The 115,343-nt window shown below is 59.4% G+C and carries 92 protein-coding genes, 4 tRNA genes and 2 pseudogenes (2 of these 98 cut by a window edge); 42 read left to right on the plus strand and 56 right to left on the minus strand.

All coding sequences use genetic code 11. The features are described 5' to 3' along the window. The 7 genes from clpP to FZE95_RS01395 form a co-directional block, all read right to left on the minus strand. Positions 1–514, minus strand: partial view of an ATP-dependent Clp endopeptidase proteolytic subunit ClpP gene (gene clpP, locus FZE95_RS01365; protein WP_150299014.1) — the 5' portion only. 128 nt of this gene lie to the left of the window's left edge; the window shows 514 of its 642 coding nt (coding positions 1–514); the start codon lies at positions 512–514; the stop codon falls past the left edge of the window. 89 nt (positions 515–603) lie between these two features. Next, positions 604–1,944 (minus strand): trigger factor, encoded by a 1,341-nt coding sequence (tig, locus tag FZE95_RS01370; RefSeq protein WP_150299015.1) that lies wholly within the window; start codon positions 1,942–1,944, stop codon positions 604–606. A 108-nt stretch (positions 1,945–2,052) separates the two neighbouring features. Then, entirely contained in the window at positions 2,053–4,851 is a 2,799-nt protein-coding gene (locus FZE95_RS01375) for a putative bifunctional diguanylate cyclase/phosphodiesterase (RefSeq protein ID WP_150299016.1), read from the minus strand. 3 nt (positions 4,852–4,854) lie between these two features. Beyond that, on the minus strand, positions 4,855–5,331 hold the full coding sequence (locus FZE95_RS01380; RefSeq protein ID WP_223824923.1) for a prepilin-type N-terminal cleavage/methylation domain-containing protein: 477 nt from the start codon (positions 5,329–5,331) through the stop codon (positions 4,855–4,857). A gap of 218 nt (positions 5,332–5,549) precedes the next feature. Further along, a tRNA-Leu gene (locus FZE95_RS01385) sits at positions 5,550–5,634 on the minus strand. Positions 5,635–5,687: 53 nt separating this feature from the next. After that, a tRNA-His gene (locus tag FZE95_RS01390) sits at positions 5,688–5,763 on the minus strand. A gap of 54 nt (positions 5,764–5,817) precedes the next feature. Next, positions 5,818–5,894 (minus strand) — tRNA-Arg (locus FZE95_RS01395). Positions 5,895–6,169: 275 nt separating this feature from the next. On the opposite strand from FZE95_RS01395, the gene folD reads away from it, so the two are divergent. Further along, positions 6,170–7,024 carry a bifunctional methylenetetrahydrofolate dehydrogenase/methenyltetrahydrofolate cyclohydrolase FolD gene (gene folD / locus FZE95_RS01400; protein WP_150299018.1) on the plus strand — a complete coding sequence of 285 codons (855 nt, stop codon included), beginning with the start codon at positions 6,170–6,172 and terminating at the stop codon, positions 7,022–7,024. A 149-nt stretch (positions 7,025–7,173) separates the two neighbouring features. Here the strand turns inward: folD and prpF are convergent, their stop codons facing one another. The 5 genes from prpF to FZE95_RS01425 form a co-directional block, all read right to left on the minus strand. Continuing rightward, positions 7,174–8,352: a 2-methylaconitate cis-trans isomerase PrpF gene (prpF, locus tag FZE95_RS01405; RefSeq protein ID WP_150299019.1), complete on the minus strand. Its 1,179-nt coding sequence runs from the start codon at positions 8,350–8,352 to the stop codon at positions 7,174–7,176. A gap of 88 nt (positions 8,353–8,440) precedes the next feature. Further along, positions 8,441–11,053 (minus strand): Fe/S-dependent 2-methylisocitrate dehydratase AcnD, encoded by a 2,613-nt coding sequence (acnD, locus tag FZE95_RS01410; RefSeq protein WP_150299020.1) that lies wholly within the window; start codon positions 11,051–11,053, stop codon positions 8,441–8,443. After that, positions 11,054–12,217 carry a bifunctional 2-methylcitrate synthase/citrate synthase gene (prpC, locus tag FZE95_RS01415; protein ID WP_150299021.1) on the minus strand — a complete coding sequence of 388 codons (1,164 nt, stop codon included), beginning with the start codon at positions 12,215–12,217 and terminating at the stop codon, positions 11,054–11,056. Positions 12,218–12,298: 81 nt separating this feature from the next. After that, positions 12,299–13,183, minus strand: a complete 885-nt coding sequence (gene prpB, locus FZE95_RS01420; RefSeq protein ID WP_150299022.1) for a methylisocitrate lyase — start codon at positions 13,181–13,183, stop codon at positions 12,299–12,301. After that, positions 13,176–13,859 carry a GntR family transcriptional regulator gene (locus FZE95_RS01425; RefSeq protein WP_150299338.1) on the minus strand — a complete coding sequence of 228 codons (684 nt, stop codon included), beginning with the start codon at positions 13,857–13,859 and terminating at the stop codon, positions 13,176–13,178. Before FZE95_RS01425 ends, prpB begins: the two co-directional genes overlap by 8 nt. 268 nt (positions 13,860–14,127) lie before the next feature. On the opposite strand from FZE95_RS01425, the gene FZE95_RS01430 reads away from it, so the two are divergent. Genes FZE95_RS01430 through pabB form a run of 3 tightly spaced genes read left to right on the plus strand, consistent with a single transcriptional unit; the run spans position 14,128 to position 18,029 of the window. After that, positions 14,128–15,657 carry an inactive transglutaminase family protein gene (locus FZE95_RS01430; RefSeq protein ID WP_150299023.1) on the plus strand — a complete coding sequence of 510 codons (1,530 nt, stop codon included), beginning with the start codon at positions 14,128–14,130 and terminating at the stop codon, positions 15,655–15,657. Positions 15,658–15,667: 10 nt separating this feature from the next. Beyond that, positions 15,668–16,684 carry an alpha-L-glutamate ligase-like protein gene (locus FZE95_RS01435; protein WP_150299024.1) on the plus strand — a complete coding sequence of 339 codons (1,017 nt, stop codon included), beginning with the start codon at positions 15,668–15,670 and terminating at the stop codon, positions 16,682–16,684. 13 nt (positions 16,685–16,697) lie between these two features. After that, complete coding sequence (gene pabB, locus FZE95_RS01440) at positions 16,698–18,029, plus strand: aminodeoxychorismate synthase component I (protein WP_190324453.1); 1,332 nt, start codon at positions 16,698–16,700, stop codon at positions 18,027–18,029. 206 nt (positions 18,030–18,235) lie between these two features. Here pabB and thrH read toward each other — a convergent pair whose 3' ends face one another. Next, positions 18,236–18,853, minus strand: coding sequence for a bifunctional phosphoserine phosphatase/homoserine phosphotransferase ThrH (gene thrH, locus FZE95_RS01445; RefSeq protein ID WP_150299026.1), 618 nt, complete (start codon positions 18,851–18,853; stop codon positions 18,236–18,238). Positions 18,854–19,060: 207 nt separating this feature from the next. Here thrH and FZE95_RS01450 point away from each other — a divergent pair, with 207 nt between their 5' ends. Then, the gene (locus FZE95_RS01450) at positions 19,061–19,792 is read left to right on the plus strand and encodes a phosphoadenylyl-sulfate reductase (protein WP_150299027.1); all 732 of its coding nucleotides are present in this window, start codon (positions 19,061–19,063) and stop codon (positions 19,790–19,792) included. 360 nt (positions 19,793–20,152) lie between these two features. Here the strand turns inward: FZE95_RS01450 and cysB are convergent, their stop codons facing one another. The 3 genes from cysB to FZE95_RS01465 all read right to left on the minus strand — a co-directional run bounded on the left by cysB (position 20,153) and on the right by FZE95_RS01465 (position 23,137). Further along, complete coding sequence (gene cysB, locus FZE95_RS01455) at positions 20,153–21,127, minus strand: HTH-type transcriptional regulator CysB (RefSeq protein WP_150299028.1); 975 nt, start codon at positions 21,125–21,127, stop codon at positions 20,153–20,155. A gap of 135 nt (positions 21,128–21,262) precedes the next feature. Continuing rightward, on the minus strand, positions 21,263–22,168 hold the full coding sequence (locus FZE95_RS01460) for a 5'-nucleotidase (protein ID WP_150299029.1): 906 nt from the start codon (positions 22,166–22,168) through the stop codon (positions 21,263–21,265). Positions 22,169–22,186: 18 nt separating this feature from the next. Beyond that, positions 22,187–23,137: a putative 2-dehydropantoate 2-reductase gene (locus FZE95_RS01465; RefSeq protein ID WP_150299030.1), complete on the minus strand. Its 951-nt coding sequence runs from the start codon at positions 23,135–23,137 to the stop codon at positions 22,187–22,189. A 264-nt stretch (positions 23,138–23,401) separates the two neighbouring features. On the opposite strand from FZE95_RS01465, the gene FZE95_RS01470 reads away from it, so the two are divergent. After that, positions 23,402–24,478 (plus strand): 3-deoxy-7-phosphoheptulonate synthase, encoded by a 1,077-nt coding sequence (locus FZE95_RS01470; RefSeq protein ID WP_150299031.1) that lies wholly within the window; start codon positions 23,402–23,404, stop codon positions 24,476–24,478. 91 nt (positions 24,479–24,569) lie between these two features. On the opposite strand, the gene FZE95_RS01475 is transcribed toward FZE95_RS01470, so the two are convergent. Both FZE95_RS01475 and FZE95_RS01480 read right to left on the minus strand, forming a co-directional pair. Then, on the minus strand, positions 24,570–24,854 hold the full coding sequence (locus FZE95_RS01475; protein ID WP_150299032.1) for a GNAT family N-acetyltransferase: 285 nt from the start codon (positions 24,852–24,854) through the stop codon (positions 24,570–24,572). A 143-nt stretch (positions 24,855–24,997) separates the two neighbouring features. After that, positions 24,998–26,383 carry a GntP family permease gene (locus FZE95_RS01480; protein WP_150299033.1) on the minus strand — a complete coding sequence of 462 codons (1,386 nt, stop codon included), beginning with the start codon at positions 26,381–26,383 and terminating at the stop codon, positions 24,998–25,000. 448 nt (positions 26,384–26,831) lie between these two features. On the opposite strand from FZE95_RS01480, the gene FZE95_RS01485 reads away from it, so the two are divergent. Then, positions 26,832–27,092: an Lpp/OprI family alanine-zipper lipoprotein gene (locus FZE95_RS01485; RefSeq protein ID WP_150299034.1), complete on the plus strand. Its 261-nt coding sequence runs from the start codon at positions 26,832–26,834 to the stop codon at positions 27,090–27,092. Between the two features lie 54 nt (positions 27,093–27,146). Here FZE95_RS01485 and FZE95_RS01490 read toward each other — a convergent pair whose 3' ends face one another. The 3 genes from FZE95_RS01490 to FZE95_RS01500 all read right to left on the minus strand — a co-directional run bounded on the left by FZE95_RS01490 (position 27,147) and on the right by FZE95_RS01500 (position 29,230). Then, complete coding sequence (locus FZE95_RS01490; protein WP_150299035.1) at positions 27,147–28,073, minus strand: L,D-transpeptidase family protein; 927 nt, start codon at positions 28,071–28,073, stop codon at positions 27,147–27,149. Between the two features lie 4 nt (positions 28,074–28,077). Then, positions 28,078–28,512, minus strand: coding sequence for a hypothetical protein (locus tag FZE95_RS01495; protein WP_150299036.1), 435 nt, complete (start codon positions 28,510–28,512; stop codon positions 28,078–28,080). A 97-nt stretch (positions 28,513–28,609) separates the two neighbouring features. After that, positions 28,610–29,230 carry an arylesterase gene (locus FZE95_RS01500; RefSeq protein ID WP_150299037.1) on the minus strand — a complete coding sequence of 207 codons (621 nt, stop codon included), beginning with the start codon at positions 29,228–29,230 and terminating at the stop codon, positions 28,610–28,612. 12 nt (positions 29,231–29,242) lie between these two features. Between FZE95_RS01500 and FZE95_RS01505 the strand changes: the two genes are divergently transcribed. The 3 genes from FZE95_RS01505 to greB are packed head-to-tail and all read left to right on the plus strand — an operon-like array spanning position 29,243 to position 32,933. Next, entirely contained in the window at positions 29,243–29,923 is a 681-nt protein-coding gene (locus FZE95_RS01505) for an ABC transporter ATP-binding protein (RefSeq protein WP_150299038.1), read from the plus strand. Further along, on the plus strand, positions 29,920–32,421 hold the full coding sequence (locus tag FZE95_RS01510) for an ABC transporter permease (RefSeq protein WP_150299039.1): 2,502 nt from the start codon (positions 29,920–29,922) through the stop codon (positions 32,419–32,421). Before FZE95_RS01505 ends, FZE95_RS01510 begins: the two co-directional genes overlap by 4 nt. A gap of 2 nt (positions 32,422–32,423) precedes the next feature. Beyond that, entirely contained in the window at positions 32,424–32,933 is a 510-nt protein-coding gene (greB, locus tag FZE95_RS01515) for a transcription elongation factor GreB (RefSeq protein WP_150299040.1), read from the plus strand. 475 nt (positions 32,934–33,408) lie between these two features. On the opposite strand, the gene FZE95_RS01520 is transcribed toward greB, so the two are convergent. Continuing rightward, positions 33,409–34,341, minus strand: a complete 933-nt coding sequence (locus tag FZE95_RS01520) for a glutathione S-transferase family protein (RefSeq protein ID WP_150299041.1) — start codon at positions 34,339–34,341, stop codon at positions 33,409–33,411. Between the two features lie 143 nt (positions 34,342–34,484). Between FZE95_RS01520 and FZE95_RS01525 the strand changes: the two genes are divergently transcribed. The 3 genes from FZE95_RS01525 to dacB all read left to right on the plus strand — a co-directional run bounded on the left by FZE95_RS01525 (position 34,485) and on the right by dacB (position 38,604). Further along, on the plus strand, positions 34,485–36,194 hold the full coding sequence (locus tag FZE95_RS01525; RefSeq protein WP_150299042.1) for a DEAD/DEAH box helicase: 1,710 nt from the start codon (positions 34,485–34,487) through the stop codon (positions 36,192–36,194). Between the two features lie 11 nt (positions 36,195–36,205). Beyond that, positions 36,206–37,012 carry a TatD family hydrolase gene (locus tag FZE95_RS01530; RefSeq protein WP_150299043.1) on the plus strand — a complete coding sequence of 269 codons (807 nt, stop codon included), beginning with the start codon at positions 36,206–36,208 and terminating at the stop codon, positions 37,010–37,012. 119 nt (positions 37,013–37,131) lie between these two features. Beyond that, complete coding sequence (gene dacB, locus FZE95_RS01535) at positions 37,132–38,604, plus strand: D-alanyl-D-alanine carboxypeptidase/D-alanyl-D-alanine endopeptidase (RefSeq protein ID WP_150299044.1); 1,473 nt, start codon at positions 37,132–37,134, stop codon at positions 38,602–38,604. Positions 38,605–38,653: 49 nt separating this feature from the next. Here dacB and rlmKL read toward each other — a convergent pair whose 3' ends face one another. Beyond that, positions 38,654–40,900, minus strand: a complete 2,247-nt coding sequence (gene rlmKL, locus FZE95_RS01540; protein WP_150299045.1) for a bifunctional 23S rRNA (guanine(2069)-N(7))-methyltransferase RlmK/23S rRNA (guanine(2445)-N(2))-methyltransferase RlmL — start codon at positions 40,898–40,900, stop codon at positions 38,654–38,656. A 270-nt stretch (positions 40,901–41,170) separates the two neighbouring features. On the opposite strand from rlmKL, the gene rmf reads away from it, so the two are divergent. Continuing rightward, positions 41,171–41,386: a ribosome modulation factor gene (gene rmf, locus FZE95_RS01545; protein WP_150299046.1), complete on the plus strand. Its 216-nt coding sequence runs from the start codon at positions 41,171–41,173 to the stop codon at positions 41,384–41,386. Positions 41,387–41,527: 141 nt separating this feature from the next. On the opposite strand, the gene FZE95_RS01550 is transcribed toward rmf, so the two are convergent. The 3 genes from FZE95_RS01550 to FZE95_RS01560 form a co-directional block, all read right to left on the minus strand. Continuing rightward, a complete protein-coding gene (locus FZE95_RS01550; RefSeq protein ID WP_150299047.1) occupies positions 41,528–42,550 on the minus strand; it encodes a quinone-dependent dihydroorotate dehydrogenase in 1,023 nt (340 codons plus the stop codon). Between the two features lie 45 nt (positions 42,551–42,595). After that, positions 42,596–42,820 (minus strand): DUF2835 domain-containing protein, encoded by a 225-nt coding sequence (locus FZE95_RS01555; RefSeq protein WP_150299048.1) that lies wholly within the window; start codon positions 42,818–42,820, stop codon positions 42,596–42,598. A gap of 297 nt (positions 42,821–43,117) precedes the next feature. Further along, positions 43,118–47,962, minus strand: a complete 4,845-nt coding sequence (locus FZE95_RS01560; protein ID WP_150299049.1) for an NAD-glutamate dehydrogenase — start codon at positions 47,960–47,962, stop codon at positions 43,118–43,120. Positions 47,963–48,147: 185 nt separating this feature from the next. On the opposite strand from FZE95_RS01560, the gene FZE95_RS01565 reads away from it, so the two are divergent. From FZE95_RS01565 to FZE95_RS01595, 7 genes are all read left to right on the plus strand, one after another. After that, positions 48,148–49,107, plus strand: a complete 960-nt coding sequence (locus tag FZE95_RS01565; protein WP_150299050.1) for an AAA family ATPase — start codon at positions 48,148–48,150, stop codon at positions 49,105–49,107. A gap of 2 nt (positions 49,108–49,109) precedes the next feature. After that, positions 49,110–50,066, plus strand: coding sequence for a DUF58 domain-containing protein (locus FZE95_RS01570; RefSeq protein ID WP_150299051.1), 957 nt, complete (start codon positions 49,110–49,112; stop codon positions 50,064–50,066). Beyond that, the gene (locus FZE95_RS01575; protein ID WP_150299052.1) at positions 50,063–50,524 is read left to right on the plus strand and encodes a DUF4381 family protein; all 462 of its coding nucleotides are present in this window, start codon (positions 50,063–50,065) and stop codon (positions 50,522–50,524) included. Before FZE95_RS01570 ends, FZE95_RS01575 begins: the two co-directional genes overlap by 4 nt. Continuing rightward, on the plus strand, positions 50,487–51,515 hold the full coding sequence (locus FZE95_RS01580; protein ID WP_223824924.1) for a vWA domain-containing protein: 1,029 nt from the start codon (positions 50,487–50,489) through the stop codon (positions 51,513–51,515). Before FZE95_RS01575 ends, FZE95_RS01580 begins: the two co-directional genes overlap by 38 nt. Next, on the plus strand, positions 51,505–53,298 hold the full coding sequence (locus FZE95_RS01585; protein ID WP_150299053.1) for a VWA domain-containing protein: 1,794 nt from the start codon (positions 51,505–51,507) through the stop codon (positions 53,296–53,298). Before FZE95_RS01580 ends, FZE95_RS01585 begins: the two co-directional genes overlap by 11 nt. Next, the gene (locus FZE95_RS01590) at positions 53,295–54,962 is read left to right on the plus strand and encodes a BatD family protein (protein ID WP_150299054.1); all 1,668 of its coding nucleotides are present in this window, start codon (positions 53,295–53,297) and stop codon (positions 54,960–54,962) included. Before FZE95_RS01585 ends, FZE95_RS01590 begins: the two co-directional genes overlap by 4 nt. Before the next feature lie 93 nt (positions 54,963–55,055). After that, positions 55,056–56,072, plus strand: coding sequence for an SDR family oxidoreductase (locus FZE95_RS01595; protein WP_150299055.1), 1,017 nt, complete (start codon positions 55,056–55,058; stop codon positions 56,070–56,072). A gap of 88 nt (positions 56,073–56,160) precedes the next feature. Here FZE95_RS01595 and FZE95_RS01600 read toward each other — a convergent pair whose 3' ends face one another. From FZE95_RS01600 to FZE95_RS01635, 8 genes are all read right to left on the minus strand, one after another. After that, positions 56,161–58,515 carry an efflux RND transporter permease subunit gene (locus FZE95_RS01600; protein ID WP_150299056.1) on the minus strand — a complete coding sequence of 785 codons (2,355 nt, stop codon included), beginning with the start codon at positions 58,513–58,515 and terminating at the stop codon, positions 56,161–56,163. A 24-nt stretch (positions 58,516–58,539) separates the two neighbouring features. Further along, on the minus strand, positions 58,540–59,718 hold the full coding sequence (locus tag FZE95_RS01605; RefSeq protein WP_150299057.1) for a YCF48-related protein: 1,179 nt from the start codon (positions 59,716–59,718) through the stop codon (positions 58,540–58,542). A gap of 192 nt (positions 59,719–59,910) precedes the next feature. After that, the gene (gene pepN, locus FZE95_RS01610) at positions 59,911–62,562 is read right to left on the minus strand and encodes an aminopeptidase N (RefSeq protein ID WP_150299058.1); all 2,652 of its coding nucleotides are present in this window, start codon (positions 62,560–62,562) and stop codon (positions 59,911–59,913) included. A 10-nt stretch (positions 62,563–62,572) separates the two neighbouring features. Next, entirely contained in the window at positions 62,573–63,418 is an 846-nt protein-coding gene (locus tag FZE95_RS01615; protein WP_150299059.1) for a DUF2797 domain-containing protein, read from the minus strand. Further along, complete coding sequence (locus FZE95_RS01620) at positions 63,418–63,690, minus strand: YeaC family protein (RefSeq protein WP_150299060.1); 273 nt, start codon at positions 63,688–63,690, stop codon at positions 63,418–63,420. Before FZE95_RS01620 ends, FZE95_RS01615 begins: the two co-directional genes overlap by 1 nt. 179 nt (positions 63,691–63,869) lie before the next feature. Further along, complete coding sequence (locus tag FZE95_RS01625; RefSeq protein ID WP_263398675.1) at positions 63,870–64,682, minus strand: rhomboid family intramembrane serine protease; 813 nt, start codon at positions 64,680–64,682, stop codon at positions 63,870–63,872. A gap of 39 nt (positions 64,683–64,721) precedes the next feature. Next, on the minus strand, positions 64,722–65,690 hold the full coding sequence (locus FZE95_RS01630) for a metallophosphoesterase (protein WP_150299062.1): 969 nt from the start codon (positions 65,688–65,690) through the stop codon (positions 64,722–64,724). Between the two features lie 2 nt (positions 65,691–65,692). Beyond that, positions 65,693–66,577 (minus strand): NAD(+) kinase, encoded by an 885-nt coding sequence (locus FZE95_RS01635; protein ID WP_150299063.1) that lies wholly within the window; start codon positions 66,575–66,577, stop codon positions 65,693–65,695. Between the two features lie 117 nt (positions 66,578–66,694). Here FZE95_RS01635 and FZE95_RS01640 point away from each other — a divergent pair, with 117 nt between their 5' ends. Beyond that, entirely contained in the window at positions 66,695–67,639 is a 945-nt protein-coding gene (locus tag FZE95_RS01640; protein WP_150299064.1) for a DUF1853 family protein, read from the plus strand. Positions 67,640–67,660: 21 nt separating this feature from the next. On the opposite strand, the gene FZE95_RS01645 is transcribed toward FZE95_RS01640, so the two are convergent. Both FZE95_RS01645 and FZE95_RS01650 read right to left on the minus strand, forming a co-directional pair. Beyond that, positions 67,661–68,527 (minus strand): hypothetical protein, encoded by an 867-nt coding sequence (locus tag FZE95_RS01645; protein WP_150299065.1) that lies wholly within the window; start codon positions 68,525–68,527, stop codon positions 67,661–67,663. Positions 68,528–68,711: 184 nt separating this feature from the next. Continuing rightward, on the minus strand, positions 68,712–70,778 hold the full coding sequence (locus FZE95_RS01650; protein WP_150299066.1) for an NADPH-dependent 2,4-dienoyl-CoA reductase: 2,067 nt from the start codon (positions 70,776–70,778) through the stop codon (positions 68,712–68,714). A 146-nt stretch (positions 70,779–70,924) separates the two neighbouring features. On the opposite strand from FZE95_RS01650, the gene FZE95_RS01655 reads away from it, so the two are divergent. Next, positions 70,925–71,974 carry an AraC family transcriptional regulator gene (locus FZE95_RS01655; RefSeq protein ID WP_150299340.1) on the plus strand — a complete coding sequence of 350 codons (1,050 nt, stop codon included), beginning with the start codon at positions 70,925–70,927 and terminating at the stop codon, positions 71,972–71,974. 288 nt (positions 71,975–72,262) lie between these two features. Here FZE95_RS01655 and FZE95_RS01660 read toward each other — a convergent pair whose 3' ends face one another. Both FZE95_RS01660 and FZE95_RS01665 read right to left on the minus strand, forming a co-directional pair. Continuing rightward, positions 72,263–73,447 (minus strand): hypothetical protein, encoded by a 1,185-nt coding sequence (locus tag FZE95_RS01660; protein WP_150299067.1) that lies wholly within the window; start codon positions 73,445–73,447, stop codon positions 72,263–72,265. Next, positions 73,444–74,217 (minus strand): hypothetical protein, encoded by a 774-nt coding sequence (locus tag FZE95_RS01665; protein ID WP_150299068.1) that lies wholly within the window; start codon positions 74,215–74,217, stop codon positions 73,444–73,446. The genes FZE95_RS01660 and FZE95_RS01665 overlap by 4 nt, the downstream gene beginning before the upstream one ends. A gap of 285 nt (positions 74,218–74,502) precedes the next feature. On the opposite strand from FZE95_RS01665, the gene fdhF reads away from it, so the two are divergent. Beyond that, entirely contained in the window at positions 74,503–77,478 is a 2,976-nt protein-coding gene (fdhF, locus tag FZE95_RS01670; protein WP_150299069.1) for a formate dehydrogenase subunit alpha, read from the plus strand. Further along, positions 77,478–77,960, plus strand: a complete 483-nt coding sequence (locus FZE95_RS01675) for a DUF1641 domain-containing protein (protein WP_150299070.1) — start codon at positions 77,478–77,480, stop codon at positions 77,958–77,960. The genes fdhF and FZE95_RS01675 overlap by 1 nt, the downstream gene beginning before the upstream one ends. Before the next feature lie 776 nt (positions 77,961–78,736). Here the strand turns inward: FZE95_RS01675 and FZE95_RS01680 are convergent. The 3 genes from FZE95_RS01680 to FZE95_RS01690 form a co-directional block, all read right to left on the minus strand. Then, a tRNA-Asp gene (locus FZE95_RS01680) sits at positions 78,737–78,813 on the minus strand. Positions 78,814–79,144: 331 nt separating this feature from the next. Continuing rightward, entirely contained in the window at positions 79,145–82,177 is a 3,033-nt protein-coding gene (locus tag FZE95_RS01685) for an efflux RND transporter permease subunit (RefSeq protein WP_150299071.1), read from the minus strand. Then, positions 82,174–83,262 (minus strand): efflux RND transporter periplasmic adaptor subunit, encoded by a 1,089-nt coding sequence (locus tag FZE95_RS01690; RefSeq protein ID WP_150299072.1) that lies wholly within the window; start codon positions 83,260–83,262, stop codon positions 82,174–82,176. Before FZE95_RS01690 ends, FZE95_RS01685 begins: the two co-directional genes overlap by 4 nt. 118 nt (positions 83,263–83,380) lie before the next feature. Here FZE95_RS01690 and FZE95_RS01695 point away from each other — a divergent pair, with 118 nt between their 5' ends. Beyond that, entirely contained in the window at positions 83,381–84,013 is a 633-nt protein-coding gene (locus FZE95_RS01695; RefSeq protein ID WP_150299073.1) for a TetR/AcrR family transcriptional regulator, read from the plus strand. 4 nt (positions 84,014–84,017) lie between these two features. Here FZE95_RS01695 and FZE95_RS01700 read toward each other — a convergent pair whose 3' ends face one another. Continuing rightward, positions 84,018–84,740, minus strand: a complete 723-nt coding sequence (locus FZE95_RS01700; protein ID WP_150299074.1) for a murein L,D-transpeptidase catalytic domain family protein — start codon at positions 84,738–84,740, stop codon at positions 84,018–84,020. Positions 84,741–84,941: 201 nt separating this feature from the next. Between FZE95_RS01700 and FZE95_RS01705 the strand changes: the two genes are divergently transcribed. Further along, positions 84,942–86,627, plus strand: a complete 1,686-nt coding sequence (locus FZE95_RS01705) for a L,D-transpeptidase family protein (RefSeq protein WP_190324454.1) — start codon at positions 84,942–84,944, stop codon at positions 86,625–86,627. A 5-nt stretch (positions 86,628–86,632) separates the two neighbouring features. On the opposite strand, the gene FZE95_RS01710 is transcribed toward FZE95_RS01705, so the two are convergent. Further along, entirely contained in the window at positions 86,633–87,241 is a 609-nt protein-coding gene (locus FZE95_RS01710) for a TetR/AcrR family transcriptional regulator (protein WP_150299076.1), read from the minus strand. A gap of 95 nt (positions 87,242–87,336) precedes the next feature. Between FZE95_RS01710 and FZE95_RS01715 the strand changes: the two genes are divergently transcribed. The 3 genes from FZE95_RS01715 (at position 87,337) to wrbA (ending at position 90,396) form a co-directional block, all read left to right on the plus strand. Beyond that, on the plus strand, positions 87,337–88,812 hold the full coding sequence (locus FZE95_RS01715; RefSeq protein WP_150299077.1) for a flavin-containing monooxygenase: 1,476 nt from the start codon (positions 87,337–87,339) through the stop codon (positions 88,810–88,812). Positions 88,813–88,826: 14 nt separating this feature from the next. Continuing rightward, the gene (locus tag FZE95_RS01720) at positions 88,827–89,660 is read left to right on the plus strand and encodes an SDR family NAD(P)-dependent oxidoreductase (RefSeq protein WP_150299078.1); all 834 of its coding nucleotides are present in this window, start codon (positions 88,827–88,829) and stop codon (positions 89,658–89,660) included. Positions 89,661–89,796: 136 nt separating this feature from the next. Next, positions 89,797–90,396: an NAD(P)H:quinone oxidoreductase gene (gene wrbA, locus FZE95_RS01725; RefSeq protein ID WP_150299079.1), complete on the plus strand. Its 600-nt coding sequence runs from the start codon at positions 89,797–89,799 to the stop codon at positions 90,394–90,396. An 82-nt stretch (positions 90,397–90,478) separates the two neighbouring features. On the opposite strand, the gene FZE95_RS19680 is transcribed toward wrbA, so the two are convergent. The 4 genes from FZE95_RS19680 to FZE95_RS01745 all read right to left on the minus strand — a co-directional run bounded on the left by FZE95_RS19680 (position 90,479) and on the right by FZE95_RS01745 (position 95,033). After that, on the minus strand, positions 90,479–90,871 hold the full coding sequence (locus FZE95_RS19680) for a septal ring lytic transglycosylase RlpA family protein (RefSeq protein ID WP_150299080.1): 393 nt from the start codon (positions 90,869–90,871) through the stop codon (positions 90,479–90,481). Between the two features lie 715 nt (positions 90,872–91,586). After that, positions 91,587–92,870 (minus strand): MFS transporter, encoded by a 1,284-nt coding sequence (locus FZE95_RS01735; protein WP_150299081.1) that lies wholly within the window; start codon positions 92,868–92,870, stop codon positions 91,587–91,589. 109 nt (positions 92,871–92,979) lie between these two features. Beyond that, entirely contained in the window at positions 92,980–94,134 is a 1,155-nt protein-coding gene (locus FZE95_RS01740; protein ID WP_150299082.1) for an acyl-CoA dehydrogenase family protein, read from the minus strand. Between the two features lie 62 nt (positions 94,135–94,196). Further along, a complete protein-coding gene (locus FZE95_RS01745; protein ID WP_150299083.1) occupies positions 94,197–95,033 on the minus strand; it encodes an IclR family transcriptional regulator in 837 nt (278 codons plus the stop codon). A gap of 363 nt (positions 95,034–95,396) precedes the next feature. Between FZE95_RS01745 and FZE95_RS01750 the strand changes: the two genes are divergently transcribed. Beyond that, entirely contained in the window at positions 95,397–96,629 is a 1,233-nt protein-coding gene (locus FZE95_RS01750; protein ID WP_150299084.1) for a CaiB/BaiF CoA transferase family protein, read from the plus strand. An 11-nt stretch (positions 96,630–96,640) separates the two neighbouring features. On the opposite strand, the gene FZE95_RS01755 is transcribed toward FZE95_RS01750, so the two are convergent. Then, positions 96,641–97,927: a D-serine ammonia-lyase gene (locus FZE95_RS01755; protein WP_150299085.1), complete on the minus strand. Its 1,287-nt coding sequence runs from the start codon at positions 97,925–97,927 to the stop codon at positions 96,641–96,643. Positions 97,928–98,027: 100 nt separating this feature from the next. On the opposite strand from FZE95_RS01755, the gene FZE95_RS01760 reads away from it, so the two are divergent. Both FZE95_RS01760 and FZE95_RS01765 read left to right on the plus strand, forming a co-directional pair. Continuing rightward, positions 98,028–98,204 (plus strand): DUF2897 family protein, encoded by a 177-nt coding sequence (locus tag FZE95_RS01760; protein WP_150299086.1) that lies wholly within the window; start codon positions 98,028–98,030, stop codon positions 98,202–98,204. Between the two features lie 45 nt (positions 98,205–98,249). Further along, positions 98,250–98,780, plus strand: coding sequence for a DUF2058 domain-containing protein (locus FZE95_RS01765; protein ID WP_150299087.1), 531 nt, complete (start codon positions 98,250–98,252; stop codon positions 98,778–98,780). Between the two features lie 89 nt (positions 98,781–98,869). Here FZE95_RS01765 and rloA3 read toward each other — a convergent pair whose 3' ends face one another. Further along, positions 98,870–99,550, minus strand: coding sequence for a retropepsin-like aspartic peptidase RloA3 (gene rloA3 / locus FZE95_RS01770; protein ID WP_223824925.1), 681 nt, complete (start codon positions 99,548–99,550; stop codon positions 98,870–98,872). Between the two features lie 397 nt (positions 99,551–99,947). Between rloA3 and FZE95_RS20010 the strand changes: the two are divergent. After that, positions 99,948–100,733: pseudogene (locus FZE95_RS20010) on the plus strand (cache domain-containing protein); the annotation flags it as partial. A gap of 129 nt (positions 100,734–100,862) precedes the next feature. Further along, positions 100,863–101,588: a methyl-accepting chemotaxis protein gene (locus tag FZE95_RS20015; RefSeq protein WP_371923591.1), complete on the plus strand. Its 726-nt coding sequence runs from the start codon at positions 100,863–100,865 to the stop codon at positions 101,586–101,588. Between the two features lie 425 nt (positions 101,589–102,013). On the opposite strand, the gene FZE95_RS01780 is transcribed toward FZE95_RS20015, so the two are convergent. The 3 genes from FZE95_RS01780 to FZE95_RS01790 all read right to left on the minus strand — a co-directional run bounded on the left by FZE95_RS01780 (position 102,014) and on the right by FZE95_RS01790 (position 103,355). Then, positions 102,014–102,205: a hypothetical protein gene (locus FZE95_RS01780; protein WP_150299089.1), complete on the minus strand. Its 192-nt coding sequence runs from the start codon at positions 102,203–102,205 to the stop codon at positions 102,014–102,016. 5 nt (positions 102,206–102,210) lie between these two features. Next, positions 102,211–102,402, minus strand: a complete 192-nt coding sequence (locus tag FZE95_RS01785) for a hypothetical protein (protein WP_150299090.1) — start codon at positions 102,400–102,402, stop codon at positions 102,211–102,213. Positions 102,403–102,503: 101 nt separating this feature from the next. Beyond that, positions 102,504–103,355: a flagellar protein MotY gene (locus FZE95_RS01790; protein ID WP_150299091.1), complete on the minus strand. Its 852-nt coding sequence runs from the start codon at positions 103,353–103,355 to the stop codon at positions 102,504–102,506. Positions 103,356–103,588: 233 nt separating this feature from the next. On the opposite strand from FZE95_RS01790, the gene pyrC reads away from it, so the two are divergent. The 6 genes and pseudogenes from pyrC to FZE95_RS01820 form a co-directional block, all read left to right on the plus strand. After that, positions 103,589–104,638, plus strand: coding sequence for a dihydroorotase (gene pyrC / locus FZE95_RS01795; RefSeq protein ID WP_150299092.1), 1,050 nt, complete (start codon positions 103,589–103,591; stop codon positions 104,636–104,638). A gap of 9 nt (positions 104,639–104,647) precedes the next feature. Then, complete coding sequence (rnt, locus tag FZE95_RS01800) at positions 104,648–105,319, plus strand: ribonuclease T (protein WP_150299093.1); 672 nt, start codon at positions 104,648–104,650, stop codon at positions 105,317–105,319. A 287-nt stretch (positions 105,320–105,606) separates the two neighbouring features. Next, positions 105,607–106,581: a TAXI family TRAP transporter solute-binding subunit gene (locus tag FZE95_RS01805; protein WP_150299094.1), complete on the plus strand. Its 975-nt coding sequence runs from the start codon at positions 105,607–105,609 to the stop codon at positions 106,579–106,581. Positions 106,582–106,644: 63 nt separating this feature from the next. After that, positions 106,645–109,254, plus strand: coding sequence for a TRAP transporter permease (locus FZE95_RS01810; protein WP_150299095.1), 2,610 nt, complete (start codon positions 106,645–106,647; stop codon positions 109,252–109,254). Then, positions 109,247–109,675 carry a universal stress protein gene (locus FZE95_RS01815; protein WP_150299096.1) on the plus strand — a complete coding sequence of 143 codons (429 nt, stop codon included), beginning with the start codon at positions 109,247–109,249 and terminating at the stop codon, positions 109,673–109,675. The genes FZE95_RS01810 and FZE95_RS01815 overlap by 8 nt, the downstream gene beginning before the upstream one ends. Before the next feature lie 46 nt (positions 109,676–109,721). Beyond that, positions 109,722–109,832, plus strand: a pseudogene (locus FZE95_RS01820) (gamma-glutamylcyclotransferase); the annotation flags it as partial. 6 nt (positions 109,833–109,838) lie between these two features. On the opposite strand, the gene FZE95_RS01825 reads toward FZE95_RS01820, so the two are convergent. The 3 genes from FZE95_RS01825 to FZE95_RS01835 form a co-directional block, all read right to left on the minus strand. Beyond that, positions 109,839–110,207, minus strand: a complete 369-nt coding sequence (locus tag FZE95_RS01825; protein WP_150299097.1) for a PH domain-containing protein — start codon at positions 110,205–110,207, stop codon at positions 109,839–109,841. Positions 110,208–110,667: 460 nt separating this feature from the next. Continuing rightward, the gene (locus tag FZE95_RS01830; protein ID WP_190324455.1) at positions 110,668–112,173 is read right to left on the minus strand and encodes a DUF3237 domain-containing protein; all 1,506 of its coding nucleotides are present in this window, start codon (positions 112,171–112,173) and stop codon (positions 110,668–110,670) included. Positions 112,174–112,602: 429 nt separating this feature from the next. Further along, on the minus strand, positions 112,603–114,387 hold the full coding sequence (locus FZE95_RS01835; RefSeq protein ID WP_150299099.1) for an ABCB family ABC transporter ATP-binding protein/permease: 1,785 nt from the start codon (positions 114,385–114,387) through the stop codon (positions 112,603–112,605). A 54-nt stretch (positions 114,388–114,441) separates the two neighbouring features. Here FZE95_RS01835 and FZE95_RS19570 point away from each other — a divergent pair, with 54 nt between their 5' ends. Continuing rightward, on the plus strand, positions 114,442–114,579 hold the full coding sequence (locus FZE95_RS19570; protein WP_190324456.1) for a hypothetical protein: 138 nt from the start codon (positions 114,442–114,444) through the stop codon (positions 114,577–114,579). Between the two features lie 318 nt (positions 114,580–114,897). Here FZE95_RS19570 and FZE95_RS01840 read toward each other — a convergent pair whose 3' ends face one another. Then, on the minus strand, positions 114,898–115,343 hold the 3' end of the coding sequence (locus FZE95_RS01840; protein WP_223824926.1) for a hypothetical protein. 904 nt of this gene lie beyond the right edge of the window; 446 of the gene's 1,350 nt are visible here — the last part of the coding sequence; its start codon lies off the right edge, out of view — the gene reads right to left on this strand; it ends in the stop codon at positions 114,898–114,900.

Here is a 115,343-nt window from a genome sequence, read left to right on the forward strand (position 1 = left end):
GCGCCATGATGCGGTTCAGGCGTTCCCGAATGAACAGAATCTCCCGGGCATGAATCTCGATATCGGACGCCTGACCCTGGAATCCGCCCAGCGGCTGGTGAATCATCATGCGCGAATGCGGCAGCGAGAAACGCTTGCCTTCCGCCCCGCCTGCCAACAGGAAAGCGCCCATACTGGCGGCCTGCCCAATACACAGGGTGCTGACGTTCGGCTTGATAAACTGCATGGTGTCATAGATCGCCATGCCCGCAGTGACCGAACCACCCGGCGAATTGATGTACAGGTGGATGTCCTTGTCAGGATTCTCCGACTCAAGGAACAACAGCTGAGCGACTACCAGGTTGGCCATGTAATCCTCAACCTGACCCACGAGGAAGATCACACGCTCCTTGAGCAGGCGCGAGTAGATGTCATACGAACGCTCGCCGCGTGCAGACTGCTCTACCACCATTGGGACCAAGCCACCCGCAGCCTGAACGTCAGGTGCAAACTGGTTAAATGTATGTTGGGTCATGGATCGCTATTACTCCGAATTAGCCTGTCGCATAAACACAGGAGCCAGCCCTAAGGCTGGCTCCATGCGTTGCGTGATATGGCGACGAATTACTCGTCAGCGCCGCTTTCCGCCTCACCGCTTGGCGCAGCTGGCTGGGCGGGTTTGACGGCGTCTTCATAGCTGACCTGTTTGTCGGTCACCTTAGCCTTCTGCAACACAGTATCCACGACTTGCTCTTCCAGCACAACCGACTGTATTTCTGCGAGTTGCTGCTCGTTCTGGAAGTACCAGTTAACCACTTGTTCAGGCTCCTGGTAAGCCGAGGCAAGATCCTCGACCATCGCGCGGACCCGATCGTTATCAGGCTTGATGTCGTTTTGCTTGACGACTTCGGCAACGATCAACCCCAGGCTGACGCGGCGTTTGGCTTGCTCTTCGAACAATTCAGCGGGCAGCTGCTCGGGCTTGATATTACCACCACCGAACTGCTGAACCGCCTGCTCGCGGAGCCGATCGATTTCGCTGCCCAGCAGCGCTTTCGGGACTTCGACCTGGTTGGTAGCTAACAGACCATCCATGACCTGGGTCTTGGTCTGGCCCTTGATCGCCTGACGCAGCTCACGCTCCATATTCTTGCGAACCTCTGCGCGGAAGCCTTCGAGCCCGCCTTCTTCAACGCCGAACTTGGCAAAGAATTCGTCGTTCAGCTCGGGCAGAACCGGCGCTGCGACGCTATGCACAACCACTTCGAACTCGGCAGCCTTTCCAGCCAGCTCCAGGTTCTGATAATCCTCGGGGAAGGTCACGTTCAAGGTCAACGAATCGCCGGCCTTGGCACCGACCAGACCTTCTTCGAAACCTGGGATCATGCGGCCAGAGCCAAGCACAATCTGAGTGTTGCTGGCAGTACCGCCCTGGAAGGCCTCACCATCAACGCGACCGGTGAAGTCGACAGTCAACTGATCTTCGTTCTGCGCTGCACGCTCCACTGTTTCATAGACAGTGTTCTGCTTGCGGAGGATTTCAAGCATTTTTTCCAGATCGGCATCGGTCACTTCGGACTCGATGCGCTCTACACTGATGTCACCGAAGTCGCCCAGAGTCAGCTCGGGATACACTTCAAAGGTCGCAATGTACTCGAAATCCTTGCCTTCGTTCAGTTCTTTGGGCTCAACGCTCGGCGCACCAGCCGGATTCAGTTTCTCCTGCATGATGGCTTCGTAGAAGGAAGACTGAATCACTTCGCCGATGACTTCCTGACGGGCAGAACCGCCAAAACGCTTGCGAATCACGCTCATCGGTACTTTCCCGGGACGGAAACCATCGACACGGGCGCGGCTGGCAGTTTGCTGCAAGCGCTTGTTGACTTCGTTTTCGATGCGCTCGGCAGGAATGCCAACGGTCATACGGCGCTCGAGGCCGGAGATGGTTTCAACCGAAACTTGCATGGAGAGTCCTCGTTGTACAGACAGTGTGATTGGACGAATTCTAAGGGGACGACATTCTATGCGCTCAGCACCCAGAAGTCATCCTTTGCCAGTAAACAAGATGCACGTTCAGTCTGTCAGTTCAAGGTCGCTGGCGTGACGTATCAGCAATACCCTGAAGTCGCTCAAGGCCATGGGCCTGTGGAACAGGTAGCCCTGATAGGCATCACAGCCATTCTCGTGCAACCAGAGGCGCTCTGCCTCGGTTTCCACCCCTTCAGCGACACACTCAAGGCCAAGTCGACGCGATAGCTGCAGAATAACCTCGACGATCGCCGCATCACGCCCCGAACGATCGACATCGCGTATGAATGACTGATCAATCTTGAGCTTGTCGATGGGCATGTCCTTGAGATAACCAAGCGAGCAATAACCGGTGCCAAAATCATCAATCGCGAGCTTCACGCCTTCGTCATTCAACCCCTGCAATGACTGAAGGGCGTAGGACAAATCACTGATCAGCGCACCTTCGGTAATTTCAAGCTCGATACGCTGCGGACCCAACTGGTAATCAGCCAGACTGTTGCGGACGCGCCCGACAAAGGTCGGTTGCTGGAAATGGGCGGCGGAGATATTGATCGACAAGGGCACCGGGTTGAGCCCTTCGTCCAGCCAGATTCGAATCTGCCGACATGCGGCATCCAGCACCCAGCGATCGATCTCGGCAATGAGCATGGACTCCTCGGCAATAGGAATGAATATACCGGGCGAAATATTGCCGCGGGTAGGATGCTGCCAGCGTAGCAGCACCTCAGCGCCTATCATGGCACCGGTTTCGGCGGACATCTGCGGCTGGTAATAAAGCTCGAAACCGTCTGTTTCCAACGCATGCCGCATGTCACTTTCCAGCTCCATGCGTTGCTGTGCAGCCACATGCATATCTTTTACGAAGAAGTGATGACCATTGCCGCCGCGCCGCTTGGATTGATACATCGCCGTATCAGCCTGCTTCATCAGGTCGTCGAGGCTCTTGCCGTCATCAGGAAAAACTGCCACGCCGATACTCAAAGTACTGCGCAGCTCATGCAAACCTATCAGCACCGGCTGAGGCACGACCTCCAGCAGTCGATTGATCACGCCCTCTACCATTACCGAAACATCGGCAGTGTCCGGGATATCACTCATTGCAACCGTGAACTCATCTCCGCCAAGCCGAGCGACCAGATCGGACGGGGGCGCACATTGCCGGATGCGCGCAGCAATCTGACGTAGGTACTCATCGCCCGCGGCGTGCCCTAGCGCATCATTGATCAGCTTGAACCGGTCCAGATCAATGAACATGACCGCCACGCGCGTTCCGTCCTGTGAGGATCGCGCCAGCGCCTCAGTCAATTTGATCTTCAATGCGGAACGGTTGGGCAGGCCTGTCAGCTCATCATAATGCGCCTGCTGATAGAGTTCGGCTTGCCAATGAGCACGCGTCAGCGCAATGGATATGCGCCTGATCGACTGGAAAGCAGCCGGTAAATGCAACGCTGCAACGGAGCATGACTGCCGATTGCCCAGCACCACCAGACCCTTAGCGTTGCGCGCCTGAAGCGGCACCAGCGTCCAGCTTGAAACATCCTGCGCGAAGGACGAACAGGACAGCCAGGCGGGCCGCTGCGGAACAAGCATTTCACTCTGCTGCTTGAGTTGCTCGATGGCCTGATTGAAGCCCTCCGGATCGATGACGGCGACCTCGACAGGCGAATCGGCCACGCCAATAATCAATTGCTGTTCAGCGTGTTGCTCCGCGACGATCACCAGTAATTCGCTACCAAGCAACTGCCTTATCCGCTCTGCCACCTGGCTGACGACAAGGTCGGGGTCCATAGCGGACAGGATCAGCCGGTCGATATCGGCGAGAGCCTCAAGCTGATGAAACTGAAGCGCCAGCTTACCCATCATGCCGTTGAACGAGTCCGCCAGCTCTTCGAACTCATCGCCGCTATTTACCACCACCGGCTTGTCCAGGCGCCCGTCCCCTACCCTGGCGGTCGCACGCCGCAGCATATCCAGCGGCCTGAGTACACGGCGAATATGCCTGATACTGAACATCAATGCTGCCAGCATCGAGATGAGAATGATGACAGCCATCGAAAAACCGAAGCGGCCAGAGGGAGCAAAAAAGCTGTGCTGCGGCTCGCTGAGCACGACAGTCCAGTTATCGCTCATACCCAGACCGCGAAGAAACACTTCCCAATAGACTGAACGCATGTCGCGCCCTGCATCACGCCAGGTGAAATACCCCGACGCGCCCTCCAGGCCGCGCGCGGCCAAGGCTTGCAATGACACCTGCCCGGAGGACTGATTGCAGAATAGCGGGGCAGACTTCGCATCGATAATGCAAATCAGCTGATTCTCTGCCAACTGCTCTGCGCCCCAGAGATAGTCCTGGCTGACCCGCGCAACCAGCGTCTCACCGCGAGAGCGAACGACCACCATAACAATCGAGGGCTCGCCACTGCGCTGAAGCATACGGACCCAGACACCGTCCGACTGAGCGACGGGCAACGCCTGCAGCGATTCTCTCAGCATCCACGGCGCAGGTACTTCCGGTTCCAGCCAGAGTGGATTCAAACTGGACCCGTCGGAATCGAAAGCCGGACGAAACCAGGTCGCACCGGAGGCAGTGACCGTCAGCTCCGGGTGTAGCACGGCCAGCTGCATATCGCCGACCACCCGTTGCAGCCGATCGAACAAGCTCATGCCGATATGCTTGGCGTCTTTGTGCAACTGGTCCCGATGCTGAGCTGTGAGCTGATCGGAGACCTGCAGCAGGGTGATCGAAGCAAGCACCAGCACCGGCAGGGTTATGGCAAGGAAAAGAAAGCTGAAAAGGCGACGAGCGAAGCGGCTGTTGAACGTCCGGAAGTTGATTCTCACCGATCAGTACTCTGACGCCAGCCCGACGAAACTACCGTTGTTCGCCCGCACGATATCGTCGCGCCCCATAGAGGAGGTGAACGTCTGATTGGTGCGACCGTCCTTGCCCATGCTGTAGAGATCGTAATCCGTGTTGACCGGCACCATATTCTTGTCCTTGCGCATGCCGCCCTTCCCGTTCCCCTTGAGAGTCGAAAAATTCAGGAACTGATAGGGATTTTCCCAGGGGTCGCGCATATCCGCCAAACCGATTTCGGCGAGACTCAGAGGAAATTTGCGATTGATGGCATAGAAGCGCTCGATACTGGCTTCGATAGTGACGATATCGGCAATAGCGGAGGTGATCTTTGCCTGCTCCACGTAGCGCTGATAGCTTGGCAGCGCAATCGCAGCCAACAGCCCGATGATTACCAGCGCAAGCAGAAGCTCTATCAGGGTAAGCCCGTTGATTCGTTTTATATCAAAGCTGCGCAATCGCATTCCATCGCCTTGGTTTCGGGTTTCACGGCAGTGTAGTGCCATGATGGCATAGTGCCAACTACCGGATACGCGTTTGCGACCAGAGGTGCCATCAAAGACGGAGGATCAAGGCGAGAAAAAGGAAGTGCTGGCGAGGAACCGGACGCGGGATACTGACCTAGCGTCGGTAACTCCAATAAACCGGCAGAGTGCCGTTGGTCACAACGAAGCAATAATAATGGTGCGGATGGGGAGACTCGAACTCCCACACCTTTCGGCGCCAGAACCTAAATCTGGTGTGTCTACCAATTCCACCACATCCGCTAAAGAGGTCTTGCATGAAAAACGCCAGGCTGGAGCCTGGCGTCTTCAGAATATGGGGTGGACGATGGGTTTCGAACCCACGACACCAGGAGTCACAATCCTGTGCTCTACCAACTGAGCTACGCCCACCATATACAACCCTTCACAAGTACAACTCTTGCTCTACTTCACGTGCAATGCGGCTGGTGCGCCCGGCAGGACTCGAACCTGCGGCCATCCGCTTAGAAGGCGGATGCTCTATCCAACTGAGCTACGGGCGCCTGGTTCACATTATCGATTCCGTTAAAGGGTATCTGAAAATGTTCGCTGTACAAGCCGGAGCCGGTAAAACCATGGAGCCTGATCGCCTTCCAAAACCACGTCACCGTGTTCGTGAAGCGGGGCGAATAATACTCAGCCACCATCTCTGCGTCAACGGGCGCGGCAATCTTTTTTGAGATATTTGAGTAAGTTAGGCCTGCCTGATGGTTCGCCCTTTTGCCCAAGGGCCGCGTCATGCGACAATCGGAGCATTCTATGTTTCGTCAGGAAGCCAATGAACGCCCAGCTCATCGATGGCAAGCAAATCGCTGCCAACCTCCGTCGAGAAATCGCCGCCAAGGTCAACGAACGCAGGACCAAGGGTCTCAGACTGCCCGGCCTTGCCGTCATTCTGGTAGGCACCGACCCCGCCTCACAAGTATACGTGTCACACAAACGAAAAGACTGCGAGGAAGTAGGCTTCGTATCACGCTCCTACGACCTGCCAGCCAGCACAGGCCAGGAAGAGTTGCTCAGCCTGATCGATACGTTGAACGAGACCCCGGATATCGATGGGATTCTCGTGCAGCTACCTCTCCCCGCACACCTCGACTCGTCCCAGTTGCTCGAACGTATCCGTCCGGACAAGGACGTCGATGGCTTCCACCCCTACAATATCGGCCGCCTGGCCCAGCGTATGCCCCTCCTGCGTCCCTGCACGCCGCTAGGCATCATACGTTTACTTAAAAGCACCGGTGTTGATCCTTACGGCCTGGATGCCACCGTGATTGGCGCATCGAACATCGTCGGCCGTCCAATGGCGCTGGAATTGCTGCTCGCTGGTTGCACAACGACCATTACGCATCGCTTTACCCGGAATCTGGCCGAGCATGTAGGCCGCTCGGACCTCGTGATTGTGGCCGCCGGGAAGCCCGGTCTGGTCAAGGGCGAATGGATCAAGCCCGGCGCGATCGTGATTGATGTCGGTATCAACCGGATGGAGGACGGTCGACTGTGCGGTGACGTCGAATTCGGTCCCGCTGCCGAACGTGCGGCATGGATTACGCCAGTACCAGGCGGTGTCGGCCCGATGACGCGCGCCTGCCTGCTTGAGAACACCCTGCACGCCTGCGAACACCTGCACGATTAAGCGCTACCAGCGTTGACTTGAAAGCCCGGGCATCGATCGATGTCCGGGCTTTGTTCATTTCACTGCAGCCGATACCGCAATTAGCCGTTGCTTCGACCAGACAGGACGCCCGCGAGGGGCCCTGCACCGCTTTATTCAGCCCATTCAGCTCAGAAGGTATCCCCGGGAATACGCACCCAGCCTTCCATCAGGACCCGCGCGCTGCGGCTCATGATCGCCTTGACCACGGTCCAGTCTTCTCCGTTTTGCGTCGCTTCGGCACCCACCCGCAATGTGCCTGAGGGATGACCAAAGCGAACAGCCGTAAGATTGCCGCCACCGGCTGCCTCGTTTACCAGCGTCCCCGGGATCGCTGCGGCGGTACCGATTGCCACCGCGGCAGTACCCATCATCGCGTGGTGCAGCTTGCCCATCGACAGTGCACGAACCGACAGGTCGATCTCGCTGGCCGAGACGCGCTTGCCGCTGGATGACACGTAGTCGGCAGGCTTCGCGACGAAGGCCACCTTCGGCGTATGCTGGCGGTTAGCTGCCTCGTCAACATCCTTGATCAATCCCATACGGACCGCACCAAAGGCGCGGATGGTCTCAAATTTCGCCAATGCTTCTGCGTCGCCGTTGATCGCCTCCTGCAGCTCTGTCCCGGTGTAACCGATGTCTTCGGCATTCACAAAAATCGTCGGGATGCCGGAGTTGATCATGGTTGCCTTGATCGTGCCCAGACCCGGCACTTCGAGATCATCGACCAGATTACCGGTGGGGAACATGGCGCCCTCACCGTCCGCCGGGTCCATGAACTCCACCTGCACCTCGGCCGCAGGAAAGGTCACGCCATCCAGCTCGAAGTCACCCGTCTCCTGGACCTCGCCGCTGGTGATCGGCACATGCGCAATAATGCTTTTGCCAATATTGGCCTGCCAGATCCGCACCACCGCCGTACCGTCATGCGGGATGCGGCCGGGGTCCACCAGTCCGCTGGCAATGGCAAAGGCGCCTACCGCCGCAGACAGGTTGCCGCAGTTGCCGCTCCAGTCAACGAACGGCTTGTCGATGGATACCTGACCGAACAGGTAATCCACATCGTGATCAGGCTGGGTGCTCCTGGCCAGAATCACCGTTTTGCTGGTACTGGACGTAGCACCGCCCATGCCGTCTATCTGCTTGGCATAGGGATCAGGACTGCCAATGACGCGCATCAACAGTTTGTCCCGGGCCGAGCCGGGCTTTTGCGCCGCTTCGGGTAAATCCTGCAGACGGAAAAACACGCCTTTGCTGGTACCGCCACGCATATAGGTAGCGGGAATTCTGATTTGAGGAACGTGGGTCATGTTTCCAGACTCCGGACATTGGAAGGGTATCGAGCCAGCATCCTCCTCCCCATCTCGCGGGGAGGAGAACACCTTAATCCGTAGTCGCTTAAACCGCGTCTACGGTTTCGGCCAGGAAGTCCTCAGCGAAACGCTGCAGCACGCCACCGGCCTCGTAGATCAGCACCTCTTCATTGCTGTCCAGGCGGCAGGTGACCGGCACCTCGACGCGCTCGCCGTTACGACGACTGATCACCAGCGTCAGTTCGGCACGAGGTGTCCATTCACCGAGCACATCGTAGGTTTCGGTACCGTTCAGCTCCAGCGTCTTGCGCGTGGTGCCGGGCTTGAACTCCAACGGCAACACGCCCATACCAATCAGGTTGGTGCGATGGATACGCTCGAAGCCTTCCGCAACAATTGCCTCAACCCCGGCCAGCCGTACACCTTTAGCTGCCCAGTCACGTGAGCTGCCCTGCCCGTAATCGGCGCCAGCGATGATGATCAGCGGCTGCTTGCGCTCCATGTAGGTTTCGATTGCTTCCCACATGCGCATGACCTTGCCCTCCGGCTCGACCCGCGCCAGCGAGCCCTGCTTCACGTCACCCTGATCATCCAACACCATTTCGTTGAATAGCTTGGGGTTGGCGAAGGTGGCGCGCTGTGCCGTCAGGTGGTCGCCACGGTGGGTCGCGTAGGAATTGAAGTCTTCCTCAGGCAACCCCATCTTGTGCAGATACTCACCGGCAGCACTGTCCATCATGATCGCATTGGAGGGCGACAGGTGGTCAGTGGTGATGTTGTCCGGCAGGATCGCCAGCGGACGCATGCCCTTGAGGGACCGTTCGCCAGCCAGCGCACCTTCCCAATAAGGCGGACGGCGGATATAGGTCGACTGCGGACGCCACTCGTACAGCGGGCTCTCCGCTTCGGTGATGGTGCCCAGGTCGAACATCGGAATGTAGACCTGCTTGAACTGTTCCGGCTTTACGCTCGAAGCAACGATTGAATCAATTTCTTCGTCGCTCGGCCACAAATCCTTCAGCGTCACCGGATTGCCGTTCTGGTCTTGTCCCAGCACGTCGCGCTCGATATCGAAGCGTACTGTACCGGCAATGGCGTAAGCCACGACCAGCGGCGGCGACGCCAGGAAGGCCTGTTTGGCATAAGGGTGAATACGCCCGTCGAAGTTGCGGTTGCCCGACAGAACCGCAGTGGCGTACAGATCGCGATCAATGATTTCCTGCTGGATCTTCGGATCAAGCGCACCGGACATGCCGTTACAGGTAGTACAGGCGTAGGCCACGATGCCGAATCCGAGCTTCTCCATTTCTGATAGCAGCCCAGCCTCCTCCAGATACAGCCTGGCTACCTTGGAGCCTGGTGCGAAGGAGCTTTTCACCCAGGGTTTGCGCACCATCCCAAGCTCGTTGGCCTTTTTCGCCAACAGACCGGCCGCGACCACGTTGCGCGGGTTGGAGGTGTTGGTACAGCTGGTAATGGCGGCGATGATAACCGCGCCATCCGGCATCAGCCCTTCGGCCTCCTCGGCGCGGGCCTTGTCCAGATCGACCGCGACTCCACGTTCGCTCAATGCCGATGTGGGCAGGCGGCGGTGCGGGTTGGACGGACCGGCGAGGTTGCGTACCACGGTGGACAGATCAAATTCCAGCACCCGCTCATATTCAGCGGTGACCAGCGCATCGGCCCAGAGACCGGTGGTCTTGGCATAATGTTCAACCAGCGCCACCTGCTCCGGCTCGCGCCCGGTCAGGGTCAGATAGTCAGTGGTCTGCTTGTCGATATAGAACATCGCTGCCGTCGCACCGTACTCTGGGCACATGTTCGAGATGGTCGCACGGTCGCCGATGGTCAGACTGTTGGCACCTTCACCGAAGAACTCCACGTAGGCACCCACCACCCGTTCCTGGCGCAGGAACTCGGTAATCGCCAACACGATATCCGTTGCCGTGATGCCTGGCTGACGCTTGCCGGTCAGCTTGACGCCAGTGATATCCGGCAAGCGCATCATGGAGGGACGGCCCAGCATGACCGTTTCGGCTTCCAGGCCGCCGACGCCAACTGCGATCACGCCCAGTGAATCGATGTGCGGAGTGTGGCTATCGGTGCCGACACAGGTGTCCGGAAACGCCACGCCATCGCGCGACTGGATCACCGGCGACATCTTCTCCAGGTTGATCTGGTGCATGATGCCGTTACCAGCGGGGATCACGTCGACATTCTTGAATGCGGTCTTGGTCCACTCGATGAAGTGGAAACGGTCCTCATTACGACGGTCTTCGATGGTTCTGTTCTTCTCAAAGGCATCCTTATCGAACCCGGCATGCTCCACCGCCAGCGAGTGGTCAACGATCAGCTGCGTCGGCACCACCGGATTGACCAGAGACGGATCTCCGCCCTTTTCGGCGATGGCATCACGCAGACCGGCCAGATCCACCAGCGCTGTCTGCCCGAGGATGTCGTGACAGACCACACGCGCCGGATACCACGGGAAATCCAGGTCGCGCCGACGCTCGATCAGCTGCTTCAGCGCATCGGTGAGCATCGACGGTTCGCAACGACGCACCAGCTGTTCGGCCAGCACCCGCGAGGTATAGGGCAATTTGTCATAGGACCCAGGCTGGATTTCCTCGACGGCCGCGCGGGTGTCGTAATAGTCCAGATCAGTGCCGGGTAAAGGCTTGCGGTATTGGGTATTCATTTAGGTGCGATCCTTCAACGGGACGAATTTCAGATCCTCCGGACCAACATAGTTGGCGCTCGGGCGAATGATTTTCCCGTCGATACGTTGCTCAATGACGTGGCTGGACCAGCCCGAAGTGCGCGCGATCACGAACAGTGGCGTGAACATGGCAGTGGGCACGCCCATCATGTGATAGCTGACGGCGCTGAACCAGTCGAGGTTGGGGAACATCTTCTTGATTTCCCACATGACGCTTTCCAGGCGCTCGGCAATGTCGAACATCTTGGTATTGCTCTGCTCCGCCGACAGATCCCGGGCGACTTCCTTGATCACGTCGTTGCGCGGATCGGACACGGTATACACCGGGTGACCAAAGCCGATAACCACTTCCTTCTTCTCGACCCGGGCGCGGATGTCGGCCTCAGCCTCGTCCGGTGTGTCGTAGCGCTTCTGGATCTCAAAGGCAACCTCGTTGGCACCACCGTGCTTCGGCCCACGCAGCGCACCGATGGCGCCGGCAATGCAGGAGAACATGTCCGAACCGGTACCGGCGATGACCCGACCGGTAAAGGTCGAAGCGTTGAATTCATGTTCCGCATACAGAATCAGCGAGGTGTGCATGGCGCGCACCCAGGACTCGCGCGGCTTCTCGCCATGCAGCAAATGCAGGAAGTGACCGCCGATGGAATCATCATCGGTTTCCACATCGATACGCTTGCCGTTGTGACTGAAGTGATACCAGTACAACAACATTGAACCCTGCGAGGCCATCAGCTTGTCGGCGATATCACGCGCGCCCGGATGGTTGTGGTCATCCTTTTCCGGGGCCATGCAGCCGAGGATGGAGACACCGGTGCGCATCACATCCATCGGGTGAGCAGAAGGTGGCAACTGCTCCAGGGCAGTTTTAACCGCAGCAGGCAGACCGCGCAACGCTTTCAGCTTGGTCTTGTAGCTGGTCAGTTCGGCGGCGTTAGGCAGCTTGCCATGCACCAGCAAGTAAGCAATTTCCTCGAACTCGCAAGTGGTGGCGACATCCAGGATGTCGTAGCCACGGTAGTGCAGATCATTGCCGCTGCGGCCCACGGTGCAGAGCGCTGTGTTACCAGCGGCGGTGCCGCTCAGTGCGACGGATTTTTTTGGCTTGAAAGTCGGTGCGGTGGTTTCAGGGGTATCGCTCATCGCGGAGATCTCCTCGTCTGACCCTGTAGGGCGTTCTTGTCTTTGTGCATCTGCCCCGCAGGCGGGGCAGATAAATTCGATTTACTTCTTGCCGGCGGCGAACAGCGCGTCGAGGTGCTGCTCGAACTCGTGATAGTTGATGCGATCGTATAGCTCCATGCGAGTTTGCATGGTATCGATGACATTCTTCTGCGTGCCTTCGCGGCGCAGTGTGGTGTAGACGTTCTCGGCGGCCTTGTTCATGGCGCGGAATGCCGATAACGGATAGAGCACCAGGGACACATAGGCCGAAGCCAGTTCTTCGGTGGTATATAAAGGTGTCGAGCCGAACTCGGTAATATTAGCCAGAATCGGCGCGTTAACCTTGGATGCAAACAGTTTGTACATGTCCAGCTCGGTAATGGCCTCCGGGAAGACCATATCGGCGCCCGCCTCAACACAAGCCGCCGCACGCTCCAGCGCAGATTCCAGACCTTCGACAGCCAGCGCGTCGGTGCGCGCCATGATCACAAAGCTGTCATCCGTACGCGCATCGACAGCTGCCTTGATCCGGTCAACCATCTCCTGCTGGGTGACGATTTCCTTGTTCGGGCGGTGGCCGCAGCGCTTGGCGCCGACCTGGTCTTCAATATGAATCGCCGCCGCGCCGAATTTGATCATCGACTTGACCGTACGCGCGACGTTGAAGGCGCTGGAGCCGAAGCCGGTGTCGACGTCGACCAGTAGCGGCAGATCGCAGACATCAGTGATGCGGCGCACGTCCGTCAGCACATCATCCAGTCCGGTAATGCCCAGATCCGGCAGACCCAGCGAGCCGGCGGCAACACCACCACCCGACAGATAGATAGCCTTGAAGCCGGCGCGCTTGGCCAGCAGTGCATGGTTGGCATTGATGGCACCAACCACCTGTAAAGGGTGTTCTTCGGCTACCGCGTCGCGGAATTTCTGACCGGGTGTTTTAGACATCAGACTGTCCCTCCTGAGGAAGTGAAAGCATCGTTTGTTGTTGCATACGACGCTCGATGTTGCGGCGTGAGGCGCTGATATGACGGCGCATCAGCATTTCCGCGAGTTCACCATCGCGATCGGCGATGGCTTCAATGATTCTGTGGTGTTCGGCAAATGCCTGTTGCGGACGCTTGGGCGTGGAAGAAAACTTGTAGCGGTACATCCGGACCAGGTGATACAGGTCGCCACATAACATGTCGCTGAGCGTTTTGTTCTTGCTGCCCTGGATAATCACGTAGTGGATATCCAGATCACCTTCCTGCTGATAGTAGGACTCGTTGGCCTTGAGCCCACTGTGTTTTTCGTGGGTGGCAAGTACCTCGCGTAGCCCCTCGATTTCCTGTTCGGTCATGTTTTCCGCAGCCAGCCGGCAGGCCATTCCTTCCAGCGCTTCGCGAACGTGATACAGCTCGATCAGCTCGGCGTATTCCAGCGCAACCACCCTGACCCCGGCATGAGGCACACGCACCACAAGGCGGCGACCTTCCAGGCGACGTATAGCTTCGCGCAGAGGCCCCCGGCTGATACCGAAGGTATTGGAGAGGTACTGTTCGCTGATGCGCGTGCCGGGTGGGATTTCACCTTTGACGATCGCCGTCTGGATGCGCTGGAAGGCACCGTCGGACAGGGTCATGGCAGGTGAAACACTCAATGATTCGGACAATTGTTGACAACCTGTGAAATTTATCTGCGTTTTCGGGCGCTTTATGTGAGCAATACTGCAGCCAGGCAAATGGATTGTCAACAATCCGCAGTTTGACGCATAAATATTGTCTCAAACGCCTGTTTAGCCGCCCCACTAGGAAGCGTCCACAGGCGTGCTAAGATGCGGTCCTGCTTGCCGCCGCCCGTCCTGCCTGTAGTGAGTGAGCTGCACTGTTCTAAACTTACCGGGAACACCAATGCATTCGATCAATCTTCATCTAAAAATTCTAATCGCCATACTTGTCAGCCTTGGGTTGCTGATTACCGGTTACCAGATCTATTTTCTGGAGATACCGGTAACCGAAGACGAGACAGACGATATCTGGAGTCTCGACGCCCGGCTGGAATTTCAGGCAGTGCAAGGCGTTCCGGTCAAGGCGCAGATGTTCATCCCGCCTCTCAATCAGGACTACACCAGCCTCAACGAGAGCTTCATTTCCAATAACTACGGCGTCAGCATTGGTCAGGTAGACGGCAACCGGCGCGTGACCTGGTCTGCGCGGCGGGCAAACGGTCCACAGACCTTGTACTACCGCCTGGTGCTAACCAAGCGCTACAGCCCGGATGAAGTTGAGGCACCGCCCCCGGCCCCACGCGTACCCATCGTGCTGGAAGGACCGGAACAGGTCGCTGCAGACGCGCTGGTTGATCCAATCCGCCAGCATTCCGCGGACATCGAAACCTTTATTGCCGAGGCCATTCGCCGCGTCAATGACACCACCGACGATAATGTCAGACTCCTGATGGGCAGCGGCGACACTGTGCTGGACAAGGCGCGCGTGATCGACATTCTGCTATCCAATGCGCGCATCCCGCTGGAGCTGGTGCGCACCATTCGCCTGGAAAGCACTCCGAACCAGGAGCCGGAACTGTGGTTGCGCAGCCACAACGGCGATCGCTGGCTGTACTTCCACCCAGAGACCGGACAACAGGGCATCCCGGATAACCGCATGGTCTGGTGGACCGGTCAGGCGCCAATGTTCAACCTGGAAGGCGGCCGTCAGGGTCGCGTCAGCGTCACCATCACCAACAGCGAAATGAACGCGTTGCGCCTCGCTCAGATGAGCTCGGACAATGGCACCTCGGCGCTGCTGGAGTATTCCCTCTACGGCCTGCCACTGCACGCTCAGCAAGTCTACCGGGTGATGATCATGATTCCGGTTGGCGTATTGGTGATTCTGATTCTGCGCAACCTGATCGGCATCCAGACGCTCGGCACCTTTACCCCGGTATTGATCTCGCTCGCCTTCCGTGAAACCCAGGTTGGCTGGGGTATTGCGCTGTTCACCCTGATCACCGCTCTGGGCCTGTCGCTGCGTTCCTATCTCGAACACTTGAAGCTACAAATGCTGCCGCGACTGTCTATCGTTCTGACTTTCGTCGTACTGGTCATCGCCGGAATCAGTCTGTTCAGTCACAAGCTGGGAATTGAACGCGCCCTGTCTGTTTCGTTGTTCCCGATGGTGATTCTGACCATGACCATTGAGCGCCTGTCGATCAACTGGGAAGAGCGCGGCGGCGGTCATTCGTTCAAGGTAGCACTGGGAACGATCATCGCTGCGACGCTCGCGCATCTGCTGATGACTGTGCCGCCACTGGCCTATTTCGTCTTTACCTTCCCGGCGATACTGCTGGTGCTGGTTGGCTTCATGCTTGCCATGGGACGTTATCGTGGCTACCGGCTAACCGAGTTGATGCGTTTTAAAGCGCTGACCAAACAGGGCTGAGGAGAAACGCATGTTCTTCTGGAAAACCTGGAAAACGCTCAAGGCGAATGGCGTCATGGGCATTAACCGACGCAACGCGGATTACGTACTGAAGTACAACCAGCGCCACCTGTATCCGGTTGTGGACGACAAGATCCTGACCAAGGAACGCGCTATTGCCGCAGGCATTCATGTTCCTGAGATGTACGGCGTGATCGAAACCGAGAAGGATATCGATCGCTTCGAGAAGATCGTCGCCCCCTACCGGGATTTTGTCATCAAGCCGGCGCAGGGCGCCGGCGGTGACGGCATCATGGTCATTGGCGATCGCTTCGAGGGCCGTTACAAGACCGTCGGCGGCAAGATTGTTACCGAGGAAGAGATCGGCCATCACATCTCCAGCATCCTCTCCGGCCTGTACTCGCTCGGGGGCCACCGGGACCGGGTGCTGATCGAGTACCGCGTCAAACCGGACCCGATTTTCAAGAGCATCAGTTACGAAGGCGTGCCGGATATACGCATCATCGTACTGATGGGCTATCCGGTAATGGCGATGTTGCGCTTGCCGACCCGTCAGTCCGGCGGCAAGGCCAACCTGCACCAGGGTGCAATTGGGGTCGGTGTGGACCTGACCACCGGTATCACCCTCAAGGGCACCTGGCTGAACAACAAGATCAGCAAGCATCCGGACACTACCAATGCGGTGGACGGCGTCCAGCTACCCGACTGGGACGGCTTCATGCGGCTAGCGACCTCCTGCTTTGAATTGTCGGGTCTGGGATACATCGGCGTCGATCTGGTGCTTGACCAGGATCAGGGTCCGCTGATTCTGGAACTCAATGCGCGCCCGGGTCTGAACATCCAGATCGCCAACGATGCGGGCCTTACCCATCGCTGTCATGCGGTGGAACGGCGCATCGCTGAGCTCGCCAAGGACGGCAAGGTAGAAAGCGCCGAGGAGCGCATGGCGTTTTCTCAAAAGCATTTCGGCAGCCCGATCCCGGCCGCAACCGAAGAGCTTGAAACCAACGAACAGGCATCCTCCTGAACGAACCCCTGTCGTGCATTACACATTAACTGAACTGCCCTATGCGGCGGACCCTTTGCCAGGGTTCGCCGCGATCCGCTCCCTCGGTCACCCGGTTCTGCTGGACTCAGCCGCAGCCGGGGGGCAGACAGGTCGCTACAGCATCATGTCTGCCGGTCCGATCCGCATCATTCGCCCTGCTCAGCACGAGTCGGGGGGAGCGGTACTTAACCGCGTCCGCAGCGCGCTACATGACCTGGGTGCTGCCCGATGGCCTGAAGGCCAGGAATTGCCGTTCGGCGCCGGTGCATTGGGATTTATCAGTTACGATTTCGCCCGTCTGCTGGAACGACTACCGGCCAATGCTCAGGCGGACATTCAGCTTCCGGCGCTGCAGTTGGGTATATATGGCTGGAGCCTGATCAGCGATCACCAGCAACAACGCAGCTGGCTGGCATGCCACCCATGTCTCGAGTCCAGCCTCCGCGGCGAACTCTTCGATCGATTGGCCACCGCAGGCCTTGCAGAACACACCGGCTTTCATCTGGCGACAGCCTTCCAGGCAGAGCAAAGCAGACAGGAATACCAGCGCTCATTCGAACGCATCCAGGATTACATCCATGCCGGCGATTGCTATCAGGTCAATCTGGCGCAGCGCTTCTCTGCGAGCTGCCAGGGCGATCCGCTGGCGGCGTATCAGCGATTGCGCAACGCCTGCCCTACTCCGTTTTCCGCCTATCTGGAAAGCCCGGACTTCAGCATCCTCTGTCATTCCCCGGAGCGATTTCTCAGTTGCCGGGACGGCCAGGTCGAGACCAGGCCCATCAAGGGAACACGCAAGCGCGGCGCCACCCCGGAGCAGGATCGAGCCCTGGCTGAAGAACTGTTGATGTCTTCCAAGGATCAGGCAGAAAATCTGATGATTGTGGATTTGCTGCGCAACGACCTCGGCCGCACCTGTGCGGTGGGCAGCGTCAGGGTGCCCGAGCTGTTTGGTCTGGAAACCTATCCTAACGTGCATCACCTGGTCAGCAGTGTGACCGGCCAACTCGCGTCTGAAACCGATGCACTCGATCTGCTGGCCGGTGCCTTCCCCGGCGGCTCCATCACCGGCGCGCCCAAGATTCGCGCCATGCAGATTATCGAAGAACTGGAGCCGGTTCGACGCAGCCTGTATTGCGGCAGCATCGGCTACATCGGTTGCGAAGGTCAGATGGATCTGAATATCAGTATCCGCAGCCTGGTCCACCAGGATGACAGGTTATATCTCTGGGGCGGCGGCGGCATCGTAGCCGATTCCGAAGCCGAGGCGGAGTATCAGGAAACGCTGACCAAGGTGCGGGTGTTGATGGAGGCGCTGGCGTAGCCTCGGTGTGTAGCGCGCCTGCGCTACGCCAGCTATTCGGAAAGACTAAAGCCGTCGGTCAGTCCGGACCCGATCCTAGACGTTCACCAATCCCATCGCGCCTTGCGAATCTGGGGGTGTAGTGCGCCTGCGCTACGCCAGCGCTTCGAACACACTAAACCCGTTAACGAGTCCGGACCCGGCTCCAGAGGCTCGCCAATCAGAGTTTACAGACTCAGCGAACGATTCGACGCCTTGATGAATTCCTTTTTCAGGTCTTCAAAAGTCTGCACAGCAGGGAACTGCGGGAACTCTGCAATCACATTATCCGGCGCATGGAAGAGAATGCCCGCATGGGCTTCTGCCAGCATGGTGGTGTCATTGTACGAGTCGCCGGCAGCTATGATGCGGTAATACAGGCTTTTCAGCGCAATGACCGACTGACGCTTGGGATCCTTCTGGCGCAATTGATAATCCACCACACGACCGGAGTCGTCTGTCACCAGCTTGTGGCACAGCAGCGTCGGGAAGCCCAACTGACGCATCAGCGGCTGCGAAAACTCATAAAAGGTGTCCGAGAGGATCACGACCTGGAAGCGTTCGCGCAGCCAGTCAACGAACTCGGCAGCCCCTTCGAGCGGCTGGAGCGTTGCGATCACTTCCTGGATGTCGGACAGTTTCAGTCCGTGTTCGTCCAGAATTCGCAGCCGCTGCTTCATGAGCACGTCGTAGTCGGGAATATCCCGTGTGGTCGCCCTGAGCTCGGCGATACCGGTTTTTTCAGCAAAGGCGATCCATATTTCCGGGACTAGAACACCCTCGAGATCAAGGCAAGCGATTTCCACACAGCACTCCTGGGACGTTGGGTAGTTGAATTGGCGCCACAATCTACCGCCAAGCGTGCCCCTGCGCAATGCCGAAGCAGCCTGGGTCGCTTACGCTTATAACCGTATAGCGTTAAAAATATAACCAAATACAAGGCGATGATCTAAGCGGGCTTTGTTAGACTTCCGCGAAACGGCAGATCGCCAATGCCGAGCCTGGAGAGCCTGATGCTAAACGAAACCTTCGACCCCATTGCGCTGGCAGACGAGTACGCCGGCAAGTCACCACAGCAGATACTGAAACTGGCTATCGAGAGCTTTGATGATCTGTGGCTGTCATTCAGCGGCGCGGATGACATTGTCGTGCTGGATATGGCCTGGAAGATCAACCCTGACATCAAGGTCTTCACGCTGGACACTGGTCGCCTGCATGCCGAGACCTACCGGTTCCTTGAGCAGGTCCGCAAGCATTACGGCATTCAGCTTGAAGTGCTCTCCCCTGACCGGGACAAGCTGGACGCTTACGTGCGTGAGAAAGGCCTGTTCGATTTCTACGAAAGTGGTCATCAAGAGTGCTGCGGTATCCGCAAGATCGAACCGCTGCGTCGTAAGCTTGCGGGTGTTGATGCCTGGATTACCGGTCAGCGCAAGGATCAGAGCCCGACACGTACTAACGTACCGGTTATCGAAGCAGACACCGGCTTCAGCGGACCGGGGCGCTCGCTGGTCAAATTCAATCCGCTAGCGAACTACAGCAGCGAAGACGTCTGGAATTACATCCGCATGCTGGAAATCCCTTACAACAGCCTGCACGAACGCGGCTTTGTCAGCATCGGCTGCGAGCCCTGCACCCGGCCAGTATTGCCGAACCAGCATGAGCGCGAAGGCCGCTGGTGGTGGGAAGAAGCCACGCAAAAGGAATGCGGGTTGCATGGTGGGAATCTGATTGCCAAGGGCTGATTTCGTCATAGTAGCTGGAAGCTGGAAGCTGGAAGGGTGAGATTGGGGTTGATGGTAGGTTTCCACCGGAGCTAACCAATCCCTGGGGGTGTAGCGCGCCTGCGCTACGCCAGATTCGCAGCAACTCCGCATCGCTGTTACTCATGGAGGTTCACCGCAACTCCGCATGGCCGGCTAGCTTGATACGAGCTGGCGCTCGAACCTCCCAGGAACCCCCACGTCACGCGAGACAGCACACCGCGGTAGAGGGGAGGAGCTCTTCCAAATATTGCTCCTCTGCCGCCCGAACGAACGCATAAAAACCAACCAACAACTCCGGTCTCACCCTTCCAACTTCCAGCCTTAAGCTTCCAGCTTGTCTCAACGCACCGGCAGTTCCACATCCTGAAATAACTGCTCAACCTCGGCCTTGTTGGAACACTCCAGGGCCTGCTCCACGCGCTCGCGGGTCAGGTGCGGGGCGAAGGCTTCAATGAAGTCGTACATGAAGCCGCGCAGGAACGTCCCCTTGCGGAAGCCTATTTTGGTTACGCTGGATTCGAACAACTTGCTCGCATCAATGCGCACCAGATCCGCGTCCTGCTCGGTATCCACCGCCATACCAGCCAGGATACCCACCCCCAATCCAAGCCTGACATAGGTCTTGATCACATCGGCATCGGCCGCGGTGAAGATGACCTTCGCCTCCAGCCCCTTGTTACTGAACGCCTCGTCCAGCTTGGAGCGCCCGGTAAAGCCAAACACGTAAGTGACCAGCGGATACTCGGCCAGCGCTTCCAGGGTCAGCTCTCCGATATCTGCCAGTGGATGACCCTTGGGGACAATGACGCAGCGGTTCCAGCGATAGCAGGGCATCATCACCATATCCGAGAACAGTTCGAGTGCCTCGGTGGCAATGGCAAAGTCAGCCGTACCATTGACTGTCATCTCGCAGATCTGCACCGGCGTGCCCTGGTTCATATGCAAGGCGACATCGGGATAACGCTTGATGAAGCCGCTGATCACCGGCGGCAAGGCATAACGCGCCTGCGTGTGGGTGGTGGCGAGGGTCAAGGTGCCCTTGCGCTCGTTACTGAACTCCTGGGCAATCTGCTTGATGCTGTCGCATTTGCGCAGTATTTCTCCAGCGGTGGCGATGATCCGCTCGCCTGCGGGCGTGACGCGGGTGAGATGCTTGCCGCTGCGGGAAAACACTTCCACGCCAAGCTCATCCTCGAGCAGACGTATCTGCTTGCTGATGCCTGGCTGTGAGGTGTAAAGACTCTGAGCCGTTGCGGAAACATTGAGGTCGTGGTGAGCCACTTCCCAGATGTAACGCAATTGTTGCAGTTTCATGGTATCCCCTGTCCCGTTACGCGCCGCACCGCCGCAGCTTTATAACCATCTTAGCGGGTTTTGATCTCAGGTTAGACCATATGTTGCTGACAGGTTCGGCAAGTCGGGACGAACGGAGACACCGTTGGTCGGGGTTCAGCGCTTCGGATTGCTTATCCCGTGGGGTACATGGCCTGTCAGAACAGAACTGACCGCCTTGCGGCAATGGCCTTCCTGGTCATCAAAGAATAGATCGGCACCAAAGGCACGCAGAAAATGCGTCTTGTCCAGACCACCCAGAAATAATGATTCGTCCAGACGAATATCCCATTCGCGCAGCGTGCGGATCACCCGCTCGTGGGCCGGCGCACTGCGTGCGGTGAATAACGCAGTGCGGATCGGGCAATCTGTAGTAGCAAATTCGGTCTGAATGCGATTCAGCGCTGCCAGAAAGGGCTTGAACGGCCCGCCACCGAGTGGCTGGCGCGCAGCCGCGAGCTCGCTGGCCTGAAACGCAGCCAGGCCTTCACGTTGAAATACCTGCTCGGATTCATCAGAGAACAGCACCGCATCACCGTCAAAGGCGATGCGCAATTCATTACCGGTTTCACGGCGAATACCAGAGGGCAGAATAGTTGCAGCGGCGAAACCTGCTTCCAGCGTGCTGCGCACATCCTCGGCATGGGTGGAAAGAAACAGGTGACAGCCAAAAGCCGGAATATAGGTGTAGGGGCTGCGTCCGCCGGCAAAGGCGGCCCGGGTGATATCCAGATGGTAATGCTGGATGGAGTTAAAGATGCGCAACCCGGTATCAGCGCTGTTGCGTGACAGCAAGACGACTTCGACCCGGGTATCGCCTTCCAGCAAGGTATTGATGCGTAGCAGCTTCTCGACCAGACCAAAGGCCTCCCCCCGTTCCAGCGGAGTATCCTCCCGGGCAATCTGGTATTGCCGATAGGCTTCCAGGCCTTCCTGCTCGTAGACCCGGTGACTCTCGTCCAGATCGAACAAAGCCCGAGAGGAAATCGCTATCACCAATTTGTCGCCGAGCAGGGCCGCCATCAGTTCGTTCCGGTTGTGTCAGTCTTCAAGATAGCCAGCCTGGATGAATTCAAGCATGGCCAGCAGGGCTTCAGTCCTGGGCATGCTGATACCCACTTCGGCCGCTATGCGCAGAGGCTCACCGTACATGAGGTCGAGCTCCATGGGGCGCTTGTGCAGCCAGTCATGGTACATGCTGGCGTGGTAATCGGGCATCTTGGATGTTCCGTAGAGCAGCTTGTCAGGGAAGTCCCCGGGGATTTCGCAGCCGCAGGCGCTAGCCACCGCGACAACCTCGGACATCATGTCGCGTATCAGCTTGTGGCTGGACGGATCCCCTAGCAGATCACGAGTCCCGGCATTCAGCACCACGTGCATTCCGTTGAATGGCAGGTTCCAGACCAGCTTGTGCCAGCGCGCCGCATCCACGTTTTCCATCTCGCGTGATTTTACGCCGGAGCTTTTGAACAGCTCGGCGGCTTCGCTGATTATCGCTGCGGCCGCGGCCTCATCGGCGGGGCCGGAATGGTAGCCGAGATCGATCTGGCCATTGAACTGATGGTTGATCACGCCCGGCTCTTCGCGGAACAGGCACACGTAGCACATGCCGCCGATGAGATGGATATTGTCGGGCAGCATGGGGCGCAGCAGGCTTTCGTTGTTCAAGCCATTCTGCAGCAGGATGACCTTGGCGCCGTCAGCCGCCGCCTGCGCGATAATCGGCGCAAGCTCTTCATTTGCCGTGGCCTTGGCGCCGATCAACAGCCAATCGCAGGCGGGCATCTCGGCAACGTCGCGATACGCCTGAACCGGATCAAGCGTCATGTCACCGTGAACCATGCTGTGTACAGTGATGCCCTTCTCGACGACCGCCTGGTACTCACTGCGCAGCAGAAAATGCACGTCATGACCGCCCTTGGCGAGCATCAAGCCATAAAAGCCTCCAATCGCTCCGGTGCCGATGATGCCGATACGCGGTTTGTTCTGCATAAGAATCCTCTGAGCTCCACTGTCTGGGGTTGGTAAGCATATCCGAGATGACCATGATAGGGGCACCGACCGCGGAAAACAGTCATGCGGGCGACAAAGGTCCGTCGGAAAAGGTTTATCATAGGCGCCGTAGCTGATTGACACCCTTTATCGAAGCGATGCAACGACGCGGGGTAGCCGGCAAAGGCTACGTTGATTAAGCTGACGCACATTCTTTGCAAGGCTGTCCGGTTGACAGTCTCTATGACATGTTCAGGAAGGAAGATGGCCGACTTACCTATTGATGACTTATACGTTGCTTCGAACGAAGTACTGATCACGCCTGCCGACCTCAAGGCCAAGATCCCCTTGACCGAAGCCGCGCAGAAAACCGTTGTGGAAAGCCGCCAGGTGATCCGTGACATCCTCGACGGCAAGGACCATAGACTGTTCATCGTCATCGGGCCCTGCTCGATTCATGATGTCGACGCCGCGAAGGACTATGCCCGACGCCTGAAGGAATTGGCAGAGGAAGTCGGCGACACCCTGTATCTGGTCATGCGCGTCTATTTCGAGAAGCCACGCACCACTGTTGGCTGGAAAGGCCTGATCAACGACCCCTACCTCGACGACAGCTTCAAGATCGAGGATGGTTTGCACATCGGCCGGCAGCTGTTGCGCGACCTCACCGAGATGGGCCTGCCTACCGCTACCGAAGCACTCGACCCGATTTCTCCCCAGTACCTTCAGGATCTGATTTCCTGGTCAGCTATTGGCGCGCGCACCACCGAGTCCCAGACCCACCGGGAAATGTCCTCTGGCCTGTCCTGTGCCGTCGGCTTCAAGAACGGTACCGATGGTGGCCTGGCTGTTGCCATTAATGCATTGCAATCGGTGTCCAGCCCGCACCGCTTCCTGGGCATCAATCAGGCCGGGGAATGCTCGATCGTTACGACCAAGGGCAACCAGTACGGTCATGTCGTGCTGCGTGGCGGCAATGGCAAACCCAACTACGATTCGGTCAGCGTGGCGCTGTGCGAGCAGGAACTGGAGAAAGCCGGTGTCCCGACCAACATCATGATCGATTGCAGCCATGCCAACTCGAACAAGGATCCGGGACTGCAGCCGCTGGTAATGGAGAACGTCGCCAACCAGATCCTTGAAGGCAACAATTCGATTATCGGGCTGATGGTGGAGAGCCATATCAACTGGGGTAACCAGTCGATTCCGCCCGATCTGGCAGACCTGAAGTACGGCGTATCGGTCACCGATGCCTGTATTGACTGGGATACCACGGTCAAAAGCATTCGCAACATGCACCACAAGCTGAAGGATGTTCTGCCTGAACGCCAGCGTGGCTAAGCTCTGACGGGCCAGGGGCCTGAAACATCCAGCGCGCTGAAGAAACAAAAAAACCCGCCGGCAAGGCGGGTTTTTTATGACAGCATACGCATCAGCCAGTATCCGATTTTCCGACCGCCTGGCGCTCCATATAGCGTTCAACATAGGAGCATGAAGGGATCACCTCGTAACCGCGTATACGTGCGTACTGTAGAGCATGCTCGGTCAGTTGCGCGGCGACGCCCTGCCCGCGCAGGGAATCGGGCACGAACGTACGATAGATATCCAGCGTTTGCTTGCCCAGATCCATGTACGCCAGATAGGCACGCGCGCCGTTGACGATGGTGTAGAACTGCTGGCGCTCCGGGTCGTGCACGATGCGGTTGTCAGTGCTCATTATTATTGGTCTCCTGGCGGGTGAACGTACAGCCGCGAATAACAAATGACATTTTACTGACGGAAAAATTCATCCGAAACGCCATTTTGACGTCAAAAGTACCGGTTTAGACGTCTCGGAGCAACCACCTGTTTTAACATGCCCTACCCCATTCCAAGCAGCATCAGTAAGGCGATCGCCGACAGGCAGGCTATTACCGGGATCGCTACGGTCACGACAAACATATCCTTGTAGGCTTCCTTGTGTGACAACCCCATGATGACAAAAGTGGCAATCACCGCTCCACAATGTGGCAGCGAGTCGAAGCCACCGGATGCAATCGCAGCGATACGATGCAGTATCTCAGGCTGGATGCCCATTTCCAGATAGTGCGGCGCCAGCGTCTGCATGAATATCTGCAACCCGCCAGTGGACGAGCCGACGATGCCGGAGACCACGCTGGCCGAGGCAAACACGGACAGCAGTGGCGGAAGGTCCGCGCCAAGGATCCACTGTGCAAACTCACCGAAACCCGCAGTCTGGGTAACTACTCCACCGAAACCGATCACCGCTGCAGTGTTGAACAGCGGCATGATCGAGTCCTCAGCGCCCTGGCCGAAGACTTGGGCGATCTTGCGACGCATGCTCGGGAACAGCACGATGCACACCAGCGAACCAATGATCAACGCCATACTTGGCCAGATGATGGGCTGGGCCTGGCTGAAGCGCAGGGCTTCGGCAAACCAGCTTTCACTCTCCGACCAGTCTGCCATGCCGATCAACAGGCGCGGCAGCATGATGACACCCAGCACAACGACCATCGGCACCAGCGCCAGATGCCACGGCGGTGCATCATTCGGATCGCCGATCAGCTGCTCCATACGGCGATCCTGAGCGTTCTCTACGAAGCCCTCTCCATTGGCGCGGGCAACCTTCCAGCCGCGCTCGACATACCACATACCCAATCCAGCCATGATCAGCGCAGCAAAAATACCGATCCAGCCGCCGGCAAACAGGTCCGTGCCCAGCGAACTGGCGGAAATGACATTGTGGATCGACGGAGTACCCGGCAGCGCCGTCATGGTGAAGGTGCCCGCACCAACAGAGGTAGCTGCAGCCCAGAGGCGTTTTGGCAGATTGGCTTCACGCATCAGCGTGATACCCAGCGGGTACATGGTGAACACCACGACGAATACCACCACGCCGCCGTAGGTCAGCAGCGCACAGACAATCATCCCCACCAGTAAGGTGTGCCTGGTGCCCAGGCTGCGGGTGATGGCCAGCGCAATGCTCTTGGCCGCCTGGCTGGTCGCCATCGCCTTGCCGAAGATGGCGCCGCAGAGGAACAGCAGAAAGAACCGCCCGGCAAAAGTGAAGGCCCCGAGCTGTCCGGCGGGATAATGCTCCAGAAGGGTCCTGGGGATCAGCATGCCATTGGTCACGGCAACGACCAGCGAACAGACAATCGATGCGATAAAGATATTGACGCCGCGCAGTGCCATGAAAATCAACAGGCCCAGACCGAGGAGAAGACCGAAATTACCCAGCATGAACATTCCTTGGTTGTATTATTCTCGCCGCCACGATAACCGGCATCACGATACGGAACACTGATTATTCACGCGGCTGAACTGAAGCTATAAGTGCCTAGGGTCTGCTCCCGTTTCATCGCGAGCCGCGTTGCTGTTTCAAATGACGCCAGACCAGGCGCGGGACGCAGGCAATGGTTGCTCCCTTGCCAAGTCTCGCAACGCCGCATGGCGTCATTTGAAACGCAACCCGAAGGGACAGGGCCCGTTTAGCGCAGCACTGCGTTACTCGTCGCTCATTTGGAACAACCAAACTTCGCTCTTCGCGCCTTGCTCTGCATCAAACGGGCCTCCGTCGCGGCCGCGATGAAGCGGGAACAGACCCTAATGCTCTGGATCAATGGCATTTTGTTGTGATCTGCTAGAATCACTGGCGAAGTAAGGAACCAACTCAAACGAGGGTAAAAATATGAAATCAGTACTCACCATCTCCGCCGTAGCATTGTCCGCCCTGCTGGCAACCGGTTGCGCCAGCAACAACAAACAGTACGAAGAAACCTCTTCGCGCCTGTCCCAGAACGAAAGCTCGGTGAACCGTGCCCAGGCACGCGCCGATGAAGCCTATGCCAAGGCCGAAGAAGCTCTGACCGCTGCCCAACGTGCCCAGCAGACAGCAGACGAAGCGAACGAACGCGCGCTGCGGATGCTTGATCGTACCAGCCGCAAGTAAGCGTCAGCGCTTCGGTGGCAGGCCCGGTCCGGACCTGCCACTGCCACTGCCTGGCTAATTCAACGCCGTTCCGATCACCCTCGGAATACCTTCCTCTGCGTACACGGCATCCCGGATGGCGGTCCAGTCCAGCCGGTAGTTGCGCACCATCTCAACACGTTCATCAAGCAGGCCCTGAATCGCACCTTGACGGTCCAGTGCCGACGGCAGACCGTGCTCGTCGAGCGGCGTATGGACTTCAAGCAGCAACTCTCCGTCTCGCTCACCCAGCTTGAACGGCTGATTGATGATGCGGACCTCGGTGTTCAGCGCAACCTGGGGGAACAACTGAGTGATATCTTCGTTGCGCATCCGGAAGCAACCATGACTGACGCGCATGCCTATGCCGTAGTTCTTGTTGGTACCATGAATGACATAACCGCTCATCGCCAGATTCATCTTGAACGGACCCATTGGATTGTCCGGCCCTGGCGGCACCACCTCCGGTAGAAAGTCCCCCTCGGCGGCGTGTTCCTCCCGGATCGATTTGGGCGGGTACCATGACGGGTTGGCCTGTTTGCGCGCGACACGGGTTTCGCCTATCGGCGACGACCAGCCTTCGCGACCGATGCCCACCGGGTAGGTCACGACTTTTCCACCCTCAGGAGGATAAAAATACAGTCTGTACTCGGGCAGGTTAACGACGATGCCTTCCCGCGGCGCAGCGGGAAGCACGTGCAGGCCAGGCATGATCACATCCTGTCCTTCGCCGGGTAGCCAGGGATCAATGCCCGGATTAGCCGCTATCAGTTCAAGCTGACCGAACCCGTGCTCGTCGCCCAGCGCAGCGAAGGTATCTTCGTAGCGCGTAGCCACCTCATACACCGACCCGATCAATGTCTGCTCCGGTGCCGTAAGCGGATATTCGGCGGCCTGCGCACCGCTGTTGCCCAGACAGGCGATCAGCGTGGCGCAAGCTAATATTCTGGAGGACGCTCCCATCGCTTCAGGCTCCAGACGCTGCGTAGAGTTCGAACTGGCCGGTCTCGAACGGTCCGCTGGGCTTGCGTGCGGCCGAAGGGCGCTTGCCGCCACGCATGCTGTGCGCCAGCGCCACGCAATCAGGGCACAAGCCTTTCAGCAATGTCCTGCTCAACTCCCGGTAGGCCGGCCGCGACGGTAGCAGATCACCACACAGGGTGCGTTCACGTGGCACGTCCAGGCGCATATTGATATCTACCAGATGCTGATGCCAGGGATCACTCACAAACAGGTCGCGTTGCTCGTCCTGCTCAACCACGCACCAGCGTCTGGCCATCCACGACAGCGACACTCCGCCCCGCGCAATCATTGGCAGATCCGCCATGCAGACAGCACAGAGCACAGGCCAGAGGACCCTTCCGGCGATACGCCACATTGCCTTGCCTGCTGTCCATTCCACATCACCAAACTGCTCTCCTCGTGCCGTGCGCCGTACTGATTAGGGATTCGATCTCGACAGGACAACAATCAACGTCGTCCTTGTTTACCGCCGTATGCTACTGCTGGTCCAGCCAGGCCTTGATCAATGGCCAGGCATTCTCCAGCAATGTCGGCTGCGCCTTGGCAGTCGGGTGAATTCTATCCGATTGCATCAGATCCGCTACCTCGGCGACGTCAGCCAGGAAAAATGGCATCAGCGGGATATTCTGCTCGCCCTGTATGTCAGCAAACACCTGCTCGAAGGCACGGGTGTAGCGTACGCCGTAGTTGGGTGGGATGCGCATACCGAGCAGCACCACGTCCGCACCTGCATCGCGCGCCTTGCTCACCATTGCGGAAAGGTTCTGTTTCATTTGCGTGGGTGGCAATCCACGCAGACCATCGTTGCCGCCCAGCTCAATCACCACCAGCTCGGGCTGATGTTTATCGAGCAGCGCCGGTAAACGGGCGTGACCGCCGGCCGTGGTGTCACCGCTGACCGAGGCATTGACCACCTGATGCGGATAGCCTTGCTCGCGGAGGCGCTCCTGCAGGAGCGCGACCCAGCCTTGCTCGATTTCCAGACCGAAAGCGGCACTGATACTATCGCCGACAATCAGTATGTTCTGGGCCGCCGCTGCAGGGAATGCAAGCAGACAAAACAGGCAGGTAGCCAGGCATCTCTTCAGAAACTTCATAAGGCATCCACCATGTCCGAAAGCGTGATAATCGCCCGTCACCTTAGCAAAGTCGTCCGTAGCTCGGAAGCAGAGCTGACCATTCTCGACGACCTCAGCCTGAGCATTGAACGCGGCAGCAGTGTGGCGATTGTCGGTGCCTCCGGCTCGGGCAAATCCACCCTCCTCAGCCTCCTCGCCGGGCTGGATCTGCCAACGACGGGCGAGGTGACGCTGGCCGGGCAAGCGCTGGGCTCCCTCGATGAAGACCAACGGGCCGCGCTGCGCGCGCAACATGTCGGTTTTGTATTCCAGTCCTTCCAGCTGCTGGCTAGCCTGACCGCCCTGGAGAACGTCATGCTGCCGCTGGAACTGCATGGCCGCAAGGACGCACGCGAGCGCGCTGCTCAACTGCTCGACCGGGTAGGTCTGGGTCAGCGGACCACACATTACCCAAACCAGCTGTCCGGTGGCGAACAGCAACGGGTGGCGATAGCCCGGGCATTCGCCAGCGAGCCCGACATCCTGTTTGCGGACGAGCCGACCGGCAACCTCGATGCCGGCACCGGTCAGCGTATTACGGATCTCCTTTTTCAGCTTAACCACGAACAGGGCGCGACGCTGGTGATGGTCACCCACGACCAGCGCCTGGCAGAACGCTGCGAATCGGCGCTGCAACTGGAGGCCGGCCGTCTGCTGGAGCCGGTGGCATGAACGGCCACAGCATCCCGCTGGCAACCCGCTTGCTCGCCCGCGAATGGCGAGCTGGCGAATTGCGCGTGCTGATTCTGGCACTGGTCATAGCGGTACTGGTAAGCACGGCGATCAGCTTTTTTACCGACCGACTGCAACGCGGCATGGTCAGTCGCGCCGCGGAGTTCCTTGGGGCGGACATGGTAGTGTCCTCACGCGCGCCCTTGCCCGACGCTTTCCTCCAGCAGGCGCAGCAGCTTGGCCTTGAGCACACTGACATCGTCGAGTTCGCCAGCGTCACGGCGAGCGAGAACGAGATGCAGCTGTCCAGCATCAAGGCGGTCGGCCCCGGCTACCCGTTGCGCGGGCAGGTGCGCATCAGCGATGAGCTGTTTGGTGCTGAACGCGTGCCTGACGGCATTCCAACACCCGGTGAGGTATGGATAGAAGCACGCCTGCTGACCATCCTCGGCCTGGAGCCGGGCGACACGCTGGAGGTCGGCTACAGCGATCTGCGTATCGGCGCGTTACTGACCCATGAACCGGATCGCGCGGGTGATTTTTACAGCCTCAACCCGCGCGTACTGATGAACCTCGAGGACCTGGAGGCCACGCGGGTCATCCAGCCGGGCAGTCGGGAGCGCTACCGTTTGTTACTCAGCGGGAGCGAAGCAGCGCAGTCTGCCTACCGCCAATGGGTAACGCCGCGCCTGGAGGCCAATCAACGACTGACCACGGTCGGCGACGATAACCGGCGCATCGGTAATGCGCTGGACCGTGCCAGTCAGTTCCTTGGCATCGCCAGCATAGCCGCCGTGGTTCTCGCCGGCGTAGCAGTCGCCTTGTCGGCCAGCCGTTTCGCCACCCGACATTTCGACACCAGCGCCCTGCTCCGCTCCATGGGTGCGAGCCGGCGCCGCGTCATGACCATCTTCACCATCCAGCTGGCCGTTATCGGTCTGTTCGCCACGCTGATCGGCTTGGCGCTGGGTTGGCTGATGCAATGGGGATTGGTGCTGGTACTGCGTGATCTGTTACCGCCCAACCTGCCTGGCGTGGGCCTGAAGCCCCTGATGGTTGGCGCAGCCACGGGCCTGATTGGCCTGGCTGGCTTTGCTTTGCCGCCCCTGCTACGCCTCGGCCAGGTTGCCCCGTTGCGCGTTCTGCGACGCGATCTCGCGCCCTTGCCCAGCAGTGCCTGGCTGATTTACGGCCTGGCATTTGGCGCGCTGACCATTCTGATGTGGCAATTCACCGGCAATCTGCAGATTACCCTCGCGGTGGTTTTCGGTGGTGCTGTCGCAGCACTGCTGCTCGGCCTGCTCGCCTGGCTACTGCTGCGCCTGATCGGCCAGCGGCTACGCCACGCCAGCCTGGCGTGGCGCCTGGGCACCGGCCAACTGCTCAAGCAGCCCACGGTTGCTGCCGGGCAGGTTCTGGCGTTCGGCCTGATCATGATGTCCATGGTGGTCATCCTCATTCTGCGTACCGAACTGCTTGATGCCTGGCAGGCTCAGTTGCCTGATGATGCGCCCAATCATTTCGCCATGAATATCCTGCCCGACGAAGAACAGGGCTTCCGCGCGAAGCTGAATGAAATCGGCGCGGTTGCCGCCCCGCTATACCCCATCACCCCGGGGCGGCTGACCGAGATCAACGGGGAGCCGGTTCGCCAGCGGGTCACCAAGGAAACCCAGGCCGAGCGCGCAATCAATCGTGATCTGAGTTTGACCTGGTCGGCAGAATTACCGCCGGACAACGACCTGCGTGATGGACAGTGGTGGGATCAGCTGCCGCAGGACGGCACGCCCAGAGTCTCGATCGAGGCGGAACTGGCGGACAATCTTGGCGTTGGCCTCGGTGATGTGTTGACCTTTGTCATCGCAGGCATGGTCATCGAGACGCCGGTTACCAGCATCCGTGAAGTCGAGTGGGATAATTTCACGCCGAACTTCTTCATGATCTTTTCCCCCGGCACGCTCGACGATGCACCCGCCACGCTACTGACCAGTTTCAGCCTACCCACCGAGCGCCGCGAAGACCTGCGCGAACTGGTGCGAGCATTTCCGGCGATGACATTGCTTGAGGTCGAAGCCATCCTGCAGCAGATCCGCGACATCCTTTCGCAGGTCACGCTGGCGGTGGAATATGTGTTGATATTCGTATTGCTGGCCGGCTTTACCGTGCTCTTTGCGTCCTTGCAGGCAACCCTGGATACGCGCCTGTATGAAGGGGCGCTGTTGCGCACACTGGGCGCCCGCAAATCATTGCTGCGGCAGGCCAACCGTCTGGAATTCGCCCTGCTCGGAGCCTTGTCCGGGTTACTGGCGATTGCCGCAGCCGAGTTCATCACCCTGCTGCTGTACCGCTTTGCGCTGGATCTGGAATGGCGCCCCCACTGGCTACTGTGGCTATTGGTTCCGTTGGCCGGTGCACTATTGATCGGCATGGCCGGCGCTCTCGGTACCCGAGCAGTGGTCAATCAAAGTCCCATGCGTCTGATCAATCAGGGAAGCTGAACATGAGCCGTTATCGCCCACCACGCTCCGCCGGAACGCCACTGATCACCGCTGCCGGTGCCCAGCGTCTGCGTGACGAATTGCATGAGCTATGGCACGTCCAGCGCCCGGCTGTTACCCAATCCGTCAGCGAGGCAGCGGCCCAGGGTGATCGTTCCGAGAACGCAGAGTATACGTACGGGAAAAAGATGCTGCGGCAGATCGACAGCCGCGTGCGCTTCCTGCGGCGCCGATTGGAAAACCTCAAAGTCGTCGACCAACCGCCAGCTGACCGCAACAAGGTGTTTTTCGGCGCGACGGTTGAACTGGAGGATGAGGATGGTGAATCCCAAACTGTACGTATCGTCGGGCCCGACGAGATCGAACCCAAACTCCAGCACATCAGCATCGACAGCCCTATGGCCCGTGCCCTGCTGGGCAAAGTCCTCGACGATGAAGTGATAGTGCGGGCGCCCTCGGGCGAGCGTAGCTACTACATCATCGCCATTGAATATCCGGGGTTGGACGCCTAAGGCTGGAAGCTGGAAGCTGGAAGCTGGAAGCTGGAAGGGCGAGGTTGGGGTTGTTGGTTGGTTTCTTTGCGCTTGTTCGGACGACGAAACGCAGCATCTGGCGAGTAGCGGGACTCCCTGGGAGGTTCGAGCACCAGCTCGTACCAAAGCTAGCCGGCAACACGCAATAGCGTTTTCCCAACGCGCTTGCCTGCGGCATGAGCTGCGATGGAATTCTCATCCAGTTCGACGGAGTTTGGCGTTGCTGCGAATTTGGCGTAGCGCAGGCGCGCTACACCCCCAGGGTTAGCTCCGGGGCGATCCACCACCCGAGCGCGGCGCACTGCTGTGCATCAAACATGGGCGCAATGAGGGCCGGAGTACTGAGATCCTGCCCTTTCGTCGCCCAAACAAGCACAAAATAGCGAAGCAACAACACCGTCCTCGCCCTTCCAGCCTCTAGCCTCACCCTTCCAGCTTTAAGCCAGCAGCTTCGTCAACCCCGCCCGTGCGGAGCCGTCAGATCCAGCCCATCCCCCAGCGGGACGATACGGGTCGGATTGATCGTTGCGTGACTGTAGTAGTAATGCTGCTTGATATGTACCAGGTTCACCGTGTCCGCGATGCCGGGCATCTGGTAAAGCTCTCGAACGAAGCCTGTGATGTTCGGATAGTCTTCAATGCGCCGGATGTTGCATTTGAAATGGCCGTGGTACACCGGATCGAAGCGTACCAGCGTGGTAAACAGCCGCCAGTCTGCTTCTGTGAGCTGATCGCCAGCAAGATACCGCCGCTCGCTGAGTAGATTCTCGACCCAGTCCAGCGCCTCGAACAGCTCGGTGCATTCCCGCGCGTACACGGCCTGGCTGGTGGCGAACCCGGCCTTGTAAACGCCGTTGTTGATGTTGTCGTAGACCCGCTGGTTGATCGCATCGATTTCGCTTCGCAGCGATTCGGGGTAGTAGTCATCGGTATTGCCGGTCAGCTCGTTGAAAGCACTATTGAAGATGCGAATGATCTCCGCCGACTCGTTATTCACGATGGTCTCTTCGCGCTTATCCCACAGCACCGGCACCGTGACCCGCCCCGTATAGTCGGATTTCGCTCGCGTATACAGCTGGTAATGACGGGTGAAGCCATACAACGGTTCCGGCGGATCGTAGGTCCACCCCTCCTCGAGCATGGGCGGCTCGACCCAGGTGAGATCGATATGCGGCTCCAGACCTTTCAGTTTGCGCATGATCAGGGTGCGATGCGCCCACGGGCACGCCAGCGAAACGTACAGGTGATAACGCCCCGACTCAGGTGCAAACCGACCGCCCGTCTCGACGCTGTTGCGGAACCCTGCGTCCTCACGTACAAAGGCTCCGCCGGTGCTCTTGGTGTCATACCACTCATCGTGCCAGGTACCCTCCACGAGGCGCCCCATATCCCATCCTCCTGTCTGTCGTGCGGCTTTCCAGCCTGACAGCTGCCAGGCGCGATGACCAGTTTCGAAAAAACGTTGCGGCAAAAACCCTGCAGTGCGCGTATACTATTCGATCTAATTATTCCCCAAGGTTCACTTCAAGTATGTCCGATACCGCTCCGGCGGCACCGCAGTTCGCCGATCTTGGCTTGCCTGCACCGCTCCTTGAGGCTCTTGCCAGCCTCGGTTATGAAACACCCTCACCGATCCAAGCCGAGGCCATTCCTACCCTTCTGGCAGGCGATGACCTGCTGGGTCTGGCCCAGACTGGTACCGGCAAGACCGCAGCTTTCGCGCTGCCGGTACTGGCCGGTATAGACGTCAGCATGCGTGCGACTCAGGCACTGGTGCTTACACCAACCCGCGAGCTGGCCTTGCAGGTCGCTGAAGCACTGCAACGGTACGCGCAGAACATGCGTGGATTCTCGGTTCTGGCGTTGTATGGCGGATCCGCCTTTGCTCCCCAGTTCAAGGCTCTGGAGCGCGGTGTTCACGTCGTCGTTGCCACACCTGGTCGTCTGACCGACCACATGCGTCGCGGCAGCATCAAGTTCGACAACATGCGCTTTCTGGTTCTCGACGAAGCCGACGAAATGCTCAAGATGGGCTTCGCCGACGATCTGGACGCCGTCTTCGAGAAAGTCCCTGCGACGACGCAGAAGGCCTTGTTCTCCGCCACCATGCCGGCTGGTGTACGCACCGTTGCGCGCAAACACATGCGCGAGCCCAAGGAAATTCGCCTGCACAGTGGCAAGAGCAGCAGCCTGGACACCATCACCCAGAAAGTCTGGGAAGTGTCCAATCATCACAAACTGGACGCCATGACCCGCCTGCTCGAAGTCGAGCCGGTCGAAGCCATGATCGTCTTCGTGCGCACCAAGACCGCCAGCATGGAATTGGCCGAGCGGCTGGAAGCACGCGGATTTGCCGCAGCCGCGCTGAATGGCGATCTGAGCCAGCAGCTCCGCGAACAGGTTGTTGACCGTCTCAAGCGTGGTTTGCTCGACATCGTTGTTGCGACTGATGTTGCCGCGCGTGGTCTGGACGTTGACCGTATCACCCACGTCCTCAACTACGACCTGCCCCACGACAGCGAATCCTACGTTCACCGTATCGGTCGCACCGGCCGTGCAGGTCGTACCGGGACAGCAATCCTGTTCGCCACCCCGCGTGAGCGTCGCTTGCTGCACCTGCTGGAAAAGGCTACCGGTCAGAAGATCGAGCCGCAGCAGCTGCCAAGTGCCGATGCTGTGCGTACCGGTCGCCTGAGCAAGCTCGCCGGGCGTTTGAACGTTGCGCGTGAAAACACCGGCGCGTTGCAGCAACAGCTGGTCAATGACCTGCTTGAGCTGACCAACATGGAACCGCAGGAACTGGCTGCCAGCCTGCTGGCGATTCTGCCTAGCGCAAAAACGCTGGTTGAGCCCGTCGCTGACCTCCCCGCAGCGCCGCCGCGCCGCGAAAGCAGCGATGATCGTGATAGCGGTCTGATCCGCTACAAGGTACAAGGCGGTCGCTCCAACGGCCTGATGCCCAAGCCGCTGGTCGACGCTCTGGTTCGCCATGCGCGCCTGCAGCGTGGGCAGATTGGCCACATCAAGATGTTTACCGAGCACACCGGTGTGTATCTGCCGCCGCTGGATGACGCAACACTGGCCAAGCTCGCGAACGTCGAGATCAACGGCGTTGCGCTGCAAATCCGCGCCTGGCCGCTCCCGCCCGGTGAAACAGACCGGCCGCCACGTAGCAGCCGCCCTCCGCGCAAGGACTTTCCCAGCAAGCCCCGCGCGCCTCGGCCGCCACGTAGCGCCTGATAGCCTTGCCCATGGAATGGATCGATATCGGCGTCAATCTCACTGACGCCGCTTTTGATAAGGACCGTGAGGCAGTGCTGGACCGGGCCCGTGAAGCAGGCGTCAGCCAGATGGTGCTGACGTCCACTTCGCTGGATAGCTGTCCGGTTACCCAGGCGCTTTGCGCCCAGGCTCCTGATCAACTGTTCTGCACCGCCGGCGTTCATCCCCATGAAGCCCGCCACTGGAGTGCCACCCAGGCATCCGATCTTCGTTCGCTGGCCGCGGCCGAAAGCGTCAAGGCGATCGGCGAATGTGGCCTGGATTTCAACCGCGACTTCTCCCCCCGACCGCTCCAGCTCAAAGCACTGGAAGATCAATTAAGCCTGGCAGCTGAACTGGGCTATCCGGTATTTCTGCATGAGCGCGATGCCAGCCAGACCTTGATAGAGCTGCTCGCGGACTATCGCGACCGTTTGCCCGCCGCGGTGGTGCATTGCTTCACGGCCGATAAACAGACGCTGTATCGCTACCTGGACATGGACCTGCATATCGGCATCACCGGCTGGATCTGTGATGAGCGACGCGGCACCCATCTGCGTCCGTTGATGCAGGACATTCCGGCCGGAAGACTGATGCTGGAAACCGACGCGCCCTGGCTCCTGCCCCGAACCTTGTCACCCAGGCCGAAAAATCGACGCAACGAGCCAGCCTATTTGCCGTGGGTAGCCGACATGGTTGCGCAGTGTCGTGAAGAAAGCATTGAAACCCTCAGCGAACATACCTGCGCTACCGCCCGAACCTTTTTCAATCTGCCGCCTGGCCCGATCCCTCACTAGTACCGCTACCGCTAGTCGCACAGACCTTGGCGTAGCTGAAAATCCAAGCAATGATGGGAACTTACACGAGCCTGTTCAGGCTCAACCTGCATTCAGGCCGTAAGCGGAGTTCTCCGGTCATGTCATCCTTTTTCCAGTTCACATTTCGTAGTCTGATCCCAGCCCTTGCACTGGCACTGGTGGCTGCACCGATCAGCGCCGAAGACGTCGGCAAGCTACCCGCCAAAGTCAGCTCAGCCCTCGCATCAGCCCGCGTTCCCGCCAGCGCGTTTTCGCTGGCGGTGATTCCCCTTGAAGGCCAGGGCATGTCCCAGTTCGTCAACGCCGATCAGGCATTCAATCCTGCCTCGACCATGAAACTGGTCACCACCTACGCTGCGCTGGAAATTCTTGGCCCGACCTACCAGTGGCGTGCCGGCCTGTATGGAACGGGCCAGGTACGCGGCGGCGTTCTGCATGGTGATCTGGTGTTTGATACCGATGGCGATCCCAAGCTGACCATGGATCGCGTATGGGTGATGTTGCGTGAATTGCGCGCCAATGGCGTGCGCGAGATCAAGGGTGACTTGGTGCTCAAACCCGGCGATCTGTTGCTGCCACTGGGCGCGGCACCTTTTGTTGACGACGGCAATGACCCCAGCCGGCCGTTTCTGGTTGAACCTGATCCGCTACTGACCAACCTCAAACTGTTTACGCTGAGTACCTTTGCCGAAGGCGACAAGACACGTGTGCATCTGGATCCCGCGCTACCAGAAGTGAAAATAGATAATCAGGTCAAAACGCTCCCTGCAGTGAAGTCCTGCCCCTGGCCCAACGTTGCCTATTCAGTGAAGGACAATGGCAGACAGGCGCACGTTACGCTCACCGGCGCACTGCACGAGGGCTGCTCGACACAGCGTTATCTCTCTGCACTGAATGCACAGACCTATACCGGAAGCCTGGTGCGAACCCTTTGGCAGGAAATGGGTGGCCAGATCCATGGCACGACCCGGCTCGGCGAAGTGCCGCCCAAGGCGCGCCGTCTGGCCACAAGCGTCTCACCCGATCTGGTCTCGGTAGTGCGTGACATCAACAAGTTCAGCAACAACACCATGGCGCGCCAGCTGTTTCTGACCATCGGCCGGGAAAACCGCAGCGCTAACGATGTGGATGACTTCCAGGCGGCCAATCGCACTATCATGTCCTGGCTGGCCGAGAAGAATATCGAGCCCAACGGGCTGGTTCTGGATAACGGATCGGGGCTGTCGCGGATTGAACGCATGAGCGCTCGGGATATGGCGCAGCTTCTGGAGCAAGCGTGGAAAAGCCCCTATGCCGCAGAATTCATCGCCTCGATGCCACTGGCAGCCATGGACGGGACCATGCGCAAGCGTTTGCGCAACACGCCGGTTGCTGGCCAGGCGCATATCAAAACGGGCGCGTTGAACAGCGTGCGCGCAATCGCCGGGATCACCCGGGACGCCAATGGACAGAGTTGGGCAGTCACTGCCTTCGTCAACCACGCCACCGCCGGCGCCAGCCGCCAGGCGCTTGATCTGGTGCTACAGGATGTTCATCGTCGCGCACCAACCGATATCGCTGCCAGCCAGTGATTCAATGATCGGGGCTAACCCGCCCCGATCCAGTTCGTTCAGGGCTCGTTCAGCGGGTGATGCGCCAGGTCCGGTGAATGCGGGTATTGCGCTGAAAATCCCGATCAAGCGTTGCCGCCGAGATATCTTCCACCTTGTAGCTGGCCTCCAATGAGGGCGCCATGCGGAAGCGTCGGAAGTTGTTCGAGAAATACAGCGTACCGCCGGGCGCTAGCCGGGCCATGGCCATGTCGATCAGGTGCACGTGGTCGCGCTGGATATCGAAAACATCCTCCATCCGCTTGGAATTGGAGAAGGTCGGCGGGTCAACAAAGATCAGATCATATTCGCCCTCGGCTGCCTCCAGCCATTCCATCACATCGGCCTGGACCAGTTCATGCAGGTCCGACAGCCCGTTCAGCGACAGATTGCGTCTGGCCCAGTCCAGATAGGTCCGCGAAAGGTCAACGCTGGTGGTCTTGCGCGCGCCAGCGACTGCCGCATGCACTGTGGCACTGGCGGTATAGCAGAACAGGTTAAGGAAGCGCTTGCCCTGTGCCTCCTGCGCGAGCCGCAAACGCAGCGGCCGGTGGTCCAGAAACAGTCCGGTATCCAGATAATCGGTCAGATTGACCAAAAGTTTGACCTGCCCTTCCCGCACCGTCATGAACTCGCCGCGCCGATCCATGCGCTGATACTGTTGTTTACCCGCCTGTTTCAGGCGCTGCTTGAGCACCACCCGGTCTGCGGGAATGCCGAGGGTATCCGGCAGCGCGACCAACACATCCTGCAAGCGGGCCTGAGCCTTCGCTTCGCTGATGCTCGCCGGCGCTGCATATTCCTGCACATGTGCCCAGCCGTCGTAGAGGTCAATCGCAACAGCGAATTCGGGCATATCAGCGTCGTACACGCGATAGCAGGAAATATTCTGCTGGCGTGCCCATTTGCCGAGGATCTTGAGATTCTTCTTCAGGCGATTGGCAAACATTTGCGCCGATTCGCTGAGCCGCGCCGCTACCGGCGCAGAAGATGCAGGCGCTGCCGGAGTATCTGTCCGGGCACCCGTTGATGCCGGTTGCGGAGCCGCGACTGCCTGTCTCTGCTCGGCCCTGTCATTACTACGGACCGGGCTATCGCCCGTGACAAAGCGCTCCGGAACCAGATCCATCAGCAAGAGCTTGCAGGGGATCGCCCCGTTCAGCAGCGAGTACTGCTTATGGCTGCGGATGCCCATCCGTTTGCCCAGGTCAGGGTTGCCGGTAAAGATCGCAGCCTGCCAGCCCGGACACTGCTGACGCAGCACCTCGCCGAGTTTCTGGTACAGATACACCAGGCTCGCCGCCTCGCCCAGACGCTCGCCGTAGGGCGGATTGCACACCACCAAACCTTTTTGGCCACGATCCGGTGCTGGCGCAAAGGTGGCCAGCTCACCCTGATAGACCTTTACCCATTCGCTCAATCCGGCGCGCTGAATGTTGTTGCGCAGCGGTTGCAGCATACGCGGGTCGGCCTCGTAACCCCGAATCCAGAGTGGCGGTTGAGCCAGCCCGACCGTTGCTCGCTGCTGTGCCTGCTCAAGCACCGGCTGCCATTGCTCGGGCTCGTGCTGCAGCCAGTTACTGAACCCCCACTGCTTGCGTTGAAGGTTCGGCGCAACATCAGCGGCCATCAGCGCCGCCTCGATCAGGAAGGTACCTGAGCCACACATCGGGTCGGCCAGCGCGGCGCCTTCGGCTGCCAGTGCCGGCCAGCCAGCGCGCAGCAGAATCGCCGCAGCCAGGTTTTCCTTGACTGGCGCTGCACCTTGCTGCAGACGGTAGCCGCGCTGATGCAGGCTCTGTCCGGACAGATCGATCGCCAATTGGGCTTCGTTGCTGCGGCAGAACACATTGATGCGAAGATCAGGGTTGATCTTGTCCACCGATGGCCGGGTCCCATCCGCCTGACGCAGCACATCAACCACCGCATCCTTGACCTTCAACGACCCAAAGTGGGTGTTGTCCACCCCCGGCAGAATACCCGTGAAGTCGACCGCCAGGCTGTCGTCGGCACGCATATGACCGGCCCAGTCGATGCGCGCCACGCCGTCGTAGAGGTCCTGTACATCGCTGACAGCAAAGCGGTCGAGGACCAGCAATACCCGGTTCGCCAGACGCGACCACAGGCAGACGCGGTAGCCCAGCGCCAGATCACCGCTGACACTGACACCCGCTACGGTCTCCTTGGCATTCCCGGCACCCATGGCCAGCAGTTCGTCCAGAAGCAGGCCTTCGAGGCCCTTCGGACAGGTAACAAAAAATTCAACAGTGGAGCGCATCTAATTGATTTCCAGATCGTGTTTCGATTGAGCGCGATGTCGCAGGATTATCACGCCTAAGTAACAATATATTCATGCCATTTTGATATTTGGACAGGCCGCTCTGGTTAGGGTACAACAGAGCAATCGCTTATGTGTTGCAAGCTGCAGAACATGCAGCCGGGCCTGACAGGCGGCGGCGCATGGGTACCGGGGCATTTTCCCTGGTACCAACCGCCCGCCTCGCTGGTTGCGAGGCGGGTATGTCATATCAAGTGAGGGTTCTACCTTATGAGAAGACTGAAGCGTGATCCCGTGGAAAGAGCATTCCTCCGCGGGTACCAGAATGGTGTTCATGGCAAGTCCCAAGATTCATGCCCCTTCAATAGCGTCGCCGCACGCCAGAACTGGATTAACGGTTGGCGGGAGGGCCGTGCCGATCACTGGGCCGGCTTTACGGGCATATCCGGCGTGCATCGCCTGAATGAAATGCGCGCCGTAGGTTAATTTCCTGAAGTAAGTGCGATTTCTCCAGAGGCGCTCTCTCCAAGCGCCGGGCCTTGAAGGCCCAACCGGCCCCTGCAGTGCGGGGGCCAACCAGACGGCAACCTTCCCCCTGTTTACCCACTCGTACCCGTTATCAACTGATCAGGTTCGGATAGCTGCAATCGCGTCAGCGCATTCGCGAATCAGCTCGGGTCCGCGATAAATAAACCCACTGTAAAGCTGCACCAGGCTGGCACCCGCCTTGATCTTGTCCGCTGCATCCGCCCCACACAGGATCCCCCCGGCGCCGATGATCGGCAGGCGTCCGCTGAGCGTAGAGGCCAGCACCCGGATGACTTCCGTTGATGCTTCGGTCAAGGGACCACCGGACAGACCGCCCGCTTCCTCGGCATGTTTCAGCCCTTCCACGGCGCCACGTTCGAGCGTGGTGTTGGTAGCGATGACCGCGTCCATGCCCTGGTCCACCAGCGTTTGCCCGACCATCGCCAGCTCTTCAGGGTTCATGTCCGGGGCAATCTTGATCGCCACCGGCACGTAACGCCCGTGTTGCTGGCTCAACTGCAGCTGGCAGGTTTTGATCTGTTCCAGCAGTACCTTGAGCGTGTCGCCGAATTGCAGGGTACGCAGACCGGGCGTATTGGGTGAGGACAGGTTCACTGTTACATAGCCCGCACGGCTGTATACCTTGCGCAGACACAACAGGTAATCATCTACCGCACGCTCAACCGGCGTGAACACGTTCTTGCCGATATTGATACCCAGCACGCCCTGGTAGCGCACCCTGGCAAGCCGTTCGAGCAAGGCATCCACACCGTTGTTATTGAAGCCCATGCGGTTGATGATCGCGTTACGTTCCGGCAAGCGAAACAGCCGTGGCCGCGGGTTGCCGGGTTGCGGCAGAGGCGTCACCGTCCCTACTTCGATGAACCCGAAGCCCAGACCTGCCAGACCGTCAACAGCGACACCGTTCTTGTCCAGCCCTGCTGCCAGCCCGACGGGATTATCAAAAATCCGCCCCATGACTTCCACTGGCTGCCGGCCTACCGGCTGCGCCAGATGCTTTTCCAGTCCAAGCCGCCCGGCGGCACCGATCATGTCCAGGGCAAGTTCATGGGAGGTTTCGGCGGGCAGGCGAAACAGCAGGGAGCGCAACGTGGGATACATGAAGTCAGGCCTTGGTGGAAAATGTCGGTGCGAGAGTATACCGACTCAGGGAGCTATGCGCTCGAGCGAGAGCAATTGCCCGTCTGCGGTAAAGGTCATTCGGAAGCTGCCGTAAATGCCCTCGTGCGTCAGAAACCGCCGTAGGTGATGGGCCGGCAGGCTGATGCGCCGACCGTCCCGGCTGAGCATCGTGACCCGCCTGGCGGTTCCCCGATACCATTCGAGGAAACGCTCGGCGGGCAACGACAGATCAAAAATCAACTGCTGCATGGCTCTCCTTGCTAGGGCCTGTTGCCGTTTCATCGCGAGCCGCGTTGCCGTGTCAAATGGCGCCAGGCAAGGCACGGGACGCAGGTAATGGTTGTTCCCTTGCCAAGTCTCGCAACGCCGCATGGCGTCATTTGCCACGCAACCCGAAGGGACGGGGTCCGTTTAACGCAGCACTGCGTTACTCGTCACTCATTTGGAACAACCAAACTTCGTTTCTCGCGCCTTGTTCTGCACCAAACGGGCCTCCGTCGCGGCCGCGATGAAACGGCAACAGACCCTAGGCCTGTCAGATACGCCTCAACCCGTGTGGTTGTTGGCGCCTTGTGCCAGATCCAGCAATTCTCGCATAGCCACCGAGATCATGGGATAGTCCCCGGTGGTCGCACTCTTGAGATCTGTGAGCATATTGCGCCAGCGCACCAGCAGTTGCTCATTACGCGTCATCCAGTTATCAACCACTGCATCGACGTCGGTGTCCTCACTCGAGGATTGCAATGCCGAGACAGTCATGGTCCGCAACAGGCCGTCCAGATCATCCCGATAGCTCTCCCGCGCCAGTGCCTGCCAGTGATTGTCCACCTGCAGATTGGACACCAGTTGGCCGAACCAGGGAATCTGCAACTCGCTGCCCAGCACGAAGGACACCCGTGCCACCCGCTCTGTTGGCTGCCCGGTGGCGTCCGCCGCTTCGATGATGCCGAGCATCGAATAGAACAGACCGGTCCCGGCGATCATGCGGGCGACCTGCTCCGGCACCCCGGCCGCGAGATAGCTGTTGTAACGCGTTTCCCATACGCCCCGTTTCGGCCCTTCGAAAAGGCCATCAAACTGTTCGGCGAGCGCGACAATGCGCGGTGCGAAATGGGCCACCTCATCCCCGGCACGCAAATCCAGCCGACGGTTGCGGATGAACCATCGCGAGGCCCGGCGTCCGAGACGCATCAGGTCGTCCATCAGATCAAACTGAACCTGCGCCGGTACCTGGTAATCGAGTGCTTCGATGGTCGCGAAATGATAGTTCAGACGGAACACATCGCGTGCCACCACATAGGCTCTGGCGATTTCACCCACTGATGCGCCGGTCGATTGTTCCAGGCGCCGCTGGAAGGTCACCCCCATGTGGTTAACCATGTCGTTGGCCAACTGGGTGGCGATAATTTCGCGACGCAAGCGATGTCCGGCCAGTGCGTCCTCATGCCGCTCCACCAGGGTCGCCGGGAAGGCGGTATTCAGTTCCTCACCAAGGTATTCGTCATCCGGCACATCGGAGGCGGCCAGCGTCTCCTTGAGATCGGCCTTGGAGTAGGAAATAAGAATCGCCAGCTCCGCCCGTGTCAGCCCCTCGCCGCGTGCCGAGCGCTCGGCCAGATGCTCGTCCTCGGGAATAAATTCCAGCGAACGGCTCAGTTTGCCGGATGCCTCCAGCGCACTGATCAGCCGGCGATATTCGCCCATGGCCAGGCGCGCCTGGCGTTCAGCCAGACTGATCGCCTGGGTCTGCTTGTAGTTGTTGGCCAACACCAGGCCAGCAACCTCATCGGTCATGCTGGCCAGCAGGCGGTTACGCTGCTTGCCGGTCATCTCCTGGGTGGCAACCACTTCGTTAAGCAGAATCTTGATATTGACCTCATGGTCCGAGCAGTCGACGCCCCCGGCATTATCGATGAAGTCGGTATTACAATGACCACCATTGAGGCTGTATTCGATGCGGCCACGCTGCGTCATACCCAGGTTGCCGCCCTCTCCCACCACCTTGCAACGCAGCTCCGCGCCATCGACCCGTACTCCGTCATTGGCCTTGTCGCCCACGTCGGCATGACTTTCCGCAGCGCTTTTGACGTAGGTGCCAATGCCGCCGTTCCAGATCAGATCAACCGGCGCCTTGAGCAGGCGATTGATCAGCTCGCTGGGCGTGAGTTTGTCCTCGCTGATGTCAAACAACGCCTTCATTTGTGGCGTGAGCTGAATTTGCTTGAGACTGCGCTCGAATATGCCACCGCCTTCGGAAATCAGGCTGCTGTCATAATCGCTCCAGCTGGAACGGGGCATGTTGAACAGCCGCTCGCGCTCGACAAAGCTGGCCTCCGGATCAGGGTCCGGATCAATGAAAATGTGCATATGGTTGAACGCCGCAACGACCTTCAACTTGCGCGACAACAGCATGCCGTTGCCGAACACGTCGCCCGCCATGTCGCCGATTCCGACGACCGTTACAGACTCCTCCTGGACGTTGACCCCGAGCTCGCGGAAATGCCGCTGCACCGAAACCCATGCGCCCCGTGCAGTGATGCCCATGGCCTTGTGGTCATAGCCGTCCGAGCCGCCGGAGGCGAACGCATCCCCCAGCCAGAAGTTGTATTGCGCGGCGATGGAATTGGCGATGTCAGAAAAACTCGCGGTGCCCTTGTCCGCCGCGACCACCAGGTAGGGATCATCGCCGTCGTGGCGAACAACCTGCTCCGGCGGCACTACTCTGCCTTCAACGTAATTATCAGTAATATCGAGTAAGCCTTTGATAAATAGTCGGTAACAGGCGATAGCTTCCTGTTGGATTTCGTCTCGCGATCCGCCAGCCGGCAAGCGTCGCGGTACAAATCCGCCCTTCGCCCCGACCGGTACGATGACCGCGTTCTTGACCTGCTGCGCCTTGACCAGGCCCAGCACCTCGGTGCGGTAATCCTCTTCGCGATCCGACCAGCGCAAACCACCACGGGCCACCTTCCCGCCCCGTAGATGAACGCCTTCGAAGCGCGGCGAGTAGACGTAAATTTCAAACATTGGCCGGGGCAGCGGTAGCTCCGGAATACGCTGGGGATCGAGCTTGATACTGATGTAATCCTTTGGATCGCCGTTCTCGTCACCCTGATAGAAGTTGGTACGCAGTGTGGCTTTGATCAGGTCCAGATAACGGCGCAGTATGCGGTCCTCGTTCAACACTGCCACGCCGTCCAGCGCATTGATGATCGCCTGTTCGAGACGCTCCTCCAGCTCGGCCGCCGAGGATTTGCGCGCCAGATAGAAGCGCGTCTTGAATAGCCGCACCAGCTCCCTGGCGATGGTCGAATGCGCGACCAGGGTGTTCGCCAGATAGGGCAGCTCAAAGCCCATGCGGATCTGCTTGATATAGCGGCCATAGGTACGCAGCAGCGCTACATCACGCCAGGACATGCTCGCCAGCAACACCAGGCGGTTGAACCCGTCGTTCTCCGCATGGCCTCGCCAGATATTGATGAAAGCGTCGCGGAACAGCTCGTTGACCTCCTGAATGTCCTGCGCGCTGTCCAGCGCATAGGTAAATTCAAAATCGTGTATCCAGTACACCGGCCCGTTAGCGCCGGCGATCCGGAAGGGAAACTCACCCATGACCCGCAGCCCGAGGTTCTCCAGAATCGGCATCACGTCAGACAGGGGCAGCGGCTCATGCAAGTGATACAGCTTGCAATGCAGCACCCCCTGTTTCTGCCGCAGCGGCTGATAGAAACTCATCCCGAGCGGATTCTCCTCGTTCAGGTTCAGCAGGTGCTTGAGATCGACTACGGCGGACGCTGTGGTGAACCGCTCGCTGTATCCAGCGGGGAAACTCTCGGAGAAGTTATCCCAGGCCTCGGTGGCATCGGCCTCACCGAGGGTTTCGTGTAAGCGGTCACTGAAATCATCGTGCCAGCTGCGACATGCCTGGATAACGTCCTGCTCAATTTTCACGTGATCTACTTCCTGGCCGTGTTTGGGGTCAACGCGCAGAATGAACTGGGTGCGCGTCAGTATCGATTCGGAGAAATACGTCCAGAATTCACATTCACTGGATCTGAGCCGATCCATCAGTACCGCCTGGATTCGCATGCGGATATCGGTGGAATACAGATCCCGCGGCACGTAGGCCAGGCAATAGTAGAAACGGCCATAATTGCCACGCCGCAGAAAGATGCGGATGCGCGCGCGCTCCTGGATTTGCACGATACTCAATGCGGTGTCGCGCAGCTGGTCCTTGGACATCTGGAACAGATCATCCCGCGGCAAGACCTGCAGTACCCGCTCCAGATCCTTGCCGAGATGACTGCGCGGCGCCAGTCCGGCCTCCTGCTTGACGACTTCAACCTTGCGGCGCAAATGGGGAATTCTCGAAACGTTCTCGGTATACACCCGCGAGGTATACAGGCCGGAGAAGCGGTGTTCGACCAGCACCTTGCCATTCTCGTCAATCTCCCGCACGGACACGTAATCCGGATAGGCCGGTCGATGTACGCGGCTCAGCCGCGACGCCTTGGCAAAGGACAACAGCAAGGGCGAGCGAAGATAATCCAGCACCTCCTCCGGCAGATCCGAAGTCACATCATCCAGTGGATCGCGAACCGCCACGCCCAGGCTGTGTTCGTCTTCGATACCCAACCGTCCCTTGGGCAAACCTTCATGAATATGAAAACGCTCATAGCCGAGAAAGGTGAAATGATCTGCCAGCAACCAGCGGAGGAATTCAACCGCCTCGGCGCGCTCTTCGGCCGGGAATTGTGCTGCGCCTTCAGTATTGAGCATTTCGACCAGTTCGTTCATGCGTTGCTGCATCGGTTCGAAATCCGAGACCGCGGCGCGCACATGGCTCAGCGCATCCACTACGCCCGTCTGCACGGCACGCAGCTCCTGCGTGCTCGCGCAGCGATCGATCTCGATAAACATCACCGACTCGGGGTGCCCCTGCGCGCCCGGATCGTTGCGACCATACAGGTGCAGCAACTGCCCCTGCTCATCCCGTTCCACCCGCATCACGCTGTTCTGCATGGTATGCACAAGGTAGCCCTGGCGTTTGAGCTCCATGCGAACCGAATCAACCAGAAAGGGCGCGTCCCGATGCAGTATTTCAACTACCGAGTGTGTGGTCTGCCAACCATGCTGTTGGGTGTCGGGGTTGAAGACCCGTATTTTCTGTTCGTGACCGTCAAACTGCTGGAAGAATCGCCAGGAAGACAGCGTGCAACCAAGCAGATCAGAATCGTGCCGGCCCCGCAGCTCCTCCAGCGGAGCGATGCCAAAGAATTGTTGGCTGAAACGCGCCACGTTCTCCGCATCACCCGGCTCAACGAGCGCTTGCAAGCGATCGCCGAGCAAAGCAAGCAATTCATCTTTACTACTGGCCATTATTAATGCCATGTTTCCTCCGGCAGTGATTGGGACAGGCCTGCAACAGACCTTCGAGGCATAGCTGGGTTAACATACAGCGTCTGGGCCGACTTCGGTGTCGGCGCGGAGAACGCAGCGTCAACAGCCCCAGTCTAGACCAAAAGGATGTCCTGGCAGTGACTGCCAGCAGGAGCCTTAATCCATGGAAACACGTCATGACGCACCGTAACTCCCTGCTTGAGCTGAAGGCCTTCATGGGCCAGCAGATTTTCGGGCAGGAACAGCTCATCGAGCGCATGCTGATTTGCTTGCTCGCCGCCGGGCATGTGCTGGTGGAAGGCGCACCAGGCCTGGCCAAGACCCGCGCAATCAAGGTGCTTTCAGAAGGCATCGAGGCCGATTTTCACCGGGTTCAGTTCACCCCCGATCTGCTGCCAGCGGATATAACCGGCACCGAGGTGTACCGGCCCGAGACAGCCAGCTTCAGTTTCCAGCAGGGGCCCATATTCCACCACCTGGTGCTGGCTGATGAGATCAACCGCGCCCCGGCGAAGGTGCAGTCTGCGTTACTCGAAGCGATGGCCGAACAGCAGGTAAGTATCGGCAGGCAGACCTATCCGCTGCCGGAACTGTTCATGGTCATGGCAACGCAGAATCCGATCGAACAGGAAGGTACCTATCCTCTTCCCGAAGCCCAGCTTGATCGCTTCCTGATGCACGTGCGCATCGGTTTTCCAGACGCCGCTCTGGAGCGACAGATTCTGCAACTGGCGCGCGGCGAAGCGCGCGGCGAAGAACCACAAATAGCCCGCCGTATCAGCCAGGAAACTATCCTGGCCGCCCGCCAGGAAGTACTCGAGTTGTTCATGGCTGACGCGGTGGAGGAATACCTGATTCAGCTGATCATGGCGACCCGGCGGCCGGAAATGTACAGCCCGCAACTCGCCGACTGGCTGCAGCTGGGGGCCAGCCCCCGCGGCACCATCGCGCTGGACCGCTGTGCCCGGGCTCATGCCTGGCTTGCCGGACGTGATTTTGTCAGCCCTGAGGACGTGCAGGCGGTCATTCACCCGGTACTGCGCCATCGCCTGATTCTCAGTTTCGAAGCTGAAGCCGAAGGCATTGATGCTGACCGGGTCATCGCGCTGCTCCTAGAATCCGTTGCAGTCGTCTGAGCATGGATAGCGAAGGTGCGGACGCGCTGGTCAAGGTGACGCTGCAATCGTTGCTGGATGCCCGACGGCATTGCCAGGAGCTGCCGCTGTTCAGCCGGCCGATGCGTACCAGCCGCCAGACTGGCCGCCAGTACTCGCGGTTGCGTGGTCGGGGCATGGATTTCGATCAGGTGCGGGCGTATCAGCCCGGCGATGATATCCGCACCATTGACTGGCGGGTTACCGCACGGACGCAGAAGGTGCATACCAAGGTCTTCAACGAAGAGCGGGAGCGGCCGGTCTTTATCATTTGTGAACAAAGCAGCCGCCTGTACTTCGGCAGCCGGCATTGTCTCAAGTCCGTACTGGGCGCCGATGCCTGCGCGCTGATTGCCTGGACCGCCCTGTCGCACAATGACCGGGTGGGCGGCATGGTCTTCGCGGACGATGCCTGCCATGAAGTCCGCCCACGGCGCAGTCGCCAGGCCATCCTGCAGCTCTTCCGTCTGTTGCTGCAGGCCAACCAGCGCATACCAGAAGCGCCCGACATGCACAGCGAAGCAATCGCCGAACCGCTGGATATGGCGCTGCGCCACAGTCGGGAAATCATTCGGCCGGGCAGCATTCTTTATCTGCTGTGTGATCACAGCGCCATCGACAATATGAACCAGTCCTTGTTGGCGCCCCTCGCTGCGCATAACGATATCGTCCTGTTGCCGTTGTTCGACCCGCTGGATGCCGAGCTGCCCATAGCCGGCATTCTGGACTTCATCCAGGGCCAGCAACGCTTCAGCCTGGATACCGAAAACGCTGCGGTGCGTAGCGCCTGGCAACAGCAGTTTGCTGATCAACAGCACGCCTGGCAGCGGCTGGCCAGACGCCTGCGCTGCGGTCTGAGCATGCTCGACAGCTCGCTGCCGGCGGTCGACCAATTGAGCACCATGCTTGGTAGCCATGCCGGGCGTGCCCACCGCCGATGAGTAGCACATTGACAGACGCGCTGATTCACCCAGCGCCGCCCCCACCGGTTCCGTGGTGGCCGCCCGCCCCCGGCTGGTGGCTATTGCTGGGGTTGTCGCTGCTGCTCCTTCTCATCCTGCCGCGCATACTCCGCAGCGTTCAGCGACGTCGGCTCGAGCGGACACGGGTCACCCAGGCCCTGCATGGATTATCCGAGACGCTGGCTGATCGGGAATGGTTGGCGGCGGCCAATAAGACCCTAAAGCGCGTGCTCAAGCGCCAGGGCAATGACCATGCAACCCGCCTGTTCGGTGACGCCTGGCTCGATTATCTTTGCGCCTCGTACCCCAAGCCCAACCGCAGCGTGCTCGGGCCCCTGGCCGCCGATCTCTACCGCCCGGACATGACGTTGTCAGCCGGCCAGCGTCGAGACCTGGAACATGAGCTCAAACGCTGGCTGCGACATAACCATGTTTGAATTCGGCTGGCCCCTGGTATTCCTGCTGCTACCGCTGCCCTGGCTGGTGCGGCGCTTCGCCCCGCCTGCGCAAAATCGTCCGGCTGCGCTGCAGGTGGCGTTCATGTCCAGATTGCAGGCCGTTCAGCCAGAAACAGCCGAGCCCGGCGTGCGACGCACCCCCTGGCCGTTTTTACTGATATGGCTGTTGTTATTGAGCGCAGCAGCCCGGCCCCAGCTCCTCGGGGACCCGCTACCCATGGAGGTCACCGGCCGCGACATGATGCTGGCAATCGACCTGTCAGGCAGTATGGAATTTCGTGATATGCAGATTGATGGCGAAGAGGCGGACCGGCTGAGCCTGGTAAAGCAGGTGGTGGGGCAGTTTATCCAACGCCGTCACGGAGACCGTATGGGCCTGATCCTGTTCGGGTCCCAGGCGTATGTGCAGGCGCCGCTAACGCATGATCGCGACAGCGTCCGGAAATGGCTCAAGGAGTCTTTTATCGGGCTAGCCGGCCGCCAGACAGCGATCGGTGATGCCATCGGCCTGGCCATCAAGCGACTGGAGCAGCAGCCTGCCGAACGCCGCGTGTTATTGCTGATAACCGATGGCGCCAACAACGCGGGCCGCATCAGCGCCGTTCAGGCTGCCAGGCTAGCAGCCGAACGGCAGATCCGCATATTTACCATAGGCATCGGAGCCGAGACTCAGCACCAGCACCAGCCAGCTGATACCAGCGCGTTGCTCATCTCCGAGCGCGACCCGTCTGTCGAGCTGGACGAAGGCACGCTCAAGGAAATCGCGCTGCTGACCGGCGGCGAGTATTTCCGTGCCCGCGACAGCGAAAGCTTTGAAGCGATCAATCAGGAGCTGGACCGGTTGGAGCCGGCATTGCGCGAAGGGCGAACCCAGCGCCAGAACCTGCCGCTGTACCCCTGGCCATTGGGCTTCGCATTGATCCTGAGCATGGCGTTGACCGGTTGGTATCGGAGGTCAAATGTGGCTTGAGTCTTTGACCGGTTTCAGTTTTTCGCGGCCTGTCTGGCTGCTTGCGCTGCTACCGGCGCTGGCGCTGTGCTGGCTGGCCTTTCAGCACGCATATCGGGGCTCGGGATGGGAATCCGTGCTGCCTGTGCATCTGCAGCGCTGGCTATTGCGACGTTCACCCGGTGGGGCCAATCGCAGGCGTTTTCTGTTGCTGGCATGCTGCTGGGTGATGGCGATACTCGCATTGGCGGGCCCGTCGCGCGAAATAACGACGCCATCGGTGCCCCAGGCTCAACCGAGCGTACTGATCGTGCTCGACGTGTCGCACAACATGCTTTCAGATGACCTGCGGCCTACCCGGCTGACCCGTGCCAAGCGCAAGATACGTGACATCCTGGCTCTGCCTGATGACTATCAGGTAGGCCTGGTCGCCTATGCCGGAAGCGCACACCGCGTCACACCGTTGAGTAACGACCCCGCAACCCTCACCAGCCTGCTACAGGCGCTGGAGCCCGCAATCATGCCGTCGTCCGGGCGCGACCTGGATCAGGCGCTGCAACTGGCGCGCGACAGCATCAGCGAGCTGCCACGCACGACCCGCGTGCTGCTGCTCACCAGCGGGGCCAGCGACACGGAACTGGCCGCCCTCGACCAACATGCCGAAGCCCTGGGCGAACAACTCGCGGTGCTGGGTGCAGGAACCCTTGAGGGCGCGCCCGTTGCGCTGGAGCAAGGCGGATTCATGCGTGATGACCAGGGCCGTATAGTGTTGCCCCGGCTTAATGCCCGCGAGTTGGCCAGTACGGTCCGCCGGCATGGCGCTAGCTATCAGGGGATGACCCTGGACAACCGCGACCTGCAGCGTCTGTTATCTGCGGCGCGTCCTTCCAGCGAGGCCGGCAATGGCGAACCGGGCAGATCGATCCAGGACTACGGTGCCTGGCTGGCGCTGTTGTTGCTACCGCTGGCCGCACTCGGTGCCCGGCGCGGCTGGTTGGGTCTACTGCTCTGCGTTGCTCTGCTACCGGCGCCAGCCGAGGCTGACTGGGCAGATTATTGGCAGCGTCCCGATCAACAGGGCGCCGCCTTGCTTGAACAGCAACAACCGGAAGCTGCAGCGGAGCAATTTGAAGATCCCGCCTGGCGTGCCTGGGCGTGGTATCAGGCAGGTGACTATCGGCAGGCAACCGAGGCCTACGCCGAACAGCTGAACAGGCAACCCGAGGATGCCGACAGCCACTTCAATTACGGTACTGCCCTGGCCATGAGCGGGCGCTATCCCGAGGCGCTCGAGGCCTTTGAACAGGCGTTGACCCGGGATCCTGAGCATCATCCTGCGCGTCATAATCGCGACAAAATCGAAGCCCTGCTCGAAGAACAGCAGCGCCAACAGGCGGAGCAGGAGAATGACAGCGAGGCCGGAAAGGTAAACCCTGGCGATCCCGCCGAGCCAGCCCCCAACCAGGCTCAGCCCAGCGAAATTCCACAACCTCCGCCTGCGGACACCCGCGGCGATGAAGACGTGCGAAATGGCCAGTCCGCACCATCGGCCGGCACTGAAAATGACGCAGGCACGACGCTTGATGCTCAGCAGGGCGATTCGAGCAGTGCGCCGCAGGGCAATCAAAGTGACAATGGAGCGCCTGGCGAAACCAATGCCTCTGCGACCTCCCCGGACGGGATGCACAATGAACAACAACAGGCGCTTGATCAGTGGCTCGAAGCGATCCCCGACGAGCCGGCCGAATTGCTACGGCGCAAGTTTCTGTACCAATATCAGCAGGGTAAGGAAGCGCAGCCATGAAATCGCTACTGTTATTACTTGCTCTGTTAACGCTGCCCACCTGGGCATGTGCCTCGTTGCTGGCCAGTGTCGACCGCACCCGGCTGATCGAGGGCGACACCCTGGAGCTGACGCTCGAAACGCCACAGGCCAGCCGGTCGACGCGGCCGGACTTCAGCCCGCTGGAGGAACATTTCCGCATTCAGAGCACCCGGCAGCTCAACCTGGTCAGCCAGGCCAATGGCACGGCTCAGCGCACTACCCGCTGGGTGGTTACCCTGACGCCCAAGCGCACCGGTTACGTCGCGATACCGCCGCTCAGCCTGGGCGACTCGAAAAGTGAACCGATCGGGCTGCAGGTGCTTACTGCCGCTCAGGCCGCACAGGACTCAGTTGCGCAGCTGGCTCCCATATTCATCGACAGCGAAGTCGATGTAGAGAACCCCTATGTGCAGGCGCAGGTGTTACTGACGCTCAGGGTTTACCATTCGGTGTCGCTGTACGATGACTCGACCCTGAGCGGATTGGAAATTCCCGATGCACGGGTGGAGACGCTCGGCCCGGCACAGCAGTCGGAACAATTGATCAATGGTGTGCGCCACGGTGTCATTGAAGTCCGTTACGCAATCTATCCGCAGCAAAGCGGCACGCTGGAGATCCCCTCGCAGCTATTCAGCGCCACTACCTTGCAACCCGTGGATCCCTCCGCCCGATTCTCGGCGCGCACCGGTCGGCTGGTGCAGGTGCGCTCGCCAAGCATTCTGTTGAATGTGCGGCCCGTGCCGGACGACTATCCGTCCGGAGCGTCATGGATACCGGCCAGCGAGCTCACCCTCACCCAGCACTGGCAGCCTGACCCGGGTACCGACCTGATCACCGGCGAACCCCTTACCCGCACCCTGACCGTGGAAGCCCAGGGCCTGAGCGCCAGCCAGTTGCCCATTCTCCACAGCCTGGTGCCAGGCACGGAGAAACATCTGCGTCAATATACGGACCAGCCCAAGCTGGAAAACCACACCCGCGACAACGGTATCCGCGGCGTCCGCCAGGACAGCGCTGCGCTGGTGGCTCAGGCCGAAGGCGTGTTCCATGTGCCTGAGCTGCAACTGTATTGGTGGGACACGACACAAGACCGGCTGCGTACCGAGCGGCTCGACAGCGTCACCCTGAATGTCAGCGGGCTGGACAATGTCGGCCCGTCGATCAGCGAGCCGGGTATTGCAGACACAAGCGGCGTGGCGGGCCCCACGATCTGGCCCTGGCAGCTTGCCAGTCTGCTGCTCAGCATCGCCTTGAGCGTATGCCTGTTGCTGCTCTACCGCGCGCGGCGGGCCCTACATGAGGGCGACATAATCGAAGAAGAAGAGATCCTTGGCGAGGAACATCAGGGTAATCCCCTCGGGGATCTGCAGATCGCCTGTCGCGCCAACCACCCCGCAGAAGCCCGCAAGGCGCTTGAGGCCTGGGCGCGGCAACAGCACAGCGAAGGCCTGATAGCCCTGACCCAGCATAATCAGGAGCTTGCCGATGCGCTGGATGAACTCAACGCCTCCCTGTTCGGCCAGACCGAAAGCCCGTGGCGCGGCAAGCCACTCTGGCGCGCTGTTCGCATGACCATCCAGAGCCGCCAGCGCGCAGCCGAAGCACCGGCTGATCCACTTGGTTCGCTTTACCCGGACGTTTAGCCACTCGTCCCCCGCCGGGAACCGCCTTTCTGTTAGGGCTTCTATAGGTGAAGCCCATGCGGCGCCAGTATCAAGGCGCACTCAGGAGGATTAATGAAAATCAAGCTCAAACCCTTGAATGAACAGGTAATCGTGCTGACCGGTGCTTCCAGCGGCATCGGCCTGGCCACTGCCCGAGCAGCGGCAAAGGCCGGCGCAAGGCTGACGCTGGTGGCGCGCAATGAGCAGGTGCTGGATGAAGTCGAGCGTGAACTGGCAGCTGGCGACAAGGTCATGCACGTGGTCGCTGACGTCGGCAAGCGCGAAGACCTTGAACGCGTCGCCAGTGAGACGGTTAATCGCTTCGGCGGCTTTGACACCTGGATCAACAACGCCGGCAGTTCTGTCTGGGGACGCATGGACGAGGTCAAGGACGAAGACGTCCATCGGGTCATGCAGACCAACTTTTGGGGCACCCATTACGGCTCGAACATTGCCGTGCGGCATCTGCGCAACAAGGGCGGCGCCTTGATCAATATCGGTAGCCTCGAATCCGCAGCGCCCCTGCCATTGCACGCGGCGTATAGCGCGAGCAAACACGCAGTAAAGGCCATGACCGACTCCTTGCGCGTGGAGCTGGCCCGGTCCGGCTCGCCAGTATCGGTTACGCTGGTCAGGCCTCCGGCGATCAACACGCTGTTCAATGATCACGCGAAAAGTTATCTGGGCAGTGCACCAACCTTTCCACCGCCTGTGTATTCCCCCGAGGTGGTAGCGCGCAGCATCTTGCACGCCTGCGAACATCCCCGTCGGGATATCTATATCGGCAACTCGAAGATGTTCACCCGCATGGCGCAACTCGCGCCCAGGCTGACAGACATGATGAACGCCAACATCATTTACGATGTGCTGCACAGTGGCAGGCGCGACCGTCATCGCCAGGGCAGCTTGCACAACGCCGACGTAGGCAAGGTGACGGATGGACAGGCCAGCGGGGACTATCCGGGTCGAGTGCACAAATGGAGCTTTTACGCCTACGCTTCACGTCATCCCCTGCTGTTGACAGCGGTGGCCGCAGCCGCTGTTACGCTGGCTGCTGGGGTAAGGAAAAGCCGTCAACGCCATCATTAGTGCCCTGCCCTGTGCGAAACGCCCGATGCGTTTAGCGCAGACATAAAAAAGCCGCTCACAGAGAGCGGCTTTTTTACGACACAGTCAATTACTTACCGCGCAGCTTCTCCGGACGAATCAGGAAACGTGCCAGCGCTGGCAACAGCCACAGGGCGCCGAACATGTTCCACAGGAACATGAAGGTCAACAGAATGCCCATATCAGCCTGGAACTTGATCGCAGAGAAGATCCAGGTTGCTACACCGATGGCCAGGGTGAAGCCGGTAAAGGTCACCGCCTTACCAGTGGTTTTCAGCGTCTCATAGTAGGCTTCCTGCAACGGCAGTCCCTGACGCAGATAGGTCTCCAGTCGGCTGTAAATATAGATGCCGTAGTCGACACCAATACCCACACCCAGGGCGATTACCGGCAGGGTTGCTACCTTCACGCCTATTCCCAGGAATGCCATCAACGCGTTGGCCAGCACCGATGTCAGCGCCAGCGGGATGATGATACACAGCACCGCACGGATCGAGCGGAAGGTGATCAGACACATCAGGATAACCACCACGTAGACCGTGATCAGCATCTTGGTTTGTGACTTCTCGATAACCTCGTTGGTGGCTGCTTCGATACCTGCGTTACCCGCTGCCAGTTTGAATTCCAGCTGGTCAGTGTTGTATTCCTCGGCGAAGGCTTCCACTTCCCCGGTGACACGCTCAAGCGTATCGGCCTTGTGGTCGTTGAGGAACAGCATGACCGGGACCAGAGAACAGGAGGAATTGAACATGCCCGACGGCGCACGGCTGATCGCATTGTTCAGGTTGTCCTGGTTACGCGACAGCGTTTGCCATTTCAGGCTGCCCTCGTTGTTACCCATGATCACCTGCTTGGCAACGCTCACCATCGACACGGCAGACTGCACACCTGGCAGATTCACCATGCGCCATTCCAGCTGGTCGATCGCGTCCATGGTCTCGTAGGTCGAGCACATTTCCGGCGGAGTGCTGACCATGACGACCAACACGTCCGAACTCGTGGAATAGTTGCTGATGATGAAATCGTTATCCAGGTTATAGCGCGAGTCCGCACGCAACTCCGGTGCACCCGGATCAAGGTCACCGATCTCGACCTTCTGACCATGATAAATACCGAAACCGAAGGCCAGGATTGCCAGCACCACGGAAATCGGCGCAACGGTCGGGTGCGCAAACTTGGCGACGGTCAGCCAGAGTTTCTGCGGGCGCGATGCCATATTGCGGTTGCGTTCCACGGCGCGCTTGCTGATGCCGATATAGGACATGAGCACCGGCAGCAGGATCAGGTTGGTCAGAATGATTACCGCCACACCGACCGACGCAGCAATACCCAGCTCGCGGATGACTTCAATCTGGATCAACAACAGTGTCAGGAAGCCAACGCCGTCAGACAGCAGCGCAACGATACCCGGGATGTACAGCGACCGGAAAGCACGGCGTGCCGCAGTCGGAGCATCCTCGGCCGTAGCATATTCGATGGCCATACCGTTGATGATCTGCACACCGTGGGAAATACCGATGGCAAACACCAGGAACGGGACCAGGATCGAATAGGGATCCAGGCCGTAGCCCAGCGTGCGCAACAGACCCAGCTGCCAGACGACCGCAATCACCGAACAGATCAGTGCCGTGAGCGAGCTTTTCACACAGCGGGTAAACATCAACAACAACACGAATGTGATGAGCAGCGCCGCGCCGAAGAACATCAACACCTTGATGATGCCTTCAATCAGGTCACCGACCTTCTTCGCGAAACCAACGATGTGAACGCTGATGTTCGGGTTTTCTTCCTGGAACTCGGTACGGATCTTCTCTTCCAGCAGGCGCGAGAATTCACCGTAGTCCAGGCGGATCTGCTCGCTCTGGTCTTCAGGGTTCGGATAGGTTTCCTGTAGCGGTACTTCAATGATCGTCGACTTGAAGTTGTTCGCTACCAGGCGGCCGATCTCGCCCGACTTGAGGATGTTGGTTCGCAGTTCGTTGAGGTCATCTTCGGTCAGATAGGCTGGTCGGTTAGCAACCGGACCGCCATCGAAACCGTACTCGGTTACTTCCGTCCAGCGTACATTGGGCGTCCACAGCGAGCGCATGCTGGAACGATCAACACCGGGCAGGAAGAATACCTCGTCATTGATACGCTTGAGCGTCTCCATGTACTCGGTAGAGAAGATATCGCCGTCCTCGATGGCAACCGCGATACGGATCGAGTTGCCCAGGTTGGCCATCTCGTCCTGGTGCTCAATCATGTTGACGATGTAGGGATGCTCGAGAGGAATCATCTTCTCGAAGCTTGTGTCCGGCTTGACCTGCGCTGCCTGATACCCCAGAAAGAGGGTAACCAGTAAGAAGAACAGCATTACGACCAGCCGGTTATTGAAGATCAACCGCTCGATAAACGGAGCGGTTTCCTGATGATGTTTGGACATCCAGTTTCTCCTGGCGTGTAATTATTATTGGACCGCGGGCGTACCGGCCGCAGGAATTCTGTCAGCTGCAGAACCGTTCTGCGGCATCCCGGTCGAATCACCCTTCACTGCGCCACGTTGGCCAAGCAGCAACAGATTGCCGTTATCCAGTACCGTGGCTGTTGCCAGAGCAGCCCGGTCGGGACGGCTTGCTACAGTGAAAGTGCGGCCTTGGTCGTCACTGGTTACAACGAAGCCCCCAGCACCCACCACGACGACCTTGCCATCCTCGGAATAATCGCCACCAGACAATGTGGCTTCCAGCGGACCATTGTGCGGAGTCATCAGTGTGACCTCCTCCCAGGTATCGCCGAAATCCTCGGAACGGAACATGTTGCCCCGTAGCCCCCAGGCCAGCACTACGTTCGGCTCGCCAGTACCCGAGACGCCAAACAGCGACCCGTCATAGGGCAAGTCTTCAATGGCTTCCCAGGTATCGCCGTAGTCCGCAGAGCGGAACATCATGCCGAGCTCGCCCACCATGAACAGGCCTGTCTCGGGAATCTCAGCGATGGCGTTGTAATGAAAGCCGTCTTCGTTATCGATTTCGTAGGTCAAGTCATCCCAGGTCTGTCCGCCATCATCAGTGCGCAGGAACAGACCATAGGCACCTGCAGCAAAACCCGTGCGGGTATCCCGGAACCAGACATCCATCAGCGGTTTTTCCAGCAGGCCCGGGCCATCAGGATCGACCTCGTGCTCCAGCTCCGGGTCACGGTACTGGATGGTCCAGCTTTCGCCTGCATCACTGGTATGCAGGATCAGCGAGTCATGGCCCACTGCCCAGCCATGGGTTTCGTCGACAAAATCGACAGCTGTAAGCAACTGCCGGGTAGGAACCGGAGCCTGTTGCCAGCTTTCGCCTTTATCGTCGGAATAGAGAATGTGGCCACGGGAGCCAACCGCCACCAGGCGATCACCCGCGCGATCAACGTCCAGGAGCAGCGCGGAGCTGGCCTTGGGTGTCATGACTGCTGCACTGGTTGCAGGTTCCTGCGCTTCCTGCGCTACAGCAACTGGAGCCGAAATACTGGCAAGCACGACGGAGAGGCCCAAAGCGGCCAATACCTGACGTGTTAATGATTGTTTGCCACCCTGAGCGAGCTGACCGGGAAAACCGGCCGGACGACAGGATGAAGCGCGCCGCTTGATGGGCTTACGCATACATCACTCCCCCTTATTCTTATAGGAACCCCTACCCAGATGGCAGGAGTCCCAATACTAACGGGGAATAACAAGCGGTAACAACGGCCCCTCCGTTATCTTTTGTTAACCATCACAATGATAGGGTCCGTCTCACAACAAGGCAGAACACCAGATTGCACGCCCGCCTCCGAAGAGGCGAACGGGCTGGCTTCAGGCAAGGGATTTGCTGACTACTTCATAGACATCGGGCGACAGATCCGGCTGGGCGAGAATTCGCGACAGCTCGGTTTTCATCAATTCCTGGCGCGTTGAATCGTACTTGCGCCACCGCGTCAAAGGCGTCAGCAGTCGCGAGGCAATCTGCGGATTCAGTTCGTTGAGAACAATGATCTGGTCAGCCAGGAAGCGATACCCCGCCCCGTCCTGGCGATGAAAATTAACCAGGTTCTGCGCCGCGAAACTGCCAATAAGGGCGCGCACCTTGTTCGGGTTACGCAGGGTAAAGGCCGGATGCTCCATCAACCCCTGCACGCGCTCCAACCCGCCGGGCAAGGTGCTTGCTGCCTGCACACCAAACCACTGATCCATCACCAGCGGATAACCGCTCCAGCGCTCGGCAAACTCGGCCAGGGCTGCTGCTTTCTGTTCCTGGTGGTGAGAGTTCACCAGGGCTGACAAGGCTGCCTGGCGATCAGTCATGTTATTGGCTTCAACAAATTGCCGAACACATGCTGAAAGCGCCTCGGCAGAGCCTTTTTGCATGAGGTAGCCCAGCAGTGTGTTTTTCAGACTGCGGCGCGCCACCGACGCGGCACCCGGACTGTAGGGCGCGCGATCATCCAAACGCTTGAATACCAACCAGATTTCCTCGTTCAAAGCGTTGGCCAGCTCGAAACGGACCCATTCACGAACATGGTGAATCGCGTCGATATCCGCTACCTCTGCCAGCTCCACGAGATAGGACTCGGTCGGCAGGCGGATAATCTCCGCCACCATCGCCGGATCCAGCGCTTCGTTGGTAAGCACGCTGCGATAGACATCCAGCAGACGCTGGTCCAGCAGGAGCGGCCGACCCGCCTGGTGGATTTCAACCAGGCCCTGCAACACATCAACCGCAAGGCTCTGGGCGGCTTCCCAACGGTTGAAGCCGTCCGGATCATGTTTGGCCAGGAACACCCGGTCATCGCGGCTGTAGGGATAATGCATCTTCACCGGTGCAGAGAAATTGCGCAGCAGCGAGGGCAGCGGTTCGCCCGTCAGCCCTTCGAAGACAAAGGTCTGTTCCGGCTCGGTTACTGACAGCACCGTCTCGGTGCCACGTGGATCCTGTTCCCCAGCAAGCTTCAACGTCAGCTCGTTACCCTGCGCGTCCAGCAGCGCCATGCGCACCGGGATAACAAAAGGCGCCTTGTCTGGTTGCCCCGGGGTGGGCGGACAGCTCTGACTGAAGGTCAGAGTGAATGTGCCCGCTGCGCTGTCGTACGCGCTCCTGACTGCCAGACGTGGCGTCCCGCCCTGGCTGTACCAGCGCTTGAACTGCGTGAGGTCTACCTTGTTGGCGTCTTCCAACGCCTTGACGAAGTCATCGCAGGTAACGGCCTGGCCGTCATGCCGCTCGAAATACAGGTCGGTGCCCTTGCGGAAGCCCTCATCGCCCAGCAGCGTATGCAACATGCGCACGACTTCGGCACCCTTTTCGTACACGGTCAGGGTATAGAAATTGGAAATCTCGATGAACGAATCCGGGCGTACCGGGTGCGCCATGGGGCCGGCATCTTCGGCAAACTGATTGGCGCGCAGGAAGGTCACGTCCTCGATACGCTTGACCGTGGCCGAGTTCATGTCAGCCGAGAACTGCGCGTCGCGGAAGACAGTGAAACCCTCTTTGAGTGACAGCTGGAACCAGTCCCGGCAGGTCACCCGATTGCCTGACCAGTTATGGAAATACTCGTGCGCGACGACGGCTTCCACGCGCTGGAACGCCATATCGGTCGCGGTATCAGCATGGGCCAGGACGCAGCTGGAATTGAAGATATTCAAGCCCTTGTTTTCCATCGCGCCCATATTGAAGTCGTTCACCGCCACGATCATGAAGATATCAAGATCGTATTCACGGCCATAGGCCTGCTCGTCCCAGCGCATGGAGCGCTTGAGGCTGTCCATGGCATGGTCACACTGGTCGCGGTTTTCCGCTTCAACGTAGATACGCAGATCTATTTCGCGGCCGCTCATGGTGGTGAAGCTGTCGCGGATCAGGCACAGATCGCCTGCCACCAGCGCAAACAGATAGGCAGGCTTGGGGAATGGATCTTCCCAGGTGATCCAGTGGCGTCCACCATCGTGTTCCCCCGAGGCGATGGGGTTGCCGTTGGACAGCAATACCGGAAATCCGCCGCGGTCAGCAATCACCGTGGTGGTGAACCGGCTCATGACATCCGGACGGTCCAGGTAACAGGTGATCTTGCGAAAGCCCTCCGCCTCACACTGGGTGCAGAACATATCGCCGGACTGATAGAGCCCTTCCAGCGCGGTGTTCTCCCGCGGGTGAATACGCGTGGTGATGGCCAGCTCGAACTGTGCATGGGCAGGTTGCAGCGTCAGATTGTCCGCGCTCAGCTGGTACGCCTCTGCGGTCAGCTGCTGATCATCGATCGCGACGGAAACCAGCTCAAGCTCCTGACCGTCCAGCACCAGCTGCGGCAGGGTTGCCGATTGCTTGCCGTCGTTAACGCGCATCGCCAGGCGGCTGTGAACCAACGCATGATCATCGAACAGCTCGAAGGTCAGATGGGTTTCATCTATCCAGTAGTCGGGCTGTTGATAATCCTTGAGATAGATTGTCTTCGGTTGTTCGGTGCGCATGCGTCTGTCCTCAATGAACCGAGAAGGCCATATTGTAGCTGGTGTATTTGCGAATATTGATGACCGCGGTATCGAGCAAAAGATACTGTCCCTTGATACCCAACAGCGTCCCTTCCAGTACCGGCTCCTTGTCGAGATTAGCCGACTTGGGCTTTTCTACGTACTCGAGCACTGGATAGCGGATTTCCAGCTCCTGCGCGTCATCCAGCGGCTGAAATGCCTGCAGTCCATAGCGCGAATGCAACGCGTCGATGCCCTCCCTTGCGCCTTCGAGCAAGGTGTCACGCAGCGTCCTGAGGTTCATCGGCTCCGGCTCGCCACGCAGCAGTTTGCGCCAGTTGGTCTTATCAGCGACCTGCTTGCGCAATAGATCTTCAAGCAGCCCCGAATGCTGCCGGGCCGATACGTGCATGATGGGCAAACCCTGGCTAGCGCCCTGATCGATCCAGCGCGTCGGTAACTGCGTCGCGCGCGTAATGCCCACCTTGGCACCGGACGAATTGGCCAGGTACACGATGTGATCGGTCATGCAGAACTGCTCGCCCCACGCCGGGTCGCGACAGGTGCCCAGCTCGTAATGGCACCGCTCGGGACTCATGATGCACAGATCGCATTGCGGCAGCTTGGTAAAGCAGGGGTAGCAATAACCCTGGCTGTAGCTTTTTTTGGTTCGGCGGGCGCAGTGCAGGCAATGAATATCGCCCAGCGCCTGAAGCCGAATCGATTTACCCAGCAGCTCGTTAAGCGGCAGCTTCTGTTCACCGATGGGCAACTGATAATCGACTGTCGCGGCATGACTATCGTCGAGCACGCCCAGCATCTTCTTGACTGAGCCTTCGGCTGACAAAAACGACATCAGTGCAAGGTGTCCGAAGCATTGACGAACATCGACCCAGGTACTGTTTTCTGCTCGGTTTTCTGCGATTTGCAGGTTTGAGCCATGTAACCGGTGCGTTCCTCTTCAGGCAGGTTCTCCTGCTCCCAGGCAATCATCGCCTGCATGCACAACTCTTTCTGCTCCTGGGTCAGCTTGCGGCCATCCGGCCACTTGCCGATCTCCACTGCCAGCTTGAGACTGGCGTAGACGTCCGGCGTAACCGTGCGCAACATTTCAAGGAAGTCGTTCATTTTGCCTCCGCGGGACAGATTTCAGAACCCAACAAAACCGGCAGACCAGGGCAAGACACAACCGGGCGACATTAGAGTATTTACCGACGGTAAATAGCCGATGTGCCGGCGTCTATGCACCCTGCCTTGCTGTACTGGTTTCAGTGGGTCGATGATTCAAAGCGCGTATTGTACGCTGTTCAGCGGAATCGCTGCAGCGCTCCGACAACCGCGCCAACCAGGCAGCCGGTGACCAGACCGCCGACATGGGCTGCATTGGCGATAGCACCGAAGCCCAGCATGCTGATCAAGCCGGAAACCCCCAGCGCCAGCCATGCCAGCATCAGCACCACGACACCGCGGGGCAGATCGAAATGCACGCTTGGGGCGATCAACTGATGCAGCCAGCAGTAACCGAGTAAACCGTACACAACGCCGGACATACCGCCGAACAATGCGTTACCGCTTGTCATCCACTGGGCAAAGTTCGAGGTCAGCGCAAAGAGTACGCTCAATCCAAACAACCACATGCCACCGGAGCGAATCTCTATTCGACGGCCCAGTTCCCAGAACCACAGCGCGTTGAACGCCAGATGCATGATGCTGAAGTGCAGCAACGCCGGCGTGACCAACCGCCACCACTGGCTCATGTCGATCTCGGTCGCCAGATAACCATCGGCAGCCAACGGCGTGAAAGTGAAGTGTACGATCGCCTCAGGCCGGCTACCCAGCCCGGTGAGCAGGGCGACCATACCGGTGAGAATCAGCACGGCCAGCGTCACCGGTATCAACCGCGCGCGCGCCTGCCAGCCCGGCGCCTGCTTCGCAGCAGGTTCGCCTTCAACAATATCCGGTACGCCTTCCTGATATAGCTGCTGGACGACCTGGCCATCGTTTTCATCAAGCGTCCAGACGACCTGTCGACCGCCCTCCTCGGTGATGCGATGCACCACACCACGGCTACGGAGAAAACGGGCCAGCTTGCTCAGATCCTCATCAAGCGGACGATTCATTGCTCGGTACATCTTGACCTCTCGCCGGTCGGGTTGACCCTATGCCAAGCGCGGCACGTCGACCCAGACAAATTTATCCCGCTCGAGACGTTCTTCACCGTCCCATCGATAGGCGACCAGTTTACCGAATTTGACTGCGCTGTAGTCGAGGCAGGCCAGGTTTGGCCTGATCGGATGGGGCTTTCCTTGTTGCCAATAATGTCCGACGAAGAGGATGGGCTCATCCTTGCCGTATACCAGCAGCTCGGCCTTCTGGTCCGGAGTCAGCGGGCGAGCAGCAATGTGCTCGGGCAAGGGGTCCGGCTGAAACTGCACATCACCGTAGGTCTGCGGATCTTCTTCCCAGAACTTGGTGCGGAAAAACTGGCGGGTAAAACCATCCTTGCCGGTCATGGTCAGCCCGTGCGGTAGCGGCATGCCCGTACCGCGCAGCAGCCGATCCTGTACCTGGCACGCGAACGTTCCCGGATCGACTGAGGCCTGCAAAAATTCCCGATCCAGGCAGCCGCCCGGATACTGCGCCTCAAAGGTATCAATCAGTCCCTGATCCCAGCATGCATGAACCATGCGGAATGCACCCATATCCAGAAACAGCGGCAGGCGGAAGAACCAGTCCAGGAAATAGCGCCACTCATCCGGGTAGGCCGCGAACTGCTCCAGCGTATCCTGGATCTGCCGCAGCTGGCGGTCGGTGTGCTCGCGCACGTAACGCTTGCCGCTACCGGGCGCTGCGGGGGTCGTCCAGCCCAGTGCATTGAATTCGTGATTGCCCATGATGCAGCGCGCACTGCCCGCCTGGACCATATCGTGGACCAGGTGCAGCGCTTCACGGATACGGGGGCCACGATCGATGATATCGCCCAGAAACAAGGCCTGCCGGCGTGGATGGCGCCAGATACCCTGTTGCAGCTTGTAGCCCATTTGCTCCAGCAACCGCGCCAGCGTTCGGGCACAGCCGTGAATATCCCCGATGATGTCGTAGCCCGAATGCTCGGCCGGTGCGTGCATGCTCATCGCTCCGTCAGCCGGCTCGACCAGCCCAGCTTCTCCCGGCAGATGGCGTAGAAGTTATGATCCAGCGGGTGAATCAATCGCAGCTTCTGCGGCTTCTTGCGGATATAGATGGTGTCCCCCGGCGCACAGGCAATTTGCACCTGACCATCGCAGCTGACCTGCGGATAGATTCCGTTTTGCGACGAGATGATGATTTTAAGCTCGCTGTTGCCGTCCACCACGATGGGGCGGCTGGACAGCGTGTGCGGGAACATCGGCACCAACACGACCGCGTCCAGCTTGGGATGCATGATCGGCCCCCCGGCCGACAGCGCGTAGGCGGTGGAGCCGGTCGGCGTGGCGACGATAAGACCATCGGACTTCTGGCTGTAGACGAACTGGCCATCGATATACAGTTCGAATTCGATCATCCGGGCGGATTTCCCGGGATGCAGCACCACGTCATTCAACGCCTCGCTGGTGCCCAGCTGTTCATCCCCGCGGCGCACAAAGGCATCGAGCAGGAAGCGATTCTCGACCATATAACGCCCGGCCAGCACTTCACCCACGCGGCTTTCGAGTTCGTCAGGCGAGATATCGGTGAGGAAGCCCAGACCGCCGCGGTTAACCCCGAGTACCGGCACGTTATAGCGGCAGAGTGCGCGCGCGGCGCCCAACAGGCTGCCGTCGCCACCCACTACGATAACCAGATCACAGATCTCGCCCATCATCTTGCGGGAACAGACCTGCAGCTGGTGACCCGGCAACAGGTCCGCCACGGCATCTTCGAGGATCACGCTATGGCCGCTATCGAGCAGAAACCGCTTGAGACGTTTGAGGGTATCCACGACCCGACCGCTGCCGAGACGTCCGATCAACCCGATATTGCGGAATTGCTCCATGCCACTCTCTCTATATCAACTTGTAGGATTAGCGGGCGTGGCTGACACTGCCCGGTACCCCTGGATTATCCGCAGCCGGCTCGACGCTGGCAAACGAGACGACTAACGAGACGACTGATGCCTGACCTCTTTTCCCATCCCCAGGTACGTGATCTTGCCTGGGTTGCCTGCTCGGGATCACTGCTCGAGCCGGGCATCTTGCCGCTACGCGACCCTCTGGCCGGGTCAGCCTGGCGACACGATCCGGAATTGCTACTCTACAGGCTTAAACAACTCGACGCGGACCCGGTTCCCTTGCAGCAGCTGATTCCGGTATCGCGTGACTTGCGTCTGGGGAATTATTACGAGCGGCTCTGGCAGGCGCTCCTGCATCTGGCACCGGACGTCCGGATACTGGCGCACAATGTTGCGCTGCGGGACAACGGGCACACTCTTGGCGAGCTGGATCTATTGATAGAAGATCCAGCCGGAGCGGTTGTTCATCTGGAACTCGCGGTCAAGTTCTATCTTGGCATGCCGGAGCAACTTTCAGGGCTGAAACCCCCGGATTCAGTTGAGCGAGCAACCGTTGCCTGCTCCAGCCCGCACTGCACATGGCGAGGCCCCGATCCGCGCGACACCTTGCATGACAAAGTCAGCCGGCTACGTGATCATCAACTCAAACTCACCGACTATCTGCATCTGGCCGCCACTCCCCTGCCACGTCCCGATCTGTCTGGCGCCTGGCTCCAGGGCGTATTGTTCGGGCCGCACGACACCGCTATCCCTGCTGTCGACAGTTACCCGGCCGCGGCGAAACACCAGTGGTGCAGACAATCAGGGCTGCGGAATATCCAAGGCAAGCATTGGCTGGTTATGCCGCATAAGCAATGGCTGATGCCGCCACCCGCCGGGCGCGAGCGGATCAGAACGGGCGAGGAAATCCTGGAGATGCTGGAGACGCAGCAATGGCATCCGAACCGGGCGTTGATGCTGGTGCGCTGTGATGACGTAGTGAAATATCGAGCCATGAGCGCTCAGCGGCTCATCTGTATGCCGGATAGCTGGCCCGACCTGGGCTAATCCTGGCCCGACCTGACCGAATCAGTCGATCGAGGTGCGGTTCTGCGCCTTGGCGAGTTCGCGGCGTAACGACGCGTTGATCTTCTGCTGGCTTGCCAGCTCATTCTTGATATCGATCATCTCGCCGCGAATCAGATTGAGGTGATCAGTGTGATCCTGACGGAGCTGATCCAGGTCAGCCAGACGGCGGTTTTCTGCCTGTTTCAGGCGTTCCTGAAGCGTCAATATCTGGCGCGTGTAGAGTGCGATCTTGTTCAGATGCTCATCGCGCTCACGTTGCGCCTGATCTTCAATGGTCTGCGCTGCCGCAACTGGCTGCGACGCTGATTCGCCTCGGGGTTCTGTTTCGGATTCGCTGATACCGCGGGAGTCATCGTACCAGGCGTCTTCGGCTGCAACGCGCAAGCGCTCGGCCGGTATCGGGGTGTAAGCCTCTTCATCGTCGCCGATGATGCCCAGGGCGTTGCGGTTGACAGCTTCCTTGATCAGAGCGAGATCTGCGCGGCCGTTACGCTGGCCGGGCTTCCACATGTTTTCACGGTACTCCGGCGATGTGGTAAAACCAAGGCAAGCCAGCCGAATCGGCCCGCCGCCCATATCAGGGCCGCGACCGGCCTTTTCGGCCAGCTGGCGTAGTGGCATATTCCATAGACGGTTGACGTAACCGTCCATGTCAAAATCCATGGTGAAGAACACCGCTGCGCGAACCTGCAGACGGTTATTGATCTGCAGAAACACGGCTTCGATTGTTTCGTCAGCGAATTCCGGCGTGGCTACCAGCCCATCAAGCAGCGCCTCGAACTCGGTATAAAGCACTTCCTTGCATACGCCACGCTCCGAAAAAAACATTACCGCTTCTGTCAGTAATGACTTTGGTGCTGTGCTCATCAATCGCTCTCCGCCGGATCCCTTCAGCAAATATGCATTCCCGCATGCAGTCTTCAGATGCAACCCAGTATCGCCCAACTTTGTCTTGTGGGGTTACTGAATGCCTCCGCCGGTCACAGTTTAAATGACGTGACCGACGGCTGTATGTGATCAGGTTGGCAGGGATCTGCGACGTACGGCTGACTCAGATCGCTGCGGCCAGACGCGATCCCTGATCAATGGCACGCTTGGCGTCCAGCTCCGTGGCAACATCGGCACCCCCTATCAGGTGCACGTTCACACCCAGAGCCTTCAGCCCCTGCTCGAGTTCACGCAGCGGCTCCTGCCCGGCACAGACAACAATGTTATCAACCGGCAGAACCTGCGGCTCGCCCGTCTCACCGATACGAATGTGCAGACCTTCGTCATCAATTTTCAGATACTCCACGCTGTTGAGCATCTTGACCTGCTTGCTCTTCAGCCCGGCACGGTGGATCCAGCCGGTGGTCTTGCCCAGCCCCTTGCCTACCTTGCTCGACTTACGCTGCAGCAGGAACACCTCCCGTGCAGGTGGCTGCGGTTGAGCACTGATGCCAGCGATACCACCACGTGCCTCCAGCTTCGGGTCAATGCCCCACTCCTTCCAGAACAGCGCAATATCCTGGCTCGGCGAACCGCCCTGGTGGGTGAGGAATTCCGCCACATCGAACCCGATACCGCCCGCCCCCATGACTGCCACATGCTGACCCACCGGCTTGCGTCCGGTAATCACATCCAGATAGCCAAGCACCCTGGGGTGATCGATACCGGGAATTTCCGGCGTACGCGGCTTGATCCCCGTGGCGAGAATTACCTCGTCGAACCCGCGCAGATCGTCAGCGCTGACCCGGCGATTGAGTTCAAGCTTGACGCCGTTGAGCTCGATCATCCGACCGAAATAGCGCAGTGTTTCGTAGAACTCTTCCTTGCCCGGAATCCGCTTGGCGATATTGAACTGGCCGCCGATTTCGTCTGCTGCATCAAATAACGTGACCTGGTGACCGCGCTGCGCCGCGACGGTTGCCGCCGACAGGCCTGCCGGTCCGGCACCTACGACTGCAATATTTCTCACAGCGGCCGTCGGAATATAGTTGAGCTCGGTCTCATGGCAGGCGCGCGGGTTGACCAGGCAACTGGTCAGCTTGCCGCCAAAGGTATGATCCAGGCAGGCCTGGTTGCAGCCAATACAGGTGTTGATCTGATCGGCCCGCCCTGCAGCCGCCTTGTTGACGAAGTCCGGGTCCGCCAGAAAGGGTCGCGCCATGGACACCATATCCGCATCGCCACCCGCCAGCACCTGCTCGGCAACCTCGGGCGTATTGATCCGATTGGTAGTGATAAGCGGAATATTGACCTCGCCCTTGAGACGCGCCGTCACCTTGGTGAAAGCCGCGCGGGGTACCTTGGTGGCAATGGTGGGTACCCGCGCTTCATGCCAGCCGATGCCGGTATTGATCAATGTCGCGCCAGCCTGCTCGACTGCCTTCGCCAGCAGTACCACTTCGTCCCAGGTGCTGCCGTTTTCAATCAGATCCAGCATCGACAAACGGTAGATAATGATGAACTCGCGACCGACCGCTTCACGCACCCGACGCACGATCTCAACCGCCAGACGCATACGGTTCTCGTAACTGCCGCCCCAGCGATCAGTACGCTGGTTGACATGGCTGACCAGGAACTGATTGATGAAGTAGCCTTCCGAACCCATGATTTCGACGCCGTCATAACCGGCGCTCTGGGCCAGTTGCGCGCAAATGACGAAGTCGCTTATCTGCTTTTCGATGCCAGCCTCGTCCAGCTCCCTGGGCGTAAACGGGTTGATTGGTGCCTGCACTGCACTGGCGGAAACCCCGTTGGGGTTATAGGCGTAACGCCCTGCATGCAGGATCTGCAGGCATATTTTGCCACCGGCCTCATGTACCGCTTGGGTAACCACCTTGTGCTGTTCCGCTTCTTCCGGAGTCGTCAGCTTGGCGGCGCCCTTGCCTACGCTGCCCTCCTCATTCGGACCAATCCCTCCAGTCACGATGAGACCGACACCGCCACGGGCACGCTCGGCAAAATACACAGCCATGCGCTCAAAGCCCTGCGGGCGTTCTTCCAGACCGGTGTGCATGGAACCCATAAGGGTGCGGTTGCGCAGGGTGGTAAAACCAAGGTCAAGGGGTGCCAGCAGGTGGGGGTACTCTTTGTGGGGGGACTCTTTATGGGGGTGGGGGGCGTGCTCGGTCATGATTGCTCCATCATCAGGTCTGCCCGGGGTCCGTGCCGCCAGGTCGAATGACGAGACGATAGGCCGGCGCTCGCCCGGGCTCAATTACCGCAAGTGACATATTCATCACCGTTTCTTACAATCCGTTTTTTCGGGATGAAATGAATATGAAACTGGGCGACCTGGCAGTTGGACACCTGTACAGCCTGCAAGCGGCATTGATCGACCTTGGTCAGGATCCCAAACCCTTGTTCGAGCGCTACGGCGTGACGCCTGAATTGCTGGCCCACCCCCAGGCGCGCATCAGTATTCCGCGCTTCATGCGGCTCGGCCATGCCGCCATCCGCGAAAGCGATACGCCGGCAATCGGCCTATTGATGGGTCAACAGGTACAGATCAGCCATTTCGGGCTGGCTGGGATGGCTGCGCAGTGTGCGTCGTCACTGCTGGATGCCTTTGCCACGCTGGTGCGTTATGAGCGGCTGACCAGCCAGAACTACCGCGGGCACTCGAGCCTGGCGCCGCCTGCTTTGCAGTTTTACTCGATCAGCCCCTACAACAACTTCAATCTGTTTGTGGTCGATTCTGCGCTGGCCGCACGCGCACAACTCGGCCAGCAACTGACCGCGGGACAGGCCAGGCTGCGCGAAGTCCACATCGAGTTCCCTGCACCGGCCTACGCGGAGGAATATGAAAACTGTTTCCAGTGCCCCGTTCTCTTTGGCCAGTCCGCAAACCAGCTGTTATGGGATCCTGCCAGTCTTGAACTGCCCCTGGTACAAAGCGCACCCGCCACCTACGCGCAACTGATGCAGCTGTGCGAGCGCGAACTGGAACAGCTCGACCGACACCGGCATATCCGTGAAAGGGTCGAGGAGATAGTCTCGCCGGAACTGCACCGCCGACTTCCGACACTTTCTGAAGTAGCTGAGCAGTTGGGACTGCCAACCTGGACCCTGCGCAGACGGTTGCATACCGAAGCCAACACGCGCTTTCAGGATATCGTCAACGAGACGCGGCGGGACCTGGCGATTACTTATATTCGGGATACGGATCTGGCGCTGGGTGAGATCGCCTTCCTGCTGGGGTTTTCCTCCCAGGGGGCATTTCAGAGGGGGTTCAGGAAATGGACGGGACAACCGCCCGGGGCCTTCCGTCGCCAGTATCGACAGACGTTGGCGGCGGAGAATACGGACGAACGGCTTGGACATTCATAGCACGGGCGGAGAAATCATTGCGTAGCGGGAGTACTCAACAAAGACGCCGGCCTTACATCTCTTCGGCGTCTTCTACTTCCTGGTCCCATTCCTGGGCGTGCTGCTCGATCAGCTCTTCGTAGTAGTCGTTCATATATTCGCCTCTTTATCTCGTTTATCTCTATTTTTATATGCTTCGGATTCCAACTTAATATCCTTGCATTACAGTGAGATGAAGGCGCTTACGAAAAGTTCAGGCGAGGTTGCAAACCCTAGCGACCCGATCACGATCGGGAAGGGTTCTGCTTTTTAGCGCTCGTCCAGATGGGCGCCCCAGAAGCGCCACTGATCGAGGATATGAAACGGTCGTTTCGAGCGGGTTGGATCATCCAGCGCGCCCACGCCCTCCCGGTATGATTGCATTGCCAGCCCAAACGCAGCGTGCAGTTGCTCCTGAAGCTGAGCGCGGGTGGACTCCCTGAACACCACCAGTTCATCGCGCAACTGGCGCTCCTGCTCGTCACGCAGAACCGCTTCCTCCGCCTTCAACAGGGCAAAATCGGTAATCACAATAGTGCCGGCGGCGGTGGCAAAGGCAATGCCGCCCGCCACCAGCGCACCGGGGCCAGAGGGCGCAGCGACCGCCGCAGCGCTACCGCCAATGGTAATCGCACCCGCCATGCGCGGCGCCAAACGCGCAGCAAAGCCCGCTATCACCTGCCGCGCCGCCTGAACACTGCCGAGGCGCATCAGCCTCGGTAGAATCGCATGCCGCGCCAGCAGTGCAAATGAGCCCACACCGGCAACAACCGAGGCCTGGCTGCTGATCTTCCAGCGCTGGATATCCCCGGCACCAGCGCCAAAGGCTCGATCCAGCGCGCTGTTTACATCGATTACCCGTTCGCGATCGATCCTGGGTTCGGCCACCCTGACCTGCCGGTCGGCGTAGCGCTGGACCAGGCCCTCCCGAAGCGCCCTGCTCTGCTTCCCGATGAGACCGTGTAGCTGTTCGGTCAGAGCGCGATCGAACTCAGCCAGCCGCTGCTCGAAACCACTCTGGACCAGCAACTGATTTTCCAGCCGTTCGCGCAACGCAGAGTCAAGATCGCCACTGACGGCGTAGTACAGCCGGGTATAGGAGCCGGGCATGGAGTAATACCAGTCCATATAGCCGGGCACGGCGCCGAGGGCCAAAGCAAAGGTGTCATCCAGCCACTGACCGACCCAGGCATTCATCTGTTGCTCCAGAGCCTGTTGATGCTGCATGCCCAGACGCTGGAGATCGACATTGAACGCGTCGAGGGTCTTACCGTCGAGCATCAACGTCTGGTCATCCACCAACACGGCGAATACCTGGTTGTCAGCCAACTTCTGGCCAAGCAGCCGGTAACCGACGCTCAACACCAGCAGCACTACACAGACAGCGGCTGCGGCCATACCCAGCAGAGCGAAGCGCCGAAGACGCCTGTTCTTCATGATGGTGTCTGCTTTCATGATGGCTCCCGCCGCTGATCAACTAACGCATCCACACCCACCAGCAGGCGCACGTATGCCCAGATGAAGGCGCTACCGGTCAAGAACAACAGGGACCAGCCGGCGAGGGCCAGCCAGCCATTGCGCTCCGCTCCGCCGAGACCATTCTGCAACGCCCATTGCAGCGTCAGATCCAGCATTATGTATGACCGTTCCAGAACCCGCAGGACTGTCAGATCGCTGGTGGACGGCTGCATGTGTTGCGCCATGGCCGACCCCCAACTCAAGCCGCGCAAGTCCGGCTGGCCCAGGTTCAGCGTCACGACAAGATAGATTGCAGTCAACACGCCTACCGCCAGCGGCACGCTGAAGCGCCGAACCAGCGCCGGTAAAGCCTGCGACACAACATGTTCACGCATACGCCTGTTCAACCCCCGCGATAGCCAGGCAAGCAACGGCAGGCCCAGCGCCAGAACGGCCCACAGCGCAGCATTCAGGTTTTGCAGCTTGATCAGCATGAACAGGCTCAGCAGCGCGCCGACCAGCAAATGCCAGGCAGCCATGAACGCGCCACCGCGCAACAATCGATGCCAGGGCGATGCGACGCGCAGGTATTGATTCAGCCAGACCCGTCGACGCAACCGCGCGGCCTCGAAGCTGCCGGTAAAGACCAGCACCGTACAGACAATCCAGAGCGGCAGCATGATCCAGCCCTGCATTGGGCCGGGCAGCAGGCTCCACCCCAGCATGAGCAGGAACATGCACCCACTGGACAGACACTGTCGCTGCACTGAAGCTCCTGCAATCAAAGCGAAGTTGGTGAGTGTACCCCATCGCGCATTGGTCCCTTCCCCTGAACGATTCCAGACGACGCCAGTCCGAAATTTAAGCGCTACCAGCGCGTCGATATGACATAGCAGGCCAAGGGCTCGCTCGCCTGGCTGTGGTTGGTCATCTGCATGACAAGGACGCACAGACCGAGGGCAATCGCCGTTCTGCCCGCTGCGCGCAGTTCAGCGCGATCCAGGAAGCGCAGTTGCCGAGCGAATCCAGGCCTCCATAACAAAGGTGTCCTGATGAACAAGGTTGCAGACTGCACCATTTTCTTCGACGGCAAGCCACTGACCGGCAAGGCCGACCAACCACTAGTCGATTTCCTCGCCGGTCATGGTGTCGATCTTCCCCACGTCTGTTACCACCGCTCGCTGGGTGCACTGCAGACCTGCGACGTGTGCTGGGTCGAGATAGACGGCGAGCTGCAGCGAGGCTGCGCGGTGGCGTCGAAAGACGGCCTGATTATCAACAGCGAGACCGAGCGGGCCGATGCCGCGCGGCATGAAGGAATGGATCGACTGCTCGGCAAGCATGAGCTGTATTGCACGCTGTGTGAACACAACACCGGCGACTGCACGCTGCACAACACCTTCGCTGACATGAAAATGCCGGTCCAGCGCTACGAGTTCACGCGCAAACCCTACGAGAAGGATGAATCCAACCCCTTCTATACCTACGATCCGGACCAGTGCATTCTCTGTGGGCGTTGCGTCGAGGCCTGCCAGAACGTCGAGGTCAACGAGACGCTGAGCATCGATTACAACATGGAGAACCCGCGCGTGCTCTGGGACGGCGGCCAGTCCATCGATCATTCCAGCTGCGTCAGCTGCGGGCATTGCGTCACGGTCTGCCCGTGCAATGCACTACTGGAAAAATCCATGCAGCCCGACGCCGGCCCTTTCACTGCCTTGCCGCAAACACTCAAACGGCCGCTGATCGACATCGTCAAGAAGCTGGAAAACACCATAGGCGCGCCGCCCATTACCGCTGTGTCCAATATGGACATGTATTGGCGGCAACCTGAAATCAAGCGCACCAAAACCGTCTGCACCTATTGCGGCGTGGGTTGCTCATTCGAGATGTGGACCCGTGACCGGCATATTCTCAAGGTGCAGCCAGTGGTCGATGCACCGGCGAACGGCATTTCCACCTGCGTCAAAGGCAAGTTTGCCTGGGATTTCGTCAATAGCGACAAGCGCCTGACCACACCCCTGATCCGCGAGAACGGCCAGTTCCGCGAAGCCAGCTGGGACGAGGCGCTGGATCTGGTCGCCAGCCGATTGATGAAAGACCGTGATCGCTACGGACCCGAGGCCATTGGCTTTATCGGCTCGAGTAAAGCCAGTAACGAGGAGGCATACCTCACGCAGAAGATCGCGCGGCTGATCATTGGCACCAATAACGTCGACAACTCCTCACGCTATTGCCAGAACCCGGCAACCAAAGGCCTGTTCCGTACCGTGGGTTACGGTGGGGACGCCGGGTCTATAGAAGATATCGAGAAGGCGGATCTGGTCGTACTGGTCGGCAGCAATCTGGCAGAGAACCATCCGGTGATTGCCTCCAAGGTGAAGGCAGCGAAGAAGCTACGCGGACAGAAGCTGATCGTGGTCGATCCGCGAAAACACGAGATGGCCGAGCGCGCTGACATCTTTCTACGGCCGAAGTTAAGTACCGACATGATCTGGGCGTCGGCCATGTCACGCTACATGTTCGAGCACGGCTACGCCGATCAGGATTTCCTGGATAACCAGGTCAATCAGGTCGAGGAATACCGCCGCTCGCTAGAGCCCTTCACCATGCAATACGCCGCGCAGATGACAGATATCCCCGAGGAAGAATTGATTGCCGCAGCCGAGATGATTGGCCAGGCCAAATCGGTATGTCTGTTGTGGGCCATGGGTATCACTCAACACAGTCACGGCGCCGATACCAGTACAGCCCTGTCCAACCTGCTGGTCGTCACCGGCAACTACGGCCGGCCCGGCACGGGCGGCTATCCGATGCGCGGGCATAACAACGTGCAGGGCGCGAGTGATTTCGGGTGCCTGAAAAACATGTACCCAGGTTATGAAAAGGTCACCAATGACCAGGTCCGCGAGAAATGGGCAAAGGCCTGGGGCGTCCCCCCAGAGCAGTTATCACCTGATATCGGTTCGGATAACTTCCTCATGGTCAAGGAAGCCGAAGAGAACAAGATTCGCGCCATGTACATCATCGGCGAAGAGACGGCCTTCTCGGACGCCCACAGCCAGAACGTGCACAGCGCCTTTGAAAGCCTGGATTTCATGGTAGTGCAGGACATGTTCCTCAGCCGCACCGCCGAGTTTGCCGATGTCGTCCTGCCCGCCTGCCCCAGCGTCGAAAAGGACGGCACTTTCGTGAATACCGAACGACGTATCCAGCGCTTCTACGAAGTCATGCCGCCACTCGGTGATAGCAGGCCCGACTGGAAAATCCTGACCGAGCTGGCAAAACGCATGGGCCATGACTGGGGCTACGACCACCCCTCGCAAATCATGGACGAGGTGGCAGGTATCGCCGACATATTCAAAGGCGTCAGTTACGAGCGCCTCGAGGGCTGGAAATCCCAGTGCTGGCCGGTCAATGAAGATGGTACCGATACGCCGTTGCTGTACACCGACGGCTTCCACACCGACGACGGCAAGGCGGTGCTCTATCCGCTGGAATGGAAGGAGCCGGACGAGCAAGCCGACGAGCAATACGATCTGATGCTGGATAACGGCCGTATGCTCGAGCATTTCCAGGGCACCAACCAGACCGGCCGTTCACCGGGGATCGATGATCAACTGCCTAACTGGTTCGTGGAGGTCAGTCCGGAGCTGGCGAAGCAGCACGATATCCAGGACGGCAGCTGGGTGCGGGTCAGTTCCCGGCGCGGCTCGCTGGAACTGCGGGCGGTCGTGACGGACCGCGTGCATGGCAACGTGCTGTTCATGTCGATCCACCAGGGCAAGCCGGGCCTCAACCTGCTGACCGGTGAGCACCACGATCCAGACGTCAACACACCGGCTTACAAGGAAACAGCGGTCAAGCTTGAAGTTATGCCCCAGCCTGCCGGCGAGCCTCCGTTGCCGCCGAACAACTTCCGTTACGGCAAGCGTACGCCCAACGACGGCGTACCGGTGGAAATCAAATGGGCCCAGCCTGAATACATCGTCCCGCCTGCTGAACAATCCAACCCGGAGAAACTCTGATGGCCGAACGTCTCAACTACAACGTCAAGCCCACGCCGATCGGGCCTGACGCGCACCAGGAACTGGACCGCCTGCTGCAAAGCATGCATGAACACGGCGTGTTGCGCTTCGCCAACGATCTGGTGTGCTCCAAGACCGATCTGGCGCATGTGTTGGTCGGTGGTCTCAGCAAAGACGGCACCTTGAATGCGATACAGAACCTCTCCATCCTCGGCATGGCGCTGTCGCGCATTCCGCCTGAGCAGTTCTACAAGGTGGTGTTCGGTATGAAGGACGCGCTCGAAGAGCTCAATCGCCACACCCAGGCCGGCGAAAAAGGCGACGCGCCCGGTATCAGCGGCACCTACAAGATGCTGCAGGACGACAAGCTGTGGGCGTCGCTCGAACCGATCCTGGAGGCAGTGAAAGTCTTCGCCGACCGAATGGGCAAAGAGCCCGACAAACCAATCACCGAGTTCACCGGCAAGCCAACGGATAACTGACGCACACCTGGGGTGTAGCGCGCCCGCGCTACGCCAAAGCCCTCAGCAACACCAAACCCTGTCGGCGCGTCCGAACGCGGCCCGAGCCGCACGCCAACCCCAGGAAGCGCCAACCCAGTGAACGCTAATCTCAAGGTGCGACCTCCTGGGGGTGTAGCGCGCCTGCGCTACGCCGAACCCCGCAGCAACACCAAACCCTGTCGGCGCGCAGGCGCACGCCAACCCCAGGAAGCGCCAACCCAGTGAAACGCTAATCTCAGGGTGCGATGTCCTGGGGGTGTAGCGCGCCCGCGCTACGCCGAACTCCGCAGCAACACCAAACCCTGTCGGCGCGCAGGCGCACGCCAACCCCAGGAAGCGCCAACCCAGTGAAACGCTAATCTCAGGGTGCGATGTCCTGGGGGTGTAGCGCGCCCGCGCTACGCCGAACTCCGCAGCAACACCAAACCCTGTCGGCGCGCAGGCGCACGCCAACCCCAGGAAGCGCCAACCCAGTGAAACGCTAATCTCAGGGTGCGATGTCCTGGGGGTGTAGCGCGCCCGCGCTACGCCAAACTCCGCAGCAACACCAAACCCTGTCGGCGCGTCCGAACGCGGCCCGAGCCGCACGCCAACCTCAGGGAGCCAATCCGCGGAACGCCGAGCCCAGACCACCCTGGGGGTGTAGCGCGCCTGCGCTACGCCAATCCCGCAGCAGCTCGCACTGTCAAACACACCCACACCACCCAGACAGCAAAAAGCCCCTGAATCTTTCGACTCAAGGGCTTCTCGTAATATGGCGCAGCGGACGGGACTCGAACCCGCGACCCCCGGCGTGACAGGCCGGTATTCTAACCAACTGAACTACCGCTGCGCATCTGTCATCAAGACCACCGGAGACCGGTACGACAAGAGAGTCTGACTCCCCATCCGTCTGTCTGAACAGGCGCGCATTGTAAACTTTCCTGTAGGTTCGTCAAGCAGTTAGAAGCGCTTTCCTAGAAAAAGTTAGCGGGCAGTCGAGGCTACTATTGAAGCCCCGTTTCTTACCGCGATGCCAGACCGCCGCTGAAGTCGAGATTGAGCCCGACACGCCATGATTCAGCTCTCCATGGAGGGCCGGATACCATCCCGGCCAGCGGACCACCAAATCACCCCATAGGCCGGACACACCACGGATGCATCGCCCCTGCTCCGCGCCGGGATTACCTCACCGGCTCAACGTCAGCGTCAGCGTCAGCCGCCGGCTTGAGCACAAAACAGGACACCGCCGGCACCACCAGCAAAGTCAGCACCGTGGACGCCAACAAACCGGAAATAATCGCCCAGGCCATCGGTGGCCATAGCGTCGAAGACGAAAATGCCAGCGGCAGCAGACCGGCAATGGTTGTCGCAGTGGTCAGCAGAATCGGCCGCGTGCGACGCGCCACTGCATCGGCAACCGCCTGGCGGACCGGCACGCCGGTATCGAGTCTCTGATCGATTACATCCAACAACACGATGGCGTTGTTCACCACGATACCCACCAGCGCAATGATGCCCAGCGTTGACTGAAAGCCGAAGGGCGAGCTGGATAGCACCAGCCCCGGAAACACGCCCACGGCAGCCAGCGGTACAGTAAGCAAAATGATGCCCAGACGGCGGAACGAGTTGAACTGCAGCAGCAAAAAGAACAGCAGCAAAAGCAGCCCGATCGGCGCGGTAGTAGCCAGTGCCCGGTTGGCATCACCCGAGCCTTCACTGTCACCACCTAGCTCCATGCGCACGCCTGCCGGGAGCGGCGTTGATTCCAGCTGACGATGCAATTCATCCAGCACCTGATTGAAGCTGTACCCCTGCTCCAGCCCGGCGGTCACGGTATACAGCCGAACACCATCGCGCTGGCGTATGCCCGCCGGCTGCCAGCTGGCGCCAATGCTCGCCACTGCCGTCAACGGCACCGTCTCGCCATTTTCATTAAACACGCTCGCTGAAAGCAGGCGTTCGACGGACTGCCGCGTTCCTTCGTGCGAGCGCAGCACAATCGGCAGCGGATCAAGCTCCTGGCGGTACTGCTCAGCCGTCAGCCCCAGGCTGTGGGTAAACAGCGCCTGCGCCACGTCGCTGCGATCCAGTCCGTAACGCTGGGCCAGGGCATCATCGACATTGACCTCCAGCACCGGCACGCCGAGATCGATATCGTGCCGCACGTCCACCGCACCCGCAGCCGACTTGATGATGCTGAACACCTGCTCGGCGGCGGCAATGCGCACCTGATCATCATGGTGGTAAAGCCGTATTTCCACTGGCGCTGCGGTCGGTGGCCCCTGCCCCAAGGTGCTGGCAACCACTTCAAGTTCAGGCATGTGGCTCGCTACCTGTTCACGTACCCAGCGAATCACCCCGTCGGCCGAAGCCAGATCCGTTGTATTGACGACCAGTCTTGCGCGGTTGGGGGCCTGAGGTGCGCGCAGCAGGTTGTAGTAGAAGCTTGGCCCGGCGGAGCCGACAAAACGATGCACGCTCTGCACGTGCGGGCGCTGCCGCAATTGCCGCTCCAGCTCTGCCGCCACGGTCTCGGTGCGCTGCTGGTCGGTCCCCTCTGGCATATACAGCTCGACCACCACTTGCGGGCGATCAGCCTTGGGAAAGAATTGCATCTGCATGAAGGGCGTCAGCGCCAGACTGGCGGTCACCATTACCGCACCCAGGCCGATGATCCAGACTGGATAGCGGGTACTTAGCCAAGCAAGACGAACGCCTAGCCGTTCCATTATGGTGCCGCCATGACCCCCCGTGGGTTTTAGAAACCGGCCAGCGAGCATGGGCGCGACACTGATCGCCAGCAGATAACTGACGGTCAGCGTGAGCATGATCATGATCGGAATACCGCGGGTGAAGTCCGCCGTACCGCCCTTGGATAGCAGCAACGGTGTAAAAGCCGCCAGCGTTGTGGCGGTTGAAGCCCCCAGAGGGCCCGCCAATTCGCGCACGCTATCAAGCATCGATTGCTGGCGCGATTCGCCCCGGTTCAACCGGTCCTGGATGTTTTCCACCATGACTATCGCGTTGTCGATCAGGATGCCCAGCGAGATGACCGTGCCGATGACGGCAATCTGGTGCAGGATTCCGCCGCCCAGGTTATAGATGCCCAGGCTGATCGCCGCGACCAGCGGCAGCATGCTTGCCACCAACAACCCCATGCGCCAGCCCATGCCGAGAAATACCACCAGCACGATAATCAGCACGCTGCCCAGCAGATTCCATTCCAGGCCGTCCAAACGCTGTTTGACCTGGTCAGGCTGAAAGAACATTTCGTCGATCTGCAATGGTGCGAAGTCGGGGCGCAGCACCTCGAGCCTTTGACGAATCTGCTCGCCAAAGCGGATGGCATCAGTCTGGCCGCGCTGGGCAATCAGACTGACCAGCACCGCTTGCTCGCCGTCAAACCAGGCTTGCGGCTGCGCCGGTTCGAGCGGACCGCGCCATACATCGGCAATCGCAGCGAGCGGAACGCTGCCACCATCGGGCAAGGGAATCTGCGTTGAAACCAGCGCGTCGACACTGGTGAATTCACTGTTCGGCAGTACGCCAAGGCGCTTACCCGCCGACACCACAAAGCCGCCCGGTATAACCTGATTGCGCCCCGCCAACAGCTCGGCGAGATAACCATGGGAAATGCCCAATCGCTGCATTTCCGAATCGCGCAGGGCGATGGTGATCTGCTCGTCAGCCTCGCCATTGAGCTCGATACGCGACAAACCTGGCACATCCGCCAGCGCACGCTTGAGCTGCTCCGCCTGGCGACTCAGGCGCACAAGCGAATCGTCGCCCCGTACCGCCAGGACCACAGCCGGGATGTCGATCAATCGGTCATCGAGCGACATCTGCTGCACACCGTCGGGAAACTCCAGCCGCGCCCGTTCCATCGCCTGACGCACGCGATCCCAGGCCGAGTCGGTGTCATAGATGGCATCGGCCAGATTGATCGATACCAGCGCGACGCCCGTGCGCACGGTGGCGGTGAAGTAATCGATTTCTTCGACCTGAGAAAGCTCGTCGGACAACGGCTCGAGCACCAGACGCTCGACCGATTCGGCCATTGAACCGGGATAGACAACGGTGATCAGGCCCGCCCGGTAAGGAAAGCTCGGATCCTCCTGGCGTGCCATGGTCAGATAGGACGCCACACCAAGCAGGCACAGCATGACTATCACCAGACCAATCAGTCGCGGCCGTGCGAGGATGCCGACACTCATGGCAGCAGCTCCACCCGGTCGTTATCCGCCAGCCGCGTCAAGCCGGCATAAACCACCTGATCACCCGCCGCGAGCGTGTCACTGCCGAGCATCGCCAGCTCGCCGCGCACCGAGTCAACCTCCACCGCCACGCGCCGCACCTGACCGTCATTCAACCGGAAAACCGCCAGGCCATCGGCCGAGCGCATGATCGCCGCCAGCGGTACTGCCAGCGCCTCGCCCCCGGGGCGCTGCAGGCCCACTTCGACGGCATCTCCGCTTTGCAGGCCAGCGTGGTCGAGGCTGATGACCAAGGGATACAGGGCGCTGGCTCCGGATGCGCTGCGACCGATTTCAACAATATGCCCGGCCAGTTGCGCGCCGGTCAGTGCATTGCGAACAGGCAGCGTCTGTCCGACCTGCATTTCACGTAACAGTGAGGCAGGTACGCGCACTTCAACTTCCATTCCACCGGCGGCAGCCAACCTGAAGGTCGGCTGGCCCGGTGCAACGAACTCACCGGGCTCCACCAGCACGGCCTCAATCTGGCCGGCGAAGGGTGCCCGAAGCTGGCTTTCCTCTTGTAGTCGTTCAGTGCGGGCGGCGGCAGCTTTGGCATTGCTGACGCCGGCACGCAGCGCTTCCAGCCTCGCCCGCTGTTGTTCCCGCTCGTTGGCGGAGACCACGCCTTTTTCGTACAGCTGTTCGGTGCGCTGCAAGTCGCGACGGGCCTGTGAGGCCTGGGCTTCAAGTTCGCGTATGCGCGCAAGAGCAGCGTCGCGCGCCGGTTCCAGCTCGGGGTTGTACAGACTGGCAAGCACCTGCCCCGCCTCCACGGCCTGACCGAGCTCCGCTGTACGCTCACTCAGAACGCCGCCGACCTGAAAAGTGAGACTGGCGCGCTGGCGAGCGCGTACCGCTCCGGCAAAGTGCAGCGGCTCCGTCGCTTGCGGTTTAACCACCTCGGCAACGCGCACGGGCACCGGGCTGCTCTGCTCGGCCGCAGCGACGCCGCCGTCATTACCGCATCCCGAAAGGCTCAGCACAGCGAGGCCGGGTAATAGTATGCGAATCAGGCGTGGCAATACCTGCGATGAGGTGTTCATGTCGGGCTCCGAGCAGAGCACTGATATTTATTGACATACTGTCACTCATTGACACTTTGTCAATATGCAGAGCACACTCCATGGCGACCCCTGTGTGAAAAGCCGTCTAGGAGCCACCATGAGCCTGAATTCGCGTCGGGAAAAAGAAAAGAACGAGCGCAGAGAAAGCATTCTGGATGCCGCGGAGGAAGTGTTTTTCAACAAGGGATACGAGCGCTGCTCGATGGACGACATCGCCCGCACCGCTGAACTCAGCCGAGCGCTGCTTTACGTCTATTTCAAGGACAAGGCAGCAATGTTGCAGGCCATTGTGTTGCGCTCGGCGCGCCAGCTACGCGAGCGCTTCGCATCAGCGGTGCAAGGCCGGCAACAGGGCATCGACCAGATCGCCAGTATCGCTCGGGCCTACTACGATTTCAGCCAGCAAGACACCCATTATTTCGATGTGCTCACCCAGTCAAGCACCTTCGTGCATCTGGCTGAGAACAATGAGGAGAACCAGGCGCTGCATGATTGCGGCGCAGACATCATGCAACTGATGGTAGATGCCCTCACGGCCGGGCTGGCCGACGGCAGTATCAGCCCGGAGCGGGTAAACGACCCGCTGCAGACCGCCTATTTTCTCCGCGGCGCGTTACATGGCGTCATCATGGAGGTTCGCCATGCAGAACGCCGCTCGGTTGAGCTACCCGAGACCGAGCGCCTGATCGGTTACACCATCGACATGCTCGGCCATTCTCTGCGCGGCTGATGGATCAGTCGGCGCTGGCGATCAGGCCACCATCCTTGCGCGGTGGGCAGTTGAGGTATTCGGAGGTCGCCAACCAATGCTCATCGGGGTAATAGGAAAACATGAATTGCCCACCCTTCAGGCTATCGACCACCATGTTGGCAATCTCAGGCCTCACAGCCGGGCAGCCCTGGCTTCGACCAATCCGACCCTGCCGGGTAATCCAGTCGGGATCCACATAATCGGCGGGATGGATGACGATGGCACGCTGACGCGCCAGATCATTTATTCCGGATTCAAGCCCATCCATGCGCAACGAGTAACCATGCTTGCCGAAATAGCTTTCTTGCGTGCGGAACAACCCGATGCTCGACTGATGGCTGCCTTCGATATTCGAGAAGGCTTCGGCGTAGTTGTCACCTGACCCCTGCCCGTGGGCGACGAGATCTTCCAGCAGCAATTCACGGGTATCGAGATCGAAGATCCACAAACGGCGCTCGGACGAAGGCAATGAAAAGTCGACAACAGCCAGGCGGCTGGCGGGTGCCGCGCCGTGAGTGATGGCACACTCCATGGCGGTAACGGCTTTCTTCAGCACTTGCCGGTTGAGCTGTGGAGCGACCTGGCTGAGCTGGTTAACCAGCAAGCCGGGTGTGTTGATAGCGGGTGTGTCCGCATGGCTGTAGCCAGCGCCAAGGCCGATACATAACGCGGCCAATGCGCCAGTGCGGCGCCAGAAACTCAGCATCGAAAAGATCCCCAGGCCTCGAAATACGAGGCCAATCAAGGCGGTAAAACACAACAGGCGGTCAACAACAGGAAACAATCGACCGCCTTCCAAATGAACCAACCAGCCTCTGAATAGCCTAACGTTGTGGCATGGCTGTTTTGCAGGAACGACGCCCGGGCCCGCCGGTTCGCACTGCAATCGATGCCGGGAGGTTACCTGTTGTTCAAGAAATGTACAGTATTTTGCCTGACATCCCTGCTTGGCCTGGCCGGTCCTCTCCAGGCAGATTCACCCCCCGTCGACGCTGTCCGCAACGCCATCGAGATCCCTGTTCGCCACTTTGCCGAAGGCTGCACGGGCCTTGCAGCGCTGCGCACGCTGGAGATCAATAGCGCACTCGGCACACTCTACAAGCACAGCGATTACCGGCCGATCTGGAAAAATTCCCGACGAATGGATGCGCTGCGCAAGGAACTGACGGACCTGTCGAAGGACGGCCTGATGCCCGCTGATTACGCCTATGCGCTGCACGCCCCCGCTGCGAAGGATCTATGTGATGACCTGCGGATCAGCAGCGAATATCTGTTGGCGCTGGAGCACCTGCGTCTCGGTCGATTCGTACAGAATTCCCACGAGCCGGTATGGTTCGCGCCCGGTCAACCACCGAGCCTCACGCCGGGTCTGATCGAACTCGCCGCCGAATCAATTGACGAGCCTGCAGAGGCGTTCAAACGCGCCCGCCCGGCCATGCCGCTCTATCGGCAATTGCGCGCCGCCTATGCCGACCTGCCTGCGCAGCCGGTCGACTTCCTGCCTCTGCCCGCCGGGCCGACCATCGAGCCCGATAAAAACGACCCGCGCCTGCCGCAACTGGCGCAACGCCTGATCGCTCACGGATACCTGAAGGAGCAGCCCTGGCAGCGTATCAATGCCCAACCGCTACTCTATGACGAGACGCTGGAACAGGCAGTGCGGGCATTCCAGGCGGATCATGCGCTGGAAGTGGACGGGCTGGTCGGCAGACAGACGCTGGCAGCACTCAATATCACCGCCTCCGAACGCCGCCAGCAGGTACGTATCAACCTTGAGCGGCTGCGCTGGCTGAGCGCACTGAGGGAAGATTATGTCGTTCTGGTGAACTCCGCCGGCGGCGATATTCGCCTGTATCGTGGCCATGAGCGGCTATGGGCCTCACGGGTCCAGGTCGGCACCAGGTCCAGGCAAACGCCGCTATTGGTCTCACGCATCAATCGCCTGACATTGAACCCGAGCTGGACCATCCCGCCGACCATATTGCGCGAAGACAAGCTGCCACAGATCCGCAAGGACCCGGAGTACCTGCAAACCCACGCGCTGCAGGTACTGGATTACTCTGGACGCCATCTGGATCCGATGGATATCGACTGGGACAATCCCCGCGGCATCATGCTGCGGATGGCGCCCGGCCCGGACAATCCGCTTGGGCGCATGGTGTTTCGCTTCCCCAATCCCTTTTCGGTTTATCTGCATGACACGCCGAGTCAGCATCTGTTCAGCCGGGCGGCACGCACGCTCAGCTCTGGCTGTGTGAGGGTGCAATCGGCCAGCGCGCTCGCCGACAGACTCGTTGCGGAAATGGGCGAGGCACAGCAGCAACGTGTTCAGCAACTGCTTGACCGCGGACAGACCTATGAACTGGCTGTTCCCGACGGGCCACAACTGATCCTGGGTTACTGGACTGCCGAAGTGGACGAAGACGGGCGCCTGATTTACCTGCTCGATCCCTACGAAATGGATCCCGCCCTGATCGAGCATTTTGAGGAAGCTGACCAGACCGCAACAGCGAGGGTGACTGCGCTGAAACGCACTCAGATGCCGGAGGCCAGGCCAACGCGAGACCGTGACGCTGAGGAGATTCTGCAGTAGGCCGCTCAGCCATGCATGGCAGCGCTCAGCTTGAATGCGGTATTGGCCACCACATCGGTCGGCTGTCTGTAACCGCTCGCCATCCAGTGCAGCGCAATATGGATGACGCCGCCCATCACGCCGGCATGCAGGAGTTCGTCAGGCTGATGGTCGGGGCGTACCACTACGCGCGTGAGGTCTCGGTTCATGGCCTGGAGAGCGCGGAAGATAGCCTTGTCCACCGCCGGGCTGATGCCGCGAATCTCTACCAGCAGCAGGTTGGCAATCAACGGGCGCGCCTTCAGCGCCTGAAAATACGCCAGCAGCATCGCTCTGCCCCGTTCTGCCCGGTCCACACTCGCCCGTTCTGCTGCGCCAGTGATTTCCTCACGTAACGCCGTTGCAGCTTGTTCGTAACAGGCGATGAGTAACTCGTCGCTGTGGGAAAAGGATTCGTAGAAATACCGCTGCGTCAGTCCAGCCGCGTCACACACCTGCTTGACGCTGGAATGCCGGTAACCATTGCGGCCATAGACCTCGCACGCAGCGTCGATCAATTGCTGACGCCGTTGAGCCCGGCGGGCCTCGATGGCGGAGCCCCGGTAACGCCGTGGCGAAGAAGTCTGTGTCGTCATCAATCCCGTCCAATCCAAGCTAATCTGACAATGTGTATTGTCAAAGCATAAGCGACAATTTAGATTGTCACTACCGCTACTGACGGCAGAACAATGTGAACCAACAAAAATTACAGTTACCGACCGCGCCCTATGATGTCCTGATCATTGGTGCCGGCCTGTCCGGAATCGGCGCCGCGCGTGCACTGACCAGTCAGTGTCCGGACAAGCACTACGCCATTCTGGAGGCGCGACACGCCATCGGCGGCACCTGGGATCTGTTCCGCTATCCTGGCGTCCGTTCCGATTCAGACATGTATACGCTGAGCTACAGCTTCAAGCCCTGGCTGCACCGCAAGGCCATTGCCGATGGGCCGGATATCAGGCGTTATATCGAGGAAACCGCCGAAGAGTCTGGCATTACTCGCCATATTCGTTTTGGGCACAAGGTCACGGACGCAGCCTGGTCCAGCGAAGACGCCTGCTGGACCGTTACCGCACAAGTGACCCAGGCCGACGGGCAGACAGAGGAGCAGATTCTGCGCACTCGCCTGTTATCCCTGTGCGCGGGTTACTACAGCTACGATGAAGCCTATCGGCCGGTTTTTGCCAACGAATCCGCGTTCAGGGGCAAGATCATTCACCCGCAATTCTGGCCGCAGGATCTGGATTACGCAGACAAGCGCGTCGTAGTGATCGGCAGTGGCGCTACCGCCGTCACGCTGGTACCCGCCATGGCCAAAACCGCCGCGCATGTGACCATGCTCCAGCGCTCGCCCAGCTACGTGGTGTCCCGCCCGTTGCAGGATAATATTGCGCAGGGCCTGCAAAAATGGCTGCCAATGCCCGCCGCGCATGCCCTGACCCGCTGGAAGAACGTACTGGTCGGCAGCTTTTTCTACCGCATCGCGCGCAACAAACCGGAGATGTTCAAGCAGCGGATCCTGGAGATGGCCCGGGATGAACTCGGTCCGTCGATCGACATCAGGCATTTCACGCCGAGCTACAATCCCTGGGATCAGCGCGTGTGCGCTGTACCCGACGGCGATCTGTTCCATGATATTCGTGAAGGCCGCGCATCCGTCGTCACCGACACCATCGACCAGTTCACCGCGACCGGCATCCGCCTGGCCTCCGGCGAGGAAATCCAGGCGGACATTATTGTCACCGCCACCGGCCTCAAGCTGAACGCGCTGGGTGACATGACCGTTACGGTCGACGGGAAAACCGTCGAAGCCGGCCAGAGCATGGCCTACAAGGGCATGATGCTCAGCGACATACCCAACTTCATACTCACCTTCGGCTATACCAATTCATCCTGGACGCTGAAAGCCGAGCTCACCGCCAACTACGCCTGCCGCCTGCTGCGCTACATGGACCGCAAGGGCTACCGCATCGCTGTACCGCGGCGCGATCCGCAGGTGCTGGAGGCTCCGTTCCTGGATTTCACTTCAGGCTATGTGCAGCGCGCGGCCGGTTTGCTGCCCAGGCAAGGCGACCGCAGACCCTGGCAGGTCTATCAGAACTACACCCAGGACAAGCTCACTATTCAATATGGCCGTATCAACGACGGCGTCATGCAGTTTCAATAACAGGGACGAAACCTATGCAAATCAATGATTCGGTCGCGGTACTCACCGGCGCTGGCAGCGGAATTGGCCGGGCAGTTGCGCAATCACTGGCGAGCCGGCGTTGTCATGTGGCACTGGTCGATATCAATCCTGAAGGTCTTGCTGAAACCGCCCGTCTGGCGCGCGCCCAGGGCGTACGCGTCAGCGAGCATTGCCTTGACGTCGCCAACCGGGACCATATCGCCGCCCTGCCCCAGGCCGTGCTGGCCGAGCACGGCCAGGTCAATATTCTGATCAACAATGCCGGCGTGGCCCTGGGTGGGCATTTTCAGCAGGTATCCGAGGAAGACTTCGACTGGCTGATGGCTATCAACTTCGAAGCGGTAGTGCGCCTTACCCGGGCCTTCCTTCCGCATCTGCAACAACGAGCCGAAGCGCGCATCGTCAACGTTTCCAGCCTGTTCGGCCTGGTCACACCCGCTGGACAGACCGCCTACTGCGCCAGCAAATTCGCCGTACGCGGTTTCTCCAACGCGCTGCGGCTGGAATTGCAGGGCAGCAACGTTGGGGTAACCGTGGTGCACCCAGGCGGCGTGGCAACCGCCATCGCGACCAGCGCACGGCTGGCGTCTGATATCCCAAGGGAGACCGCCGCGAAAAACCTGAAGCAGACACAGAAGCTGCTGCGTATGCCCCCTGAACGTGCCGCGGAGATCATCGTACGCGGTATCGAGCGCAACAAGGCGCGGGTTCTGGTCGGCAACGACGCGCGTATCCTGTCATGGATTGAGCGCCTCTCGCCGGTGAACTACTGGCGCCTGTTCCCGGGCCTGGCCAAGCCAGCGACACGAGCCGCCGAGCGTCCTTGACGCCAAGGCCCGCGTGCAGCCAAATCCGCACTAGCGCTACCCGCCATAAAATAATCGCATCCAGCCCGGCGCGCTGCCGGGCTGCCTTCTACACTGGCTGAACACGTTTCAAGCCACTAGCAGGAGGAAGATCCCAATGGCAAAGGTACTGGTGTTGTACTACTCGATGTACGGGCACGTTGAAACCATGGCAAACGCGGTGGCCGAAGGTGCGCGCAAGGTCAGCGGCACGGAGGTCAGCATCAAGCGCGTGCCGGAAACCATGCCCGAGGATGCATTCAAGAATGCCGGCGGCAAGGTCAATCAGGCCGCGCCGGAGGCGACCATCGCGGAGCTGGCCGATTATGATGCGATTATCTTCGGCACCCCCACCCGCTTCGGCAACATGAGCGGACAGATGCGTACCTTTCTGGACCAGACCGGCGGCCACTGGGTCAGCGGCGCGCTGCACGGCAAGGTCGCCAGTGTTTTCACCTCCACCGGCACGGGTGGCGGCGAAGAGATGACGCTCACCAGCACCTGGACCACCCTCGCCCATCACGGGATGATCATCGTGCCGCTTGGTTACGGTGCACCGGAGCTGTTCGATATATCGGAAGTTCGCGGTGGCGGGCCCTACGGCGCAGCAACGCTGGCCGGTGGTGACGGCTCGCGCCAGCCGACCGCTGCGGAACTGTCGATCGCGGGTTATCAGGGTGAGCTGGTAGCGAAGATAGCCAGCAAGCTGAGCGCCTGACCGGTCTGACGCTGGAGCGGGGTATCGATTGCGGTGAGCGTGGCACGGCACCGAAGCGACGTGCGTGCTACGCATGCCGCTGTCAGCGCAGCACTTCAATCCTTACCTTCAACAGGCCCGCCGACGGGTTGCCAATGCTGGCGAACGCGGATTTCGAAAGATCGATAACGCGGCCCCTGACGAAGGGACCGCGGTCATTGATCCTGACGATAACGCTCTTGCCGTTAACGGTGTTGGTGACCTTGACCTTCGACCCAAAAGGCAGCTTGCGGTGCGCAGCCGTGCTCAGGCCGTGCTTATACCGCTCGCCATTGGCAGTCTTGCGGCCCTGAAATTTGTCCCCGTAGAACGAGGCCTGGCCGGATTGTTTGTATCCAACCCAGTCCCCCTGGCTGCCTGACGGAGCAGGCGCGGTGGTACAACCCGCCACAACCAAAATTACCGCAACCAGGGACAGCCATTTGAATAGGTTCATAGCTCAGTTTATTTGAGTGATGGATAACGCTCGGCGACCCGTGTGGGCTCACCGATAAGGCTTGGAACGCTGCGAAAATCTGGCGTAGCGCAGGCGCACTACACCCCCAGGGCAGCTCTCGCGGTGCAGCGATTCTAACGGCTGGGCTTCGAGCAGTCTGTAGCGCACATAAAAAACCGAAGCCTGGCTCCGGTTTTATCAGGATTTGTCACAACTCGGTCCAACGCAGCACAGTACCGCGCCAAGCAAACCCCCTCGGTGCGTCCGAACGGCCCGAGCCGCACACTCAGAGAAACCAACCCCAAGAAAACGAGCGCTACGCAACGCCCTCCTGGGGGTGTAGCGCGCCTGCGCTACGCCAATCCCACAGCCACACCGCATCCGCACTTGCAAATCCAAACTGGCCGATGCGCTAAGCAAACCCCGTCGGCGAGTCCGAACGCAGCCCGAGCCGCACACCAACCCCAGGACAACCAACCCCAGGAAGGCTATACGCAACGCCTCCCTGGGGGTGTAGCGCGCCTGCGCTACGCCAATCCCACAGCCACACCGCATCCGCACTTGCAAACCCGAACTGGCCGATGCGCTAAGCAAACCCCGTCGGCGAGTCCGAACGCGGCCCGAGCCGCTCACCAACCCCAGGAAGGCGATACGCAGCGCTTCCCTGGGGGTGTAGCGCGCCTGCGCTACGCCAAGCTCATTGATGCTCGCCCGATCACTGGCTCTGCGGATCGTACTGCTTGTCCTTGATGAACAGTGATGGGATAACGCCGCAAATGAAATACGCCGCGCCCATGACCAGGAAACCCAGACCAATCGAATACTGGGTCGCCAGGAAGCCAATGGCTGCCGGTGCGATCGCTGCGCCGATACGACCGATGTTGTAGGCGCCACCGACGGCAGTGCCACGGTACCGAGCGGCGAAGCTCTCGGTCATATAGGTCGCGTTAACGCCGTAGGGAATGCCGTACAGGAAGCCGAATACCACCAGCATCCAGAGAATATGTTCCGGACTGTGATAAAGCACAATCAGCGGCAGGAACAGCGCCGTACCCAGCGCGCCGAACGCGTAGACCACCCGGCGACCGAAACGGTCAGCAGCGATACCGGCCAGGATCTTGCCCAGGATCATCGCCGTGTAGGTCCCGACCAGATACGCGGTCATGGACTTGAAGTTCATTGACAGTTCGGTTTCCAGATAGGCCGGCAACCAGTTGTTCACACCGTAGTAGCCAAACTGCAGGAAGCCTGCGGTGAGACACCAGAAGATGAACATGCTGCGCGCGCGCGGATCACCGAAGATCATCTTGTAAGCGCTTTCGCGTTTTTCCGGCTGTTTGATGTTATCGCGCAGATCAGCGGCGGCTTTGCTGGCGCGCTCAGCCTTGGCCTTGACCCAGGCCGGCGGCTCGGGAACCAGGCGCTGCATCACTATAGCCAGCGTCACCGGGATGATGGCGACATAGAACAGGTAGCGCCAGCCGTAGGTGGGCAAAAGCCATCCGGCCAACAAGGTGGCGACGATGTAGCCCACTGACCAGCCGGCCTGCAACGTGCCCAGCACAGTCGTGCGGAACCGGGTCGGTACATATTCGGCCATCAGCGTATTACAGGCGACATAAAGAGCGCCCAGCCCGAGGGACGATATGAAACGGAACACCGCAAACTGCCAGTAGTTCTGGGTCAGACCCAGCGCGCAGGTGCCGATGGAAAACAGCACGATGGTCCACACCACTGTCTTGACCCGGCCAAAGCGGTCGCAGGCCCAGCCACCATAGATACCGCCAATGGCCATGCCCGCGAGCGTAAAGCTGCCGAGGCTGCCTGCCTGCATGTTGGTCAGACCGAATTCCTGCTTCAGGCTGGTCAGGCTGTATGAGAGCAACATGAGATCTGCGCCATCGATCAGCAGACCCAGGAAGCAGAAGATAAAAACAATGATCCAGATGTTGTTCTTGGCCGGCGCAGCAACGGCGGCGGCCTGAGCGGTAGAATGCATAAACTTACCCGGTGAGCGAGGGGCCAGCCCTCTTTTCTGATGGTGTGCGGGATTTGCTGACGCGTCGTTACAGCAGAAAACCAAGCGTCAACAAACCCCGCGGTCTTGCTTAACCCTGAACGTCGCGGATCATGTTGCGGGCGATGATCACCTGCTGGATCTGGGTGGTCCCTTCGTACAGGCGGAACAAGCGAACGTCGCGGTAGAAGCGCTCGATGGCGTACTCGCTGATATAACCGGCGCCGCCATGGATCTGAACCCCACGGTCGGCCACCCGGCCACACATCTCGGTAGCGAACATCTTGGCGCAGGAGGCTTCTGTACTGATGTTCAGCCCCTCGTCACGCTTGCGCGCCGCATCCAGCACCATGCAGCGCGCGGCGTAGATATCCGCCTTGCTGTCGGCAAGCATGCCCTGGATCAACTGAAAATCAGCGATACGCTGGCCGAACTGCTTGCGCTCAACGGCATAACGCAGGGAGTCATCCAGCATGCGCTCGGCAGCACCGACCGACAGCGCGGCGATATGCAGGCGCCCCTTGTCCAGCACCTTCATGGCCGTTTTGAAACCAACGCCTTCCTTGCCGCCGATCAGGTTGCCGGCGGGAACACGAACGTTGTCGAAGATCACATCAGCCGTGTGCGCGCCCTTCTGTCCCATCTTCTGATCGGGCTTGCCGATGGTCAGGCCGGGCGTGCCGCGCTCGACGATGAACGAGCTGATACCACCAGCACCCTTGATCTCGGGATCGGTACGCGCCATCACGGTGAAAATACCCGCATGAGGAGCATTGGTGATGAAGCGCTTGGTGCCATTGAGCACGTAAAAATCGCCATCCCGCACTGCGGTGGTCTTCAGCGACGCAGCATCGGAGCCGGAATCCGGCTCGGTCAGACAGAACGAGCTCAGATATTCGCCTGCAGCCAGCTTGGGCAGATAGTGCGCCTTCTGCTCTTCGGTGCCATCCAGCAGGATGCCGATCGAGCCGATGCCGTTGTTGGTGCCGATATACGAACGGAACGCAGGAGATGTGCGGCCCAGCTCGAATGCGATGCTGACCTCTTCTTCCATGGTCACGCCCAGCCCACCGAACTCTTCGGGGATGGTCAGGCCGAACAGGCCCATGGCCTTCATCTGCTCGACTATATCTGCGGGGATCTGATCGGTTTCCGCTACCTCGTTCTCACGCGGAATCAGTTCCTGGGTAACAAACTGATTAATGGAATCGAGCAGAATGCTCAGCGTTTCCGGATCACGAATCATATGTTTCTCCTCATTGGCCTGCGTGCAGGCTGATTATCCACACTGCGTAACCCGGACCGTGGTCAGCGGGTAGCGGATCCTATGTTGCTTACCATGTTCACCAGACGCGGTCCGATGTCGTCCTCAAGCTTGTCCTGCGGCAGATGGAACCCCGGTCCACCGCAGTTGAATGCCAGCAGACCGTGCTCGGCGTGCAACATCGGGACAGCTACTGCGTTGATATCCCGATGCCACTCGCCGATGGACAGGCAATAACCGAAATCGGCGTAATCACGGAAGGAGCGCTCCAGTGATCGACGCGTCGACGGCCACTGATCGCCCATGGTCCCGCGCAGGTGGTCCATCATGTAATCGCGCTCTGCCTCTGGCATGGCGGCCAGCGTTGCCCTGCCCACGGAGGTAAAACACATCGGCAGGTAGGTGCCGATATGACGCCGCGTGCTCATGTTTGCCTTTCCGTAGGCGACATCCAGATACACCATCTGCAACCGGTCGCGGGCGGCCATTGCTACGGATGCTTCCGAATAGGCAGCCATATCCTCCATCAGCGGATGCGCCGTGGCGCGAACCGACAGATTCGACAACAGCGCGTAGCCAAACCCCATCACACCCACATCCAACTGATACTTCCCGGTCTGCGCTTGTCGCTTGAGGCAACCGAGGCGGGTCAGCGTATGGGTCAGACGCGTGACCGTAGCCTTCGGCAAGCCGGTCTTGTTCACCAGATCCTGGTTACCCAACAGCGTTTCACGAGGATTGAAACAGCGCAGGATCTCCACGCCTCTGGCCAGCGCAGTGACCAGATCGCGATCCTTGACTTCGTCCTCTGCAGTGCTCATTAGATCCAGCAGATGGTTGTCAGCGCTGGTGGATCGGGTGGTGTTATCGGCTTCGCTCATGGCTGTCGCTCACTCCGGCAGGGGCGCATGGTAGCGCCAGTTTTCATTCGATTTCAACAAAACAAAACAGAGTACTGCAGAGTGAAACTAACTGTCGAGACGCTTGGATATCTGTTCCGCAATGCAGACACCTCCAAAGAGGCCGGCTCAGTTGATTCCCCCGTCAGGTCGAGCGAGCCTTTACTCAGGCCCCACTGGAAACTATGATCGGCTTCACATTTTTCAGTACCTAGTACTGCACAGTGGAACAATGCTTACGCTATCGCAACTCAGCATGACGCCTTAGTGTGGCAACAGGTGCGATCTGCGCTGTTCCGAGACACAGAGGTCGGCTGCTGCCGGCCGTTAACGACGGGAAAAGATATGGGTGCGCTGACAGGTATACGAGTATTGGACCTGAGCCGGGTATTGGCAGGACCCTGGTGTGGCCAGATCCTGGCTGACCTTGGCGCCGAAGTGATCAAAGTCGAGCGGCCCCGCAGCGGCGACGACACACGCGGCTGGGGCCCGCCATGGATGAAGGATCCCCAGGGCGAATGGACCGCAGAAGCCTCGTACTACCAGTCAGCCAACCGTGGCAAGCGCTCGATCGCGATAGATCTGGCCAGCTCCGCAGGTCAGGAGCTGGTACGCGCATTGGTGACCGACTGCGACGTGCTGATCGAGAACTACAAGGCCGGCTCGCTGGGCAAGTACGGTCTGGACTATGAGACGCTCTCGGAAATAAACCCGCGGCTGGTGTATTGCTCGATCACCGGATTTGGCCAGACCGGGCCCCGTGCCGAAGAGCCGGGTTATGACTTCATCATCCAGGGCATGGGCGGCCTGATGAGCATCACTGGCGAGCGTGACGACCTGCCCGGCGGCGGCCCGCAGAAAACTGGCGTGGCCTTTGCCGACCTGACCACCGGCCTGTATTCCACCATCGCGATTCAGGCGGCGCTGATCAACCGGGAGAAAACCGGCCTCGGTCAGCATTGCGACATGGCGCTGCTGGATGTTCAGGTAGCCACCCTGGCCAACCAGAGCATGAACTATCTGGCTTCGGGCAAGGTGCCAGATCGCTTTGGTAATGCCCACGCCAATATCGTGCCCTATCAGGTGTTCCGCGCGGCAGATCGCGACTTCATCATTGCCTGCGGCAACGACAGCCAGTTCATCGCAATGTGCAACGCCATCGGGCTGCCTGAGCTGCCCGGCGATCCGCGTTTTGCGCGCAATGCTGACCGGGTCAAACACCGCAGCGAAATTGTCGAGATCCTTTCCGCGCACTTCCTTACAGGCACAGCAGATGAATGGGTGAGCAAGATCCACCCGGTCAAGGTTCCGGTCGGGGCCATCAACAATATCGCCCAGGCGCTGGACGAACCGCAGATCAAGGCGCGCGATATGCTCGTTAATATCCCGCATCCGCTCAATCCGGACTTCACCATGGTCGGCAGCCCGTTAAAACTGTCGGGCTCGCCGGTCGAGTATCACCGCCCCGCGCCGCTGCTGGGGCAGGATACCGATGACGTATTACGCGAGCGCCTGAACCTGACAGCCGAACAGCTGGCAAGCCTTAAACAGCAAGGCGTGATTGAGCAGAATCAGTGAAAGCTGGCGGATTAATCCGCCAGCCAGCGTTGATACACAGACTCAGGCACCAGCCCACCGCCAGTGCTCCATAGCACGTGCGTGGCGTTTGCCGGATCGACCTTATGCGCTGCGCACCATTCGCGTCCGGCGGTCGAGTCGGACAGCCACCCCGGTCCGGCAAAACCGGCCGTGGCGGAGGGCTCAAGCTTTTCGCCAAGCAGCTTGCCGGCGAGAGCCAGGTACTCCCGCAACGCGTCATCCCTCACTGTAAACACGCCGGCCAGGCGATCCTGCATGCAGGCCGTCGCCAGCAACGAAGCCTGCCCTACTGCCAACCCGTCGGCCAGGGTCCTGTTATCCAGCCCGATGTCATACACCGACAGTGGCGACTCAAGGCCTGAAGCAAGTTGCATCAGCACGCTCGGTGAACTCACCGGCTCGGCGAACCAGCAATGCACCCTGTCGCCGAATATCAGCTTCAAACCATAGGCGATTCCACCCGGCGCACCGCCGACGCCGCAGGGTAGATAGACGATCAATGGATGCTCGTGGGAGACCTCGATGTTCTGTCTTTCCAGCTGCGCGGCGAGGCGCCTGCCTGCCACTGCATAGCCGGTAAACAGCGAAGCCGAACGTTCGTCATCGACAAAATGCGAATGGTCATCGGCTTCTGCTATGGCGCGCCCTGCCTTCACCGCGCTGGCGTAATCGCCATCATGCTCGACCACGTCAACGCCGCGCTCGCGCAGCAACTGCTTCTTCCATTCGCTGGCATCACTGGACATGTGCACTTCGGCGCGAAACCCCAGCGCGCGGGATAACAACCCGACGCTGATACCCAGATTGCCCGTGCTGCCCACTACCAGGCGGTACCGCCCGAATCGCTCGCGCCATACGGAGCTACCCAACTCAGCGAACGATTGACCATCCCACCCCAGCTGCCTGGCTGTGCGGTCGGCACACTCAAGCACCTCGTGAAAACCGCCACGCGCCTTGACCGAGCCGGCCAGCGGCAACTGATGGTCCGCCTTGAGCAGCCAGCGGCCGGCGCCATCCAGTGCATCGCGCAATGTGTCCGCCGGTACCAGGGGCGATTCAATCAGGCCTTCCGGATGCTCCAGCTCGGCAATACGCCTTACCAGCAACGGCCCGGCCTTGCTGAAGCGTTGCGCAGCCGTGTCAACATCGTCCGGCCTGATCGGGTCCGCTTGAGTACGGCGCCCGGGATTCACCCACAGCAGCGGCTGCATCGATTGCAATCGGTGCAGAAGATCGGGTGGGAGCGAGAACGGCGCTTGCTTGCTATCTTCTGTCATGGAACCTCTGAAAAAATGACCGGGCGCCGATGATTTTTATCTCCTCGCCTGGGGCTCTTTTCAGTCATCATAGTTGTAAATTCGCAATAGGAGCGCGCGCATGCCTACCATCGGCTGGATTTTCATCGCCATCGCCGTGGCCACTCTGCTTGGCACCCTGTATATGCTGCGCAAGACCGCCAACAAGATGCCCATCGATCCTGAAACGATGAAGCGCGTCCAGGCGCGCAAGGCAGAAATGGAAGCGCAGGAAGCACGCGAAAAGAGCCGCGATTAACGCTAGAATGGCCCATCTTCAGTCTCAAGCAGGTAGCCCTACAGCATGGTCAACTCCCTACAAGCCCAATTGCTCAAGGCCGGTCTGGTCGACGAGAAAAAGTTGAAACAGGCCCAGCGCGCCAAGAAGAAAGCCGCCAAAAACGAGCCGGATAAAGTGCACGACACCGCCGCAGCGGTCGAGAAAGCGCGCGCCGAGAAGGCTGAGCGTGATCGGCAGCTCAATGAGCAGCGCAAGTTGGAGAGTGCTCGCAAGGAAAGCGAAGCGCAGGTCAAGCAGATCATTGAACAGGCGAAAATTGATCGGAGCGGCGGCGAGACGCCCTATCAGTTTGCCAGCAAGAACAAGATCAAGAAGATCCACGTTACCGATGAGCAGTTCAACCAGCTGAGCCGTGGCAAGCTGGGCATCGTGCGGCTATCAGGCAAGTTCGAGCTGATTCCGGTGGACGTTGCGCAGAAGGTCATGGAGCGCGCGCCCCATTGGCCAGTGGTGATCGCCAGGGTCGAAGACGACACACCAGCCGAAGACGACCCTTACGCGGCGTTCAAGGTGCCAGATGATCTGATGTGGTAATCACGCTGGTCATTCGGTACTAACAAAGGATCTGCGGCGTGCTGTTTGCACGCCGCAATCAATTCAGACAGACAAAGCCTTCAGACGAATCAATCCTCGTCTTCGTCCTCGGTTTCCTCCGGCTCTTTCATTTTGCTGTCATCGACCAGCGATTCATCACGCTTCATGCGCTTCTGCTTGCTGCGTTCCTCCTCGCCTGCTTCGGCCGGACATTCCAGCGGGAGCAGGAAGGTTTGGGAAACGTCGATCAGACCGATGTTTTCGATGGTGCGACGGCCGATCAATACCGGGTAGGTCATGTCACCGCGATCACGCAACGAAAACTGCTCTTCATATACCTGATCACCCAAGCAGATCGACATCTTGACCACCGGACGCCTTTCCTTACCGCCAGCACCACGCACCAGCACCCGGCGGTATACCGGACGCTCGAACTCCATCCGTACCAGTTCGTCGGTATCGGCGTCCTTCACCGGCACGTCATAGCGCACCCATTCCTTGCCTTTACGGGTGAAGGTTTCGATGTTGACCGCATGCATTGACGAGGTCAGCGCGCCGGAATCCACCTTGAGTTTCACGGCCGCCAGTTCCGGCAGGATCTGCGCCTTTTCGATCCAGCCCACCACTACCTGGCCACCGAGCTGCTCGGGTTTGGCGCCGCTTTTGGCATCGTTTTCCATCACTTCGGGTTCAGCATGAGCCGGACCGGCCAGCGCCAATGTGGCCGCGAGACACGCAGCAACGGAATACTGTTTGGTTGATAACCGCATAAAGAGTCCTGAGGAATGGCGACAGAGGAGGTAGACAGAAGAATCGTTTCAAAAGTCCCAACGGCGGCGATTCTATATTATTTCTGAATACTGCGAATCAACCAGACGAAGCGTTAGCGCTGCCGAACCTGAGCACCATAGCTCAGCCCTGCTTTGTCCGTGGCCAACAAACCCTTGACGTCAAAAAATCTGTGATATCTGCGACGAAATGTCTTCAGAACTGTCAGCCGCAGCCGATAAGACGGACAAGCCCTGCGTAGCGGGCACGCTTTGCCGCCAAGAACTAGGGTCTGTTGCCGCTTCATCGCGGCCGCGACGGAGGCCCGTTTGATTTAGAACAAGGCGCGAGAAACGGCAACAGACCCAGCCAACTGCATGGAGCAGAATAATGAAAATGATGCGAACACTCAGGATTAACCAGCGGATCTGGCTGATCCTCATTGTTGCGCTTATCAGCCTGGCCCTTCTTTCGCTGAGCACCCTGTTCAGCATCAAGGAGGAACTGCGCCAGGCGGAGATCACCAAGGCCACCCATCTGGTCGACACCGCACATGACCTGCTCGCCCACTACCATGGCAAGCAGCTGCGTGGCGAGCTGAGCGAACAGGCTGCACGCAAGGAAGCGATCGAGGCCCTGCGCGGATTACGCTACGCCGGGCAGGAATATTTCTGGGTGAATGACCTGAACAACGTCATGATCATGCATCCGATGGCGCCGCAGACTGAGGGGATAGATCTGACCAGCATGGTCAGCCCCAACGGCGAACCCAACGTCATCGTCGAGATGACCAACAAGGTGCGCGACCAGGGCTCGGCCTATCACGAATACACCTGGGTTCGCCCCGGGGGCGTGCCGGGGGAAGACAAGGGTCTGGGCAAGATCGCCGCGTTCAAACACTTCAAACCATGGGATTACATGGTTGGAACAGGCGTATTTGTTGCCGACATGGAAGCGCGATTCATCTCCAAGATGAAGCAATTACTGATTCTGGTTCTGATCATCACCGCACTGATGGCGGGCATTCTGTATGTCATCGGTCGCAGCATTGCCAAGCCACTTGATCAGGTCGTGCGGGCCATGCGCGACGTTGCCAGCGGGGAAGCCGACCTGACCCGGCGCCTGGAAGAAGATGCGCGGGACGAAATCGGCATGATTGCCCGCCATTTCAATGCCTTCACCGCTAACCTTCGGGACATTGTGACCCAGCTGGGCGACAACTCGCGGCAACTCAGCAGCGCCGGCCAGCAACTCGACCGTATCAGCGGCAGCAGTCTCGACGGCATGACCCGGCAATCCGAGCGCATGGAGTTGATGGCGACAGCGATTAATGAAATCACCTACGGCGTGCATGATATTGCGCAGAATGCCAGCTCCGCTGCGCAGGAAGTCGAAAGCGCCAGCGAAGGTGCCAGCAACGGTCAGCTGCAGGTCAATAAAACTATCGAGCAGATAGATCACCTCTCTGAGAGCGTTGCCACCGCTGTACAGCATATGCAGACGCTGTCCAACGATGCCCGGGAGATTACCGCTGTGCTGGACGTGATCCGCAATATTGCCGAGCAGACTAATCTGCTGGCGCTTAATGCGGCCATCGAAGCGGCACGCGCCGGGGAATCTGGACGCGGGTTTGCGGTAGTCGCGGATGAGGTACGCAATCTGGCGCAGCGCACCCAGAAGTCGACTGAAGAGATCAACAACATGATCTCCCGACTGCAGAACAACACGCAAACCGTGGTCGAGGTGATCAACAGCAGTAGCCGCTATTCCGCCCTGAGTGTTGAACAGGTCAACCATGCCGGCGAAGCACTGGCGCAGATCTCCAGATCCATGGAGCAGATGGTTGCCCTGAACGCCTCGATCGCCAGCGCCACAACGCAACAGTCGACCGTCGTGGAAGAGGTCAATCGCAACGTTATCGAAGCCGCCACCCTGGCGCGCGAAGCAACCGACGGCGCCAGCGAAACCGCCCAGGCCAGTCAGCACCTGGCTGATATCGGTCAGCGGATTGATCTATTGGTGGGACGCTTCAAGGTGTGAATCTGTACCTCCCTGGGGGGCGCGCCTGCGCTACGCCAAATTCTCCAGCTCTATCCTGGGGGGTGTAGCGCGCCTGCGCTACGCCAGGGTTCACCGCAGTATCAAACCCTGTCGGCGCGCAGGCGCACGCCAACCCCAGGGACACACCCAGCCCGGCGCGGCCACGGCGGATCCCGGTAAAATATGACGCGACCAGGCGACGCATCCTGGGGGTGTAGCGCACCTGCGCTACGCCGCATGCACCGGCTCTATCCTGGGGGTGTAGCGCGCCTGCGCTACGCAAGGGTTCACCGCAATATCAAGCCCTGTCGGCGCGCAGGCGCACGCCAACCCCAGGGACACACCCAGCCCGGCGCTGCCACGGAGGATCCCGGTAAAATATGACGCGACCAGGCGACGCATCCTGGGGGTGTAGCGCGCCTGTGCTACGCCACATGCACCGGCTCTATCCGGGGGGTGAAGCGCGCCTGCGCTACGCCAGGGTTCACAGCAATATCACACCCTGTCGGCGCGCAGGCGCACGCCAACCCCAGGGCCATACCCAGCCCGGCGCTGCCACGGCGGCTCCCGGTGAAATATGACGCGACCAGGCGACGCATCTTGGGGGTGTAGCGCACCTGCGCTACGCCACATGCACCGGCTCTATCCGGGGGGTGAAGCGCGCCTGCGCTACGCCAGGGTTCACAGCAATATCAGACTCTGTCGGCGCGCAGGCGCACGCCAACCCCAGGGACATACCCAGCCCGGCGCTGCCACGGCGGATCCCGGTGAAATATGACGCGACCAGGCGACGCATCTTGGGGGTGTAGCGCACCTGCGCTACGCCACATGCACCGGCTCTATCCTGGGGGTGTAGTGCGCCTGCGCTACCCCAGGTTTCGCCCAGACACAGCGCAGAACAAAACCTGAACCGTCTTAGCCCTTCCCCAGCGACACCAATACCCGCCGATTCGCCGCCCTACCCACTTCCGTCCGGTTATCCGCAATCGGATAACGGCCGCCATGAAAGCGCACGCTGATGATATCCCGATCAACACCGTGCTCGGCCAGATACGCCTGCACCACCAATGCACGTTGCCTGGAAAGCTCATGATTGGAAAGCCGGTCGCCATAGTTGTCGGAGTGGCCGTTTATCTCGATTCGATCGATATCCGGATCTGCTTCCAAATAGGCAAGCACCACATCGAGAAAGGCACGGGCCTCCTGGTCCAGCGTTCGCGCCCCGCTCGCGAAACGTATCGGGGTAGCCGCTATCTGCTCCAGATTCATCGGCAACAGGCCACCAATACATTCCTGGAAATCGACCCACGCCTGTTGATAGCCGACACTGGATACCACCACACGCACCGAAGCCTCCGAGCCGGCCCAACCGCTACGCTGGATGGTCGGATGAAAACCACCGGCCAGGCCTGCCAGCATCTGACCAGCCTGCTGGTACGGCACGGACATCACCGCACCCTCCTGCACCACGGCCTCACCCAGATAACGCTCGGCACTCCCAGGGCGCCAGGGTGGAGCAGCGTTATACAGAGACGCCGAGCCCGCCCGCATCAGGTTGTCCCATGCCCTGAGCTGAAACGTTGGCTGCTCCCCCGCGCGGCGCACGAATACCGCTTCGCCGTAGCCGGTGACAGCCTGGCTCAACCGGCATTCAAACTGGTCGCCCTCCACTGCCCACTCGACGTCTTCCATGCGCGTCTCGTAGGTGGTCGCCAGAGCAGGCAAAGCCAGTCCAAGCAGGGGTACAGCCAGATACAATCGAACCACGTAGATCTCCGGGCGATAAGCTTTCCATTGCGCCTTACATCGGCCGCGCCGCCTGGAACTTTACCCAAGGCGCGGATCGGAAAAGTCATCGACAACGGCTGCGACTATGCCAGCGGTGCATTGCCCAGTGCGGGACAGGGGTCGCGTGCAGGACAAAACCTCTCACGACCCTCAGTGTAAAATCGAGGCAATTCCGGTAGCATGGCGCCATTGCAACAGCCTGGAACATCGCGATGACCGACACCCTTTCCATCATCCGGCCGGACGACTGGCACATTCACCTGCGTGATGGCGATGTGCTCTCTGATACGGTCGCAGACGCCTCACGCGTATTCGGTCGGGCGATCATCATGCCTAACCTTGTGCCGCCAGTACGTGACGGTCAGCAGGCAGCGGCTTACAAGGCTCGAATTCAGGCCGCTCGCCCGAGTGATTCCGTGTTCGAGCCATTGATGGTGTTGTATCTGACAGACCAGACCACTCCGGAGATCATCCGTCAGGCCTGGAACAACAAGCAGGCGATCGCGGCAAAGCTGTACCCCGCCGGTGCCACCACCAACTCCGATTCGGGTGTCACCGCCCTGGACAAGATCTACCCGGCGCTGCAAGCAATGGCCGAGGTCGGCATGCTTCTACTGGTGCACGGCGAAGTCACCCATGCCGATGTCGATATCTTTGATCGCGAGAAAAGCTTCATTGACCAGCAGCTGGTTGGCCTGGTCGAGCGTTTTCCTACGCTAAAGGTAGTATTCGAGCACATCACGACCGCCGACGCTGTGGAGTTTGTACAGAGCGCGTCCGATCGCGTTGCAGCCACCATCACTGCGCATCACCTGCTGTATAACCGCAACCACCTGCTGGCAGGCGGGGTACGCCCGCACTTCTATTGCCTGCCGATCCTCAAGCGCCAGCGTCACCAGCAGGCGCTGGGTGATGCGGTCGCGACCGGCTCGAGCAAGTTCTTTCTGGGTACCGATTCGGCACCGCATGCCGGCCATGCCAAGGAAGCCGCCTGCGGATGCGCAGGGTGCTATACCGCTTATGCAGCCATCGAGCTGTACGCCGAAGCATTCGACTCGCTTGGCGTGCTGGACAAGCTCGAGGCCTTCGCCAGTTTCAACGGCCCGGATTTCTACGGCCTGCCGCGCAATACCGATCGCATTACCCTGGTTCGCGAGAGCTGGAATGCTCCGCACACGCTGCCGTTCGGAGGCCAGTCTGTGGTCCCGTTGCGTGCCGGCGAAACAATCAACTGGCGAGTAGTTCAATCGCCTGCAAGCTAAGGATCGCCAGTGAGCGAGTTTGAATTCGACGACAACATTGATAATGCAACCCAGCCATCGGGACCCAAGCCGCCCATGGCCTACCGCTTCCGCGGTTTTCTGCCGGTTGTAGTGGATGTCGAGACCGGCGGCTTCAATGCCGCTACCGATGCGTTGCTGGAAATAGCCGCCACCACCATCAGCATGGATGAGGACGGCATGGTCTACCCGGACCACACGCATTTCTTCCGCGTGGAGCCCTTCGAGGGCGCAAACGTCGAACCGGCAGCGCTGGAGTTCACCGGCATCAAGCTGGACCATCCGTTGCGCATGGCTGTCGACGAACACCATGCCCTGACCGAGATCTTCAAGCACATTCGCAAGGCCGTAAAGTCCGCCGGCTGCAAGCGCGCGGTGCTGGTCGGGCACAACGCCTTCTTCGATCTGGGCTTCGTCAACGCAGCCGTCGCGCGCACCCAGATCAAGCGTAACCCTTTTCACCCTTTTTCCTGCTTTGACACCGCCACCCTCGGCGGCCTGGCCTACGGACAGACCGTGCTCGCCAAGGCCTGCGCTGCGGCCGGCATAGACTTCGATGGTCGCGAAGCCCATTCGGCGCGCTATGACACCGAGAAGACGGCAGATCTGTTCTGCGCCATCGTTAACCGCTGGCGAGAAATGGGCGGCTGGCCCCCGGTCTGAGCCCTATTCGCAATGCCCCTTGGGCATCCAGGTGAACAGCCGCAACCGCTGTCCCTGGATGCTGCAGGCGTATTTCGCAACATCAGCCTGTCTTGCTCTTATTCTTTTTCCCCATAACAGAAGGCCGGCTCGGTAACTTGCAGGAATGGTCAGCGGCGGCTATTTTCAGAGATGGCACCAATCTTCCGCTACACTTCAGTTGTTATTCCGGCAACAGCTAATAATTGGATGGAGACAGACGGTGCAACATGCACGTCGGCCTCGATCAGAAAAAGGAGTCATTCCAGATGAAACGCACTTCACTTGCCGTACTTTTTTCCGCCGCGATCGCGTGCGCTGGCATCACTGCCACTCCGGCAGTCGCCCAGGAAAACTTCGTCACCATCGGTACTGGCGGACAAACCGGCGTGTATTACGTTGTCGGTCAGTCAGTGTGCCGGTTGATCAACCGCAACAGCAATGAACACGGTATTCGTTGTAATGCTCCGTCGAGCGGTGGTTCGGTAGCCAACGTAAACGCCATCCGTGGCGGAGAAATGGACATGGGCGTCGTCCAGTCCGATGTACAGTTCAAAGCCTACAAGGGTATCGAGAACTTTGAAGATGCCGGCGCCTTCGAAAAACTCCGTGCGATTTTCGCGCTGCACGGCGAGCCCCTTACCGTCGTTGCCCGCCGCGATGCGAACATTGAAACGGTCAAGGATCTGAAGGGCAAGCGCGTCAATATCGGCAACCCCGGCTCGGGTCAGCGCGACACCATGGATGTAGTCATGGACGCGCTCGGCTGGACGCGTTCCGACTTCGCGCTGGCATCCGAGCTGGACGCAGCCGAGCAGGCCGCCGCACTGGGTGACAACAACGTCGACGCCATGGTGTATGTGGCCGGCCACCCGAACGGTTCGATCCAGGAAGCAACCACCACCGTTGATTCGGTATTGGTGTCGGTATCCGGTGAGGAAATAGACGAACTGATCGAAGAACGCCCCTACTACGCCAAAGCAACCATTCCAGGCGGACTGTATCGTGGCAATGACGAGGACGTGGAAACCTTTGGCGTGCGCGCCACGCTGGTGACCTCGGCTGACACTCCGGAAGAAACCGTGTACCAGACCGTCAAGGCCGTATTCGAGAACTTCGACCGGTTCAAGCGCCTGCATCCGGCTTTCGCGACGCTGACTGAGGAAGAAATGATCAAGGAAGGTCTCTCCGTTCCGCTGCACGATGGCGCAGTGCGCTATTACAAGGAACGAGGCTGGATGTAACCCTGTACCGGGCCGCTCATAGCGGCCCGTTTACCTTCTGGATCAGCTGACTCAGGGTCTGCCATGAGCGAACAGAATCTCCAACGCGACGATACGGATACCGAACTGGAGGATATGGTCGCCTCCTCCGATACCGGTGCCCGTAAGCCCGGCGGCGCCACCGGCAAACTGCTGGTGTGTATCGCTGCCGCCTGGTCATTATTTCAGCTGTGGATCGCCTCGCCATTGCCTTATATGGTTGGCTTCGGTGTGTTCAACAGTGCCGAGGCGCGTTCGATCCACCTGGCGTTCGCCGTATTCCTCGGCTTCATGGCCTTCCCAGCGCTCAAGCGCTCCCCACGCAATTACGTGCCGATCCTTGACTGGGTTCTCGCTCTGGTCGCGTCTTTCTGCGCAGCTTATCTCTTCATATTCTATTCCGAGCTGGCCAGCCGGCCCGGGAGCCCCACAACAATCGACGTGGTCGTAGGTGTAACCGGCCTGATCATGCTGCTTGAGGCAACCCGCCGTGCGCTGGGTCCGCCTCTCATGATCGTCGCCTCGATATTCATTATCTATTCCCTGGCCGGCCCTCATATGCCGGGCATCCTGGCCCACCGGGGCGTCAGCCTTGAATCCCTGACCAACCACCAGTGGCTGACCAGCCAGGGCGTGTTCGGTATTGCGCTCGGCGTATCGACCAGTTTCGTGTTCCTGTTCGTACTGTTCGGTGCGCTGCTGGACAAGGCGGGCGCCGGCAACTATTTCATCAAGGTCGCCTTCTCATTGCTCGGCCATTATCGAGGTGGCCCGGCCAAAGCCGCCGTGGTCGCGTCCGGCATGACCGGTCTGATTTCCGGCTCCTCCATTGCCAACGTGGTAACCACCGGGACCTTCACTATCCCGATGATGAAACGCGTGGGCTTCTCCTCCGAAAAGGCCGGCGCGGTGGAAGTCGCCTCATCGGTGAACGGCCAGATCATGCCGCCGGTGATGGGCGCCGCGGCGTTTCTCATGGTCGAGTACGTGGGTATTTCCTACGTCGAAGTCATCAAGCACGCCTTCCTGCCGGCGTTGATTTCCTATATTGCGCTGGTCTATATCGTGCATCTGGAAGCCATGAAGGCCGGCATGCAAGGCCTGGAATCGAGCAACCCGCCCCGCCCATTCGTGCGCAAGGTGATCGGCTTTCTGACCGGACTCTTGTTACTGATGGCCCTGTCATTAGCGGTCTATTACGGCCTCGGCTGGCTCAAACCGATCCTCGGTGACAGCGCGTTCTGGGTGATATCCGCGATTCTGATGGCGGTCTACGTCGGACTGCTGAAACTGGGTTCCCAATATCCTGTACTGGAACTGGACGACCCTGATTCGCCAGTCTTGAAACTCCCGCAGACCCGCCCCACGGTCATGTCCGGCCTGCACTACATCCTGCCGGTGATCGTGTTGATCTGGTGCTTGATGGTTGAGCGGCTATCGCCCGGCCTGTCGGCATTCTGGGCCACTGTGTTCATGATCATCATCATCCTCACCCAGCGTCCGCTGATCGCCCTGTTCCGCGGCCAGAGCGCGCTGGGCGATGACCTCATGCACGGGTTGAGCGACCTGTGGCAGGGCCTGGTAGCAGGCGCGCGCAACATGATCGGCATCGGCATCGCGACAGCCACAGCCGGCATTATCGTCGGTGCGGTATCACAGACCGGGGTGGGTCTGGTTCTGGCGGATCTGGTGGAGCTGCTGTCGATGGGCAACCTGATGCTGATGCTTATCCTGACAGCCGTGCTCAGCCTTATTCTGGGCATGGGGTTGCCAACAACCGCCAACTATATCGTGGTATCGGCATTGCTTGCCCCGGTGGTAGTAACCCTCGGTCAGCAGAACGGGTTGATCGTCCCGTTGATCGCAGTGCACCTGTTCGTGTTCTTCTTCGGCATCATGGCGGACGTCACGCCCCCGGTCGGCCTGGCTTCCTTCGCGGCCGCGGCGGTATCCGGCGGTGATCCGATCCGCACTGGTTTCCAAGCGTTCTATTACAGCCTGCGCACCGCTGCCCTGCCGTTCCTGTTCATCTTCAATACCGACTTGCTGCTGATCGACGTCGGCCTGTGGCACGGCATCGTGATATTTATCGTGGCGACCATAGCCATGCTGATATTTGCGGCTGCCACGCAGGGATGGCTGGTGGTACGCAACCGCTGGTACGAAAATATTCTCCTGTTACTGGTTGCCTTCACTCTGTTCCGTCCCGGCTTCTGGATGGACATCATCCATGATCCCTATGAGTCGATCCCCCCCGCCGAGCTGACCCAGGCCCTGGAGCGCGTCGATGAAGGCAGCCACCTGCGGATGCAGATCGCAGGCCTGGACAAGCTCGGAGATCCGCGCACCTTCCATTTGCTTATCCCCGTGCCTGACGGCGCAACCGGAGAGGAGCGAATGGACGAACTGGGCTTGATGCTGATGCAGGATGGCGAGCGTACCCTGGTGGATATGGTTACCTATGGCAGTCTCGCCGCCGATCTGGGTTTCGACTTCGACCAGGAAATCCTCGAAGTGCTGGCTCCCGTGGACCGCATCGCCAAGGAATGGATGTGGATACCGGGCCTGTTACTGTTCGCCATGATCGTCGGGCTGCAGTGGTCGCGCCGCAAGCCCACCGACAAGCCGCGTGTGGAGGCGACTGCCCGTGTATAACAAGATCCTGCTGGCCATCGATCTGAACCATAAGGCATCCTGGCAAAAAGCGCTGCCAGTCGCGCTGGAACTGTGCCGGGCCCACGAGGCATCGCTGTTCATCGTCACCGTATTGCCGGATTTCGGTCTGCCGCTGGTTGGGGGCTTCTTTCCCAAGGACTTTGCCGCCAAGGCGAAGAAGGCCTTCAGCGACAACCTGCGCGAATTCGTCAAGGAGATGATCCCCAAGGACGTGAAAGTGCAACGCGTCGTGGCGGATGGCAAACCCTATGAAGCAATCCTGCGCGTCGCCAAAAAGCAGGAAGTCGATCTGATCGTCATGTCGTCGCACAAACGCAAACGCCTCGAAGACTACGTGCTGGGGACTAATGCCCTGCGCGTGGTCCAGCAGTCGAAACGGTCGGTGATGATCGTACGTTAGGCTTGAGCTCGATTGAGCAGACCCGTACCCGCATAACCACTGGGACGCGCTCGATCAATTCGAAGGCGAAGAGTACCAGCGTACGCTGGCCGCCATCACGCTGGACAGCGGCGAACAGGTGGACGCGTTTGTCTACGCCCTCAATGCAATACCTTGACGCAGCTTATAGCGCATGCCGGGATATATGTTTCGATATCTCCACGATTGCTGTTCTGCCGGTGAATTCGAACTGCACTTTGCCCAGTGAAGAGAAGTATATTTGCAGCTCGGAATCAATATCGAAGGTGCCGGACGTTTCGATTGAATACGCCACGATCTCCTTATATGGCAAAGAGGTGAAATCCTTCTTGCTGCCAGTAAGGCCCTGCACGTTTACCGCGATGATTCGCTTGTTGGTAAATACAACGCCATTACGCATGGACTTGTATGAGTCGATGACTTGCTCGCCCTCCATCAGCAGCTCGGCGACCCTGTCGGCGTATTCCTTGTTCTGTTTAAGCTTGAAGAAACCCTTGTTTTCGAAATCGATCATGGCGCAACCTTGTCTTCACAGCGCCTGATAGCGCCGATGGATGAGAATTCGCGCGCCGCTCTGCAGCTGGCGCCTCGGAACAGTGTCGCGAACCTCACCGGGGTTGGCCAGTGTCTTGTGCATATGGATTGCCAAATCAAACCGGAATCCCCCCTAACCCCCCTTTTTCAAAGTGGGGACCGTGCGTGCAGGCCTGGAGATCCATGTCGTTCTGAGAGATAGGCTCATACCGGAATAAAACACCGGCCGCCGCTAACCAGTTTCACATTTTTGAAATACCCAGCCACATGCAAGCGCCAGTGCCTGGAGCCATAGTCTGCCGCTGCCCCGACAAGTCCCCCACTTTGAAAAAGGGGGGTTAGGGGGGATTCAGCTTTTTTGCTAGCGTCCCGATATAGGTCCAGACATACCCATTCGCCCATCCAAGCAATGCCGGCGCAAGCTACGCTCCGCTCCTCGCTTACTGCCTGTCGAATACCGTGATGGTCACGGACGAAAGCCCCGGGGTGATGGTCCCTACAAACTCGCTATCGTTCAGCCATGCGTATTTGCCTGAGGTGCTCGCTTCGAACAGCGGGAGCGTCAGCGAGGAGTTGCCATAATCTCCACAGTTTCGCACCACGATGGTTTCGCCATCGCTGGTCTGCAAGGTATAACGGGCCTCCAGGCTCAGATCCCCATCAACCGTTAACTGATAATCCGCGCCGCCCGGATTGACCTCTCCGGCAAAATCGCCCGAAAAACTGTCCCCTGTGATGGGAATAATGCGCCGCGAGCCGTATTTCGAATCCCCTATGCTCTGGAACCCGCCAATCCCAACTCTGGCTTGGAGTATCTGGTTACCACTATCCGCGCCAGCCGGAAGCGCTGGGCAGTCCCAGGATTGTTGGCGCAGTCCATTATCACTGGGTGTCGTTACGACCTGATCATTACCGCCTGGCTTTGGATTCTGATACAGGCTCAGGCGCACGCCCGCATCCGTCTGCTCTCTGACGCCTACGTAAGTACCCTGATGCAACCAGCTCAAGGGACTGTTATTAGGCGCTTCGAAATCCGCCACGAAACGAACCCTGTCGCCATCGGCCACACCACAGTTGCGCATGTACACCTGGGTCCCGCCAGCCGTACGGATGGTATAGCGACTCTCATGCTCAACCGCCCCGCTCGGCAGTGCCAGATTGAAATCAAGCGCGCCGGATTGAATGCTGCCATTCAATTCGCTACTGGTGTCATTCAGCCGCCCGCCATTGACCGTTACCACGCTACGCTGACCATAAGGCGTTTGACCCAGATCTTTCACGCTGCCTGTGGGCAACAGCGCAGTAAACAGCAGCTCGCCACTGCTGGGGTCCGGAATCCCATCGGGCATACCGCAGTCCCAGCTGCTATCCGGAACGATGGTCGTGCGCTCGCCGGTTGGCGGCTCTTCACAGGGCACGCCCCCGCAATCATCGTTGCCCTTGCCCACTTCGCCATTGAGCACAATACTGCGCAATTCTGCCCGGTCGAAATAGGTATTGGCATCGAGGCTGAAACGCAGTCTGAGCTCGTTTTCAGCCGGCGGAAGAGAAAGGGTCGTGCTGCCGGACGCATCGCGCGAGGATTCCAGAACGGTGAAGGCGCCGCCATCGACCGAGACTTCAGCAATCAAGGATTCGCCCGCATCCAGACCAGAGGTTTCCCGGCTGTAGGTCAACGAGAGGCCGCTAGCACCCTTGGTGCGGATAACCTCGGAGGTAATGGATGAAGTAGCGGAAAAACTGCCATGCAGCCGCGCATAGCCATTGTTCACCGTAACGCGACCCTCGCTGCTGAAGCCCGCGCTGCCGCCAGTGAAATGTTCCTGGTACAGCACATCCGAGACTGCATAGGGAGCGGTACATGCCAGCGCCAGTCCGACAACACCCCGCCGAATGCGTCCAGCTGCAGAATATGTCGGGAAACGCGATCTATCCGTGTCATTCATAGCTTCGTCGTCCTCAGTTGATTGGTGAGTCATTCGCGGGTTCGACGAAGTGAATGATCATTCTGTTCCGGCGGGATTGATGGAATGGCGACTGGATCTCAGCATGTAGCCACGAGGAAACCCGAATCCCCCCTAGCCCCCCTTTTTCAAAGTGGGGGACCGTTTGTGCATGCTGGATCCCAATGTCGTTCTGACAGGATATGTGTTCTGTTCTAGCGGGATCAGTGAAATATCGACTGGGTTTCAGCAGGTGTCCAGGGCGAAGCCCGAATCCCCCTTTTCAAAAGTGGGGACACGTGTCCGCGTCGCGGCTGGTTTTTATTTCTGGAACGAGCCCATCTATCAGAATGATATGGATATCCGAGTGTGCACACACGGTCCCCCACTTTGAAAAAGGGGGGCTAGGGGGGATTAAGCTTTTCGGAAGGATCAACCACGAGCCTCCCGCTGCTGATTGGCCCACAGCTGTGCATAGGCCCCATTCGCTTCCAGCAGACGCGCATGATTACCCTGCTCCACCACCCGCCCCTGCTCGAGCACCAGAATATTGTCCGCGTGCACGATAGTGGAAAGCCTGTGCGCGATCGCCAAGGTCGTGCGCCGGCGCGATATCTGGTTCAGTGAATCCAGAATCAGCCGCTCTGCATGCGTATCGAGCGATGAGGTCGCCTCATCCAGAATCAGGATGGCCGGATCCTTGAGCAACACCCGGGCAATGGAAATGCGCTGCTTCTCCCCGCCGGACAGTTTCAAGCCACGCTCGCCCACCTGAGTATCCAGCCCCTGCGGCAACCGACTGACGAAATCTTCCAGTTGCGCCATACGCAGCACGCGCCAGATCTCATCCTCACTGGTCCCGGGGCAACCGTAGGCGATGTTGTAGCCGATGGTGTCATTGAACAGCACGGTATCCTGCGGCACCACGCCGATAGCCCTTCGTAAGCTCTCCTGGGTAACCGAGCGGATATCCTGGCCATCGATGCGAATGGCGCCCTGGCTGACATCGTAGAAACGAAACAGCAGGCGTGCCAGGGTGGACTTGCCTGCACCGCTGGGGCCGACGATAGCGAGCGTTTGCCCGGCGGGAATCTCGAAGGACAGGTTATCCAGAATCAGCCGCTCTTCATTGTAAGCATGGCTGACTTTCTCGAACTTAACTGCCCCGCCTCGTAGTTCAAGCGCTGCAGCATCCGGTGCGTCGCCTACCTTGACCGGCGTGCCCAGCAAACCAAACAGGCGCTCGATATTGGTCAACGCCTCGCGGATCTCGCGGTAGATGAAACCCAGAAAATTCAACGGAATAAACAGCTGAATCATGTAAGCGTTGATCATCACCAGCTCACCCAGCGACATCTCTCCATTAGCAACCTGCCCGGCAGCCATGAACATCATCAGAGTGACTGATCCGGTAATGATCAAAGCCTGCCCTGAGTTTAGCGCCGCCAACGACAGGCGGTTCTTCATCCGCGCAGCCTCCCACCCCTTGAGGTGGCGGTCATATTCCTGCGCCTCGAACGCCTCGTTGCCGAAGTACTTCACCGTCTCGTAATTCAGCAGACTGTCCACCGCCCGCGTATTGGAGCGGTTATCCATCTTGTTACTTTCGCGCACAAAGCGATTGCGCCACTCGGTACACCAGATCGAGAAGCCGCCATAGATCAACACCGCGCCGAGCACGGTCGCCGCGTACATCGGGCTGAAATTGATCAGCAGAATGACGGCAATCAAGCCGATCTCGACCAGCGTTGGCAGTATGTTGAACACCATGAAGCGCAACAGGAAGCTGATACCACTGGTGCCGCGCTCAATGTCACGCGCCAGCCCACCGGTACGGCGGGACAGGTGGAAGCCCAGGTCGAGCCGGTGCAGGTGTTCAAATACGCGCAGCGATATACGCCGCATCGCGCGCTCGGCCACCCTGGCGAACACTGCATCGCGCAACTCGGAAAAGAAAACAGAGGAATAGCGCAGCAGTCCGTATGCCGCCAGCAAGGCTACCGGGACCAGCACCAGCGCGTCTGCTGCCGATTCGAAGTGCTCGACGATGAGCTTCAGCGCCCATGGCACCGCCACTCCGGCCAGCTTGGCGATCAGCAGAAAGCCCATGGCGACCGCAACGCGGCCACGGAATTCTTTCAGATAGGGAACAAGGCTGGCGATGATGCTCCAGTTGACCGGACCACCGGCGTATTGACTGTCACTGCTTGGGCGCACGCGGGATTCCTGTTACGGCGGAAAACGCACAGTATAGGGCCAGGTGCTTTGGGAATGCTGGTCCTGGTGCAGACGTCGCTTGCATCGATGTTGAAGCAGTACACCGTAAACCGCGAATCCCCCCTAGCCCCCTTTGCCAAAGGAGGGCTGTTTGAGCTGCTGGTGATGTTGGCGTCCGGCTGGTGCTTCTGAGTTGCGGTGTGCTGGTTGAACTCAGAACCAGACTTAGACCCAGACGCAGAGCCAGAACTGGCTATTATCATCGGGCAAAACCAAATCCCCCTAGCCCCCTTTGCCAAAGGGGGGATTGTTTGAGCGGCTGATGATGTTGGCGTCTGGCTGGTGCTTTTGAGGTGCGGTGATGGTTAAAGCCACAACCACAAACCACAAACCATCAGACAGACACCAAGCCCATCAGCAGCACAAAACCAGTCCCCCACTTTGGAAAAGGGGGGCTAGGGGGGATTCGACTGTTTGTACGCCGAAGCCAACCAAAGCCCACATTACCCCTCAATCCTCCTGCGGAATCGGCTCCACGTTGCGATCCCAACCAACCAGCAACAGGGTCGTTGCAATACCAAACAACAGGCCAATCCAGGGCTCGAAGAACGCCAGCCCTGCGCCAATCAGCAGCACTGCACCACGCGAGGCGTTATTACGCGGAATCGCCATGGCGATATAGGCGCAGGCAAAACCGGTCAGTACCAGCGTGAGCGAGAGCGCGATACCCAGCAGCGGGCGCAGCCCTGTGAGGAGCGGCAACACGAAGAACAGAAGCGGAATACCCATCGCATAGTAAGACGCCAGGCCGCTGTGCAAGCTATCCATCGCTGCTTTGCCGGACTTCCAGCGCTGCATGACGATCACATGCACGCCAACCCACATCGAGCCCTGCGTCGGGAAGAACGGGGCAGCAACGCCCATCAGTGCATTACGGATGGCCATCGACAGATGCG

It is taken from the genome of Pseudomonas profundi (genome assembly GCF_008638305.1).
Taxonomy (GTDB): Bacteria; Pseudomonadota; Gammaproteobacteria; order Pseudomonadales; family Pseudomonadaceae; genus Halopseudomonas; species Halopseudomonas profundi.

Bases quoted from the DNA above. Each gene is read 5' to 3' on its own strand.
- FZE95_RS01660 (WP_150299067.1), bottom strand. From the start codon at position 73,447: ATGAAAGCAGACACCATCATGAAGAACAGGCGTCTTCGGCGCTTCGCT.
- FZE95_RS01525 (WP_150299042.1), top strand. From the start codon at position 34,485: ATGTCCGATACCGCTCCGGCGGCACCGCAGTTCGCCGATCTTGGCTTG.
- FZE95_RS20015 (WP_371923591.1), top strand. From the start codon at position 100,863: ATGGCGACAGCGATTAATGAAATCACCTACGGCGTGCATGATATTGCG.
- FZE95_RS01435 (WP_150299024.1), top strand. From the start codon at position 15,668: ATGTTCTTCTGGAAAACCTGGAAAACGCTCAAGGCGAATGGCGTCATG.
- FZE95_RS01510 (WP_150299039.1), top strand. From the start codon at position 29,920: ATGAACGGCCACAGCATCCCGCTGGCAACCCGCTTGCTCGCCCGCGAA.
- FZE95_RS01720 (WP_150299078.1), top strand. From the start codon at position 88,827: ATGCAAATCAATGATTCGGTCGCGGTACTCACCGGCGCTGGCAGCGGA.
- FZE95_RS01590 (WP_150299054.1), top strand. From the start codon at position 53,295: ATGAAATCGCTACTGTTATTACTTGCTCTGTTAACGCTGCCCACCTGG.
- FZE95_RS01575 (WP_150299052.1), top strand. From the start codon at position 50,063: ATGAGTAGCACATTGACAGACGCGCTGATTCACCCAGCGCCGCCCCCA.
- FZE95_RS01760 (WP_150299086.1), top strand. From the start codon at position 98,028: ATGCCTACCATCGGCTGGATTTTCATCGCCATCGCCGTGGCCACTCTG.
- FZE95_RS01755 (WP_150299085.1), bottom strand. From the start codon at position 97,927: ATGACAGAAGATAGCAAGCAAGCGCCGTTCTCGCTCCCACCCGATCTT.
- FZE95_RS01490 (WP_150299035.1), bottom strand. From the start codon at position 28,073: ATGGGAGCGTCCTCCAGAATATTAGCTTGCGCCACGCTGATCGCCTGT.
- FZE95_RS01500 (WP_150299037.1), bottom strand. From the start codon at position 29,230: ATGAAGTTTCTGAAGAGATGCCTGGCTACCTGCCTGTTTTGTCTGCTT.
- FZE95_RS01555 (WP_150299048.1), bottom strand. From the start codon at position 42,820: ATGCAGCAGTTGATTTTTGATCTGTCGTTGCCCGCCGAGCGTTTCCTC.
- prpF (WP_150299019.1), bottom strand. From the start codon at position 8,352: ATGACCCACGTTCCTCAAATCAGAATTCCCGCTACCTATATGCGTGGC.
- FZE95_RS01470 (WP_150299031.1), top strand. From the start codon at position 23,402: ATGGCCGACTTACCTATTGATGACTTATACGTTGCTTCGAACGAAGTA.
- rloA3 (WP_223824925.1), bottom strand. From the start codon at position 99,550: ATGCGGTTATCAACCAAACAGTATTCCGTTGCTGCGTGTCTCGCGGCC.
- pepN (WP_150299058.1), bottom strand. From the start codon at position 62,562: ATGCGCACCGAACAACCGAAGACAATCTATCTCAAGGATTATCAACAG.
- rmf (WP_150299046.1), top strand. From the start codon at position 41,171: ATGAGAAGACTGAAGCGTGATCCCGTGGAAAGAGCATTCCTCCGCGGG.
- greB (WP_150299040.1), top strand. From the start codon at position 32,424: ATGAGCCGTTATCGCCCACCACGCTCCGCCGGAACGCCACTGATCACC.
- FZE95_RS01430 (WP_150299023.1), top strand. From the start codon at position 14,128: ATGCATTCGATCAATCTTCATCTAAAAATTCTAATCGCCATACTTGTC.
- FZE95_RS01690 (WP_150299072.1), bottom strand. From the start codon at position 83,262: ATGAACACCTCATCGCAGGTATTGCCACGCCTGATTCGCATACTATTA.
- FZE95_RS01655 (WP_150299340.1), top strand. From the start codon at position 70,925: ATGAAACTGGGCGACCTGGCAGTTGGACACCTGTACAGCCTGCAAGCG.
- FZE95_RS01805 (WP_150299094.1), top strand. From the start codon at position 105,607: ATGAAACGCACTTCACTTGCCGTACTTTTTTCCGCCGCGATCGCGTGC.
- FZE95_RS01825 (WP_150299097.1), bottom strand. From the start codon at position 110,207: ATGATCGATTTCGAAAACAAGGGTTTCTTCAAGCTTAAACAGAACAAG.
- folD (WP_150299018.1), top strand. From the start codon at position 6,170: ATGAACGCCCAGCTCATCGATGGCAAGCAAATCGCTGCCAACCTCCGT.
- FZE95_RS01600 (WP_150299056.1), bottom strand. From the start codon at position 58,515: ATGTCCAAACATCATCAGGAAACCGCTCCGTTTATCGAGCGGTTGATC.
- tig (WP_150299015.1), bottom strand. From the start codon at position 1,944: ATGCAAGTTTCGGTTGAAACCATCTCCGGCCTCGAGCGCCGTATGACC.
- FZE95_RS01520 (WP_150299041.1), bottom strand. From the start codon at position 34,341: ATGGGGCGCCTCGTGGAGGGTACCTGGCACGATGAGTGGTATGACACC.
- FZE95_RS01595 (WP_150299055.1), top strand. From the start codon at position 55,056: ATGAAAATCAAGCTCAAACCCTTGAATGAACAGGTAATCGTGCTGACC.
- FZE95_RS01700 (WP_150299074.1), bottom strand. From the start codon at position 84,740: ATGCTGAGTTTCTGGCGCCGCACTGGCGCATTGGCCGCGTTATGTATC.
- FZE95_RS01605 (WP_150299057.1), bottom strand. From the start codon at position 59,718: ATGCGTAAGCCCATCAAGCGGCGCGCTTCATCCTGTCGTCCGGCCGGT.
- FZE95_RS01570 (WP_150299051.1), top strand. From the start codon at position 49,110: ATGGATAGCGAAGGTGCGGACGCGCTGGTCAAGGTGACGCTGCAATCG.
- FZE95_RS01380 (WP_223824923.1), bottom strand. From the start codon at position 5,331: ATGCGATTGCGCAGCTTTGATATAAAACGAATCAACGGGCTTACCCTG.
- FZE95_RS01485 (WP_150299034.1), top strand. From the start codon at position 26,832: ATGAAATCAGTACTCACCATCTCCGCCGTAGCATTGTCCGCCCTGCTG.
- FZE95_RS01645 (WP_150299065.1), bottom strand. From the start codon at position 68,527: ATGAGCACAGCACCAAAGTCATTACTGACAGAAGCGGTAATGTTTTTT.
- cysB (WP_150299028.1), bottom strand. From the start codon at position 21,127: ATGAAACTGCAACAATTGCGTTACATCTGGGAAGTGGCTCACCACGAC.
- wrbA (WP_150299079.1), top strand. From the start codon at position 89,797: ATGGCAAAGGTACTGGTGTTGTACTACTCGATGTACGGGCACGTTGAA.
- FZE95_RS01735 (WP_150299081.1), bottom strand. From the start codon at position 92,870: ATGCATTCTACCGCTCAGGCCGCCGCCGTTGCTGCGCCGGCCAAGAAC.
- FZE95_RS01565 (WP_150299050.1), top strand. From the start codon at position 48,148: ATGACGCACCGTAACTCCCTGCTTGAGCTGAAGGCCTTCATGGGCCAG.
- FZE95_RS01425 (WP_150299338.1), bottom strand. From the start codon at position 13,859: ATGACCCTGTCCGACGGTGCCTTCCAGCGCATCCAGACGGCGATCGTC.
- FZE95_RS01625 (WP_263398675.1), bottom strand. From the start codon at position 64,682: ATGAATCGTCCGCTTGATGAGGATCTGAGCAAGCTGGCCCGTTTTCTC.
- FZE95_RS01585 (WP_150299053.1), top strand. From the start codon at position 51,505: ATGTGGCTTGAGTCTTTGACCGGTTTCAGTTTTTCGCGGCCTGTCTGG.
- FZE95_RS01675 (WP_150299070.1), top strand. From the start codon at position 77,478: ATGGCCGAACGTCTCAACTACAACGTCAAGCCCACGCCGATCGGGCCT.
- FZE95_RS01640 (WP_150299064.1), top strand. From the start codon at position 66,695: ATGCCTGACCTCTTTTCCCATCCCCAGGTACGTGATCTTGCCTGGGTT.
- pyrC (WP_150299092.1), top strand. From the start codon at position 103,589: ATGACCGACACCCTTTCCATCATCCGGCCGGACGACTGGCACATTCAC.
- FZE95_RS01740 (WP_150299082.1), bottom strand. From the start codon at position 94,134: ATGATTCGTGATCCGGAAACGCTGAGCATTCTGCTCGATTCCATTAAT.
- FZE95_RS01710 (WP_150299076.1), bottom strand. From the start codon at position 87,241: ATGACGACACAGACTTCTTCGCCACGGCGTTACCGGGGCTCCGCCATC.
- FZE95_RS01530 (WP_150299043.1), top strand. From the start codon at position 36,206: ATGGAATGGATCGATATCGGCGTCAATCTCACTGACGCCGCTTTTGAT.
- prpC (WP_150299021.1), bottom strand. From the start codon at position 12,217: ATGAGCGATACCCCTGAAACCACCGCACCGACTTTCAAGCCAAAAAAA.
- FZE95_RS01505 (WP_150299038.1), top strand. From the start codon at position 29,243: ATGTCCGAAAGCGTGATAATCGCCCGTCACCTTAGCAAAGTCGTCCGT.
- rlmKL (WP_150299045.1), bottom strand. From the start codon at position 40,900: ATGCGCTCCACTGTTGAATTTTTTGTTACCTGTCCGAAGGGCCTCGAA.
- FZE95_RS01465 (WP_150299030.1), bottom strand. From the start codon at position 23,137: ATGCAGAACAAACCGCGTATCGGCATCATCGGCACCGGAGCGATTGGA.
- prpB (WP_150299022.1), bottom strand. From the start codon at position 13,183: ATGTCTAAAACACCCGGTCAGAAATTCCGCGACGCGGTAGCCGAAGAA.
- FZE95_RS01450 (WP_150299027.1), top strand. From the start codon at position 19,061: ATGCTAAACGAAACCTTCGACCCCATTGCGCTGGCAGACGAGTACGCC.
- FZE95_RS01695 (WP_150299073.1), top strand. From the start codon at position 83,381: ATGAGCCTGAATTCGCGTCGGGAAAAAGAAAAGAACGAGCGCAGAGAA.
- FZE95_RS01685 (WP_150299071.1), bottom strand. From the start codon at position 82,177: ATGAGTGTCGGCATCCTCGCACGGCCGCGACTGATTGGTCTGGTGATA.
- acnD (WP_150299020.1), bottom strand. From the start codon at position 11,053: ATGAATACCCAATACCGCAAGCCTTTACCCGGCACTGATCTGGACTAT.
- FZE95_RS01830 (WP_190324455.1), bottom strand. From the start codon at position 112,173: ATGAATGACACGGATAGATCGCGTTTCCCGACATATTCTGCAGCTGGA.
- FZE95_RS01765 (WP_150299087.1), top strand. From the start codon at position 98,250: ATGGTCAACTCCCTACAAGCCCAATTGCTCAAGGCCGGTCTGGTCGAC.
- FZE95_RS01460 (WP_150299029.1), bottom strand. From the start codon at position 22,168: ATGGCGGCCCTGCTCGGCGACAAATTGGTGATAGCGATTTCCTCTCGG.
- FZE95_RS01560 (WP_150299049.1), bottom strand. From the start codon at position 47,962: ATGGCATTAATAATGGCCAGTAGTAAAGATGAATTGCTTGCTTTGCTC.
- FZE95_RS01635 (WP_150299063.1), bottom strand. From the start codon at position 66,577: ATGGAGCAATTCCGCAATATCGGGTTGATCGGACGTCTCGGCAGCGGT.
- dacB (WP_150299044.1), top strand. From the start codon at position 37,132: ATGTCATCCTTTTTCCAGTTCACATTTCGTAGTCTGATCCCAGCCCTT.
- FZE95_RS01745 (WP_150299083.1), bottom strand. From the start codon at position 95,033: ATGAGCGAAGCCGATAACACCACCCGATCCACCAGCGCTGACAACCAT.
- FZE95_RS19680 (WP_150299080.1), bottom strand. From the start codon at position 90,871: ATGAACCTATTCAAATGGCTGTCCCTGGTTGCGGTAATTTTGGTTGTG.
- fdhF (WP_150299069.1), top strand. From the start codon at position 74,503: ATGAACAAGGTTGCAGACTGCACCATTTTCTTCGACGGCAAGCCACTG.
- FZE95_RS01580 (WP_223824924.1), top strand. From the start codon at position 50,487: ATGAGCTCAAACGCTGGCTGCGACATAACCATGTTTGAATTCGGCTGG.
- FZE95_RS01480 (WP_150299033.1), bottom strand. From the start codon at position 26,383: ATGCTGGGTAATTTCGGTCTTCTCCTCGGTCTGGGCCTGTTGATTTTC.
- FZE95_RS19570 (WP_190324456.1), top strand. From the start codon at position 114,442: ATGCTGGTCCTGGTGCAGACGTCGCTTGCATCGATGTTGAAGCAGTAC.
- FZE95_RS01550 (WP_150299047.1), bottom strand. From the start codon at position 42,550: ATGTATCCCACGTTGCGCTCCCTGCTGTTTCGCCTGCCCGCCGAAACC.
- FZE95_RS01475 (WP_150299032.1), bottom strand. From the start codon at position 24,854: ATGAGCACTGACAACCGCATCGTGCACGACCCGGAGCGCCAGCAGTTC.
- FZE95_RS01630 (WP_150299062.1), bottom strand. From the start codon at position 65,690: ATGCACGCACCGGCCGAGCATTCGGGCTACGACATCATCGGGGATATT.
- FZE95_RS01620 (WP_150299060.1), bottom strand. From the start codon at position 63,690: ATGAACGACTTCCTTGAAATGTTGCGCACGGTTACGCCGGACGTCTAC.
- FZE95_RS01810 (WP_150299095.1), top strand. From the start codon at position 106,645: ATGAGCGAACAGAATCTCCAACGCGACGATACGGATACCGAACTGGAG.
- FZE95_RS01615 (WP_150299059.1), bottom strand. From the start codon at position 63,418: ATGTCGTTTTTGTCAGCCGAAGGCTCAGTCAAGAAGATGCTGGGCGTG.
- FZE95_RS01750 (WP_150299084.1), top strand. From the start codon at position 95,397: ATGGGTGCGCTGACAGGTATACGAGTATTGGACCTGAGCCGGGTATTG.
- FZE95_RS01650 (WP_150299066.1), bottom strand. From the start codon at position 70,778: ATGACCGAGCACGCCCCCCACCCCCATAAAGAGTCCCCCCACAAAGAG.